Origin of the sequence: Micromonospora sp. NPDC005806, assembly GCF_042871425.1 — a bacterium.
Lineage (GTDB): Bacteria > Actinomycetota > Actinomycetes > Mycobacteriales > Micromonosporaceae > Micromonospora.
Genome location: NZ_JBIAIL010000022.1, coordinates 1 through 111,957, shown reverse-complemented (window position 1 = coordinate 111,957; position 111,957 = coordinate 1). Strand labels below are relative to the sequence as shown.

Genomic DNA, 111,957 nt, shown 5'->3' with positions numbered 1-111,957 from the left:
CCCGGTTCGTAAGATCACGATTAGGCGGGTCGGCACGGCGTCGCCACTTGCGATCGGAAACCGCGCCGGACGCGCCGACACTACCGGTGGGTATGCCCCATGCCAAGCCTCCCCACCTGCGTAAACCTCGAACATCGTTACTCTGACCGGAACAGCCGGTCACTGACGCCACTCAATGGGACGAGCAGTTATGTCGGAACTGACGGGCGATAATCGGACATCGGGTGGCGACCGACCCGGAATTGCGGGGGTCGATCACCCGAACTGATCCGGATGACCGTTTCCGGCGCGACGTGAGCGGGCTCACTGTTTCCGGTAACGATTCAGCCCACTCGCGCCGGGCGCCAGCGCGCGGTCCGTACCGTCCGGGTGCCGGCTGGCACCGGGGCGAGGCTCCGGGTCGCCGGCCCGGCACGGTGCACCGGGGCGGAGCCGGGGCGCAGCGCCTCGGCGGCCGCGTACGCCTCGGCGGCCAGGGTGCGGGCCGCCTCGGCGGCCAGCTCGGCGTCCCGCCAGGCCCGCTGCTCCCGCTCGGCGGCGGTCCGCCAGCCGGCGCGCCGGCGGTCGCGTACCGCCCGGGCCAGGACGATCTCCTGCTCGGCCGGGTGCCGGCGCGGATCCCACCCGTTGCGATGGGCGAGCACGTCGGCGAGCTGCCGGGCGGTCAGGTCGCCCCGCCAGTGCACCGCCATCGCGGCGTGGTGCAGCCAGCGCTCCCGGGCGGCGTACTCGGCCGGCGTCCGGGGCGTCCGCGGGGCGGGCAGTATCGCGGCGCCGGCGAACCGTCGGGCGGCCGCCTCGGCCTCGTCGTACGCCCGCCAGGACCGGTCGGCCTCGTCCTGGGCGGCGAGCCACTGCTCGCGCCGCCGTCGGGCGGTCTGCGCGGCCCCGGCGGCGGCCACCGCCACCTCGTCGGCGTACCGGCGCAGGTCGGCGAGGCGGGCGGCCTCCTCGGCGGCCGGGTCCGGGGCGAGGTCGGGCGGGGTGTCCCGCTCGGGTCGGGCGACCAGCGCGGCGAGCAGCCCCAGGGCGAGCACGAGCAGGGCGGACCAGATGGCGGCAGCCTCGGGGACCTCGGTCAGGAAGTGGTAGAGAACGGTCTTCTCCATGGTCGGCACCTCACGGGCGGAGTCGTGGTGGAGAGGTCCGCACGGCCGACGGGGCAGGGCGACCGGAAGTGGGCGCCGCCGGGCCGCTGTCGGGCGGGGGTGCGGGGGTGAGGTTCAGTGGTGCGGCGCGGGCGGGCCGGGCCCGCCCGGAGGTCAGCGGGCGGGCGGGGCCCGGGAGCCGACGGTCGCCGGGAGCAGCCCGACCAGGACGGGGTGCCGCTCGCCCGGGACGATCCCGGCCGGCCGCGGCGCCGCCGGGGCCGGCACGAACTGCCGGTCCGCCGCTGCGGCCGGGTCGGGGTCCGAGGCTCCCGCCCCGGCCCGCGCCGGGGCACCGGTCACCGCGTCGGACGAACCGGTCGCGCTCCACGCGAAGCCGAGGGCGAGGTCAGGGGAACCGGTGCGGACCGCCGCGGCGTCGACCGGGCCGGAAGCGGCCGGCGCGGCCCCGCCAACGGGCAGCGTGGCGGCGCCCAGCGAGCAGGCGACCACCACGGCCAGGCTGGCCAGCATGCGGGCCGTCCAGCGCGCCACCCACCACAGGGGACAGGTGAGCGCGATCGGAAGCACGGCTCCAACCTACCGCCGACATCGCCGGGGCGCACCGTCCCGGGCGTGTCCGCCACGACCCCGATCAGCGCACCGACCAGAGTGGATGCCGGCCCGGCCGGGCCGTCACCGTCGGCCCTGCCCGCCGGCGCGTCGCAGCGGGTCGGGCGTGGCTCAGCCCGGGTCGCGCCGCGCGGCGTACTCGATCGACCTGGGCGGCGTGGCGGGGACCTCGACCGGGCCGGCGGGGGCCGGCCGCGCGGTCGGAACGGACGGTGCGCTCGGCGCGGCGCCGGCCTGCGCGCGCGCCCGACGGGGCGGTCCCAGCCGGCGCATCATCGGCATCTCCACCCAACGGTGCAGGGCGGCGGCGAGCAGCAGGTTGGCCGCCAGGAAGCCGAGCACGGCGAGCGGCCCCCACCAGCCGCGCAGCCCCGCACCCCAGTCCCCGGTGAGCCGCAGCACGGTCGTCATCACCAGGACGTGCACGAGGTAGAACGCGAACGAGACCTCGCCGAGCCAGACCATCGGCCGGGACCGCCAGGGCGTCCGCAGGCCGCGCACGTCCGCGTCCGCCGCGGCGGTGATGACCAGGAGGTACGCCGCCGCGAGCAGGGCCGCCCAGAACTCGGCGCGGATCCACTGCGCGGCGACCACCCAGGTGGCGACGAAGAGCAGGCTGGCCAGGGTCAGGTTCGGCCCCCGCCAGCGGCCCCGGCGCAGCAGCTCGGCCGCGGCCACGCCCATCCAGAACTCCAGCGACCGGGCCACCGGAAAGACCTGGGTGAACCACCACCGGTTCTCCTCGGGCACGAGCAGCTGGCCGGGCCAGAGGGCCAGGATGAGCAGTGGCACGGCGACCACCACCGCCCACAGCAGGCCGGTCCGAGCCCGGCGCAGGTACGGCAGAACGAGCGGCAGGCAGAGGTAGAAGGCCAGTTCGCAGGAGAGCGACCAGCTCACGTTGTTGACGCTGTAGAAGTAGCCGCCGAGGGGGATCCACGCCTGCACCAGGAACAGGTTCGCGACCGCGGCCCACGGAACGACCGGGTCTGCGAACCAGAACGCGACGGCCAGCGCCGCCACGAAGGTCACCAGGTGGTTCGGGTAGATCTTGGCGAGCCGGCGGCGCAGGAAGGTTCGGCGGCGCTCGCCGTCCCGGTACGACCAGACCAGCACGAATCCACTGAGGATGAAGAAGAACTCCACGCCGGAGAGGCCGAGGGTGAACAGCCAGTCCACCACCGCCTTGTAGTCGGGCTCGGCGACGATCCGCATGGTCCCGACGTGGAAACCGAAGACCAGCAGGGCGGCGACCCAGCGCAGCCCGGTCAGCGACGGCAGCCGGACAGCGGGGGTGGCGGTCGGGGCGCTGGTCATGACGGGCAACCCTACCCGCAGGTATCCGCGTCGCCGCCGACGACGGGGCGCCCGATGAACGGGACACCGCCGAGCAGCCGGGATGATTTAGGCTGTCGGCTCCTGCACGGGAACGGGGACCGTGCGCCGGCCGGCCGCGCCGCAGTGGTTCCCGCCGGGCATGCCGTGCCCGGGAGGGAAGGTGGAAACCCCGCATGCATCAGCGGATCCTGCTGCGCGCCCGAAAGGGCCCGTTCGACCTCGTCACCGCGGAGGAGACCTACGAGCGGGACTGGATCGGCAAGAACAGCGGCAACCTGGTGTTCAGCCACGCCGCGTACAAACTCCTGGCCACCTCGACGGCGGAGATCACCCCGTCGCGGTTCCGGGCGGACCCGCGCGACGCCGACGAGATCAACGAGAAGCACGACATCTTCGTGATCCCGCTGGCCAACGCGTTCCGCCGCGACTACGCGGACCGACTGGTGTCGATGACCCGGCTGATCGAGCGGCTGAAGATCCCCGTGGTGGTGCTCGGGGTCGGGGCCCAGACCGACGTGGACGGCGACCGGGAGCACCTGCGCCCGATCGACGAGCCGGTGCGCGCCTTCTGCCGGGCGGTGCTCGACCGCTCGCACAGCATCGGCGTCCGCGGCGAGATCACCGAGGACTACCTCCGTACGCTGGGTTTCTCGGCCGTCGAGCAGATCGGCTGCCCGTCGATGTTCCTGCACGGCGACAGCCTCCGGATCGAGAAGGCGAAGGCGGCCCTGGGCACCGAGGACCGGCTCGCGTTCGTCATCTCGCCGTACGTCCGCGCGCTGGGCCCGCTCGTCCGCCACCACCACCGGCGCTACCCGAACCTGCGCTACGTGGCGCAGGACCTGTACACCCTCGGCACCCTGCTCTACGGTGACGCACCGAAGTTGCGTGGCAAGACCGACGACATGCCGATCCACACCTCGCACCCGCTCTTCGTCGAGGACAAGGTGCGGATGTTCATGGACCCGTGGCCCTGGATGGAGTATCTCTCCGGCTTCGACTTCGCCTTCGGCACCCGGATCCACGGCACCATCACGGCGCTGATCTCGGGCACCCCCGGGTATCTCCTCGCGCACGACTCGCGCACCCTGGAGCTGGCCCGCTACTTCGACATCCCGCACCGGTTGCTGCGCGACGTACCGGCCGACGTCGACGCCGCCCGACTCTACGAGGAAGCCGATTACACGGCACTGAACGAGGGCCACAAGGAGCGCTTCGCGCGGATCACCGCGTTCCTCGCCAGGCACGACCTCGGCCTCTCGTTCGCCGACGGGGACAGCGCCACCCGGTTCGACGAGCAGGTCCGCCAGACCGGCTACCCGCCGGCGGTCCGGCCGGCCTCCGCCTACACCGCCGAGGAACTGCTGACCCGCATCGAGTGGCTGCGGGACGAGAGCCGGACGCTCCAGCAGAAGCTCAAGGCACTCCGCGCCCAGCCGCTGAGCGAGCGGGTCAAGCAGGTGGTCGGCGGCCGGGTCCGCCGGATGCTGCAGCGTTGATCGTACGCCTGTTCGATGAGCGGGTAGGATCGGCGGCGTGCCCGACGCCGCGTACCAGCCCTCCATGCTCGACTTCGCCGAGCAGGGCCCGAGCCTGGGCCCGCTCGCCGGCCGGCTGCGCCGGCACCAGCTGAGCCGGGGCGCCTGGGTCGACCACCTGCCCGGCTGGGTGCGCGGCTCCGACACGGTGCTCGGCCTCCTGCTGCGGGACGTGCCGTGGCGGGCCGAGCGCCGCACCATGTACGACAGCGAGGTCGACGTGCCCCGCCTGCTCTGCTGGTATGCGGCCGGCCGGCCACTGCCCCACCCGGTACTCACCGCGGCCCGCGAGACCCTGACCCGGCACTATGCCTCCGAGCTGGGCGAACCCTTCGTCACCGCCGGCATGTGCCGCTACCGGGACGGCCGGGACAGCGTGGCCTGGCACGGCGACACGCTGGGCCGCTCCGCACACGTCGACACGATGGTGGCCATCGTGTCGTTCGGCTCGCCGCGCCCGCTGCTGCTGCGTCCCCGGGGCGGCGGGGCGAGCCTGCGCTTCCCGCTCGGCCACGGCGACCTGGTGGTGATGGGCGGGTCGTGCCAGCGCACCTGGGAGCACGCGATCCCGAAGACCGCCCGCCCGGTCGGCCCTCGGGTCAGCGTCCAGTTCCGCCCCGCCGGGGTGGCCTGACGTCGAGCCGGTCCCGAGGCTCGGCCGGTGACGTGCTAAAAACAACTCTCAGGGTCGATCACGCCCCCGTCACCTGACGACGCGAAGGGCGCAGCATGACCCAGTCCACCGAGCCTCGATCCCGCTGGTCCCCGTGGGGCCTGCACGGCGACGGCCGGTCCGTCCGCCCCGGTGACGTGGTGCACCCGGACGAGCGACTCTCCTGGCCGCGTACCGTCGGCGTCGGCGTGCAGCACGTGGTGGCCATGTTCGGCGCCACCTTCACCGTGCCGCTGATCACCGGCTTCCCGCCGGCCACCACGCTCTTCTTCTCCGGGCTGGGCACGCTGCTCTTCCTGGTGATCACCGGCAACCGGCTGCCCTCGTACCTGGGCTCGTCGTTCGCGTTCATCGCCCCGGTGCTGGCCGCGAAGACCGGCGGCGGCATCGGCGCCGCGCTGGGCGGCATCGTGGTGGCCGGTGCGGTACTGGCGCTGGTCGGCGTGGTGGTGCAGCTGGCCGGGGCGCGCTGGATCGACGCGCTGATGCCGCCCGTGGTGACCGGCGCGATCGTCGCGCTGATCGGGCTCAACCTCGCCCCGGTCGCCTGGGACGGCGGCGGCAGCGGCACCGGGGTGAAGGCTCAGCCGTTGATCGCGGTGGTCACCCTGGTCGCGATCCTGGTGGCCACGGTGGTCTTCCGGGGCTTCCTGGCCCGCCTGTCCATCCTGCTCGGCGTGGTGGTCGGCTGGGTGCTCGCCGCGGTCCTCGGCGACCTGGACCCGAAGGCGGTCACCGGGCTGAAGGAGGCCGCCTGGGTGGGCCTGCCGCAGTTCCACGCCCCGAGCTTCAGCGTGCGGGCGGTGGTGCTGGTCATCCCGGTGATCCTGGTACTGATCGCGGAGAACGCCGGGCACGTCAAGGCGGTGGCCGCGATGACCGGCCGGAACCTGGACCGGGACATGGGCCGGGCGTTCCTCGGCGACGGCCTGGCCACCGTGCTCGCCGGCTCCGGCGGCGGCTCCGGCACCACCACGTACGCGGAGAACATCGGCGTGATGGCGGCGACCCGGGTGTACTCGACCGCCGCGTACTGGGTGGCCGGCGTGGCGGCGGTGCTGCTCGGGCTGAGCCCGAAGTTCGGCGCGTTGATCCTCACCGTGCCGGCCGGTGTGCTGGGCGGCGCGACCACCGCGCTCTATGGCCTGATCGCCATCCTCGGCGCCCGGATCTGGATCGAGAACCGGGTGGACTTCCACGACCCCGTGAACCTGATGACCGCCGCCGTGGCGGTGATCGTCGGCGCGGCCAACTACACCGTCACCGCCGGCGACCTGTCGTTCAGCGGCATCGCCCTGGGCACCGGCGCCGCCCTGGTCATCTACCACGGCATGCGCCTGATCGCCCGCCTCCGCGGCACCACCCCGGACTCCCGCCGCGGCCCCGAACCCGAACTCTGACCCCGCCACGGTCAGCACGCGTTGATCGTGAGGTCAGCGGTGTGGGACGCCGATTTCGCACTCGTCACACTTTCGAGCTAATCAGCGATGTGGACGGTGGGTCGCCTCGGGGTTCGGCAGATGCTCACCGCCGAGCACTGCGACGGGCTGGGCACCGACCCGGAGCTGAACTGCCTGCCCGAGGGCGAGTTCCTCTACGTACAGGGACCGTTCGAGGTCATCCCGCCCCGCGGACGCTGACCCACCGGCGTTCCAAGTGGTCCGGTCCCGGCCGCCCGCGGCGGCCGGGACCGGCACACCCGTGGTCCGACCGTCGTCGGCGACCGGCGGGCCGGGCGGGCGGTCAGTCGCGTTCGATCTGGTGGCCGACGACGGTGGGGCCGAGCATCACGGCGAAGCCGGAGCCGTCCCGCCGGGGGTCCGCCGGGGGCAGCTCCACCGGCTCGCCGTTGGCCGTGGCGCCGACCGGGCGCGGGCCGACCCAGGCGACCGCCAGGTCCACCTCACCCTTGAGGAACCGCTGCGCGCGCACGCCGCCGGTCGCCCGACCCTTCGCCGGGTACGCCTTGAACGGCGTCACCTTGACCGTGGCACCGGTCGAGGTGACCACCATCGGCTCGCCGTGCCCCGGGTCGTCGGTGCGGACCGCGCCGAAGAAGACCACGGTCGCCCCGGCCGGCAGGTTGATGCCGGCCATGCCGCCACCCTTGATGCCCTGCGGCCGGACCAGCGAGGCCGCGAAGCGCAGCAGGGACGCCTCCGACGAGATGAGCGCCAGGGTCTCGGCGCCGTCGGTGAGCCACGTCGCCCCGACCACCTCGTCCCCCTCGCGGAGCGAGATCACCTCGAACTCGTCCGAGCGGACCGGCCACTCCGGCGCGCAGACCTTCACCACGCCCTGCCGGGTGCCCAGCGCCAGGCCGGGCGAGCCCTCGGCGGACGGGCCGAGCGGCGCCAGCCCCACCACCGTCTCCCCCGGCTCCAGCGGCACCAGCTCGGCGGCGGACATGCCGCCGCGCAGGGACACCGTGCCGGACTGCTCGGGCAGCACTGGCAGCGGCAGCACGTCGATCTTGAAGGCCCGGCCGGCGCTGGTGACCACCAGCACCCGGCCCCGGGCGGTGGAGTGGACGACGGCCCGTACCGCGTCGTGCTTGACCCGGCCGCTGCGCCGGCGCGCCTCGGCGGCCTCCTCCGACTCGGCCGCGGTCCGGGCCACCAGCCCGGTGGCGGAGAGGATGACCTGGCACGGGTCGTCCGCGACCTCCAGCGGACCGGCCGGCACCGAGGCGGCCAGCACCTCTTTGAGGTCACCGTCCACCAGCGTGGTCCGGCGCGGGGCGTCGAACTGCTTGACCACCGCGGCCAGCTCGTCGGAGACCAGCTTCCGCAGCACCTTGGGGTCGTCGAGGATCTTCGACAGCTCGGCGATCTCGCCGCGCAGCTTCTCCTGCTCGGCCTCCAGCTCCAGCCGGTCGTACTTGGTGAGCCGGCGCAGCGGGGTGTCCAGGATGTAGGTCGCCTGGATCTCGGAGAGCTTGAACTTCTGCATCAGGCCGTCCTTGGCGGCCTGGGCGTCCTCGCTGGCCCGGATCAGCTTGACCACCCTGTCGATGTCGAGCAGGGCGATCAGCAGACCGTCGACCAGGTGCAGCCGCTCCTCGCGCCTACGCTTGCGGTAGGAGCTGCGGCGCGTCACCACCTCGTACCGGTGGGCCAGGAAGACGTCCAGCAGCTCCTTGAGCCCCAGGGTCTGCGGCTGACCGTCCACCAGGACCAGGTTGTTCACGCCGAACGACTGCTCCAGCGGGGTGAGCCGCCACAGGTCGGCCAGCAGCGCCTGCGGGTTGACCCCGACCTTGCACTCGATGACCAGCCGGGTGCCGTTCTCCCGGTCGGTGAGGTCCTTGACGTCGGCGATGCCGGAGAGCCGCTTGGTCTTGTTGACCTCGTTGGTGATGGCCGCGATGACCTTCTCCGCGCCGACGCCGTACGGCAGCTCGGTGACCGTGATGGCCTGCCGGCCCCGGCTGCCCTCGAGCGGGCCGGTCTCCACCCGGGCGCGCATCCGCACCACGCCGCGCCCGGTCTCGTACGCCCGGCGCACCTCGTCGAGGCCGAGCAGCAGCCCGCCGGTGGGCAGGTCGGGGCCGGGGACGAACTCCATGAGCTTGTCGAGCGTGGCGTCCGGGTGGTTGATCAGCCAGCGGGCCGCCTGGACGACCTCGCCCAGGTTGTGCGGGATCATGTTGGTGGCCATGCCGACCGCGATCCCGGACGCGCCGTTGACCAGCAGGTTGGGGAAGGCGGCCGGCAGCACGGTGGGCTGGGTGAGCGAGCCGTCGTAGTTGGGCTCGACGTCGACGGTGTCCTCGCCCAGCTCGCCGACGAGCAGCATCGCCTCGCGCGACATCCGGGCCTCGGTGTACCGGGCGGCGGCCGGGCCGTCGTCGGGCGAGCCGAAGTTGCCGTGCCCGTCGATCAGCGGCGCGTTGAGCGAGAAGTCCTGGGCGAGACGGACCATCGCGTCGTAGATCGCGGCGTCGCCGTGTGGGTGGTACTTACCCATCACATCCCCGACAATTCGGGCAGACTTCACGTGCCCCCGGTCGGGGCGGTGGCCCTGCTCGTACATCGACCAGAGGATGCGCCGATGCACTGGCTTCAGGCCGTCCCGTGCGTCCGGCAGAGCGCGGGAGTGGATGACCGAGAACGCGTACTCCAGGTAGGAGTCGGAGACCTCGTTGACCAGCGGGTTGTCGAAGACCCGCGCGCCCGCCTGGTCAAAGGCGGACAGGTCCGCGCGGGCGCGGTCTTCCTTGCGGCGTGCCATGGTTCAGCTTTCCTTCCGAACGAACCCGGTGGTCAGGCGTCGATGGCTTCGCGGTCGACCAGGTCGGCCGACTCGATGAGCCAGTTGCGGCGGGGCTCGACCTTCTCCCCCATGAGCAGCTCGAGGATCCGCTCGGCGGCCTCGACGTCGTCCAGGGTGATCCGGCGGACCGCCCGGGTGGCCGGGTTCATGGTGGTCTCCCAGAGCTCGTCGGCATCCATCTCGCCGAGGCCCTTGAAGCGCGGGATCGGGGTGACGATCTGCTTGCCGGCCTTCTCCAGCTTGCGGACCGTCGCCTCCATCTCGGCCTGAGTGTAGGTGTAGACGGTCTGCGGGTTCCGCCCCTTGGTGGTGATCTTGTGCAGGGGCGGCATGGCCGCGTAGAGCCGGCCCGCCTCGATCAGCGGCCGCATGTAGCGGGCGAAGAGCGTGATCAGCAGGGTACGGATGTGCGCGCCGTCGACGTCCGCGTCGGCCATGATGAGCACCCGGCCATAGCGCATCGCCGACAGGTCGAACGTCCGCCCCGAGCCGGCGCCGAGCACCTGCACGATCGCCGCGCACTCGGCGTTGTCCAGCACCTGCTGCAGGTTCGCCTTCTGCACGTTGAGGATCTTGCCGCGGATCGGCAGCAGGGCCTGGTATTCCGAGGAGCGGGCCATCCGGCTGGTGCCGAGGGCGCTGTCCCCCTCGACGATGAACAGTTCGCTGCGGTCCACGCCGGTGGCCCGGCAGTCGACCAGCTTGGCCGGCATCGACGCGCCCTCCAGGGCAGTCTTGCGCCGGGCGGCGTCCTTCTGCTGCTTCTGGGTCAGCCGGACCCGGGCCGCGTCGACGATCTTCTGCAGCACCGTCCTGGCCTCGGCCTTGGTCTTCCGGTCCTCCAGCCAGGCCTTGAGGTGCTGCTCGACGAGGCCCTGGAGCACCTTGGTGATGCCGGCGGTGGAGAGCTCGTCCTTGGTCTGCGAGGTGAACTGCGGCTCCGGGATGCGGACGTGCACCACCGCGGTCATGCCCTCCAGGACGTCGTCCAGGGTGGGCGCGTCCTCCTTGGGCTTGAGCAGGCCGCGGGTGTTGCGCGCGGCCTCGGCCAGGGTACGCACCAGGGCCCGTTCGAAGCCCTTGCGGTGGGTTCCACCGTGCGCGTTGCGGATGGTGTTGGTGAAGCACTCGACGGTGCGCTCGTAGCCGGTGCCCCAGCGGAAGGCGACCTCGACCTCGGCCCGGCGCTGCACGTTGGACTGCATGACGCCGTTGGCGTCGGCGGCGTTCTCCCGGTAGGTCCCCTCCCCGATCACCAGCAGCGTGCCGGAGACCGGCCGGTCGCCGGCCGGGGCCAGGTATTCCACCATGTCGGTGAGGCCGTCGGGGAAGTGGAACTTCTCCTCGACGGCCTTCTCGCCCGTCTCGTCGCGCAGCTTGTACGCCACGCCGGGGACGAGGAAGGCGGTGTTGCGCAGCTTGAGCCGGACCGCCTCGGTGTCGAGGTGGGCGCCGGTCTCGAAGTAGCGCGGGTCGTGCCACCAGCGGATCGAGGTGCCGGTGCGCTGGCCCCGCTTCATCGAGCCGACGATCTGCAGGCCCGGGCCGGGGGTGAAGGGGGCGTCCGGGCCGTCCCCGTCGAAGATCCCCGGTACGCCGTGCCGGAACGACATCGAGTGGACCTTGCCGCCGCGCCGGACCGTGACGTCGAACCGCCGGGAGAGCGCGTTGACCGCCGAGGCGCCCACGCCGTGCAGACCGCCGGAGGTCTTGTAGCCCGAGCCGCCGAACTTGCCGCCGGCGTGCAGCCGGGTGAGCACCAACTCCACGCCGGAGATGCCGGACTTGGCGTGCACGTCGGTGGGAATGCCCCGGCCGTCGTCGTCGACCTGCACCGAGCCGTCGGCGTGCAGGATCACGTCGACCTTCGTGGCGTGACCCCCGACACCCTCGTCGGTGGAGTTGTCGAGGATCTCGTTGACGAGGTGACCCACGCCACGGCTGTCGGTCGAGCCGATGTACATGCCGGGGCGCTTGCGGACGGCGTCCAGCCCCTCCAGGTGCGTCAGGTCGTCGGCCCCGTAGAGGGTCTCAGGCTGTGCGGTCAACTGGTCGTACTCCCAGGTCTCGGCGGTGTGGTGCCGCTCACCGGCTCGATCGCCTCGCGCGGCGCGCCGGAGCGAGCCTAGCCCGGCACTCCGACAGAGCTGTGGCACCCGGTGCGGTGCGTTGTCCGGTTACGCTCCGGCCGGCGCCTCCGGGGACGGCGTCGGAGGCGAGGAGGCGTCCGCGCACCACAACGATCCGACCCGGCGGTTGTCTTCCCGGTCGCCGGCCGAGGGGACCCGACCGGCTGGTTCGAGCGGCTCTCAGGTGCCGGCCGCCGTGGCGCCGAGGGTGAGCAGAAGCCGGCCGGACGGGCCGTCGACCAGGTCGCCGAGGCGTACGTCGTCGAGCACGGCGAGGAAGGCAGCCTGGGCCCGGCGCAGCTCGCCGCGGAGTCGGCAGCCACCGAGCAGCGGGCACGCCGGCTGCTCGCAGGAGACCACCTCGTCATACCCCTCGAAGGCCCGGACCACCTGCCCGACGGTCAGCTCGCCGGCGTGCTCGGCGAAGGCCACCCCGCCGGAGCGGCCCCGGATGGTCACCAGCACGCCGAGCCGCTGCAACCGCTGCACCACCTTGGCCACGTGGCTGCGGGGCAGCGAGAGCTGCGTGGCGAGCTCGTCCACCGTCGTCCGGGCCTCGGACGCGGCGGTGAACATGGCGATCCGCAATGCCATGTCCGTCGAGCGGTTGAGCTTCACACCATCGACCCTAACCAGCGGCGCGAGCCCGCGAAACGGGTCGAGCGGCCCGTCGCGCGATGTGATCAGCACTACCCCCGCCCCAGGACCTTCGACCCTGAAGAGGAATCTGAAACTCCTGTTCAGTGGGGATCGACCCAGTCGAAGCCCGAAGGAGTAGTCGTGCTCTCGGAATCATCAGCAGCAGTGGTGGCGGCGACCCTGCCCGCCGTGCAGGCGCACGGTGAGGCGATCACCGGCCGGTTCTACCAGCGGATGTTCGACGCCCACCCGGAACTGCTGAACATCTTCAACCGGAGCAACCAGGCCACCGGGCAGCAGAAGGCGGCGCTCGCCGCCGCGGTGGTCGCGTACGCCGAACACCTGACCGGCGGCAGCAGCGTGCCGTGGGGGCCGATCCTGGACCGGATCGCGCACAAGCACGCCTCCCTCGGCATCACCGCCACCCAGTACACGATCGTGGGCCGGCACCTGCTCACCGCGGTCGGCGAGGTGCTCGGCGACGCCGTCACGCCGGAGGTCGCGGCCGCCTGGGACGAGGTCTACTGGTTGCTGGCCTGCGAGCTGATCGCCCGGGAGGCGCGGCTCTACACCGTCGCCGAGGTGCCGGAGAACGGCTCGGTGTGGCGGGAGTGGCGGGTGGTGGAGCGGACGCAGGAGACGCCCGACGTCGTGTCGTTCACCCTGGCCCCGGCCGATGGCGGACCGGTGCCCGGCTTCACCCCGGGTCAGTACGTCTCGGTCGCGGTCAACCTGGACGCCGGTCGGGGACAGCAGATCCGGCAGTACAGCCTCTCCGGCCGGCCCGGCGCCGCCCACTGGCGGATCACCGTCAAGCGGGTACGCGGCACCGCCGGCGCACCCGACGGCCTGGTCTCCACCGTCCTGCACGAGCAGGTGGCCGTCGGCGACACGCTCCGGCTCAGCCCGCCGTTCGGCGAGGTCAGCGCGATCGGCGACGGCGGCCCGCTGCTGCTGGTCAGCGCCGGCATCGGCCTCACCCCGGCGATGTCGGCGCTGGCGCACCTGGCCGCCAGCGACCCCGAGCGCCCGGTGGCGCTGGTGCACGCCGACCGGGCCGGCGCGGCGCACGCCCTCCGTGACGAGCTGCCCGGACTTCAGGAGGGCCTGCCGAACCTGTCGGTGCGCCTCTGGTACGAGGACGCCGCCGGCGGCGAGCTGGCCGGGCTGAAGGCGGAGATCGACGACGGCCTGGTCGACCCGGAATTGATCCCGCTCGCCCCCGGGGCCCACGTGCACCTGTGCGGGCCGGTGCCGTTCATGGCCCTGGTCCGGGGCGGCCTGCTGCGCCGGGGCGTACCGACGGAGCGGATCGCGTACGAGGTGTTCGGGCCCGGCATGCTGCGCGACTGAACCACGCCACCACACAAGTCGGGGCCGGTGCCGGGGAAACCCGGGCACCGGCCCCGGCCCGTCAGGACCAGTGCGCGACCGCTCAGCCGCGGGCGACGGTGAGCAGCACCACGGCGTCCTCGTCGGCGTGCAACGCGTGCCGGGCGTCGGGGATCACCAGCAGGTCCCCCGCCGACCCGGGCCAGGACCGGTCGTCGGCGACCAGCCGGACCCGCCCGCGCAGCACCTGGAGGGTCGCCTCGCCGGGGCTGGCGTGCTCCTGGAGGGCGTGCCCGGCGACCAGGGCCACCAGGGTCTGCCGCAGCACGTTGCCGGGGCCGCCGTGCACCGTCCGGGCACTGCGCCCGCTGCCGGTGGCCCGGGCCAGGGTGAGCTGCTCCTCGGCGAGCGTGGAGAGCGAGGACTGTGACACGGGCCACCTCCGGGAGATCGGCTCGGACCAGGCAATCACGAAACAGGAGTCACCTGTGCCTGTTTGCCCAGCTTCGCCGCTTCCCCGCCCCGCGACCAGGGACTTTGGTCCCGGAACCGAATCTCCACACCCGACATCCACTTCTCGAAGAGAAGGCGATGATCTACAGGTTAGGACGTGGTCGCCGGGGTAGGGACTGCTCATGCGGTCTGCTGTGGCACGTGCACGGCTCCTGGACGACGTCGTTCGTGCACGGGAGACATCGCTACCTGGTGCCGGTCACGCCCGACCGCGGCCCGTGCGGGCGGGGTCGGGCGCGGACCTATGTCTGGCCGGCGGACGCGGTCGAAGTGACCCCGCAGGAGCTCCGGACGGCGGAGGTGGACCTGGTCATCCTGCAACGACCCGAGGATCTGGAGCTGGCCGAGCAGTGGCTGGGCCGACGGGTGGGCCGGGATCTGCCGGCGATCTACGTCGAGCACAACACCCCGAAGGGCGACGTGCCGAACACCCGCCACCCGATGGCCGACCGGGACGACCTGCTGCTCACCCACGTCACCCACTTCAACGAGCTGTTCTGGGACAACGGCGCCACCCGCACGGCGGTCGTCGAGCACGGCATCGTGCCGCCGAACGTGGAGTGGACCGGCGACCTCGACCGGCTCGCGGTGGTCACCAACGAGCCGGTACGCCGCTGGCGCGTCACCGGCACCGATCTGATGCCGCGCTTCGCCGCGGTCGCCCCGCTGGACGTCTTCGGCATCGGGGTGGCCGGGCTGCCCGAGGCGCTCGCCGCGGCCGGCGCCCCCGGGATCCCGGTCACCGGCCACGAGGACCTGCCGCAGGACCGGATGCACGCGGAGGTGGCCCGGCGGCGGGCGTACCTGCACCTGTGCCGGTGGACCTCCCTCGGGCTGAGCCTGATCGAGGCGATGACCATCGGCATGCCCGTGGTGGCGCTGGCCACCACGGAGGCCGTGGACGCCGTTCCGCCCGACGCGGGGGTGGTCTCCACCCGCGTCGACACGCTGGTCGAGGCGGCCCGCTGGCTCGCCGAGGACCGCGACGCGGCGTACCGGCTGGGGGCGCGGGCGCGTGAGGTGACGAAGGAACGGTTCGGGCTCGACCGGTTCCTCGCTGACTGCGACCGGCTGATGGAGGTGGAGACATGCGCATCGCGATGATTTCGGAGCACGCCAGCCCGCTCGCCGTTCTCGGCGAGGAGGACGCCGGCGGCCAGAACACCCACGTGGCGGAACTCGCGGCCGCGTTGGTCGGCGAGGGGCACGACGTGCGCGTCTACACCCGCCGCGACTCCACCACCCTGCCCGACTCGGTGTCCACTCCGGACGGCTTCGAGGTGTGGCACGTGCCCGCCGGGCCGGCCCGGCGGGTGCCCAGGGACGAGCTGCTGCCGTACATGGGTGAGTTCGGCAGTTGGCTGGCCGACAGTTGGCGGCGCGGCGACTGGACCCCGGACGTGGCGCACGCGCACTTCTGGATGAGCGGGCTGGCCACCGTGCACGCCGGCCGCCGGACCGGGGTGCCGACCGTGCTGACGTATCACGCGCTCGGCACGGTGAAGCGGCGTCAGCAGGGCGCCAACGACACCAGCCCACCGGGGCGGATCGGCTACGAACGGGCGCTCGGCCGGGCCGTCGACCGGGTCGTCGTGCAGTGCGAGGACGAGGTCCGCGAACTGGTCCGGATGGGCGTGCCCCGGTCCCGGATGGCGCTGGTCCCCTCCGGCGTCAACCAGCGGGTGTTCCACCCGGACGGGCCGGCGGCACCGCGCGACCCGGCCCGGCCGCGGATCCTCACCGTCGGCCGGCTGGTGGAACGCAAGGGCTTCCTCGACGTCGTCCGGGCGCTGCCGACGGTGCCGGACGCCGAATGCGTGGTGGTCGGCGGCCCCCGGGCCGACCTGCTGCCCGCCGACACCTTCGCCCGCCGGCTCGCCACCCTCGCCGAGTCGTGCGGCGTCGCCGACCGGGTCAGGCTGGTCGGCGGGGTGCCGCGCGAGGAGATGGCCACCTGGTACCGCTCGGCGGACCTGCTGGTCGCCGCCCCCTGGTACGAGCCGTTCGGGCTCACCCCGCTGGAGGGGATGGCCTGCGGGGTGCCGGTCGTCGGTACCAACGTCGGCGGCATCGCCGACACGGTCGTCGACGGGCTCACCGGGGACCTGGTCCGGCCGCGCGACCCCCGCGCGCTGGGCACCGCGATCCGGCGGCTCTTCGCCGACAAGGTCCGCCGCTTCGCATACGCCACCGCGGCGCTCGACCGGATCCGCAGCCGGTACTCGTGGAAGCGCGGCGCCGAGCAGCTGAGCGCGGTCTACGCGACGCTGTCCACGGTGGCCCGGCCCGCCCCGGCGGTAGCCTGATGACCCACCGGGACGCCCTCGAGGCGCACCTCTCCGGGCTGGCCGCAGCGCTGCTGCCGTACCACCGGGAAGCCGAGCGGCTCGCCGACTGGGGCACCGAGCTGGCCTGAGGCGGGCGGCTGCTGGTGGCCGGCAACGGCGGCAGCGCCGCCGAGGCCCAGCACCTCACCGCCGAACTGGTCGGCAAGCTCCGCGAGGACCGCGAACCACTGTCCGCGATCGCCCTGCATGAGGAGCTGGCGCTGATCGCACCGCGCTGGCTGACCCCGCTGGTCGAGCTGGTCGGCGGGGTGGACCGGCTGGTCGAGGCGGACGGGCTGGGCCGCCTGGGGTGGCCCGGCCCGAAGCCTGCGCTGGCGGTCAACCTGCACGGCCGGGGCCCGGAGTCGCACCGGATGCTGAGGGGGACCCGGCCCCGCCGGCTGCTCGCCTTTGCCAACGCCGAGGCCGGCCATCGCGACGGTCCGGCGTGGTGGGCCGACGAGCACGAGGTGGACCGGTGGTGCCGGATGCTGGCCTGGTACGGCATTCCCGCCGACCGGACCGACCTGGCGCTGCGCCGCCCGCGGCCGGGCCGGCTGCCGACCGGGGTCAGCATCGTCCACCCGGGAGCGAAGGCCAGCCGGCGGCGCTGGCCGCCGGAGCGCTTCGCGGCAGTGGCCCGCGAGCTGAGCGGGCAGGGTCACCGGATGGTGGTGACCGGGAATCCGGGCGAGCGGGGCGTCGCCTGAGGCGGTGGCCCACCGGGCCAGGTTGCCGGCCGACGCGGTGCTGGCCGGGGAGACCGGCCTGGGCGACCTGGCCGCGCTGGTGTGCCACGCCCGCCTGGTGCTCAGCGGCGACACCGGCATCGGACACCTGGCCACCGCCTACGCCACCCCGTCGGTGCTGCTCTTCGGCCCGGTCCCGCCCGCACAGTGGGGGCCGCCGCCGGACCGGCCGTGGCACCAGGCGCTCTGGGCGGGGTCCCGGCCGGCCGGCGACGGCGCCGCGGTCCATCCGGCGCTGGCCGACCTGGACGTGCCGACCGTGCTGGCCACGGTGGAGCGGGTGGCAGCCGCCGCGACGCCGGTCGTGCCGGGCCAGCCGGAGCCGGCCGGCACCCGACGCACCCCCTTTGCTACCCGCCGGTAGCTTGTCGTCGTACGCTGAGCCGGTGAGCGGGGAGTACATCCAGGAGTTCGTCGACGTCGACGGAGCGCGGATCGGCGTGCAGGTCTACCCGGAGCCGGACGGCCCGCCGGGCGCCCCGGTGGTGGTGATCTGGCCGGCGATGGGCGTCCGGGCCCGGTACTACCGGCCGTTCGCCGCCGCACTGCGCGACGCCGGGCTCGCCGTCGTCGTGGTGGACCTGCGGGGCACCGGCGAGAGCACGCCGACGCCCGCCCGCACCTGCCGGTACGGCTACGCCGAGTTGGCCGGCGACGTCGGCGCGGTGCTCGACGCGCTCAAGCCCCGGCTGGACGGGCGGACCCGGCTGCTGCTCGGGCACTCCCTCGGCGGGCAGGTCGCGGTGCTGCACCAGGCCCTGCACGACGCCGACCGGGTGGACGGGTTGGCCCTGGTCGCGGTCGGCGTGCCCTGGTGGCGCGGCTACCCGGGGCGGCGTGGGTGGGGTGTGCTGCCGTACACCCAGGGGATCGCGGCGGTCGCCCGGTTGCTCGGCGTCTGGCCCGGCTGGGGGTTCGGCGGTCGGCAGGCGCGCGGGGTGATCCGGGACTGGGCGTACACGGCCCGGACCGGCCGGTTCCCACGGTTCGACGGGGTCGACGCCGAGGCGGCGATCCGGGCGGTACGCACGCCCGTGCTCGCGGTCAGCGTGGACGACGACCAGTACACCCCGCACGAGACACTGGACCACCTCTGCACCAAGCTCGCCGCCGCGGCGGTGACCCGGCACCGCTACACGGTGGCCGAGGCGGGTGCCCCGCTGGACCACTTCGCCTGGGTACGCGCCGCCACGCCGCTGGCCGCCCGGGTGGCCGCGTTCGCCGCCGCCCTGCCGCCGCGTTGAGCCCGACCGGCCGGTGACCGGGCGCGGCCCCTCCGCTCCCTCCGACCCGGACGCCGGGGGTGAAAGCAGACCGTGAGCCGCGGAGCGCCCCGGAAATCGGGCGCGTAGCCCGCCGGAAGGCGGGTATGCGGCACCGCCCGAACACGGCGGAGGGGGATCAGATGTCCGAACGGCACACCGCGTTGCGCTCGATGCACGATCTGGGCCTGGCGGCCTGGTTCGGCGGCTCACTGATGGGCGCGCTCGGCGTCAACGGCGCGGCGGCACGCATCGACGACTCGACGCAACGCCTGCCGGTGGCCTCGGCGGGCTGGGCGCGCTGGACCCCGGTCAACGCGGCGGCGATCGGCGCCCACCTGGCCGGCGCGGTCGGCGAGCTGGTCACCGAGACCCCGCGGGTGGCCGCGCAGGCCGGGGTGGCGAGGATGAGCGCGGTGAAGACCGCGCTGACCGTGGGCGCACTGGCGGTGACGGGCTACAGCCGGCTGCTCGGCATGAAGCTGGAGAAGGCGGGCGGACCACCCGTCGAGGGGGCCACCGAGCCGAGCTTCCAGACGCCGGCCAACGTCGCCTCCTGCCAGCGGCAGATGAAGCTGCTCCAGTGGGCGGTTCCGGCGCTGACCGGCGCACTGGTGGTGGTGTCCGCGTACATGGGTGAGCAGCAGAAGCCGGGCCAGGTGTTCCGGGGGCTGCTCGGCCGGGCCGGTGGCCTGATGGCGGCCCCGAAGACGATCGGGAAGATCGCCGGAATGGGTCCGGGGCCGAGGACCATGGGCCGGATCGCGGCGATGGGCCCGGGGCCGAAGACCATCGGCAAGGTCGTCGCGATGGGTGCGGCCACCCGCCATCTGGTCGCCGCCGGACGCTGACCCGTCGGGCGGCCGCCCGCCCACAACGGGGTGGGCGGCCGGCCGCCCGGCGTACCCGGGCGACGGATCCGGGCGGGGCGGCATGACCGGGCGGACGGCGGGCAATCAGCGCGGGCACGGAAACCAGCCAGGTGAGGTGGCCATGACCAGCAAGGACCGACCGGGGACGGGCGAGGGGCGCGGGCCGGAGTCGATCGCCCCGTGGGGCACCACCGACGGCTTCGACGCCGATCCGCCGTGGGGCGCGGACGAGGACGCGCCGATGGACGAGGGCAGCGAGGAGAACGCGGTCCCGGAGGGCCGCCGGGGGGAGCGCCGCGCGGCGGGCGCCGGGCCGGGCGGCCCCAAGGCCGGGCGGCACGGCTTCGGGTCGGTCGAGCCCACCCGTCCCGTCCAGGCCGGGCCCGGCGCGCCGCCGGATCCCGCGCCGTCCGGGCGTACCTTCCCGGACGACAGTGCCGAGGGGGACCTGGCGGACAACGCGTTGGAAGAGGCGACGGGCATGCACCCCGAGGGGTTCCGCCGGCGCGGCTGACCGTCCCGTGCGGCGTCGCGCTCAGGCGCCGGCCCGTTCGGCCGCGGCCGCCACGCCCAGCAGCTCCGCGAGCCGGTCGGCGTCGCGCTGGGCCTGGTCGCCGCAGCAGTTGTTCATCAGCACGTGCAGTTCGGCGCACTGGTCGGCCAGCTCGCGCAGCAGCACCGACCAGTGCTCGAGTTCCTCCGCGCCGTAGGCGTACCGGAACTTCTCCTGCTTGTCGCCGCTCTCCCAGGCGGCGCTGTGCCCGTGGAAGCGGACCACCGCGAGGTCCGCGGTGGCGATCAGGATCGGCGGCACCGACGAGGCGTGCCCCTGCGGCATGTCCACGCAGACGTAACTCAGCCCGTGCTCGCGCAGGAACGTCACCGTGTCGACCACCGCGTCTTCGGTGAACCAGGAGGAATGCTGCAGCTCGACACCGACGCGCCAGGGCCGGCACCGCCGGGCGGCCGCCAGGATCCGCCGCTTGGCGGCGTCCCCCCGGGTCAGCCACGGCGGGAACTGCAGCAGCACGGCGCCGAGCCGGTCGGCCGCCGCGATCGGCGCCAGCGCCGCGTGGAACCGGTCCCACAGCTCGTCGTACGCCCCGGCGGTCAGGTCGCGCCACCGGATCCGGCTCGGGCCGCCGGCGGGCCGCAGCTCCTTGGGCAGTGCCGCGACCGGCGTGTGGTGGCCGGTGAAGAGGCGGAACGCCTGGACGTCGAAGGTGAAGCCGGGCGGCGTCGCCGCGACCCAGCCCTCGGCCGTCTCGGGCAGCGGGATCGCGTAGTAGGACGTGTCCACCTCCACCAGCCCGAACCGCTCGGCGTAGAAGCCGAGCCGACCGGCCGGGGTGTTGACCGCGCGGGGGTACCAGCCCGAGCGGACCAGCATCTGGTCGGCCCAGGAGGACGTACCAACCTTGATGACACCCATGTAATTCAGTGCACCGCCAACCGGACGGATCGGCAACCGGAGGCGGTCCGGAGTGGAGGCCGGGAACTGTCGGTGGCAGGTCGTACGGTGTGGGCGGTCCTCAAGCGAAAGGCGGGCGGCATGAGCGTCTCCAACCAGGTTCTCACCGGCGAGCGGGCGGATCTGCTCGCCGCCCTGCGCCGGCACCGCGGGTTCCTGCGGCAGACCGTCCAGGGCCTGACCGACGAGCAGGCGGCCACCCGCAGCACGGTGAGCGAGCTGTGCCTCGGCGGGCTGATCAAGCACGTGGCGACCACCGAGGAGCGCTGGCTGTGGTTCGCCGTGGGTGGCGCCGAGGCGATGCAGCGGGAGCCGATCGACTGGTTCGGGCAGTTCCGGATGGGCGACGGCGAGACCCTCGCCGGGCTGCTGGCCGAGTTCGACCGGGTGGCCGAGGCGACCGACGCCCTGGTCGCCACCCTCGACCTGAATTCCGCCCACCCGCTCCCGACCGCCCCCTGGTTCGAGCCGGGGGTGAGCTGGTCGGTGCGCCGGGTGCTGCTGCACGTCATCGCCGAGACTGCGCAGCACGCCGGTCACGCCGACATCATCCGCGAGGCCATCGACGGGGCGAAGACGATGGGCTGACCGGTGGCGTGACGGATCTCACCGCCCGGTCGGCGGACCGGGCGGGGTGCCGATGTGACGTCACGACGGGTGGCGGCGCTGAGGGACACGAGATGAACGCACACCGCATGGACCAGGAGACCGTCGAGCGTCTGCTCGGCGGTTCCGTCGCCGACGCGCTGGACGGTCCGGCGGTGCTCGTCCAACTCCTCGCCGCCGTCCGCGCCGCTCCCCAGCCGCACGAGCTCAGCGGCGAAGCGGCCGCCCTCCAGGCGTTCCGGATGGCGCGAGCCGGCTCGGTGCCGGTGGTGGCGTCCCGTCCCGAGCGCCGGTTGCTCACCGGCCTGCTCGGCGTCAAGATGGCCCTGGCCGCCCTGCTCGCCGCCGGCACCGGCGGGGTGGCCCTGGCCGCCGTCACCGGCACGCTGCCGGGCCCGCTGGGCTCCGACGAGCCGACCACGACGGCGAGCGCCGGCGCGGGCGGTAACCTCTCGCCGACCGCTGATCCGGTCGGCTCCCCCACCCCGGCCGCCGGTCCGACCGACCGCCCGGGCAGCCTGGCCGCACTGACCGGGCTCTGCGCTGCGTACCAGGCGCAGCCGGGCGCGGACCGGCGGGGGTCGCTGGAGACCGCGCGCTTCGCGGACCTGGTCGTGGCCGCCGGGGGGCGGGAGAAGGTTCCCGCCTTCTGCAACCGGCTGCGCGATCGGCGGGACCCGCAGGGCGGCCAGAGCGCCGGCCCGACGAAGCGGCCCTCGCCCGAGTCGACCAACCGGCCCGAGCACGCGCCGTCCACACCGGCCGGCACGGTCGCGTCGACCACCGGTCCGGCCGACCCGACGCTGAATCGACCGGCGATGGTCGGCCCGTCCCCACGCTGACCCAACCCGGGTCACGGCGGCGGGCCGGCTGATAGCTTGCCCCGGTGACTGCGCGGCGCCGACGACTGGCGATCCTCTTCCGCCTGGCCATCGTGCTGAGCGCGGTGGCCGGCATCGTACTGACCGCCCTCGGCCCAGCCACGGTGACCGGCCTGCTGCCCTACTTCACCATCCAGAGCAACGTGGCGGTCGGTGTGTTCGCCGGCTTCGCCGCCTGGCGCGCGTGGCGGGACCGTCCCGAGCCGCCATCCGCGCTCAAGGGGGCGGTCACCCTCTACATCACCATCACCGGCACGGTCTACCACCTGGTGCTGGCCAATCCGGCCAGCCCGTTCGCGATGGTCCAGCCGCACCGGGAGCTCGGCGAGTGGTGGGGCAACCAGTTCCTGCACACCGTCGTGCCGCTGCTCGCGATCGCCGACTGGGCGCTGTTCGACCGACGCGGCCGGCTCCGGCCCCGGTACGCGGCCTGGTGGCTCGCGTTCCCGGTGGCCTACCTCGGGTTCGCCCTGGTACGCGGCCTGATCGTGCATCGCTACCCGTACCCGTTCATCGACGCCGGGCAGCTCGGCTACGGCGGGGTCGGGCTCAGCTCGCTCTTCTTCGCGTTCGCGTTCTGGCTGCTCGGGCTCCTGTTCGTCGGGATCGACAAGGGCCTGGCCCGACGCACCCGGTCCGTCCCGGCGCCCGGTGGCGCCACGACCGCCGAGCCGGCGGAGAGCACGGCCGGGTCGCGGTGAGCGAGGGTCTCGCGGCGGCCGTCACCGGGCTGTACGCGGCCTTCGCCCGCCAGCCCCGGCCGGCCGCGATGGCGTACTGCGACCACTGCGTCCGGCCCGACGAGGTGGCGGTGCTGCTGCGGGTGCCGCCGCGAGAGCTGACCCCCGACCAGCTCGCCCGATACGCCGCCAAGTGCCTCACCACCTGGGGCGACGTCGACGACCTCCGGTACCTGCTGCCCCGGCTGCTGGAGCTGCTGGCCACCGGCGGGCTGGACGACCCGGTGCTGCCGGAGAGCCTGCTCGGCAAGGTCGGCGCGCACCGGCGGGACTGGCCCGCCGACCAGCGGGGGGCGGTCGAGGCGTACCTGCGGGCGTGGTGGGCGGCGACGCTGTCCGGGTACCCCGGGCCGTGGGAGGCCACGACGGTGCTGGCGGCGGTCGGCGGCGCCGGGGTGGACGTCGGCCCGTACCTCGCGGCGTGGGCGGCCGACGGCGGCGAGCCGGCGGCCCGGCATCTGGCTGACCACCTGTTCACCCGGCTCCCCGACAACCTGCCGTGGGCCGTGACGGTGCGCCGCTGGCGGGCCGGACCGGACCCGGCCCGGATCCTGGCGGAGGCGCTGCTCGCCACCGGCGACCCGGCGGTGGCCGCGGAGGTGTCGGCCGCCTACGAGACGCTGGTCCGGCCCGGCTGATCCGACTCCGGACCGTCGGGGCCCGTCCCGCCGCGACGCCGCCGCCGGCCGGCGACCCGCTCCCGGCCGTAAGAGTCGGCGCGCCCCCAACGGCCGGGCACGTCCAGCAGCTCGATCTGGCCGTACCCCGGCGGGATTGCCGGGTCCACCAACAGGTTGTCGGCGCACGGGCGCAGCCCGAGCATGGTCGCGAGCAGCATGAGCAGCGCCCCGGAGGCCCACGACTGCGGCCGGCCGGTGGCCGGGAGCCGGACCGGGTACTTGGTCACTTCGCGGGGGTAGCCGGCGATCACCTCGGGCATCGAGCCGCCGAGCGTTTCCGCCACGGCGAAGATGGCGGCGGCGATCCGGGCCGCCTCGGCGTCGTAGCCGTAGCGGCGCAGGCCCGCCGCGATCAGGGCGTTGTCCGACGGCCAGACCGAGCCGAGGTGCGCGCCGACCGGGTTGTACGGCAACTGCCCGGCGGCGTACGTGCGCACCCCCCAGCCGGAGAAGAGCTCCGGCCCGGACAGGTGCGCCGCGAGCGCCGCGGCCCGCTCCGGCTCGACGATGCCGGTGAAGAGCAGGTGGCCGAGGTTCGAGGTCAGCGCGTCGACGGGCGTCCCGTCGGGGGTCAGCGCGAACGCGTAGTAGCCGCGGTCAGGCAGCCAGAAGTCGCGGTTGAACCGCTCGCCCAGTCGCGCCGCGTCGGCCTCCAGGCGGTCGGCGTACGCCGGGTCGCCCCAGATCTCCCGGGCCAGCCGGGCGCCCCGGAGCTTCGCGTCGTACGCGTACCCCTGGAGTTCGCAGGTGGCCCGGGGAAGCGCGGGCTGGCGGCCGTGCCGGTCCACGATGGCGTCCGGGGAGTTCCGCCAGGTCTGGTTGGCCACCCCGTTGACGGTGTTGCGCGACCGGTAGCGCAGGTAGCCGTCGCCGCACAGGTCGCCGTAGGTGTCGATCCAGTCCAGCGCCATCCGGGCCGGGTGGCGTAGCTGCCGGACCAGGTCGGCGTCGCCGGTCCACCGCTCGTACTCGTCGAGCAGGATCACGAAGAGCGGGGTGGTGTCGGCCGCGCCGTAGTAGACCGCCGTCGGCTGCTCGCCGAACGCGGCCGCCTCGCCGTAGCGCAGCTCGGCGAGGATCTTCCCCGGCTCCTCGTCGTGGTAGTCGTCGAGCTGGCCGCCTTGGAGCAGGGCGAGCATGTGCAGCGTCGCCGGAGTCAGCTCGGGGGTGAACGGCAGGGTCTGCAGGCAAGTGATCAAGGCGTCCCGGCCATAGAGGGTCATCGCCCAGGGGAGACCCCCCACCGGCACCCGTTCGTGGTACGCCAGCGGCATGTACCGCAGCGCGGCCAGGTCGGTCAGCGCCTGCGTGTACGCCGACTCCAGGGAGTCCCGGTCGGCGACGAGCTGCGGGGCGTGGTCGAACCACCGGGCGAGGTCCTCGCGCATGTCCCAATGGGCGTTCTGCCGGTGGGATTCCAGGCTGGACCGCAGGTCCCGGCCGCCGGCACCGTGCAGGATCATGGCGACGTGCAGGTCCGTGTGCCACTCGCCGTTCGGCGCGACCCGGATCCGGAAGGTCATCCCGTGCTGGTCCACCTCCACCGGTTCCGTGCTGGTGACCAGGGTCTCCCGGGCGAACCGTTCCCGCTGATAGCAGAGCCGCAGCTGCCGGCGGATCGGGTCGGCGGTGACCGCCACTCGGCGTGGCGTGGGGCGGAAAATCTCGGCGGTGTCGGCAAAGTCGCTGCTGATCTCCATCCGGACGGTGAACTCGGCCGGCTCGGCCGAGTGGTTGAGCACGGTGATCCGCTCGTTGAAGCTGTCGTCGATGGACCGGTGCCGGATCACCGACACGTCGGCGTCCACGTAGTGGCTGGCAGCGCCGGGGACCAGCACGAACCGGGTCTCGAAGGAGGCCAGCTCAACCCGGGACAGGGTGTGCAACCGCTCCCCGTTGACGGTGAGCACCCAGCGGGACAGGAAGCGGGTGTCGAAGGAGATGAGGCCGATCGGGGCGTACGGGTCGACCTCCATGTCGCCCTGCCCGTCGCTCATGGCGAAGGAGTTGCCCGCGAGGACGTGGAGCAGCTGCTGCTTCATCGACCGCCTCCGCCGCAGCTCGCCTCACGCGGGTCATGCGCCCCGGACGGGCCCGGGAAGAGCCGGCGCAGGGTCAGCAGCAGCCGCAGGTTCCCCTGCACCGTGAGATCGTTGCGCAGCAGCGCCGCCGCCGGATGCAGCCGGCCCTCGGCCATCCGGTCGAAGACCTCCCGGTCGGCGCGGACCACCAGCTCGGCCTCCGCCCTGGAGCGGACCACCCGGACCTCCTGGTGGTCGATGGTCAGGTACCAGTGCTCGGTCTGCCCACCGTCGCGCAGGTCGAGCCGGAGACTGCCGGCCGTGTTCTCCGGCAGCTCAGGATGCCGGCCGGCCACCCGCCGTTCCAGGTGCTCCACCGCCGAGCTGCCCATCGGTCCCTCCCCGTCTCCGATCGTCCCCGCAGGATCCCCGGCGGGAAGGTGAGTCCAACTCACCCGATCCGGGTGAGCGGGGCAGGCCGCCGCGGGGCGGCGGTCAGCCCCGCTGGATCAGGCCGCGCACGTACCCGGCCTGCCCGACGTGCTGGAGGTCGTCCTCCAGCACACTGACCAGCCGTACGCCGAGGGTGACCGGAGGGTCCCAGTTCGGGTCGACGACCCGGTCGAGGTCGGCCGGGCCCAGCCCGCGCAGGTACGCCAGGGTCCGATCCATCACCGCCCGGTGGTAGTCGAGGAGCACCCGCCCGTCCTCCGGCCGGACGGCGGCGATCTGGTCGGGGCCGTGCCCGAAGCCGGTGTCGTCCGGAGCAGCGGTCAGGCCACACCGCCCCGCCCAGTCGCCGGTGAGCCAGAGCTGCTTCTCCCCCAGCACGTCGGCGACGCCGTGGTCCTGGATCCGGGTCAGGTGCCAGACCAGCCAGCCCACCGGGTTGGCCCCGGCTGCCGGGGCCTGCCGCAGCTGCTCCGGGCTCAGGCCCTCGACCGCCGACTCCACCAGGTCGGGCAGCCGGCCGTACGCGTCAGTCAGCAGGTCGTTCACGTCCACGGGTCCACGCTCCTCCACGGTCGGTGCCATCCTGTGCAGTACCGCCCACGGGCCCGGACAAACCTCGCCTTAGGCTGATCATGTGGTCGCGGCGCTCGAGCTGTATCTGGACACCGACGCAACCCGGCGGATCCGGGTGCTCTGGGACGCGTTGGAGTCCGAGGGCGTGCAGAGCATGAAGTCGCTGCTGGAGCAGCGGCACCGCCCCCACGTCTCGCTCGCGGTGGCCCCCCGCTTCGACCCGGAGCGGGTCGCCGAGGCGCTCACCGGGATGGTGGTGGCGACCCCGCTGCGGCTGGAGTTCCAGCACGCCGGTCAGTTCGTCGGGCGGGTGCTCTGGCTCGGACCGTCGCCCACGACCGAACTGCTGGCCCACCACGCCCAGGTGCACCACCGGCTCGCCCGGGCCGGCATCGACCTGGTCGAGCACTACCAGCCGGGGCGCTGGGTGCCGCACTGCACGCTCTCCATGCGGGTGCCGAACGCGCTGATGGCTGCGGCGGTGCGCCGCTGCCTGGAGGTGCTGCCGCTGACCGCCACCGTGGTCGGCGCGGCCATCGCCGACCACGCCCGGGGCATCTCCCACCCGCTCCCCTGAGCCGCGGCCGGCGCCGACGCGAGGAATCCCGGCGCGGTCCGGCACAGCACAACCGGCTGAGGCCGCGTCCGCCGCTCCAGCACCAGGGGTTCCTGTTGACAGGAGCATCGGAAAGTCTAGACTTACCGTTCGTGGCCACTTACCAAGGACGGATGCTCGATGCGCTGGGCGACCCGACCCGCCGCGCGGTCTTCGAGCTCCTCGCCGGCGGGCCACGCTCCGTCGCCGAGATCGCGGCCGACCTCCCGGTCAGCCGCCCCGCGGTCTCCCAGCACCTCAAGGTGCTCAAGGACGCCGCCCTGGTCTCCTCGACGGCCGTCGGCACCCGCCGCGTCTACGCGCTGGACCCGCGGGGCCTGGCGGCCGTACGCGGCTACTTCGACCAGTTCTGGCAGCAAGCCCTCGCGGCGTTCGCGGACGCCGTCGACAACCCTCCCGAGGAGAAGCCGTGACCACGACAGACAGCGCCGTACGCCACAGCGTGCGGGTCGCCGCCGACCCCGAACGCGCGTTCGAGGTCTTCACCACCGGCATGGACCGCTGGTGGGTTCGCTCGCACCACCTGCTCCCCGACGAGCTGAAGCGGGTCACCGTCGAGGCCCGGGCCGGCGGCGCCATCCAGGAGGAGAGCGTGACCGGCCAGACCTGCACCTGGGGGCGGGTGCTCACCTGGGACCCGCCGCGCACCTTCGCGTTCAGTTGGTTGATCGGGCCGGACTGGCAGGTTCCCGACGTGGACGCCGTCGGCAGCCGGGTCACCGTCACCTTCGCCCCGGTCGACGGTGGCACCCGCGTCGACCTGGTGCACGACCGGCTGGACGCGCACGGCATCGGCTGGGAGAAGGTCCGCGACGCGGTCGGCAGCGACGGCGGCTGGCCCGCCCTGCTGCGCGGGTACGCCGAGAGCCTTTGACGCCACCCCGTGCCGGCCGGCCACGCGCCCAGTCCGGCACGGCCAGGATAGGCAAGAATGGCCGTTCTGCCGGGAAGGCATAGACTGCCCACGTGAGGCAGATTCGGTGACCGGCGTGCCGTCCACGACGTACGGTCACCTCGAGCTGGCCTGCCTGCACCCGGAGACCAATGTCCACGTGCTGTTCCGGCTGCACCCGACGGCCGCCGAGGCAGCGGTGACCCTCAGCGGCGAGCTGGACCCGTCCAACCACCGGCTCTTCGCCGCCGCGCTGGACCGGGCCGACCCCCGACCGGTCGACGGCCGGCTCCTGGTCGACGCGACCGGGCTGCGTTTCATCGACCACCGGTGCCTGCTGCACCTGCGCGACCACGCCCGGCGGCACGGTGCCACGGCCGTGCTGCGCACGTCCCGGTCCGTGGCCGCCCGGCTGGTCGAGCTGCTGGAGCTCACCGAAATCCAGGTCGAGGTCGTGGGATGAGGACGGGTGCCGCCGCCGGGCACGTGGGCTACTTCCACGAAGCCGTCCTCTTCGACTCGGACGAGCACCTGCTCGCCGTGGTGGTGCCGTTCCTGCTCGGCGGGGTCGAGGCGGGCGAGCCGGCCGTGGTGGGCCTCGGGGAACGCACCGGGGAACTGGTGCGCCGGGCGCTGCCCGCCGGCTCCGGGGTGACCTTCCTGCCGGACGGGGACCGCTACGCCCGGCCGACCGCCGCGATCCGGTCGTATCGCAAGCTGCTGGCCGGGTACGTGGCCGGCGGCGCACGGCAGATCCGGATCGTCGGTGCGGTGCCGGCGGTCGCCCTCGGCTCCACCTGGGACTGGTGGGCCCGGTACGAGTCGGCCATCAACCACGCCTACGACGACTTTCCGCTCTGGAGCATGTGCGCCTACGACACCCGGCTCGCCCCGCCCGGGGTGCTGGCGGACGTGGCGTGTACCCATCCCCGGGTGGCCCGGCCGGACGGCAGCCACGTGCCGACCGGGGTCTACACCGAGCCGAGGAGCTACCTGGCCGCGCACCGGCCGATGCTGCTCGACCCGGTGCAGCGGGCGGCGCCGCTGCTCGAACTCACCGACCCGACCCCGGCCGAGGCCCGGGCCGCCGTCCACGCCGCCGACCGCGGCCAGCTGCCCGCCGACGACGTCGACGACCTGGTGGTGGCGGTCAGCGAGATGGTGGGCAATGCCCTGCGGCACGGCCTCCCGCCGATCCGGATGCGGCTCTGGAGCGCACCGGACCGGATCGTGGCCACGGTGCACGACCGCGGTCCCGGCCCGGCGGACCCGTACGCCGGTCTGCTGCCGGCGAGCAACGGCGCGGTCGGCGGTCTCGGGCTGTGGATCACCCACCAGTCCTGCAACCACGTCGCGCTGTACCACGACGCCGACGGTTTCACCGTCCGGCTGACCGCGGGAAACCCGCACTTCCCGGTCTGAGCGGCTCAGCCTTCGGTGAGCACGACGTGCAGCCGGCGCGGGCCGTGCACCCCCTCCACCCGGTTCAGCTCGATGTCGCTGGTGGCCGAGGGACCGCTGATCCAGGTGAGCGGCCGGTCTGGGGTTAGCCGGGCCAGGGCCTCCGGCACGATGCCGACGACCTGCGCCGGGTGGACCACGCAGACGTGCAGGTCGGGCAGCAGGCTGATGGCCCGCCGGCCCTGGTCGGCGCCGGCGTCGAGGACGATCGTGCCGGTCTCGGCGACGGCGACCGCCGCGGCGGTGACCACGGCGTCCAGCTCCGCCAGCCGGGTCGCGGGCAGGCCGTCGTCGACCACCACCTCGACCGTCTCGGGCCGCCAGTCGGCGGGCAGCCCCGCCGGCACGACCACGGTCCGGGCGCCGGCGGCGGCGAGGATGCCGGCGACCGTGGCGGCGAGGTCCGACCCGGCTGCCCGGTGCACCTCGGCCCGGTAGTCGGTCAGCCGCCGCTCGAGCAGGTCGACCAGGTCGGGATGCCCCGGCGGCCGGTCGCCCTGGCTGCGCGGCGCGGGGCCCGGCCCGGGCACGGCCGGCGGCGCCGCGGCCAGGGCGGCGCGCAGCCGGGCCAGCACGACCTCGCGCGCGTTCACGACCCGCTCCGGTGCTCGGCCCACCACTGCCGGAAGGTCTGCGGGGGCGCCGCCGGCACGTCCCGGCTGGCGGTCCAGCCGTTCAGCGGCGGCGGGAGCGCGCGGCCGGCGACCCGGCCCAGGCCCGCGGCGCGCTGCGCGGCCGCGTACAGCCGGGGATGGTCCATCGTGTACGCGGCCGCGGCCATCGCCGCCGCCTCGCTCCGGGGGTGCGGGCTACGGGCCCGCAGGTGCACCAGGATCGACGGGATGTCGATCATCACCGGGCAGGCGTCGTAGCAGGCCCCGCAGAGCGACGAGGCGTACGGCAGGGAGGCATTGTCGTCGACGCCGGTGAGCTGCGGGGAGAGCACCGCCCCGATCGGCCCCGGATAGACCGACCCGTAGGCGTGCCCGCCGGTGCGCTCGTACACCGGGCAGACGTTGAGGCAGGCGGAGCAGCGGATGCAGTGCAGCGCCTGCCGGCCGACCTCGTCGGCGAGCACCGCGCTGCGGCCGTTGTCCAGCAGCACCAGGTGCACCTGCTGCGGCCCGTCGCCGGGGGTGACCCCGGTCCACATCGAGGTGTACGGGTTCATCCGCTCCCCGGTCGACGCCCGGGGCAGCAGTTGCAGGAAGACCCCGAGGTCGGCCCAGGTGGGGATGACCTTCTCGATGCCCATCACGGTGATCAGGGTCTCCGGGAGGGTCAGGCACATCCGCCCGTTCCCCTCGGACTCGACCACGGCGAGGGTGCCGGTCTCGGCGACGGCGAAGTTCGCCCCGGAGACGGCCACCCGGGTGCTGAGGAAGGTCTCGCGCAGGTGCCGGCGGGCCGCCGCCGCGAGGGCCGCCGGCTCGTCGGTCAGTGCCGGGTCGACGCCCGGCATCTCCCGCCGGAAGATCTCCCGGATCTCGGCCCGGTTGCGGTGGATGGCGGGCACCAGGATGTGGCTGGGCCGGTCCCGGCCGAGTTGGACGATCAACTCAGCGAGGTCGGTCTCGACCGGCTCGATCCCGGCGGCCTCGAGGGCCTCGTTGAGGCCGATCTCCTGGGTCGCCATCGACTTGACCTTCATCACCCGGTCGGCGCCGGTGGCCCGGACCAGGTCGGTGACGATCCGATTCGCCTCGACCGCGTCCGCCGCCCAGTGCACGGTGCCACCGGCCGCGGTGACCGCCGCCTCCAATTGTTCGAGCAGTTCCGGCAGGCGGGCCATGGTGTCGCTCTTGACCGCCCGCCCGGCGGCCCGCAGCTCCGGCCAGTCCGGCACCTCGCCGATCACCGCACCGGACTTGGCACGGATCGTCGTGGTGGCGTGGCGCAGGTTGCGGCGCAACTGCGCGTCGCCGAGTGCCCGGCGGGCCGCGGCCGGGAACGGCTCGTCCCCGCGCAGGTGGCCGACCCCGCGCGGGGCGGTCGTCGGCATGCCCAGGAAGGTCCGCACTCCGCTCACCCCCTCGTCGCCCCGACGGTCTCGGTGGCAGCCAGGATCTCCGCCAGATGCACCGTCCGCACCCCCGCTCTCAGCCGGGACAGCCCACCACCGATATGCATCAGACACGACGCGTCCCCCGCCGTGCAGACATCAGCCCGCGTGGCCAGCACGTTCCGCATCTTGTCCGCCAGCATCGCGGTCGACGTGTCGGCGTTCTTCACCGCGAACGTGCCGCCGAAGCCGCAGCACTGCTCCGCCTGCGGCAACTCCACCAGGTCCAGACCGCGCACCTCGCGGAGCAGGCGCAGCGGCCGGTCCCCCACCCGCAGCATGCGCAGCGAGTGGCAGGTCGGGTGGTAGGTCACCCGATGCGGGTAGTACGCGCCGACGTCGGTCACCCCCAGCACGTCGACGAGGAGCTCGGACAGCTCGTACGTGCGCCGGCCGACCTCCTCGGCTCGGCTGGCCAGCGGCTCGTCGCCGGACCGCCGGGCCACCATGGCGTGCTGGTGCCGGACCGACCCGACGCAGGAGCCCGACGGGGCGACCACCACGTCGTAGGGGGCGAAGGCCCGGACGTGCCGGCGGACCAGCCGCAGCGCCTCGTCCGGGTAGCCGGTGTTGACGTGCATCTGCCCGCAGCAGGTCTGGTCGGCGGGGAAGTCGACCTGGTGGCCGAGGCGCTCCAACAGCCGTACCGTCGCCTTCGCCGCCTCGGGGTAGAGGGTGTCGGCGAGGCAGGTGACGAACAGGGCGATCCGCATGTTCTGCCCTCCCGGCTCGGTCCGGACCCGCCGAGGGCCGGGGCGGGGCGGGACCCGCGCGCCGACGACGGTACCGTTGCGCCTCATCATGCCCCGCCGGCCTGGCGCTGGCGAACCGACGGAGGATGGCGAATGTCCAACGGCGAGGAACCGTTCGCACCCCATGACGACGCGTCCGGGCGGCCGAGGTTCGAGACGGCGTTACGTGGCTACGACAAACGCCAGGTGGAGCGGTACGTCGAGCAGATGGATGGCGAGGTGTCCGCGTTGGCGGCCGACCGGAACCGGGCGTACGCGCAGGCGCGGGAGCTGGCCACCCAGCTGCAGCGGGCGCAGGCCGAGGCGATCGAGCTGCGGCAGCGCCCCGCGGCGGCCGACCGGGCGTCGTTCCGGGACCTTGGCCCGATGGTGGACCAAATCATCGAGCTGGCCGAGAAGCAGGCCGGGCAGATCGCGGAGGCCGCCACCAAGCGCGCCGGCGAGCTCCATTCCCAGGCCGAGAAAGTGCTGGCCGCGGCCCAGGAGGAGGCCGACCGCGAGCTGCGGGAGCTGGAGGAGGAGCTGTCCACCCGGCGCGCCGAGCAGGAGAAGGCCGACGAGGAGCGGCGGGCCGCCGCGCAGGCGGAGCTAACCGCGATCCGGGAGCTGGCGGAGAAGCTCCAGTCGGAGGGGCAGGCCGCCCACGACCGGGCGCAACAGGAGGCGAAGCGGATCGCCGAGCAGAGCACCCAGCAGGTGGAGCAGGCCCGCTCGGCCTCGGAGGCGCTGGTGAAGGCCGCCCGGACCCAGATCCAGCAGGAGGTGCAGGCGAACCGGAGCAAGGCCCAACAGGAGCTGGCCCAGTGGCAGGCCACCATGGCCCGCGAGCTGGACGAGCGGCGGGCCGCCGCGGAGCAGGAACTGGCCGACCGGGCCAGCGCCGCCGAACGGGACATCGCCGCCCTGGTCGAGGAGGCGCAGCAGTACGCCACCGAGGTGCGGGAACGCGCCGACGAGGAGACGGCCGCCCACCAGGAGCAGTTGTCCACCGTGCAGCAGGAGATCCAGCACCGGCAGGAGGCCCTCGCGCAGCTCAAGGCCGAGCTGGAGACCGGCAGCGAGCAGCTCGAACAGACCCGGCGGGAGGCCTCGACGGTCGAGCAGCAGGGCGCCGAGCTGGAGGAGCGCCTGGTCGAGGTGCGCCGCGACCTGGCCACCGAGACCCGGCGGCTGGACGAGGCGCGCCGGGCGGCGGACCTCGCGGAGCAGCACGCCAAGGAGACCCGGGCCCGGGTGCAGCGCGAAGCGAAGCGGGTCGCCGACCTGGCCGCGGCGGCGGTCATGGCGGCCGCGGCGGGCGGCACGGAGACCGCCGAGTACCCGCAGGTGGCGGTCCGGCCGGTCGCCGACCCCGCCGATCCGGCCCCGGCCGACCCCGCCCGCGCCGAACGGCCCGGCGCCGACGCGTACACCGAGCGGGCGCCGCTGGACCGCCCCAGCTTCAACGCGTTCGCCGTGCGCACCCCGGCGCCGCGGATCGCCCACGAGGTGGAAACCGGCGAGGAGCGGGCCAGCGACCCCGACGCCGGGGTGCCGGCCACCGCCTGAGCCCGGCTCTGGCTGACCGGCGCCCCAGGCGGGCGCCGGTCAGCCGGTCAGGCGCCGGCCGGCACCCCGGCGTCGAGCTGCTCGATCACCGGGGCGAGCAGCGCGTCCAGTTCTCGGGCGAGCACCGCGACGAGCGATGGCCGGATTGCTGGCCGAGGCGACGGCCCGCGGGGCGGCGCCGGAGACGGCGTTGCCCGCCCGGTCCGGCGCCGGTGGCAGGTCGTCCAGCGGAAGCGACGCCTTCATTTGGAGCGTGCCCCGCAGGTGCGGGGTATGGGTCACATCCCGATCGGCCGGCGTGACGAACTGGCCGAACACCTCCGGCCAGTCCCGCCAGCCGCGGTCCCGCTGCCACTGGCGGCTCCAGGTCAGCTCGGCCGGCCACGGGGAGACCAGGGTGACCGCGCGGGTGAGGCTGCCGTCCCACGGGCTGCGCGCGCAGGTTGCGGAGACGACCCGGCGGTGCCAGCGCACGTACGGCGGCTCCAGCGTGGTGGCCAGCCGCCAGGCGGTCACCGCGAAGCCCACGGGAGCGATGTCGCCCCAGGTGTCGGCGAACTCGTTCAGCCGGCGAGACACCTCGGCCCCGTACCGGCCGTGACCGGCGGCGCCCCGCTCGCGGTCGAGCTGCTCGTCCAGCCAGAACGCCCGAACTGTCGTCATCGTCGTCTCCGCTCCGCCGTACGCTCCCGCCATCATCCCGCTCCGGCGGTCCTCCGAGTGACCGGCTGGCGGCCGCCGGCGTCACACGCCCCCGGCGACCAGCTCCGGTGCCGTCCGCGGCGGGCCGGCCCGGTCCGCTCCGCCCAGCGGGCCACGGTGGGCATCGCCAGTCCCACCGCAAGGAAGACGCCGCCGCGCAGCAAGCCATCAGGCGACGCAGCACAGCGCCAGGACCGTGGGCGCGACCACGTTGGCCAAGCCGCCGCCGAACCCGAAGAGGCCCCAGTACTGCCCCTGGGCGTGCGCCGGGGCGAGGCTGAACCGCAGCTCCAGCGAGCCCCCCGAGTGCCACAGCTCCCCGACGGTGTGCACGCAGATGCCGACGACGATGACGGTCGCGGCGAGCGGGGTGGGCAGCCCGGGCGCGGCAGCCATGGCCGCCATGCCGGCACGGAACGCCACGCCCGAGCGGCGCACGGCCCGCCCGGCGGAGGCGGTGTCGTCGCCCCCTCGACTGGCCCGCGCCTGAGCAGCACCACGAGCGCAGTGTTGGCCAGCGCGGTCAGGGCCGACGAGCCATCGGGGCGCGTCGGGGCGCTCGACGATCCACAACGGCAGCGCGAAGAGCAGCACCTGGTGCTGGATGGACATGATCCCGTCGAGCGCCGTGACCGCCACGTACCCCCGGTCCCGCAGCGCGGCCCAGCGGCCCTCCTCGGCCGGGGCCGGCACGGGCGGTACGGTCCGCAGGAGCGCGACGACCGCGGCGGAGGCCATGACAGCGACGCGCAGCGTCTCTGGTTTCCTATGTGCTCCTCGGCAAGCGGGGCATCCCGCCTGTACCGCTGTCCCTCTGGGTGGTGGGGGTGGCGTGCACGTGGCGGTGGAAGCCGCGGCCGAGGGCTGCCCCGCGTTCCCGGTGGGGGTGTCGTGGGGTGGTGGTGGAAACCGTGTGCGGCACCTGGCGGACCGGCCCTGTCGGGTTGATCTCCTGGGGTGTCCGTCCCGCCGGACGCTTGCCGGCAGACCCGGGTGGGGGTTCTGTCGGGGCGGGAACCTGCCGTCTCAAGGGCAGCAGGCGTGAAGTCTCGCCTGTAGGTCGGGTCTGCTTGCGGGTGGGTGCGGTTTTGCGTCGGTCCCGCGCTGGCCTGGTCGTCGTGGTTGGGGTTGCTCGACGCGCCCGGCGTCGGACTGGGGTGTCGGTGGCTGTGCGGATCGTGGCCTGGCCGCTGCGGTCGCGACGCGCTTTGGTCTGGTTGGCCAGGCCTCGGGCGGCGATGCGTTGCGCGGCGGCGTGGTCGCGGTCCAGTGACAGGCCACACGAGCAGGTGGCCCACCGGTACCCGGCCACGCTGCGGTCCGGGGTTTTGACGTGCGTGACCACACCACCGCAGCAGGGACAGCCGGATGAGGTTCCACGGGCGGGAACGGTGACGACTGCGATGCCGGCTTTCGCGGCGAGGTGAGCGACGGCGGTGAACACGGCGCCGCGTACCGCACCGGACAGTCGCCGGTTGAGGCTGCGTGACCGGCCATGCGCCTCGAGGGTGGCGAGATTCTCGACGTAGATCACGGTGGTGCCGGCTCCGGCCGCGTGGTCGACGAGCCACCTCGCCGCCGACCAGGCAAGAGCGTGGTTGAGATGCCGGATCCGGGCGCACACCGCCGCATGCTCAGCCTCTAGTCGGGCAAGTTTGCCCGTCAGCGCCGGGTCGGCGTGGGCGTGGGCGGGCCGACCGTCACGTAGCCGAGTCAGATGGTCGGCCTTGGTGCGCAGGTGTTCGCGCAGGCGGCGTAGTCGCACCAGTTTCGCCGACACGCCGGTCGCGTCGAACCGCAACGGCCGCCCGTCCACGACGACGCAGCCGTCCTGGTCGAGGTCGGCCACGGTCGCGGTCAGCAGGGTGTTCACCCCCCAGTCGACACCGAGCCCCCGCGCGTGCCCGCGCGCCGGCACCGGAGTGTGGGAGGTCTGCCACGGCAGGTCGACGCGAACCCTGCCATCGCGGGGCCGCAACGTCGGGGTGCACACCTTCACTCCGGTGGGTACGGTGGGCGGCAGCACCACGTCGAAGGCGTGCCACAGCCAGTCGCGGTAGGAGCCCGGTGCCGCACATACCGGAAGCTGCGACCACACGCGCACCATGCGGCCGTCGGTCCAGTCGACGACGACCTGTTGCCGGTCGGCCGCGGCGAGGCTCACCTGCCGCGCCACCGTCGGCTGACGCTCCAGCTCAAATAGCCCCGCGGGCAGCCGCCCATGCACGCCAAGGTATGCGGTGATCTGCCGGGTGCGGTTACGGATCGTCGCGGTATCGCAACCTTCGGGTAGCGTCGCCCGCAACGCAGACCACTCGTCACCGGTACGGGCGAACGGATCGGCCGGCCACGTCGCAAGAAGCGCGGCAACCACCGCACGACGGTGAGATCCCAGACGCAAAGCCCGGGCGGCTTCCTCCTCCGCGATGCGACGAACCCGATCCGACACCACCACACCCGCCGGTGCCACGGCACCCCAACCGAGCCGGCGCAACGCCATCCACCCGCTGCTCGGCAGACGCCTCCCATCAGCGCCGACCCCACCGGCAAGCACCACAAGGTCGGCATCCGACCAATGCGCGGCGATCACCTGATCCGCCATACCCCGCACCAGGTCCGCCAGCCACCCCACCCGGTCAGCGAGTACCCGCCCAGCCGCAGGCCTCTGGACTCCGGGCGCGTCGGGCTTACCACCGCACACCGCCCGGTACGCGGTGCACGTCGCAGTCGACGTCAACCACACGCCAGCCACTACCCCACGCCCTCACCCGCGGCTACCAACAGTCGACGCTTCACCATACGGGACCGGATCCCGCAAATCCGGCCGCCGAACGTCGCCACCAGCGACCGAAAACACCACATAGGATCGATCAGCCGACCAGCCAGCAGTGCCACACCCTCCCCTCCCCCGGTGCCGTGCGTCTCCGTCAGGGCCGCTGACCTTTCAGCAACGGGTCGTACCGCCGGCACCGGGACACCGCTCGGCCGTCCCGGGAGTCTCCGCGTGTCCGCTTACCGTCTCTTCCTCGTCCTCAGCGGGGTCGGCGCCTTCGCCGGCAACACCGCCTTCACCCTGAACCTCGTCTACCAGAGCCAGGTCGTCGGTCTGGGGCCGTGGCAGCTCGTCCTGGTCGGCACGCTGATGGAGCTGGTCTGCTTCGTCGCCCAGGTGCCCACCGGGGTGATCGCCGACCGGTACGGCCGGCGCCGGTCGGTGGTCGTCGGCCACCTGCTGATGGGCGCCGGGCTGCTGCTCTGGGGCCTGGTGCCGACGTATCCCGCGCTGCTGGCCGCCAACGCCGTCTGGGCGGTGGGGGCGGTCTGCGTCGACGGCGCGTTGGAGGCGTGGGCCGCCGACGAGATCGGCGTGGCGGGGGTGGGCCGGGCGTTCGTCCGGGCCGGACAGTTCGCCCAGCTGGGCACCGTGCTCGGTATCGCCGGGGCGGTGGCGCTGGCCGGCGTGGACCTGGCGGCGCCGATCCTGGTCGGCGGCGGCGTCACGCTTGCCCTCGGGGTGGCGCTCGCCGTCGCGATGCCGGAACGCGGCTGGTCGCCGGCGCCCGCCGGGGCGCGGAGCGGGCTCGGCTCGCTGCGGGCCCAGCTGGTCGCGGGCGTCGGCGTGGTCCGCCGCCACCGGGTCCTCGGGTACGCCCTGGCCGGTGCGCTCTTCCTCGGCCTGGGCAGCGAGGGGTTCGACCGGCTGTCCCAGCCCCGGTTCGTCACCGAGCTGACCCTGCCGGGGACGCTGACGCCGCAGGTGTGGCTGGGGGCGTTCGCGGTGGTCGCGGCGTTCGGCTCGATCCTGCTCACCGGGCTGCTCGGCCGGCTGGTCGAGGCGACCCGTCCGCGCCGGGTCGCGCTGCTGCTGGTGGCCGTGGAGGCGGCCGCGGCGGCGTCGGTGGTCTGCTTCGGGCTGGCCGACGCGATCGGAGTGGCCGTCGCGGCGTACCTGGCGGCGGCGCTGCTGCGGCATGCCGCCACGCCCGTGCTGAACGCCTGGCTGGTGGCGAACACGTCGTCGGGGACCCGGGCGACGGTCTTCTCGATCTGGTCGCAGGTGGACGCGGCGGGCCAGATCGCGGGCGGCCCGCCGGCCGGCTGGGTCGGCCAGCGGGTCTCGCTCGGGGCCGGGGTGGTGACGGCCGGGGTGTTCCTGGTCCCGGCGGTGCTGTGGTTCGCGCTCGCCGCCCGGCGCAGCCCGGCGACCGCCGCCCTGGTCACGCCGGAGAGCGTCCGCCCGGTGCAACCGACGGCCTGAGAACCCTTGCCGTGGACCTTGAGGCATGCAAATATTCGGATCACTGAGCGTACGGTTTCGACTTCGGGGGGTTGATCAAAGTGCGGAAGTTTTCCTCGATCGCGGCGGCCGTCACACTGACCGTCGCGTCCACGGGTGTCGCGGTGGTCAGCGTGGCGGCGCCGGCGAGCGCGAGCTGCAGCCACTTCCACGAGAACGTCGACAGCAGGTCCGGCCAGCTCTTCGACGCCAGCAACGTCAACATCCGCACGGGCCCGCACACCAGCTGCGCCTCCCTGGGATACGGGCAGCTCAGCCACGGCGTCGACTTCCACTGCTACTCCGCCGGCGACCGGGTCACCGCGAACGGGCACACCACCTACAGCTGGACCTATCTGAAGGACACCTCGACCGGGGTGTCCGGCTGGGTCGCCGACGCACTGCTGGACGGGCTCGGCAGCGGCATCGCCTGCTGACCGACCCCCCGCGGCCGACGCCGAGCGGGCAGGATGACTCGGCATGAGCGCCACCGAGCCACGCCTGTACCCACCGATCGAGCCGTACGCCACGCACCGGGTCGCCGTCGGCGACGGCCACGAGCTGTACGTGGAGGAGGTGGGCCGGCCGGACGGCATACCGGTGGTCTTCCTGCACGGCGGGCCCGGCGGCGGCCTGGTCCCGGCGGCGCGGCGGTTCTTCGACCCGGACCGCTACCGGGTGGTGCTGTTCGACCAGCGCGGCGCGGGCCGGAGCACCCCGCTCGGCGGCCTGCACGCCAACACCACCTGGCATCTGGTCGACGACCTGGAGGTGATCCGCGAGCGGCTCGGGATCGGCTCGTGGCTGGTGTTCGGCGGGTCGTGGGGCGTCACCCTCGGCCTGGCGTACGCGCAGACCCACCCTGCCCGGGTCACCGGCCTGCTCCTGCGCGGCGTCCTGCTGATGCGGCGGTTCGAGCGGGACTGGTTCTACCAGGGCGGCCTGCGCCACCTCCAGCCGGAGGAGTGGGACCGCTTCGTCGCGCCGATCCCCGAGGCGGAGCGGCACGACGTGCTGGCCGCGTACCACCGGCGGCTGCACGGGCCGGACGAGGCCGAGGCGCGGGCCTACGCGGCGGCGTGGGGACGCTGGGAGGCGGTCAACTCCTCACTGCTGCCGGACCCAGGCATGTTGGCTCACTTCAGCACCGGCGAGCACGCCCTGCCGATCGCCCGGATCCTCTCCCACTATGCGTGGCACGGCGGTTTCCTCACCGGCGAGACGCAACTCCTCGACGGGGTGGACCGCATCCGCCATCTGCCCGCCGTCATCATCAACGGTCACTACGACCTCTGTTGCCCGCCGGTGTCCGCGTACGACCTGGCGCAACGGTGGCCGGAGGCGGAGCTGCGGATGGTGCCCGGCACCGGCCACTCCGCGGCGGAACCGGGCATCGCCCGGGAGTTGCTGCGCGCCACCGACGAGTTCGCCGACCGGCTCACCGGGTGACCGGATCGGCGCGTCAGCCGTCAGCCGTCCGCGTCCGCCGTCAGCAGGCCGCGGATGGCGGTGGCGAGCACCGGGTCGACCGGGAAGCGCGCCGCCAGCCAGTCCAGCGTCGCTCGGGCCGCCGCCCGGTTGTGCGGGTAGCCGGGCACCATCTCGGCCAGCGGCAGCACCTCCGGCGGGTACGCCCGCTCCACCCGCCGGCTCGGGTCGAACGGGTCCCGCCGGTGGGCCGCCGCCTGCGGGGCGGTGAGCCGCAGCAGGGCGAGCACCCGGTCCACCGCGTACGACTGGATGAACCGGGACGCGGTGAGCCGCTCCCCGCGCAGCTCCCGGTGCAGGCCGACGTAGAGGTTGGTCAGCGCCTCGTTGAGGTGGAACTCGACGGTGTCGTACGGCGTGGCGGGCCGGGGCGGCGGTCCCCAGTGGTCCAACCCGGCGGGCGCCTCGGGGCGCTGCCACACCACCCGGGCGCCGGTGAACGGCAGGCGGGCCAACTCGTCGACGGTGAAGACCGCGTACTCGACGAAGATCCCGTCGGCGTAGCGCGCCTTGCGCCCGTTGCGCTCGTTGCGGAAGCTGTACGCCACCGGGCAGGGCACCGCCAGCCAGTCGACCGAGTCGACGTAGCGGGCCAGCGCGCCGTCCGCGACGACGAGGAAGAAGTCCAGGTCGGAGTGGGCGTCGAGCCGGTCGTGCTCGGCTCCGGCGGAACCGAGGCCGAGCAGCGCCAGGGTGTCCGGCCGGGTGGCGAGGTGGGCGGCGAGGTCGTCGAGTCGACGCAGCATCGGGTGCATCCGTCGTCCCTTCCGTGAAGAGTCGACGTTTCAGCCCGGACGGCCCTGCGCCGCCGCCGGGGTCGCGACACCGATGCCGCCCATTCTGGCCCGACCGGCGGCGGCCCCTCAACCGGCTCCCAGAGTTGCCACCGGTCGGGCATCCGACCGGCCGGCGGCCCGTCGTGATCTTCCCGGTGCCGGGCGCCGGTGGCAGGATCGAGCGGGTGACGGGTGCGCTGTTCGCGGTCAGTGATCTGCACGTCTCGTACGCCGAGAACCGCCAGGTGGTCGACGGCCTGCACCCGGGGTCGGCGGACGACTGGCTGATCGTGGCCGGCGACGTGGGTGAGCACTTCGGCGCCGTCGAGCGGACGTTGCGGCAGCTCCGCGAGCGGTTCGCCACGGTGATCTGGGCGCCGGGCAACCACGAGCTGTGGACCCATCCGGCCGACCCGGTGACGTTGCGCGGGCGGGACCGTTACGAGGCACTGGTCCGGATGTGCCGCGACCTCGGCGTGCTTACGCCGGAGGACGACTACCCGGTGTTCCACAGCGCGGACGGGCCGGTCGTGGTGGCCCCGCTGTTCGTCCTCTACGACTACTCGTTCCGCGCGCCGGGCACGAACACCAAGGAGGAGTCGCTGCGGCGGGCGTACGACGTCGGGGTGGTGTGCACCGACGAGATGCTGCTGCACCCGGATCCGTACCCGGATCGGGAGTCCTGGTGCTGGGCCCGGCTGGCCGAGACCGAGCGCCGGCTGGCCGCGATCGACCCGGCGCTGTCGACCGTGCTGGCCAGCCACTGGCCGCTGGTCCGCCAGCCCACGGACATCCTCCGCTACCCCGAGTTCGCGCAGTGGTGCGGCACCGAACGCACCGCCGACTGGCACGTGCGGTACCGGGCCGTCGCGGCCGTCTACGGGCACCTGCACATCCCGCGCACCACCGGGTACGACGGGGTGCGGTTCGAGGAGGTGTCGCTGGGCTACCCGCGAGAGTGGCGCCGACGCGGCGGGGAGCCGAGGCCGATGCGCCTGATCCTGGGTGGCAAGGGATGATCGAAACCCTGCTGCCGCCGACGGTCGTGGCCGTCCACGCGTTCTCCGACATCCCCGGCGAGGCCCCGTACCCCGGCGAGCAGGACCTCGTCGCGAAGGCCGTGGAGGCCCGCCGCCGGGAGTTCGTCACCGCTCGCCGCTGCGCCCGGGAGGCCCTTGGCAAGCTCGGGTGCGCCCCCGGCCCGATCCGCTCCGGTCCCCGGCGGGAGCCGGTGTGGCCGGCGGGCGTGGTCGGCAGCATCACCCACTGCACCGGTTACCGGGCCGCGGCGGTCGCGCGGCACACCGACCTGGCGAGTCTCGGCATCGACGCGGAGCCGCACGAGGCGCTGCCCGACGGGCTGGACGGGACGGTGACCGTCGCCGGCGAGCCGGAGCTGCTGCGCCGGCTCGGCGACACCCACCCGACCGTCCACTGGGGCCGGCTGCTGTTCAGCTCCAAGGAGTCGGTGTACAAGGCGTGGTATCCGGTGACCGGACGGTGGCTCGGTTTCGAGGACGCCGAACTGTCCGTCGATCCGGCCGCCGGCAGCTTCATGGCCCGGCTGCTGGTCGACGGGACACGTACCGACGGCGGCCCGCCGCTGACCGAGCTGCGCGGCCGCTGGCTGGTCGCCCACGGCCTGATCGTCACGGCCGTGTCGGTGCCCCGCTGATCACCGCCGTCACCCCAGCGGCTCGGGAGGCATCACGGTGCGGTCGGGGCCGTCAATGGTCTCGCCCGCCCGTGCTACGGCCTGGCGGTCGGCTCGGCCCTCCGCTCGCCCTGGCGGAGCGTCAGCGTGCCGCCGGCACGTCACTCACCGTAGGTGCGCCGGCTCGAGGTATTGACTGTTAACGAACGCAGAACATTCAATGTCGAGGTGGTGAAGTGCACCCGCGGAGTGGCCTGCACACCTGCCACCGACAGGCTGTCGAGCGACCCTGCCCACACGCCGCCTGACGGACCCACCCGGGGGGCGTGAGAGCAGTGAGCAGTGAGGTTACCGAGCGTCGCCGAAGGATGCAGCTGAGTGCGGACCTGCACGTCATCTCGCACGGTGTCGCCGTCGTCTACTGCCTGGTGACGCTCGACCAGCCGAACCGGGACCTCATGCTCACCGTCTTCGGCTGCGGGATGGCCTCCGGCATCGTCGGCATCTGGGCGGCGACGACGGTCACCACGAAAGCGTCGGGCTACCGGACCTCGTTCGCGATCCTGATGGTCACGCTCATCGTCGCGGCGCTCGGAGCGTACTGGGACGGGGGCGTCACCTCCCCCGCCGCCCTGGGCTTCGTGACCACCAGCGTCTTCGTGGCCAGCCAAACGCCCCACCTGCGCCTGATGCTGGCGCTCGAGGCACTCACCGTCGGGGCCTACCTCGCCGTCGCCGCCACGGGACAGCCGCCGCCGCCCGGTCACGTCTTCGTCTACCTCGCGGGCATGCTGGTGCTGAGCTCGGTCTGCTCGACCCAGACCCGGACCCTGGCCCGGCAGCGGTCCCAGCTCCGCGCGCTGGCCGCGCTGGACCCGCTCACCGGTGCGCTGAACCGGCGCGGCCTGGCCGAGTTCACCAGACACCTGTTCGCCCGGGGCTGCCGGCCCGGACCGTCCCTGCTCTGCCTGGATCTCGACGACTTCAAGCTCGTCAACGACCGGCTCGGGCACGCCGCCGGCGACGACCTGCTGCGCCGGACGGTGGCGGCGGCACGCGGAGCGCTCCGCGCCGAGGACGCCATCGCCCGCGTCGGCGGTGACGAGTTCGTCGTCGTCCTCGTCGACGCCGACGAGGTCACCGCGCGGACGATCGCCGCCCGGCTCGATACGGCGGTACGTCCGCACAACAGCCTGAGCATCGGCGCGGCAACCGCGCCGTACGACGGCGTTACGCTCGCCGCGCTGATGCACGCCGCCGACCAGCGCCTCTACCGGTTGAAGCAGGAGCGCCGCCGCGCTGGCGGCACCCGGGTTCCCTGACGTTGCAGGCCTCGCCCGGCGGGGCGGCGATCCGCCCCGCCGGGTGGCGTCTCAGCGGCCCCGGGTGGCCCGGGAGATCTCCACCGGCAGGGCCGGCGCGCCGTCGATCGGCGCCGGGTCCTCCGGCGTGGCGGCGATCCCGCCGGTCGCGATCCGGTCCAGGGTGGCCAGCCCGGCCTCGTCGACGGTGCCGAAGACGGTGTAGTTGGGGCGCAGCGCCGAGTCGGACTGGACGAGGAAGAACTGGCTGCCGTTGGTGTCCGGGCCGGCGTTGGCCATGGCCAGGGTGCCTCGGGCGTAGAGCCGGCGGACCCCGGTCGGGTCGGTCGGCGCCGGGGGCAGGTTGGTGGGGAGTTCGTCGGCGTACCGGTAGCCGGGCCCGCCCTCGCCGGTGCCGGACGGGTCGCCGCACTGCAGCACCTTCAGGGTCGGGTACGCGGTGAGCCGGTGGCAGGGCGTGCGGTCGTAGAACTTTTGCCGGGCCAGGTGCAGGAAGCTCTGCACGGTGCACGGGGCCTGTTCCCGGTCGAGGGTCAGCCCGATCAGGCCCTGGCTGGTGTGCAGGGTGACCCGGACCGTGCCGTGATCCGGCGTCCGCCGGGGGTCCGGCGGCAACCGCACCGGCCGGGCCGCCGGCTCGTCCGGCGTCGGCGTGTACGCGCACGGCCCCTTCGTGGGTTCCGGCGCGGCGGCCGGCGCCGCGACTGCGGCGGCGCCAGCTGCGGCGACCAGCGCGGCGGAGATCACCGCGACGCCCGCGAGGCGGGACAGCAGCGGCGGGACGGCGTGCGGTCGGGCTTCGCTCGACACGTGGGTCCTCCCTGGACTCGTGGTACCAGAAAGACCGGAGTCTATGGCAGAAATCCCCGTGCGACGTGCCCGGACGTGTTCAGCGCCCGCCGACCTCAGTGCGCGGAACCATGTCCGGCGACCAGCGGAAGTCGTACCGGGGAGCGGCGACCGCCTGGGCGAACGCCTTCGACGTGGCGGCGGAACTCACGATGCGCCAGTCCAGTTCCTTGTTCACCTCGAACCAGATCAGCCCGATGATGTCCTTGTATCCGGGCAGGATCCGGAAGGTCTCTCTAACCCATTCGGCCTTGCGCCGCGTGGCGTCGGAGGCACCGGTCTCGGTGATGACCATCGGCTTCCTGCTGAAGGTGCGGATCTCGGTGATGGTCTTCTTGAAGATCGCGTCGAAGGACCGGTAGGACGTATAGACCCCGGTGCCGTAGTACCCGCTGACGCCGAGCCAGTCCACATAGGCGTCGCCCGGGTAGTAGGTGGAAAGTTTCGGGGTGGAGTGGCTCCATCTGACGTTCGCGCTCCACACCCAGATGACGTTGGTGGCCCCGGCCTTGCGGAACACGTCGTGTACGTGGCGCCAGGCCCGCACGTAGTCGCCCGGCCGGTTGCCGTTGACCAGCTCGCACCACGGGTACCAGTCGCCGTTCATCTCGTGGGCGAAGCGGATGGCCACCGGGTAGCCGAGTGACCTGATCCCTACGGCCCACGACCGCAGGTAGCTGTCGAAGTCCCCACGCGTGATGTGGGCCAACCGGTAGGCGGGTTGATTGGACCGGATCCGGTCGATCTTGCGGGCCGCGATTCTCTTCTTCCGGGCCGCTTCATCCAGCCGGTAGTCCCACGGCTCCCAGCCCAGCATCGGCAGCATGCCGCGCTCGCTGATCCGGTCGAAGATCGCCCGATCGAACTTGCCCGTCGCCCATCCCGAGCCGAAGAGCATGACCTGCGGCTGACGCTTTGCAGCCGTCGTGAACTTGTCCACCGCCGTGAAGTCGTAAGGGCCCTTGTCGGTCATGACCCCGATGAACGTCTTTCCGGCCGGCGGGAAGAGTTCGGGTGCTGTTGGCGGCGGCGTCGCTGGTGCGGCCGTCGCCATTGTTCGTGCTCCGGCCGTCACCACCGTGCTTGGTTCGGCCGTCACGAGCCGGTCGGACGGGACGCCGCCCCCGCCGTTGGGCGTGGTGGCCGGCGCCGCGGCGGAGCCGCACATCAGCAGCAGCGCGCCGGTCAACATCACCATCACCCGCGGAACGGTCGGTCTCACCATGGCAGATCCCCTCGTGGGCAAGAGCATGCCTACTTCTCCAGTTCCTTCCGCGGGAGCGCGGAGGGCGACCAGCTGAAGTCATAACGAGGGGCGGCGACCGCCGTGGCGAAGGCGTTCGCCACGGCGGGGGAACTCACGATGCGCCAGTCCAGCTCCTTGTCCACCTCGAACCAGATGAGGCCGATGATGTCTGGGTGGCTCGGCAGCACCCGGAACGCCTCCGTGATCCATTCGGCCTTGCGCCCGGTGGCGTCCGAGGCACCGGTCTCGGTGATGACCATCGGCTTCCTGCTGAACGCGCGGATCTCGGTGATGGTGGGGCCGAAGATCTCATCGAAGGACCGGTAGTCCGTATAGACCCCGATGCCGTAGTAGCCCGAGATGCCCACCCAGTCGACGTACTCATCGCCCGGATAGAACCCGGAGAGTTCGGGGAGCGACTCGTCCCATCTGGCATTCGGGCTCCAGACCCAGATCACGTTGGTGGCCCCGGCCGCCCGGAAAAGATCGTGTACGTGCCGCCACGCGGTGACGTACTCGCCCGGCCGGTTGGCGTTGCTCGCCTCGGACCACGGATACCAGTCACCGTTCATCTCGTGCGCGAACCGGATGGCCACCGGGTAGCCGAGTGACTTGATCCCTTCCGCCCAGGACCGCACGTAGCTGTCGAACTCTCCGCCCGCTATGCGGGACAACCGGTAGTTCGGTTGGTTAGCCCGAATCTTGTCGATTTCGCGGACGGGCAACCCCCTTTTCCGTGCCGCTTCGTCCAATTTGTTGTCCCACGGTTCCCAGGCCAGCATCGGCAGCATCCCCCGATTGCTGATCCGGTCGAAGAGCGCCCGGTCGAAGGTGTCGGACGCCCACCACGAGCTGAACTGCATCACCTGCGGCTGGTGTTTCGTGGCCGCGGTGAACGTGTCCAGCGCCGCGAAGTCGCGCGGGCCCTTCTCGGTCATCACACCGATGAACGCCTTGCCGGCCGGCGGAAAGAGTTCCGCAGCCGGCTGGGGCGATGCACCCGGCTCGGCCTTCGCAAGCCGCTCGGACCGGCCGTCCCCCCGGCCCCCGAACATGGTGGCCGGTGCCATGGCGACCGCGTAGGTCAGCAGCAGCGCGCCGATCAGCACCAGCAGGACCCGCGGAACGGTCAACCTCATCAGTGCAGAAGGGTGCCGTTCCTGACCCGGTACGTCGGGACCCGCCATCTAGTCCTCCAGTTTCGTGCGCGGGAGCATGTCCGGCGACCAGGTGACCTGGTAACGAGGGGCGGCGACCTCCTGGGCGAAGGCCGTGGCCACGGCCGGCGAACTCACGATGCGCCAGTCGAGTTCCTTGTTCACCTCGAACCAGATCAGCCCGATGATGTCCGGGTATCTGGGCAGGGTCTGGAAGGCCTGCTTGATCCATTCGGCCTTTCGTCCTTTGTGGTCGGAAGCGCCGGCCTCGGTGATGACCATCGGCTTGTTGCTGAAGGTGCGGATCTCGGTGATGGTCTTCTTGAAGATCTCGTCGAAGGAGAGGTAATCCGCGAAGTCCCACTTGCCGTAGTAGCCCGTGACGCCGAGCCAGTCCACGTAGTCGTCGCCCGGGTAGTAGGTGGAGAGCTTGGGAGTCAGGTCGGTATATCTGACGTTCGCACTCCACACCCAGGTGACGTTCGTGACCCCGGCCGCCCTGAACACATCGTGTACGTGGCGCCAGGCTTTCACGTAGTCACCCGGCTGGTTGCCGTTGACCAGCTCGCACCACGGGTACCAGTAGCCGTTCATCTCGTGCGCGAACCGGATGGCCACCGGATAGCCGAGTGACTTGATCCCTTCCGCCCAGGACCGCACGTAGCTGTCGAACTCTCCGCCCGCTATGCGGGACAACCGGTAGGTGGGTTGAGCCGACCGGATCCGGTCGATCTCCTGGGCGGTCAACTTCTGCTGCCGAGCTCCTTGATCCAGCCGGTAGTCCCATGGTTCCCAGCCCAGCATCGGCATCATGCCGCGGTCACGAATCCGGTCGAAGAGCGTCCGGTCGAACGTGGCGGACGCCCAACCCTCGCTGAAGAGCATGACCTGCGGCTGGTGCTTGGCGGCCGCCGTGAAGCTGTCCACCGGCGTGAAGTCGTGGGGGCCCTTGTCGGTCATGATGCCGATGAACGTCTTCCCCGCCGGCGGGAAGGGTCCCCGAGGTCCGGGCGACGCGCTGGGTTGGTCGGGCGCCTCTGCGCCGGCCGTCACCGCCCTGCCCCGGCCCTCGGGGGTGGCGGCGGGCGCCACGGCGAAGGCGTAGGTCAGCAGCAGCGCGCCGGTCAACACCATCATGACCCGCGGAACGGTGAACCTCATCGTTGCAGAACCCCCTCAGCCGCCACCCGGGACTTCGGCGGCCGGCGTTCCTCGCTGTCGGCGTGGGCGGCGGGCTCGGCCGTGTCCTGGTGCTGCTCACGATTGGCCCGAATGTTCGAGACGAGCGCGATCAGCGGCGGACCGAGACCGGTCAGGAGGGTCAGGACCGGCCACACCCGCAGCAGGGGTGAGCTGTGGTTCAGCACGAAGCTCGCGCCGAGCAGGCCGGCGGAGGCGGCCGCCCAGCAGAAGTGCAACCGGAACGTGCGGAACGACTCGGTGGTGCGCAGCTTTCCCTTGGCCGTCACCACGAACCCCAGCTTCCGGCGCAGCAGCGCGGTGAACCCGGCGGCCACGTAGACGGGCCCCGCGAACAGCGCCAGCGCCATGCCGACCATGCCGATCTCTTCCCGCTCGTGGGGGGCGATGTTGAACCGGCGGAGCCAGAGCCACAGCACGAACCAGGTGACGAAGGTCGAACCCCACAGCAGGGACCACACGGTGACGTCGAGCTGCGCGGTACCCACCCCGGTGAGCAGGTACATCGCGGTGGCGAGGTTGCCCAGCAGCAGGCTGACCGCCACGCTCGGGTAGTAGAACTGCAGCAGGCGGTACTGCCAGCGCCGCCGTGCCGGGAGCTCACGTGGCGCGCGCAGCTCGGGGCGGACGAGGATCTCGCAGATGCCGGCCGCCCACCGCTTCTGCTGGTTGAAGTAGTCCGCCCAGGATGTCGGGCCCTCGCCGAGCGCGACCACGTCGGGTGTGTAGACGCCCTTCCACTTGTTACCCGTCTCCGGGTTGGTCGCGGCGTGGATGCGGATGCTGGTCAGGTGGTCCTCGATGATCGAATCCTGGTAGCCGCCGATGGTCCGCCATGCCGAGGGCCGGTAGAGGTGACCGGTGCCGGTCAGCAGCGGCGCGTCCAGTCCGTTCCCGCCGCGTGCGATGAGGCCGTTGTAGAGGTACTGCTGGACCGAGGCGCCGTGCGCGACGAAGTTCTGGTGCATGTTGCCGTACACCTGCGGCGTCACCACGAAGGCGACGTCCGGGTCGCGGAAGTAGCCGAGCGTCCGTTCGAGGAAGTGCGGCAGCGGCACGTGGTCCGGGTCCACGTTGGCCACCACGTCGTACTGATCCTCGTGCTCGGCCCGCCAGGCGTTGTGGTTGCCGGACTTCGTCCTGGCACGGAACTCGCCGTCGGGCTGGTTGTACTCCGGCCGCCCCTTGCGGCTGAAGTGCCGTACGCCGAGCCGCGCAGCCATCTCCTTAACCGCCGGGTCGTCGCCCTCGTCGAGGATCCAGACGTCGACCTGGCCGCAGTACACGATCTGGCGCAGTCTCCGCAGGGTCCGCTCCGCGACGTCGAGCGGCTCCTTGCTGGGCACGATCGTGGTGAGCAGGGCCACCCGCAGGCCGACCGGCGGGTCGACCGGGACCGGGTCCTTGGCGTGGAACGCGAACATCCAGACGACCACGTTCTGCGCGAGGCGGATCAGTTCGACGCCGACGACCACGCAGAAGCCGACCCGGGCCGCCACCGTCTGCCAGCTTCCGAGCCCGGTCCCGCTCGTGCCCGGTACGTGCTGGGGAAGCAGCAGCCAGCCGATGAACAGCAGCCCGGCCGCGCTGTTGACCAGGACCAACAGGGTCAGGATCACCCGCGCTGCGCGCGTGGCGACATGGCGGAACTCGACCGCCGCGTCCGAGCGCCGCGGCGCGACCAGCGGTCCGGCGATCACGCCGCATTTCGCGTACGCGAGCCGGGCCTTGATGTTCAGCTGACGGCGGTCCGGGCCCTGGCCGGACGGCGGCTGGGACGGGGAGACCACGGGAGGGCTGTCGCCCGAGGTCTCCGGTGTCGTGGCGCGGGACAGGCGTGCATCGGTGGCGACGGCCACGTTTCCCCCATGGGTCTGAGTCTTGTTCGCCAGGAACTCGACAGCGGCTGATCATGAGCGGGCAAAGGAGAGCAGAAGTCGCTGGTTACGCAGCTGACGTGAGGCTGGCGGGCACGCGGACGCCGGGCGCGGCCGCCGGTCAGAGATCGGTGCGCTCGTCCACCAGCAGGGCCAGCGTGAAGCCGGTCGGTCGCCAGACCTGCGCCACGTGGTACCTGCTCCGGAGCAGCGCCTCGGCCCCGCCGCCGATGGGCGGCACCGGGTCGGTCCGCTCACCGACGCGGATCACCCACAGTCGCCGCACGCCGCGCAGGCAACCGGCGACGTCGGCGCATCCGGCGGTCGGTCGTCCACCCTTGACGACTGGTGCGGGCAGCGGGAGCACGTCCGCCGGGCGGCGGTCGGCGCGAAGATAGTGCGCCACCACATTCCGGATGTCCGAGCCGTTCCCGGCGTCGCCCGAGCCGTAGATCACGCCGTCGCCGGGCTGCAGTCGTCCGTCGATGATCTTCGCCAGCCGGCGGGGGTCCTGCGCGTGCCCGTCCGGTGCCCGCGCGGCGACCTGCACCGGCGCACCGATCAAGGCGATCACCGCCACCATGCCCACCGACCATCGGGCGCGCACCCGGGACAGGGCGGCCGCGCCGAGCGTCGCCCAGGCCGGAAGCGTGAAGAGCAGGCACTGCGGGGACCAGATCGGGGTGACCTGGGCGACGAGCAGCAGGACCAGCGGCGGGACCGCCGCCCATGCGGTGAAGACGGCCGCGGAGTACCGCAGCGGGAGGCTGAGCAGCGCCAGCCCGAGCAGCAGCGCCGCCAGCGCGGCGACGCCGAACAACTCCTTGGGGGTCGCCGCGAGAGCGGTCAGGCTCGGCCGGGACATCGGAAAGATCCGCCCGCCGTCCCGCACGGCGAGCCAGACCAGCGCGGCCGCCGGCAGCGCGCCCACGGAGGCGGCAACCAGCCATCTGCCGGCCACGCCGCGCCGGAAGGCGAACACGGCCCAGCCGTGGCCGAGGAGCAGCAGGAGCGCCAGGACGTGGCCCAGGCCCAGGACGGCGACCGCGCCGCCGTACGCGGCGAAGCGCCACAGCCTCGGCCGGTCGACGGCCGACAGGAGCAGCCAGGTGGCGAGCACCGCGGCGAGCAGGGTGAGCGCGTACGGCTGGGCCTCCTGCGCGTACCGCGTCGACGCCGGTAGGAGCGCGAGGATCACACCGGCCAGGACGCCGGTGACCGGCGCGAACATTCGCGCCGCCGTCGCGCCGAGCAGCGCCGCGGCAGCGACCAGGGCCAGGATGGACGGCACGCGCAGGGCGAGGTCGGAGGCACCGAACACCTCGGCCCAGCCGCGCATCAGCAGGTGGTACGGCGTGGTCGTGCCGTCGCCCCCGTAGAGCGCCGACCAGCTGTCCCGCCAGGACGACGTGGCGCTGCGCCAGGTCGCCAGTTCCTCCATCCGCAGCCCGGGTGTGCCGGCCCGGACGGCGCCGAGGACGCCCATCAGCAGCGCCGGCACCAGCCACGCCGCAACCCGCCAGCGGGAGGTGTGGGGTGCCCGACGGCGGTGGGCGGCGGCCCGCTCACCCGCGGGCCGGACCGCACGGTCCTCGCCCCAGGGATCCTCTACGCCGACCTCCTCCGGCCCGAGGTGGGGCAGGGCAATGGTGTCTGCTTCCTTCATCGTGACTCACGCATCTCCGTGGTTCCGGCGACAGAGGCCCAGCCCGGCGGGGACGCCAAGGTCAGCGCGCTGACGGTGTGCCGACCGAGCGGCACGAGCACGCACCAGGTGTCCCGGGTCGATGACTGGATGACATGCTGGAGCGTAAGTGAGACGACGTCGACATATCGCCCAAACTTGGCCAAAGCGACGCGATGGTGGCGCTGCTCCGGATCACCGCACCTACGGCCGGCGGAGGGCGGAGGATGCTCAGGATCGGCAGGCGTCAGACCAGCGAAGCCCGGGCCCCGGCCGGGGTCACGTAAAGCGAAGTTCACTGATGCGACGCGGCCCACTGGCAGCGCCTCAACGCGGTGTGGATCGACGTGCCCGGGAGGCCGGCGGGAAGGTGGTGGGGGCGGCGCGGGCGGGCATGCAGGACCCTGGGGGTCGGCTGCGCCGACGGGCGAAAGTCGCTTGCTGGGTACGCCGGGATCCGGGAGGGTCGGAGGCATGACGTTCTGACGGACAGCGGCCCGTTGCTCCACCCCCGCGGCGCCGACCGGTGCCGTCATGCCGTCCGCCCACACCCGTCCGAAGCGAGCGTCTTTGTCTCAGCACCACTCCCGCCGGGAGTCTCTGCCCCAGTCCGCCCCGGCCACCCTCTCCGTGTTCGCCTCCCCCACCAGCTGGATCGAATCCGAGGCTCTGGCGCAGTGCCACCAGGTGGCCGCCCTCGACGGAATGATCCACGTTGCCGCCATGCCGGACCTGCACCCGGGCAAGGGCGTCCCGATCGGGGCCGCCATGGCGTCGACCGTGCTGTATCCGTTCCTGGTCGGCTCGGACATCGGGTGCGGCATCGCCGTGTTCCCGGTCAAACTCAAGCGCCCCGTACCGGAGAAGCTTGCCGCCCGGTTCCCCGACCTCGACCACCCGCTGGACCCGGAGCGGGACGCCGACGACCCGGCCTGGGAGATCGTGCAGGGCGACATCCCTGCCGGTCACGTCGAGGGACTCGGCACGGTCGGTCGCGGTAACCACTTCGTCGAGCTGGCCCGGATCGGCACCGTCTTCGACTCAGGTCACGCGAGCCGTCTCGGGCTCGACGCCGGCGACCTCGCGCTCGTCGTCCACAGCGGTTCCCGAGGGCTGGGCGAGCGGATCCTGCGAGCACACACCGAGATCCACGGCGCCGGCCCCACCCCCGACCCCGCCGCCTACCTGGCGATGCACGACGACGCCGTGCGCTGGGGTTCGCTCAACCGACGGCTGCTGGCCGCCCGGGTCGCCCACGCCCTGGGCACCGAGCCGACCGAGCCGATCGTCGATCAGTGCCACAACCTGGTCGAGATCCGCGACGGGGTCTACCTGCACCGCAAGGGCGCGGCGCCGGGCGACGGCCGCGACGTGCTCATCGCCGGCACGCGAGGCACTCCTTCCTACCTCGTGGCCGCCCATGCCGGGCCGGACGCCAACCACTCCGTGGCGCACGGCGCGGGCCGCAAGATGTCCCGTGCCGACGCCCTGCGCCGGGGGCGGGCCAAGCACACCGTCGAGGAACTGCGCCGCACCCCGGTGGGGTCGCTGGTGGTGTGCGGCGACCGCCAGCTGCTCTTCGAGGAGGCACCCACGGCCTACAAGCGCATCGAGCAGGTGATCGGCGACCTCGTCGACCACGACCTGGCCACACCCGTGGCGACCACGGTCCCCCTGGTCACCTACAAGACGCCCGACCTCGGGTACACCGCCCGGCCGGACCGGCGGGACGCCCGCCGCAGGCGAGGCCGGCCATGAGCGTTCACCTGCTCCTGTCCGCCGGGCGCGGCCCACAGGAATGCGGCTGGGCGCTGGCCCGGCTGGTGTGCCGGCTGGAAGCCGACGCCACCCGGCAGGACCTGACGACCCACCGGGTCCACAGCGTGCCCGGCGATCGGCCCGCCAGCTACCGGTCGGTCGTGGTCGAGATCTCGGGCGCCGGCGCCGAGACGTTCGCCGCCGCGTGGACCGGAACCCTGTGCTGGCAGGCCCCCAGCCCGTACCGGTCCGGCACCGGCCGGAAGAACTGGTACGTCATCGCCCGGCCGTGCCAGATCGACACCCCGGCCACCACGTTCTCCGAGGCGGACGTCGACGTCGTCGCCTGCCGTACCGGCGGCCCCGGTGGCCAGCACCGCAACAAGGCCAGCACGGCGGTGCGGGCCACCCACCGCCCCTCGGGACTGGTCGTCGTGGTCGACACCGAGCGGCAGTTCAGCCTCAACCGCCGCATCGCCATCCAGCTGCTGCGACAGCGCATCGAGCACCGCGACGAGGCCGCCCGGCAGGCCGTCACGGCCGCCCGCTGGCGCGTCCACGACGAACTCGTACGCGGCAACCCGACGCGGGTGGAGCGTCCGGCGGCGTCCGGGCAGAGCCCCGCCCGCCGCGCCGGCGCCCCCGATCGTCCATGAGCGACGGTCGACCACGGACCCGATCCTTGAAACTGCCGTGCCGGCGACCCCGGATCGTGGCGCCGATCCGGCGGAGGCCGTGCTCAGGACCGCCCGGGCGTCGAAACGAGCGAGCCCGGATCCGGCCACGGCTTCATGACCCACCAGCAGGGCTTCTGGGAGGTGCCGGCCGGCGGCTTCCGTGCGGTGATCGAGACCAACCTGACCGGCTACTTCCTGGTGGCGCGCGAGGTCACGCCGCGGATGTTGGCCGCCGGCGGCGACCGCATCGTCAACATCTCGGTGAGCCATTCGACCATGCACCGAGCCGGGTTCGTCCCTTACGGACCGTCGCGTGCCGGTAGCGAGGCGCTGTCCAGGATCATGGCCGCCGACCTGCGGGACAGCGGAGTCACCGTCAACCTGCTGCTGCCCGGAGGCGCGACCGTCACGGGGATGTTGCCCCTCGACGCCGTGCCCGAGGGCCAGCGGTTCCTGGAGCCCGCGGTGATGGGCCCGCCGATCGTCTGGCTGGCGTCCGACGACGCCGCCAGCGTGCATGACGAGCGCATCGTCGCCGCCGAGTTCGAGCGTTGGCTGCGCGACAGAAACGGCAGCCGGTGAGGCGAGGCTGACCCCGCCTCACCGGCTCAGGCGTCGTCGCTGCACCCGACACCCCGCATGAGGGCCGGCCTGGACGTCAGATCAGGCGAGGTCGAACCGGTCCAGGTTCATCACCTTGACCCACGCCGCCACGAAGTCCTGCACGAACTTCTCCCGCGCGTCGTCGCTCGCGTAGACCTCGGCCAGCGCCCGCAGCTCCGAGTTCGAACCGAACAGGAGGTCGACCCGGCTGCCGGTCCACGTGACCTCGCCCGTGGCGAGGTCACGACCCTCGAAGGTGCTCGCGTCCTCGGACGTCGACTGCCACACCGTGCCCAGGTCGAGCAGGTTGACGAAGAAGTCGTTGGTCAGCGAGCCGGGGGTCGTGGTGAAGACGCCCAGCGGCGACTGCTGGTGGTTCGCACCCAGGACGCGGAGACCCCCGACGAGGACCGTCATCTCGGGCGCGCTCAGGGTCAGCAGGTTCGCCTTGTCCAGCAGGAGGAACTCGGCCGGCAGGCGGTGGCCCTTGCCGAGATGGTTGCGGAACCCGTCGACGGTCGGCTCCATCGCGGCGAAGGACTCCACGTCGGTCTGCTCCTGCGACGCGTCCGTACGACCCGGCGTGAAGGGGACCTCGACGGCGTAACCGGCGTTGCGGGCGGCCTGCTCGACGCCGACACCGCCGGCGAGCACGATCAGGTCGGCGAGCGAGACCTTCTGCCCGCCGGTCTGCGCCCCGTTGAACGCCTCCTGGATCTTCTCCAGGGTGTGCAGCACCGTCGCCAGCTCGTCCGGGTTGTTGACCTCCCAGCCGTTCTGCGGCTCGAGGCGGATGCGCGCCCCGTTGGCACCACCGCGCTTGTCGCTGCCGCGGAACGTCGAGGCCGACGCCCAGGCGGTGGAGACCAGCTGGGACACCGACAGCCCGGAGGCGAGGATCTGACCCTTGAGGGCGGCGATGTCCGCGGCGTCGACGAGCTCGTGCGTCACCGGCGGCAGTGGGTCCTGCCAGATCAGCGTCTCGGCCGGGACCTCCGGGCCGAGATAGCGGGCGACCGGCCCCATGTCGCGGTGGGTCAGCTTGAACCAGGCCCGGGCGAACGCGTCCGCGAACTGGTCCGGGTGCTCCAGAAATCGCCGCGAGATCTGCTCGTAGACCGGGTCGAAGCGGAGCGCCAGGTCCGTCGTCAGCATGGTCGGCTTGCGCCGCTTCGACGGGTCGTACGGATCCGGGATGATCTCCTCGGCGTCCTTCGCGACCCACTGCTGGGCACCGGCGGGGCTCTGGGTCAGCTCCCACTCGTAGCCGAACAGGATCTCGAAGAAGCCGTTGCTCCACCGGGTCGGCGTCGCGGTCCAGGTGACCTCAAGGCCGCTGGTGATCGTGTCCGGGCCCTTGCCGCTGCCGAAGCTGCTCTTCCAGCCCAGGCCCTGCTCCTCGAGCGGGGCACCCTCAGGCTCGGGGCCGACGTGGTCCGCGGGGCCCGCACCGTGGGTCTTGCCGAAGGTGTGACCCCCGGCGATCAGTGCGACCGTCTCCTCGTCGTTCATCGCCATGCGACGGAACGTCTCGCGGATGTCGCGGGCCGAGGCGATCGGGTCCGGGTTGCCGTTCGGGCCCTCCGGGTTGACGTAGATGAGGCCCATCTGGACCGCGGCCAGCGGGTTCTCGAGTTCCCGGTCGCCGGTGTAGCGGGCGTCGCCCAGCCACGTGGTCTCCGGCCCCCAGTACACGTCCTCGTCGGGCTCCCAGACGTCCGGACGGCCACCGGCGAAGCCGAAGGTCTGGAAACCCATCGACTCCAGGGCGACGTTGCCGGCGAGGATCATGAGGTCGGCCCAGGAGAGCCTCTGGCCGTACTTCTTCTTGACCGGCCACAGCAGGCGGCGAGCCTTGTCGAGGTTCGCGTTGTCCGGCCAGCTGTTGAGCGGCGCGAAGCGCTGCTGCCCCGCACCGGCGCCGCCGCGGCCGTCGCTGATGCGGTAGGTGCCCGCACTGTGCCACGCCATCCGGATGATGAACGGCCCATAGTTGCCGTAGTCGGCCGGCCACCAGTCCTGCGAGGTCGTCAGGACCTGCGCGATGTCCTGCTTCACGGCGGCGAGGTCGAGGGCCCGGAACGCCTCGGCGTAGTTGAACTTCTCACCGAGGGGGTTGGCCACGGCGGGGTTCTTGGCAAGGATCTTCAGGTTGAGCTGGTTCGGCCACCAGCCGCGGTTGCCGCCGCCCTGGGTGGGGTGGGGGGCGCGTCCGTGTGCGACCGGGCAGCGGGACTCGCTGCCCGCGTCCGCGTCATGGACGACGGCATCGTGGTTCTCGGACATCGGATTCCTTCCGTGGCTTGCGGATCAGGGGGAATCAGGACCTGCCGGCGATGGCACAGTCGGGGCACCGGCCCCAGTAGACGACCTCGGCCTCGTCGATCGAGAAGCCGTTGTCATCGGACGCGGTCAGGCAGGGCACCTCGCCGACGGCGCAGTCGACGTCGGCGATGACGCCGCAGGATCGGCACACGACGTGGTGATGGTTGTCCCCGACCCGCGACTCGTAGCGAGCCACGGAGCCGGGCGGCTGGATGCACCGCACCAGACCTGCGGCCGTCAGCGCATGCAGCACGTCGTACACGGCTTGGCGGGAGACCCCGGGGAGGTCCCCGCGCACGGCGCCGATGATCGAATCCGTGTCGGCGTGCGGATGCGCGCACACCGCGTTCAGCACCGCCACCCGGGGGCGGGTCACGCGCAACGCGGCTCCGCGCAGCAACTGCTGGAAATCCAGGGTGGCGACCACGTCCGGAAGTCTGGCCCGTTTTCTGGAATGAGTCAAGAATATGGGCCGAGAATCACCCTTGGTCGGAGCCAGGTCACGCACCGTCACGGTCTGGTGGGGAGTCTGGGGGCCCGAGCACGAGGGTCAGGTCCTCCTCGGCCGCCAGCAGGTCACCGTCGAACTCCTGGCGAGCCGCGGCTACCGAGGCGGCCCGGTCATTGCCCGGCCAGAAGTGGGTGAGCAGCAGCCGGCGGGCGCCCGCTCGCCGAGCCCAGTGGCCGGCCTCGGTGGAGGTCAGGAGGTTGCGGGTCGGGCGGTCGATCTCCCCGTCACGGTCCGTGGCCTCGACGATGAACAGGTCGGCGTCCCGGCCGAGTTCGGCCAGGACCGGGGTCGGGCCGGTGTCCCCGGAGTAGGCCAGCGCGATCCCGCCGGCCTGTAGGCGGATGCCGGCGTTGGGCACGTGGTGCGGGAGCGACAGCCCGGTCAGCTCGAAGGGTCCCACCTGGTAGCTGCCCGGCAGCGGGTGCACGTCGAAGACCGCGTGCAGGTCGACGTCGGGCTCCAGGCCGCCGAGGCGCTCGAGCACGCCCGGCGGGCAGTACAGCGGTAGCCGCGGTCCGGACGAGTCGCCGTAGAAGCGCATCCGGAACAGCCCGTGCAGGTCGACGCAGTGATCTGGGTGCTCGTGAGTGACGACGACTGCGTCCACCGACCCGTCCGGCCAGTGCCTGAGCAGCCGCGGCAGCGTGGCGTACCCGAGGTCGAGCACCAGCCGGTAACCGTCCCAGTCCACGGCGAAACCGCTGCAGGCGCGGCCCGGCTCGGGAAAGGCACCACAACTGCCGAGCACGGTGACGCGTCGCATCCGCCCAGGGTGCCAGAAAAGCAGGTGACCGCAGACATGGGACGAATTAACTTGCCCACCATGCAACCACTCGAGGAGAAGGACATCCGCGAATCCTTCGTCAACTGCAGCAAGGGCGAGGCCAGCCGGATCCGGATGCCGGCGGGCTTCGCCGAGGGCGGGGTTCCATGGGCCGATCTGGACTTCCTCGGCTGGACCGACCCGGGCGCCCCGATGCGGGCGTTGCTGGTCGCGCCGGGCGAGGACGGCCCGACGGGCGTGGTGCTGCGGCGGCCCGAGGCCTACAAGCCGAGCACGTTGCGGTCGAGCATGTGCCGGATCTGCCTGACTGATCACGCCGCGTCGGGGGTGACGCTGTTCGTGGCTCCCCTGGCCGGGGCCGCCGGGCGGAAGGGCAACACGGTCGGCGAGTACATCTGCGCCGACCTGTCCTGCTCGCTCTACCTGCGCGGCAAGCGGCAGCCGAAGATGCGGCTGGTCCGCCGGGAGGAGACCCTGACGCTGCAGGAGCGGATCGACCGGGCGATGGCCAACCTGGCCGGCTTCACCAACCGCGTGGTCGCGGGCTGACACGGGAGTTGCCCTGACCCAGTGACGAGAGAGACGAGCTGATGAAGCCGGCAGCGAGTGGCGGCACAAGCCGCGTCCACCGGCTTGGTGACGTGGTCGCCTCAGCGGCTCGTGAGGTCCACGTGGTCCCGCCATGAGTGCCGGGGCTCGTAGCCCAGCATCCGTCGGGCCTTGTCGATGCTGAGCAGAGTCTCGTGCTCGCCGAGCTCCTTGCGGACCTCGACGTCGGGGTAGACCTCGGCCATGAGGCTGGCGCTGGACCTGCTCATGACGGTGTCGGCGTTGGCGATGATGAAGATGTCGGCGCCGGGCCGGTCGTGGGCGAGTGCCCGCTCGACCGCCTGGGCCCCGTCCCGGGCGTCGATGTAGCCCCACAGGTTCCAGCGGCGCAGCTTCGGATCGGCGTCGAAGGACGGGAACCGCGCGTAGTCCTCGACGTCCATGACGTTGGAGAACCGCAGGCCCACCATGACCAGCTCGGGGTCCCATCGGCAGAAGTGCCGCGCCATCTCCTCCTCGAGCGCCTTGTTCAGCGAGTAGGTCGACTCCGGGCGCGGCGGGTACTCCTCGTCGACCGGCGCGTACGGCGGCGGAGTGTCGAACGGCAGCCCGAGCACCGTCTCGCTCGACGCCCACACCACCCGCTTGATCCCAGCCGCCCTGGCCGCAGCGAAGGTGTTGTACGTCGCCGCGGAGTTGTTCGCGAAGGTGGTCGCGTTGGGCAGCAGCCCGGGCGCGGGGACCGCCGCCAGGTGTACGACCGCGTCGACCCTGCCGCCGTGCTCGTCGGCGCCGCCGGTGAAGGCCTCCACCACCTGCCCGTAGTCGGTGAGGTCGACGAGCAGGAACTCGCCGTCGACGTCGCGGGGATCGCGCCCGCCGGCGCGGTCCACAGCCAGCACGTCGACGCCCACTCCGCGCAGATGCGCGACCACGGCACGACCGAGCTTTCCGGCGGCCCCGGTCACCACGACGCGCCTGGGCAGTGCGGCTTCGCGAACAGGATCGGTCATAGGCCACATCCTTTCCTGCGGTGCGCCGTGCCGCACACCGGGGTGCTCGCGCCGGCCGGACCGTGGCATGTGAGGATGCGGCGCATGCGTGCCGTGGTCTTCGACGAGTTCGGTGCTCCACCCGAGGTCCGCGACGTCCCGGACCCCGTACCGCCGCCCGGGGGTGCGGTCATCCGCGTCGAGGCGACCGGGTTGTGCCGCAGTGACTGGCACGGTTGGCAGGGACACGATCCCGACATCCGCCCGCCGCACGTCCCCGGGCACGAGTTCGCCGGTGTCGTCACGGCGGTCGGCGCCGGCGTGCGCGGCTGGCGGCCCGGCGACCGGGTCACCGCGCCCTTCGTCTGCGCCTGTGGGCAGTGCCCCTCCTGTCTGGCCGGCGACCAGCAGGTCTGCGAGCGGCAGACGCAGCCCGGCTTCACCCACTGGGGCTCGTTCGCCGAGTACGTGGCGGTCCACGACGCCGACGTCAACCTGGTCCGACTTCCCGACGAGCTGGACTACCCGGCCGCGGCGGCGCTGGGCTGCCGCTTCGCCACGGCGTTCCGGGCCGTGGTCAGCCAGGGGCGGGTGGCCGCGGGCGAGTGGGTGGCGGTGCACGGCTGCGGCGGAGTGGGCCTTTCGGCGGTGATGATCGCGGCAGCGTGCGGTGCGCAGGTGGTGGCGGTCGACGTTGCCCCTGGCGCGCTCGAGCTGGCGAAGAGCTACGGGGCGACCGTCTGCCTGGACGGCGGTGCCCTCACCGGGCCCGGCGCGGTGGCCGCGGCCGTCCGGGCGGCGACCGGCGGCGGCGCCCACCTGTCACTCGACGCGTTGGGCAGTCACGCGACCTGCGCCGCGTCGATCGAAAGCCTGCGGCGGCGGGGACGGCACGTGCAGGTCGGTCTCCTCCCGGCCGCCCAGGGCCGCCCGGCCCTGCCGATGGACCTCGTGATCGCGTTCGAGCTGGAGCTGCGCGGCAGTCACGGCATGGCCGCGCACGCCTATCCGGAACTGCTGCGGCTGGTCACTGCCGGGGTCCTGCGCCCCGCCGAGTTGATCACCCGCACCATCGGCCTCGCCGAGGTGCCCCACGCGTTGACCACGATGGACCGGCCCACTTCCGGCGGCATGTGCCTCATCCGCCCCTGATGAGTGGGCGGATGGGCAGCTGTCACAGGTTGTGGCGGTCGTCGGCCGGCAGGCTGGGCGGCTCGGTCGGCTCGGCGGACTGGCCGGGCTGACCAAGCTGCGCGACGTGGGTCGGGTCGAGGACCCGGGCGAGGAAGGAGCGGGTCCGTTCGTGCCGCGGCGCGCCGAGCACCTCGTGCGGCGGCCCCTGCTCGACCACCACGCCGCCGTCCATGAACACGACCCGGTCGGCGACGTCCCGGGCGAACGCCATCTCGTGGGTCACCACCATCATGGTCATGCCCTCCTCGGCCAGATTGCGCATCACGGTGAGGACATCGCCGACCAGTTCGGGGTCGAGCGCGGAGGTCGGCTCGTCGAACAGCATCAGCTTGGGGTCCATCGACAGCGATCGGGCGATCGCCACCCGCTGCTGCTGCCCGCCGGAGAGCTGCGCCGGGAACGCCCCGGCCTTGTCGACCAGGCCGACCCGCTCCAGGTTGCTCCGCGCGATCCGCTCGGCTTCGGCGCGACCACGACGGAGCACCCGGCGCTGGGCGACGGTGAGGTTGTCCAGCACCGTCAGGTGCGGGAAGAGGTTGAACGACTGGAAGACCATGCCGATGCCGCGGCGTACCGAGTCGATCTCGACGTCCGGGTCGGTCATCTCGGTCCCGTTCACCCAGATCTTGCCGGCGGTCGGCTCCTCCAGGAGGTTGACGCACCGCAAGAGCGTCGATTTGCCGGACCCGGACGGCCCGATGACGCAGACCACCTCGCCGTGGCCGACCTCGAAGTCGATGCCCTTGAGCACTTCGAGCGGCCCGAAGGACTTGTGCAGGTCGCGGATCTCGACGGCGGGGCGGGGTTGGGTAGTAGTCATGTGGGTCACCGAGCCTTGGCGTAGCGGAGTTCGAGGCGTCGTACCACCTGGGAGAGGGGCAACGTGATGATCAGGTAGGTGAGCCCGGCCACCAGCAGCGGGGTGGCGTTGACCCGATCGTTCAGCGTGTCGCGACCGAACTTGGTGACCTCGATGGTCTGCGCCGTCACGCCGAGCACGTAGGCGAGCGATGAGTCCTTCGTGAGCAGGATGAGTTCGTTCGTCAGCGGCGGGATCACGATCCGGAACGCCTGCGGGATGACGATGGTGCGCATCGCGGTGAAGTGCGACATGCCGAGGGTACGGGCCGCCTCCATCTGCCCCTTCGGTACGGCCTGGATGCCGGCCCGAATGGTCTCGGCCATGTACGCCGCGGCGGTCAAGCCGAGACCGATGGTGATCGACCCGAACACGCCGCCCGGGATTTCCCGCTCGGGGAAGGCGATGGGAATGCCGTACCCGACGAGGAAGAGCACCAGCAGCGCGGGAAGACCTCGGAACAGCTCGATGTACGCCGTCGCCACCCAGCGGTACGGAGCCACCCGGGACAGCCGCATCAGCGCGAGGATCGTGCCGAACACCAGACCGAAGGCGAACGCACCCAGCGTGTAGAGGATCGTGTTGCGCAGCGCGACGGTGATGATCGTCGGGAACATCGACTCGATGATGTCGACGCGGAAGAAGGCGTCCCTCAGCCGGCCCCAGTCCGCGGCGAGGATCACCACGGCGATGACGGCGACGAAGGCCAGGTACTGGATCCCGAGGGACAGCCGCTCTCGCTGGCGGCGTCGCAGCTTCACGGTTCAACGCTCCTTGACTGTGCGGAGGTTGTCGACACAGAGGGCGCGCCCCACGGGCGCGCCCTCCTGCCAGGAATCAGGCGTTCGGCTTCTTGCCGATCCACTTCTCGTAGATCGTGTCGTACGTGCCGTCCTGCTTGGCCTTGGCCAGCACCTCGTTGATCTTCTTGAGCAGTTCCGGGTTGCCGTCCTTCTTCACCGAGAAGCCGTACTGCTCGCCGGTGTCGAACTCGGCGGTCACCTCGAACCCGCCGGGGTGCTCCTTGATGTACTCGGTCCAGACCGGCAGGTCGTTGATGGCGGCCTCGATCTGGCCGTTGGACAGCGCCTGCTGCTCGGCGGCGAGGTCCTCGAACTCGACGAGCTGCAGACCCTTCTCCTGCTCGAACTTCTTGGCGTAGTCACGGCCCGTGGTCGCGGCCTGGACGCCGACCTTCTTGCCCTTGAGGTCGTCGAGCGACTTGTACGGCTTGCCGGTCTTGACGAGCATGGCCTGGGTCGCGTCGAAGTAGGGGTCGGAGAAGTTCATGACCTTCTGCCGCTCTTCGGTGATCGTCATGCCGGCAGCGGCCGCGTCGCACTTGCCGGTGTTCAGGTCCTGGCCGGACTTGATCCCCTCGAACGGCGTGTCGACGATCGTCTGCTCGACGCCGAGGTCCTTGGCGACCAGGTCCATGACGTCGACGTCGAACCCGATCACCTTGCCGCTGGCGTCCTTGGACTGGAACGGGGCGTACGGCAGGTGAGTGCAGACGGTCAGCTTGCCCTTTTCGATGAGCTTGACCCCACTCGCCTGGACCTCGCCCTCCTCCTTCTTGGCGCACCCCGCGCTCGCCGCGAGGGCGGCGATCGCCACGATGAGTCCAGCCTTGCGGACTGCGCTATGGAAAGTCACGGCAGTGTCCTCCGATCGGCTCCGCCAGAACGGGCAGCCAGGGTTGACGCAAAGAACGATGTGACAGGGGACGGTACCTGATCGGCCGGGCGGCACGGAGATCACGACGGGGCGTTGAAGCAAAGCTGTGACCGTCACGCTCCGTAAATACGGCAATCGGCCAACAACCGGGCGGAGAAGGGCGCTGCCCGGCTCCGACCCGGAGTGGTCGGCACCTTGCCGACAAAGACTGAATAGTGGTTCACTTCTTGCGTGGCCTACCGAAGCACCGAGCGGGTGCAGGCTCGGCTGAGCGCCTCCCGAGCGCGGATCACCGCGGCCGCGCTGGAGATCATGGCCGGGCACGGGTACGCCGGCTGCTCGATCGCCGCCGTCGCGGAGCGCGCCGGCGTGGCCACCGGCAGCGTCTACCGCCACTTCCCCACCAAGGCCGACCTGTTCGCCGAGGTGTTCCGGACTGCCTCCCAGCGCGAGGTGGACGCGGTCGCCCGCGCCGCGGCGCGGCAGGCCACCGTCGCCGAGCAGGTGTCTGCCGTCATCGAGACGTTCTCCGGCCGCGCACTGCAGTCCCCACGGCTGGCCTATGCCCTGCTCGCCGAGCCGGTCGACCCAGCAGTCGACGCCGAGCGGCTCGTCTTCCGCCGGGCGTACGCCGAGCTGATCGCCGGCTACGTCGCGGCGGGTGTGGCGAGCGGTGAACTGCCCCCGCAGGACCCGGAGCTGACCGCGACCGCCCTGGTCGGCGCCCTGGCCGAGGCCATGGTCGGTCCGCTGGCCGCCGGGGTCGCCGGCCCCGGCACCATCCCCAGCCTGATCACGTTCAGCCACCGCGCGCTTGGAGTATCGCCGTGACGACGACACACGAGGTCTTCAACCAGGTTCCCCCGCTGGCCGGCTACGACGCGGCGGACGACCCGGCACTGCTCGAGGGCCTGGAACGGGAGGGCGCCGGCTGGGCCGCCGCCGAGTTGCACGAACTCGGCCGGCTCGGGGGTGCCGAGCCGGCGATCGAGTACGGGCGGCTGGCGAACGAACACCCGCCGGTCCTACGCACCCACGACCGCTACGGCCACCGGATCGACGAGGTGGAGTTCCACCCGGCCTGGCACGCGCTGATGCGCACCGCGGTCACGCACGGCCTGCACGCCGCACCGTGGGCGGACGGCCGGCCCGGCGCACACGTGGCCCGGGCCGCCAAGTTCTACACCTGGCGTCCCGACGCCGGCCACGGCTGCCCGATCTCGATGACGTATGCGGCCGTGCCGGCGCTACGGCACAACCCGGAGCTGGCCGCGCAGTACGAGCCGCTGCTCACCGCCGAGGACTACGACTTCGGGCTGCGTCCGCCGCTGAGCAAGCAGGGGCTGCTGGCGGGCATGTCGATGACGGAGAAGCAGGGCGGCTCGGACGTGCGCGCCAACACCACCATTGCGCACCCCGAGCCGGACGGCACCTACCGCCTCCTCGGGCACAAGTGGTTCACCTCGGCGCCGATGTGCGACATCTTCCTCACCCTCGCCCACGCGCCGGGCGGACTCGCCTGCTTCCTCGTGCCGCGGGTCCTGCCGGACGGCACGCGCAACCCGATGCGACTGATGCGCCTCAAGGACAAGCTCGGCAACCGGTCCAACGCCTCATCGGAGGTCGAATACGAGCACGCCGTTGCGTGGCGCGTCGGCGAGGAGGGACGCGGCGTCCGCACGATCATCGACATGGTCAACCTGACTCGCCTCGACTGTGTCATCGGTGCGGCGGCCGGGATGCGCCAAGCGGTGATCACCGCCGCCCACCACGCCGCCCATCGGCGGACCTTCGGCCGGTACCTCGTTGACCAGCCGCTGATGCGCAACGTGCTCGCCGACCTCGCGGTCGAGTCCGAGGCCGCCACCGTGCTCATGATGCGGCTCGCCGGAGCGACCGACCGATCCGCGCGCGGCGACGCCGGCGAGACCGCGTTCAAACGGCTCGCTCTCGCCGTCGGCAAGTACTGGGTCTGCAAGCGCTGGCCGGCGCACGCCGCCGAGGCAATCGAATGCCTCGGCGGCAACGGCTATGTCGAGGAGTCGGGCATGCCGCGGCTGTTCCGCGAGTCCCCACTGAACTCGATCTGGGAGGGCTCCGGCAACGTCGCCGCGCTGGACGTCCTGCGCGCCATCGCGAAGGAGCCCCAGGTCATGGAGGCGTTCCGGGCCGAGGTGAGCGCCGCCGCCGGCGCCGACGCGCGGCTCGACGCCGCCGTACGTCAGGTGCAGGCCGACCTGTCCGACCACGGCGACCTCGAACTGCGGGCCCGCCGGGTCGTCGAACGGCTCGCCCTGGTCCTGCAAGGCTCGCTGCTGGTGCGGCACGGTCACCCCGCGGTCGCCGACGCCTTCTGCGCCTCCCGGCTCGCGGGCGACCACGGCCAGGCGTTCGGCACCCTGCCGAGCGGCGTCGACTTCGCCACGATCATCTCCCGCGCCGCACCAAAGGTGGGCTGACCGGAACCGACTGACGGCTACCCACCGGACTGAGCCGTTGCCATCGTCGAGCCGGCCCGCAGGGTTGCCAGCGCGCCGCTCCACGCCGCCAACTGGTCAAGCATCGTGTTCACCGCACCAACCTGATGAGCACCGGGCTTGAAGACGCTGAAGTTCTCGAAGTCGGTGAAGAGCGAGAGCGCCACCTGCGCCCGGACATCCGCCATCTGCAGTTCGGCCGCGACCAGGCGCAGGTGCTCCACCGCCCGGGTGCCACCGACACTGCCGTAGCTGACGAACCCGGCCGCCTTGTTGTTCCACTCGGCATACAGAAAGTCGATCGCGTTCTTCAATGCGCCAGAGGTCGAGTGGTTGTACTCCGGCGTCACGAAGACATAGCCGTCGTACGAGGCGATCTTTTCGGCCCAGCGCAGCGTGTGCGGCTGGCTGTACTGCCCCAGCGACGGGGGTGCCATCTCGTCGAGGTGCGGCAGGTTGAACTCCTTGATGTCGACGAGCTCGTACACGGCGTCGCTGCGCTCGCTGGCGATCTCGTGCACCCAGCGGGCCACCGCCTCCCCGTTGCGGCCGGGACGGGTGCTCCCGATGATGATGCCGATCCTGGTCATTGCCGTCCTTTCCTTCCGTGTGGTCACGCGCGAGGGTGAGACCGGTGGCGTGTACCCCATCTGACTCGATTCGAACGGGCATCCGAGGTTCGGGGCGCGGGCCAGACGCGGTGGAGGCGAGGCGCGGGTGCTCCCACCCGACGTCTACGGCTGCGGCCCGACGACCTCGGCCGGCATGGCGCTGGTCGCCGCCTCCCGACTGCCTCAGCCTCGGTTCCTGGCGGCCGGGGTGAATCTTGAAGAGTTGCGCATCGAGTGACTGCCGTCGGAGCCGACGGCTCACTTGGGCGGTTCCGTGCCTGCCTGCTCGCTCGCCATGTACTCCGCGTACCAGTCGGGCCAGTTCGGGTCCGTCTTACGGTGCGCTTCTCGTGCTCGCCGTGGGCGGTCTCCGCACGCCGAAGTGCACTTGCCAGATCGCTTACGGAGCCGAAGGAAGTAGCGGCCGCCTCGATGCGCCCGGGAAGCCGCTTGGTGATCTCCTGCAGCAGCCAGGTGTTGCCGTCGGGGTCGCTGAACGAGGCGCGGGAGAAATAGCTGCGGCGTTCGGGATCCATTCCGCTGACCGGCCCGTCAGGGCCGCTGTGGAAAACCTCGCCGACCTCGACGCCGGCGGCAACGAGCGTGTTCCGAGCCGCCTCGATGTCGGACACGATCAGGTACTCCTTGGCCGAGCCGGGCGCGGCCGACGTGAGGTTCGGGCCGAACTGCACCGAGCACCCGGAGCCGTGCGGCGTGAACTGGACCACGCCAGGCGGCGTCTGGTCGAGCCTCCACCCGAGGCGGCCGTAGAAGTCCTTCGCGCGGTTGACGTCCGAGACCTGGATGACGACCACCTCGAGCTTCATGTCGACGTTCTCGATGGCCGTCGTACCGCTCGCGCCTCTGGTCCGGACATTTGTCGTGCCCACTGCGGCCTCCCTGGGATGAGTCAGGGCATCATGAGTCCCCGGCGGCGTCGGGCCAGTGGGGCTCCGGTCGGTTTTCTGGCCGCCGTGCTGCGCCGATAGCGGACTCCCCACCCGATCAGGCGAGCTGTCGCTCCCGCGGAGGCCGCCGGTGAGGCAGGGGCTCGGTTGCCACCGTACTGCTTCCGCACTTGCGGGTACGTCGTTTCGGCATCGCCCAATACGCCGGCTGGGACGTTCGACTGGTACGACCTGGGGGTCCAAGATCCTTTGAAGACACTGCCCAGCTCAATCACCGACGCCGAGCCAGGTGTAGACGCCGCGCCGGGTGGTGTTCGACGCGCGGGCCCCGGCCGTGCGGGATTGCTCGTATGGGCCGCGACACGAGGAAGAGCGCCCTAGGCTCTGGACAGATGGCGGCGGCGTGTCGCTGCCGAACTGGCGCAGGTCCGGGCAGGGCCTTCACCCAAGATGCTCCTGCCGAGCAGGAGCCGGGGCATCCCGTTTGTCGCGGTAGGAGGGCGGAAAGCCCCCTCGACCGGCAATGCACTCAAGACGGAAAGGAGGCCTCTATGGCTGTCAAAACCGAAGCACGAGCGGGCGCCACACAGGTCCGGCCATTCAAGATCGAGTTCCCCGAGGCGGACCTTGAGGATCTGCGCGCGCGCATCAGAGCCACCCGCTGGCCCGAGAAGGAGACCGTCAAGGATGACTCGCAGGGCGTGCAGCTCGCGCTCATGCAGGACCTCGCTCGCTACTGGGCGACCGACTACGACTGGCGCAAGTGCGAGGCGCGGCTGAAGGCCCTCCCCAACTTCGTCACCGAGATCGACGGTCTGGACATCCACTTCATCCACGTTCGCTCGAAGCACGAGGATGCGCTCCCGCTTGTCGTCTGCCACGGCTGGCCCGGGTCGATCGTCGAGCAGCTGAAGATCATCGGCCCGCTCACGGATCCGACGGCGCACGGCGGGAGCGCGTCGGATGCCTTCCACGTCGTGATCCCGTCGATGCCCGGATACGGGTTCTCCGGCAAGCCGACCACGACCGGCTGGGATCCCGTGCACATCGGGAAGGCCTACGTCGAGCTGATGGGGCGTCTCGGGTACTCACGGTTCGCCGCGCAGGGCGGCGACTGGGGCGCGATCGTCGTCGACGCGATGGCCGGCGGCCGCGCCGACCCGGCCGCCGCCGAGCCGGCGCCACCGGAGCTGATCGGCATCCACACCAACATGCCCGGCGCGGTTCCGCCGGACGTCTTCCTCGCGGCCTTTGCCGGCAGTCCGGCGCCGGACGGTCTCTCCGACGAGGAGCAGACCACGTACAAGCAGCTGATCAGGTTCTTTGGAACCCACGTGGCGTACGGGCTGATCATGGGGACGCGCCCGCAGACGCTCTACGGCCTGGCGGACTCGCCCATCGATCTCGCCGCGTTCATGCTCGACCACGGCGACGGGAGCGGTCAGCCCGGCCTGGTTCAGCAGGTCCTCGAGGGACGCCTGCAGAAGCCGAGCGACCTCACGCGCGACGACATCCTGGACAACATCACGCTCTTCTGGCTGACCAACACTGGGGTGTCCTCGGCGCGGCTGTACTGGGAGAACAAGCTCCTCTTCTTCGCTACCAAGGGCGTGACGATCCCGGTCGGCGTGAGCATCTTCGCCGACGAGATCTACCGGGTTCCGCGCAGCTGGGCGGAACGGGCGTACCCCAACCTCGTCCACTACAACAAGCACGACAGGGGCGGACACTTCGCGTCCTGGGAGCAGCCGCAGCTGCTCTCGGAAGACCTCCGCGCGACGTTCCGCTCGATGCGCTAGCGATGCCCCTGTTCGAACGTGTGCACATGCCCTCGCTCGCCGGCGCGGCCGAGTGGCTCAACTCCGAGCCACTCGGCCCCGCTGAGCTGCGCGGCCACGCCGTCCTCGTGGACTTCTGGACGCCGGAGTTCTCGTTCGAGCACGAGATCGACTGGGCCCGCCAGCATGCGTAGCCCGACCCTGCCCAGGCCGGCGGATACCTGCACGCCAGCGACCATAAGGCACGACAACTGCTCGGCCACGGCCGGGACGCTGTCGAGGCCTTCGCCCGGGACAGCGTAGGCCGGGTGGACCTGCCCGCATTGGCGCGCCGGCTGTGCCTGCTGAACGCGCCGGCGGTGCTCATCGCCACCGCCGGCGAGGTAAACGCCGGTGACTTCGACCCGCTGGAGGAACTGGCCGACTGGCCGAGCGGCACGGTGCGTGGCTGCATGCCGACGGCGCATTCGGGATCTTCGCCGCGCTCTCGCCGCGTACCGCACCCTGGTTCAGGGCATGGAGCGCGCCGACTCGATCGCCGGCGACGCGCACAAGTGGCTCAACGTGCCGTACGAGAACGGCTCGCCATCCTCCGGGACCGGCGCGACTTCCGGCCGCGTTCGGCATGCCGGGAACGGCGTACCTGCCGGAGAAGCGGATCGCCCAGCCTGCTTCCGCCGGACCGGACCACGCGATGCTGTGCCCCGAGTCGAGCTGACATCGGCGCCTTGTGAAACCGCTTGGCCCGCTCGACATCGGAGCCGGTCTTGGCGCGGAGCGGTCCGTCGCGCGGGGATTTTTCCTGGTCCTGCCCTGGCGCCGGGTGTCCCCGCATATCGTGAAGTGGTTCCGCAGGGCCACCGCCCAGGTGTGCGGCCAGGGAGTTTCTCTGGGTCGAGCCGGGGCTGGCCAGCGCAGAGGTAATCGGGCCGGCATCGATCCTGTGCCGACTCCCTGGGGTGTGGTGAAAGGAGATCGTGATGAGCTCGACTTCCGTCCCGGAGGGCCCCGGCTCCGTCTCGCAGGCGCCGAACCTTCCGGCAGGGTTCACCGACACGTTCACCAGCCGGTACGTCGACATCGGTGGACTGCGCCTGCATGCGGTCGTCGGCGGTGACGGACCGCCGCTGCTGCTGGTGCATGGCTGGCCGCAGAGCTGGTACGCGTGGCGCCTGATGATGCCCACCCTGGCCCGGGACTTCAAGGTCATCGCGGTCGACCAGCGCGGCATGGGGCTGTCCGACAAGCCGGAGGACGGGTACGACCCCGGCACCCAGGCCAACGACATGGTCGCGCTGATGGACGCGCTCGGCCACCAGCGGTTCGCCATGGTCGGCACCGACACCGGACTCCCGATCGGATACGCGCTGGCCGCGGACCACCCGGAACGGATCGACCGCGTGGCCCTCGCCGAGGTTCCCGGGCCTCCGGGGGCGGTTCCCTCACCGCCCATGTTCGCTCCCGGGCCGCTCAACGACCGGTTCTGGCACATCCCCTTCAACCGGATCAACAAGCTGAACGAACAGCTTGTCCAGGGACGGGAGAAGCTCTTCTTCAGCTGGGAGTTCACCATCCAGGGCGGGAAGTTGCCCGACGACCTGATCGACTACTACGTCGGCATGCTTTCCAACCCCGACTCCCTGCGTGGCAGCTTCGGCTTCTACCGAGCGTGGGACGCGATGATGACGCAGAACGAGAAGCGCAAGAACACGCGGCTCGCCATGCCCGTCCTGGCGATCGGCGGAGCGGCAAGCAGCGGCGATCAGGTCGGGGAGGCGATGAAGCTCCTCGCGGACGACGTGCAGACCGCGGTCATTCCCAACAGTGGCCATTTCGTCGCCGAGGAGGCTCCCGACGCGATGCTTGCGGCGCTGACCGCGTTCCTGGCCCCGTATCGCGAAGTGGCGGCGGTGGGCGCCGCCAGGGCTTAGTACGCCGATGTCCGTCGCTGTCCGCTGCTGGCCAGGGCGGGCCTGAGGGCAGCCGCCGCCACCGGGTGCTGATCGCCGAGACGACCGGGTTCGTGCCGCCAGCGGGGCGGACGAGCCAGACCGGTCGGCGACGCTGCCGCGGTGGTCATCTGGCCGCGATGAAGTCGCCGGCCCGCCCGTGCGTCGAGCCGTCGCCGCCCCTGCCAGCGCGCGCGCCTGGTCAAGGCAACCAGTCCCGTGGATAGAAGAACCAGCAGACGCTGCCGCCCTTGGCACGGGGAGTGATCTCGCCTCCCCGGCCTGCGGTAGCGGTCCTGCCCGGCCCGCTGGCGCCCGGGTCGCCGGCTCTCGGGCGACAGCAGCTCAACGACGTCTCCTGACGGCGCCTCCTCCCCGAAGGACGATGACGCAGCTGACACGGTCCCGTGACCCCTGACATGTGGCCAGCGGTTCGTGGCGGCCGGAGGCCAGTCAGCAACAACCGGCGGGGAGCTTGCCCGGAGATGCCGAGAGGTGGTCACGGCGGTGGTATGAAAGTGCCGAGGGCATCAGGGGGCGACGTGAGGATGCGGGCTCCGCTGCTGCGACAGCGCGACGAACCGCTCAGCGCGTCCTTCCTGGAACTGTTCTTCGATCTGGCGTTCGTGTTGGCATTGAGGCAGCTGTCCGGGGTCCTGCTGTCCGACGCGACCGTCGCCGGAGCGTTGCACACCATCCTTCTCCTGTTGCCCCTGTGGTGGGTCTGGGTGGTGACCACCTGGTTCTCCGACTGGTATGCACGTACCAATCGCAGTGTGCGGGCTCTGCTGGTCGGCTCGACGCTGGGCGTGATCTTGATGAGCGCCGCTGTCCCGTACGTTGAGGAGGGACAGGCCGTTCTCTTCGCCGGCATCTACGTCGCCGTTCACGTTGTCCGGAGCGGTTTCGCGGCGCTGGCACTGCGGGGGCATCCGCTGCGCATGCGCCCCTTGAGATTCTTCGTCTGGTTCAGCACGTCCGGGGTCCTGTGGCTGGTGGGGGCATTCTGGGCGGTGGCGCGAATACCGACGTGGGTGGCGGCCTTGGCACTCGACTATTCCGGGCCGCTACTGGGATGGTGGACGCCACGGCTTGGCCGGGCGCGGCCGGAGGAACTGCAACTGCGAGGGGGCCATCTCACCGAGCGGTACCAACAGATTTTCATCATCGCTCTCGGCGAGCTCCTGTTCTCCGCCGGTCTGGTCTACTCCCGTACCGACAAGGATCTCTGCCACTCCGTTGCGTTTCTGGTGGTCTTCGCCGCAACGGTGCTGATCGGGTTGTCGTACGTCACTCCGGCGGGAAAGTATCTCGGCGCCGCCATCGAGAAGCGTGGTCTGCCTTGGTTCGGCACGTTGACCGGCGACCTGCATCTCATCATGATCGCCGGCGTCCTGGCCTCCTCCGCCGCCGCTGAAGCTGTCATCGCGCATCCGACTGAACAGGGATCCGCCGCGGCCATCGCCATCACGGTCGCCGGCCCCGCTCTGTTTCTCACCGGTCGAGTCCTACTGTCCGCCACCATCTACCGCCGGCTGTCCTGGCCCCGCCTGAGCGGCCTGCTCGCCATACTCGTCGCCGCCGTCACCGCCCATTGGTTGCCGCTGATCGGGGTCAGCGTGACAACGACCGGAGTGCTTCTCGTGGTGGCCGTCGTCGAGAACCGCCCCACCCAGCCGCAGCCGACCGGCACCTAGCTCAGACGGCGTAGCGAACCCGGTCGCACTGCCGGGACGATTGTGCGGGCGGGCGCAGCTCCGGCTCCGCCCACCGGCCGGCCGCCTCCACCCCGACGGTGTCGGGGCGCACCGGGCGATGGTGCAGATCCGGGCTCGGCTCTGGCCATCGGTCCTGTCGGTGCGCCCCGCTCCGCTACAGGCTTTACGAGGAGTGATCCCCACTGCTGCAAGTCCGCAGGTCACGTCACGGTTTTACGCAGCGGTTCTACTCGCTGGAGCGTGACTGCTCCTGTTCGCGGAACTGCTCGACCGGCAGGCCGCCGCGTCCCCAGTTCTCGGTCTCGACCTCGTCGATGACCACGAAGGTCGACGTCAGCGGCTTGTTCAGGACGTCGCGCAGCAGTTCGCTCACCCCCTTGATGAGCGCGGCCTTCTCCTCGGCGGTCGCCGCGGACGCGCCGGGCGTGCTGCCCTCGCGGGTGATCTGGATGGTGACGATCGGCATCGTCTGCTCCTCTTCAGGGGTGGGGATTGGGGGTCAGTGACCGGCGTTCTGGCCGCCGTCGACGTGCAGGATCTCGCCGGTGACGAACGGCGCGGATTCGAGGTAGACGACCGCGTCGACGATGTCGCTGATCTCACCCATCCGGCCGACCGGGTGCAGCCCGCCGTACGTGTCGTGGAACTCGACCGGGTGCATCGGGGTCTTGATGATCCCCGGGGCGACGGCGTTTACCCGTACTCCTCGGCCCGCGTACTCGATGGCCAGGGACTTCGTGGCGGAGCTGAGGCCGCCCTTGGTCAGCGACGCGAGCACGGACGGCACGTTGGAGTTGGGCTGGTCCACGAGGCTCGTGGTGATGTTGACGACGTGTCCCCCGCCGACGGCGAGCAGGTGCGGCAGGACACGCTGGGTGAGGTGGAAGAAGCCGGCGAGGTTGACCCCGGTGACCAGGTCGAAATCCTCATCGGTGTAGTCGGTGAACGGCTTGGCGATGAAGGCCCCGGCGTTGTTCACGAGGGTGTCGATGCGGCCGAAACGGTCCAACGCGGCGGTGATCACCCGATCCGCGGTGTCGGCATCCGCGATGTCGCCCCGGACGGTGACGATCTCCGGATCGTCGGCGTCACCGATCGAACGTGAGGTCGCCACGACGCCGTACCCGAGCTTGCGGTACGCGTCCACGAGGCCGGCGCCGATGCCCTGAGATGCACCGGTGATCACGGCGACCTTCTGTCCCTGACTGCTCATGACGTTCCTCTTCCTGACTGGCCGGAGCTCCTGTTGGCCCGGGCCTGGATGACCAGTAGACGACTGGTCGACAAAAAGCTAGCCGACCGGTCGTGTATCGTCAAAGCCATGGGACGGACAAGTGACGCGCGGAACAAGATCCTCGGTGCGGCCGCGACGCTGCTGGAACAGCGCGGATATTCGGCGCTGGGCGTAGCGGAGATCTGCGCGACGGCGGGCGTGCCGAAGGGCAGCTTCTACTACTTCTTCGAGTCCAAGCAGGCTCTCGCGCTCACCGTCATCGACGAACACTGGGCGGGCCAGCGGCGGCAGTGGGTCGAGGTGCTCAGTAGCGACCGCGACCCGCTGCGGCGCCTGCGGGACCTGTTCGAGGCCACCGAGGAGGTGCAGCGCACCGGGCAGCAGCAGGTCGGACTCGTCGCCGGCTGCCTCTTCGGCAACCTCGCGCTGGAGCTCAGCAACCAGGCCGAGGAGATCCGCAGCCGGCTTCAGGAGATCTTCGAGGCCCAGATCGACCTCATCGAGCAGGTGGTCGTGGAGGCGAAGGAGCGGGGCCAGGCCGGCCCGTCCGTCGACGCCCGGGAGGCCGCCCGGTCCATCGTCGCGCAGATCGAGGGACGGGTCCTGCTCGCGAAGCTGCTCAACGATCCGGCCCAGCTGGAGACGCTGTGGCGCAACTGCCTGGACCTGCTCCAGGTGCCGGCGCACGCCCGGCCGGCCGACTGAACGATCCCAGCGCAACGGGCTTTGCGGAGCCTCTGAGCCATCGGAGAAGCTCGCCGCGGACCAACGGACGGGACGGGAGTATGCCCCCAGGTGTCCCCTTGCGGTTGAGCGTCGAGCGATACGGCAGCGAGCCTGAACCCCTGCGAGGACGATCGACGGTGCGTCGGGTCATCCGTCGCCCAGCGACCGCGGCGCTCAGTATCGGGCAGAGCCGGTCGGTGCGATTGGCGAGGCAGGGGGCCGCACGTGTCGAAAGCGCCGTATTCGGACGTTGCTGAGCGGGCGCGGAAGCTACCAACGGCCCCGGTGCCGCAGGCTGCCCTGGGTCCCGAGGTCCCCAAGGTCGGTTACGTCTTGGAGGAGATCGCCGACGGCGTGTTCTGGCTCAGTGAGGGCATGTACCAGATGATGTTCGTGGTCACGGACGAGGGCGTTATCGCCGTCGACGCGCCACCCACCCTCGGCCACAACATTCTGCGGGCAATCCGCGGCGTGACCAGCCGCCCCATCACCCAGGTCGTCTACAGCCACCAGCACTCCGACCACGTCGGAGCGATCTCGGTCTACCCTGCGGACGTACCACGCTATGCCCACCGCATCACCGCGGAACGACTCGCGCTGCTCGGCGACCCTAACCGCCCCCCGCCGACACACGTGTTCGACGACACACTGACGATCGAAGCGGGAGACCACAGCCTCCAACTCGACTACAAGGGCCCCAACCACGCCGAGGGAAACATCTTCATCTACGCCCCGACACAGGGCGTGCTGATGCTCGTGGACGTGATCTTCCCCGGCTGGGTCCCGTTCTCCAACCTCGCCGTCTCCGCGAACATCCCCGGCTTCGTCAACGCCCAGCAACAGGCTCTCGAATACCCCTTCGACAAGCTCGTCGGCGGACACGTCACCCGGCCCGGCACCCCGGACGATGTCAGGACCCAAATCGAATACGTGCAAGACCTGCGCTCCACCACCGAGGCCGCGCTCTCCTCGGTCGACGTGGAGAAGATCCTGACCCCGGTCGACGCCACCAACGCCTGGGCCATCTTCAAGGCCTACCTCGACGCCGTGGCCGCCCAAGCCGCCGATGAACTGGTTCCGCGTTGGAGCCAGCGCTTGGGCGGTGCCGACATATTCACCTTGCCGAACGCATGGGCAATGGCCGAAGCACTACGGCTGGACTACGGCAGCATGGGCCCGTTCGGCATCGCGCCTTGAGTCGATCACGCACCCTTGGTGAGTGCCTCCAGGTTGCCCCGCGCCGGGCCGCCGCTTGCAGCTTGCCGAGGTGCACGTGGTGTGACCTGCTGGCCAAACCCGGGGTGGTTCAGCTCGCTCATCATCACCAGGTCAGGCTCGGGCAGCCCGCTCATGCCGTCGCACTGACCAGCGCGACCTCCTCCGCGCCAACCCGCGGCTGGCGCAGCAGCGAAACGCCGGCGACCGCGAGGAAGAGCAGCCATACGGCGAAGCCGGTAGCTCCGACGGCGAACCAGAGTGATCCGTTGGTGACCGCGACCGCCGGCATGGCGGCCACGATGAGCAGCGCCGCGCCTGCCGTGCTCGTGGGCGACATCCAGGCCGGGACAAGCCGGGCGAGGGTGGCAGCGCGACCGAGACCGAAGAGCGTGACGCCGACGGCGGCCATATTGAATGTGAACACGGCGTTGTGGAACGTCCAGAGCAGACTCGACAGCGTCGGAGCGGCCGCGAGTTCGTCGCGGGCGGCCACCATCGTCACCTGAACCACGTTGACGATCGCGAAGAGGGCGGCGACCACGATCGACGCCGCGGCACCCAGCCGGCCCCACGGCGCCGCAGCGGGGTTGCGCCGCCGGCACCAGGCGCCGATGTTCGTGCTGAACAGCAACAGAGCGGGCAGGCCCAGCACGAATGTGACCGCGGACAGGTGCACCATCCACGCGTGCTCGTGCGTCAGCGTGGACAGGTCCGCCCCCGACGCCCGCTGCGAAGGACCCAGCACGCCGCGCAGCACGTTCTGCAGCACGACCAGAACGAGAAAGCCTAGTGCGGCGCTGCCGAGCATCGCCGGCGACAGTCGGCCTTCCGCATGCGTCGTCTCGGTTGTCATGGGGACCTCATCTCGGTATACGCCGCCTATCCTTAATAGAACCGGCTTCTACTCAGAAGACATCTAGGCTGTCGACATGTCAAGGCCCCTGAGCCGACGCGCGCGCCAGGCGCAAGAAACGAGGCGCGACATCCTCGACGCGGCGTTGCGTCTGTTCGCCGCGCGGGGGTACACCGGGACGGCGATCGCCGACATCGCCGCCGAGGCCGGGGTCGCCGTGCCGACCGTCTACGCCAGCGTCGGCGCGAAACCGTTGCTCCTAGGCCGCCTGCTGGAAGCCATCGATCTTCAGGCGGGGGTGCCCGAGTTGGCCCGTGCGCTCGGCGCGGCCACAGACCCGCGGGAGGTCCTCGCGCTCGGCGTGCGGATCACCCGGCAGGTCGCCGAACGCGGCTCAACGATCATCAAGGTGCTGGCGTCGGCCGCCGGCTCGGAGCCCGAGATGGGGCAGGCCTACGCGGACGGGCTGGCCAAGCACCACGCCGGCGCCGCATCGACGATCCGCCGTCTGGTCACCCTCGGCGCTCTTGCCCCGGGTCTGGCCGAGCCGGACGCCGTCGCGGTGTTCGCCACGCTCACCGACACCCCCGTGTACGACGGCCTGACCACCCATGGTTGGTCGTACGACAAATGCGAAACGTGGCTGCTCGACACGCTGGCGACGCAACTACTGCGCGCGCCGGAACCCGGTCTAGCCGCCCGATCGCCCCGCACGTCGGGTCAGCCGTGATGGTGATGGCTGGTCGGCCCCGCACCGGATGACCTCGCCGACCAGCTCACGTGACCGCTCGACTGCTGGGGACCGCCACGGTCTCGCGGTGCTTCACCGTCCGATGGGCACCACGTACGGGAAGGAGTCGGTACGGGCGTCCTTTGTGGTTTTCGGAGTGAGGCCGGAGGTCATGCCGGTGTCGAGCACCAGGGAGAACATCACCTCGGGCGCGTTGTCGGCCCTGGTGCGGCCGTTGCGGGCGGCGAAGCCGTAGTTGGCCCGGGTCCCGACCTCGTATGACAGAACATCCGGGTAGAGCGCGCGGGCCACGCTCCAGCCGTACGCCTCCGGGTCCGGCGCGGTGCCGTTCGCGGCCACCACCCGGGCCACCGCCGTGGCGATCTCCTCGCCGTTGGCCCGGAGGTCCTCACAGGGGTGGCGGGTGTTGGCCGGGTTGCTGAAGTCCGTGTCGGTGGGCCAGAAGATGGGCCACATCATCGGATGCCCGGCGCGGTTGATCTGCCGCCATCCCCCGGCATCGGTGGCAAGCTTGGTGGCCGCCCAGACGCCGATCCCGGCGCCCTGGCGCAGCATCGGCTCGTCGGAGACCTCGAGGACGATCGAGTCGACGGTGGTGCCGGCGAAGCTGTTCTTCGCGTTCTGCGGCTTCCAGGCGCTGCGGTCCAGCTTGGCGCCGTTCTTGAAGGCGTCGTTGACGGTGGCGAGCTGGCCGAGGTCGATGTAGAAGGGGTCGCTGATCCGCCCGGCCCAGATCCGCACGTGCTCGCCGGTCACCTCCGCGCCGGTGCGCCCCTGGGCCAACAGGGTGCCGGTCGCCGCGTCGTCGCGGGCGTCGGTGCCGGTGAGCGCGTGCAGGGTAAGGTCCTGCCCGCCCTGGGCGTCGAACTCGCCGAAGGTGACGCGGTAGGTCAGCTCCTCCATCTCTGAGCCATTGATGTGGATCTTGAACTCGTACCGGGCCTCGTGGTGGAAGCCGGGCTTGATGTCCGCTTTCGTCACCGAGCTGTTCACGTCCATCACGAACACGGTGCCGCGTTCGCCGTCGAAGACGAACAGGTCGTCGAGGTAGAGCTGGCCGGTCTGGGCGGCGAGCGGGGTGTCGAGGTGGTGCGACATGGGCTGGCTCCCGAGTTGTGCTGAGGCAGGACCGGGCCGAGGCTAGCCGGGTGAAACGCCCATAAGAGGCCAATTCAGCGACATTGCACCGATCGGGCCGCCGGAGCGGGCCGACGGAGTGCCAGCTGGGTTGGACCGCGCGTCAGGCGACGTCATCCGGTGCGGTGCCCACCGCCCCGGTTTCCGCAGCGAGCATCCACGCCTGCTTCTCCAGCGTGCCGATTACGGCGTGGAGCAGATCCGCCGAGGACGGATCTTCGGCGTCGACCTCGTCGTGGACGGTCCGTGCCGTAGCGGCGGCGGTGCGCAGCCGGGCGGTGACCATCGAGGCGGCCGTCGCGGTGCTCAGCTCGCCGGCCGGCAGAACGGGGAGGCTCGTCGTTGTGGCGACGGTGTCGGCGCGGCCGTCCGGGGTGGAGCCCAGCGCGCGCATCCGCTCGGCAAGCGTGTCTGCGGCCGCGCGGGCGGCGTCGACCACCTCGTCCAGCAGCAGGTGCAGGCCGCGGAAGTTCGGCCCCACGACGTTCCAGTGTGCCTGCTTGGCGACCAGCTGCAGCTCGACCAGGTCGACCAGGACCGTCTGCAGGTTCGCGGCCAGGCGGGGGGAGCCGGTGAAGCCGGTCGCACCGGCCACCGAGGTCCGGCGGCCCCCCGTACGCGTGGATGTGGGTGTCGTGATGGTCATCGTCGATCAGTCCCGTCGTGGTCTGCCGGTGGAGGACGTCGCCGACGGTCGGTAAGAAGCCCGCTCGGCTGGGCTCAAGCCTTCCGGTACGACCCAGGGGAAGGCTGTCGAGCGACCTCCACGATCTGGTCGCTGTCCACCCCACGGCGCGCCTGGGGTCAACCCCATGGAAGGTCCTCGAACGCTCCGCTTCCCTGTCGCGAACGAGCAGGCGCTGGCACTGTGTGGTCATGTTGTTCCGTCAACTCGAGTACTTCGTCGCGCTCGCGCGCGAGCAGCACTTCGCGCGGGCCGCGGCTGCCTGCTACGTGTCGCAGCCGGCGCTGTCGGAGGCCATCCGTAAGCTGGAACGCGAGCTGGATGTGCCGCTGGTGCGGCGCGGCCGGGCGTTCCAAGGGCTGACCCCCGAAGGCGAGCGTCTGGTGCTGTGGGCGCGGCGGATTCTGGCCGATCATGACGCGCTCAAGCAGGAGGTCACCGCGCTGAAGTCGGGGCTGGCCGGGCAGTTGCGGCTCGGCCTCATCCCGGCCGCCACCACCACCGTCGCCCTGCTGGTCGAGCCCTTCTGCGCCACCCACCCGCTGGCCCGGGTACGGCTCGACGGTGGCCTGCCCACCACCGAGATCGTCGAGCGCCTGCGCCGCTTCGAACTCGACGCCGGCGTCGTCTACCTCGGCGAGCAGGACACCACCGAGCTGACCGTCCTCCCGCTGTACCGGGAGCGGATGGTGCTGGTCGCCTCCGACGACCTCCTGCCCCCGAACACCGAAAAGTTAAGCTGGCAGGAGGTCACGCTGCTGCCGCTGTGCCTGCTGAAGCCGAGGATCCGCGGCAGGCAGGCGGTCGACGATGCGCTGGCCGCGGAGGGCCTCAGCGTGGCGCCGCAGATCGAGACGGACTCCGTCGACGCCCTGTACGCCCACGTCGGCACGGGCCGGTGGGCGACCCTGGTGCCACATCCGTGGAACTACATCTTCCGGTTGCCCGTCGGTCTGCGGGTGGTTCCGGTGACCGGCGCGCCCGCGTCCTCCGAAGTCGGCCTGGTGACGGCCGTCGCCGAGCCGGGCTCCGTGCTGGGCCGGGCGTTCGCGGCCGTGGCGGCGACCCTGCGGCTGGACGCGTTGTTCAACCCGGAAGCGGACGCGGGTCACGGAAAGCCGGTCCGATAGGCCTCGCCTATCACCTCGTCGGCATCTCGTCTTGGACGCCGGGACTGCCGGAGCCGGATGATTCGACCGACGTCGTGTCCCAATGCGCGACGAGGAGCCGCCCGACGGATGTGGGCAGTTGGTCGGGCGAGAGACGTGAACGGGATTCGAGGAAGCGACATGAGTGATCACGCCGCAGTACGCGGGAAGAGTGCGTCCATCGCATGACCAGCGAGACGCTGCACCCCGGCATCCTCGACGCCGCCCCGCAGCCGGTGTGGGTGGTGGACCCGCAGGGCCGTGTCCGGTACACGAACCGGGCGGCGCTGGTCGCGCTCGGCTACCAGGCCGCGTCCGAGGTCCTCGGCCGGTCGAGTCAGCTGCTACTCCGCCCCGTGCGGCCGGACGGCACCCCGTTTCCGACGTCCGAGTGCCCGATGCTCGCGGCGGCGCGCACGGGGGTCACCACGCGCAGCGAGGACGCCTGGCTCATTCGCCGGGACGGCAGCCTCTTCCCGGTGTCCTGGTGGTCGGCTCCCATCTGCCTGCCATGCGGGCGGGGAGTCGTCTACGCCTGGTACGACCTCACCGAGCGGCGGGAGATCGAGCGGGCGGCGCGGGAACGCGACGCGGCCGAGATCCGCGCGTCGGAGTCCCGGGCGGCGCAACGGCGCCTGGTCGAGAAAGTCGCCGCAGTGCACCGGCAGACATCACGGGACCTGCACGACGGCGCCCAGCAACGGCTGGTCACCGTGTTGATCGGCCTGCGTCTGGTACGGGAGCAGATCGCCGCCACCAGTCCGGACGCGCTGCCGCTCATCGACCAGTCCATCGATGAGGGGCAGGCCGCCATCGACGAGCTGCGCCAGCTCGCCGCCGGTATCCGCCCGTCGGTGCTGACCTCCCGAGGCCTGGTCGCCGCCGTCGACGCCCTGGCGGCCCACTGCCCAGTGCCGACCGTGGTCACCGGGCTCCTCGCCCAACGGTTGCCCGCCGCGTTGGAGTCGAACCTCTACTTCCTGATCTCCGAGGCGCTGACCAATGCCGTGAAGCACTCGGGTGCCTCCCGGATCGAGATCACGCTCGCCGTGCGGGACGCCCTCGAGGTGATCGTCGCGGACAACGGCATCGGGGGTGTCGGTCACGACACTGCGGGATCCGGGCTGCTCGGCCTCGCCGACCGGGTGGCCGCGTTCGACGGCGAACTCATGATCTCGTCACCGCCCGACGGCGGAACGGTGGTCCGGGCGCGGATACCCGTGCCGGGCTGAACCCGGTTTCGTGGGGGTGGCCCCATGGACCCCGACAGTTCCTCCGCGTGATGCTGTACCCATGTCCGTCATCGTGGTGGTCGTCGACGACGACCACGGATTCCGCCGCATGGCGGTGACCCTGCTAGCGGCCCGTGGCGTACAGGTCGTCGCCGAGGCGGCCGACGGCGCCTCCGGGATCGAGGCGGTACGCCGGCACAGCCCGGACGGCGTCCTGCTCGACCTGAACCTGCCCGACCAGGACGGCCTGGCCGTCGCCCGTACCCTCCGGCAGGAAGCCCGGGCGCCGCGCGTGGTGCTGACGTCCACCTGCTCGTCGCCCTGGCCCGACGAGGAGCTGGCCGCGGCCGGCGTCCGCTCGTTCGTCCCGAAGGACCGGCTGTTCGACGCCGACCTGCGGGCTCTGTTCAGTTCCTGAGGTACGTCAGCACCGCCAGCACCCGCCGATGCTGGGTCGAATCCGCCTGCTGCAGGTTGAGCTTCTGGAAGATGCCGGTGACGTGCCGCTCGACGGCGGGCACCGTGACGAACAGTTTCGCGGCGATCCCCGCGTTCGAATGGCCCTCGGCCATGAGGGACAGGACCTCGCGCTCCTTGGGCGTGAGCACGCCCAGGGGATCGCCGGTGCGCCTGCGACCGACGAGTGTGGCGATGACGTCCGGATCGAGCGCCGAACCGCCCGCGACGACCCGCCGCACCGCGTCACTCAACATCTCGGGGTTGGCGATCTTTTCCTTGAGTAGGTATCCCAGTCCGGACGGATCGTCGCCGACGAGGTCGAGGGCGTAGCCGGCGTCGAGGAACTGGGACAGCACGATCACGCCGACCTGCGGCTGGGCGGCCCTGATCCGCAGTGCTGCCCGCAGGCCGTCGTCGGCCAGGTTCGGCGGCATCTGGATGTCCGTGATCACCACGTCCGGCCGCAGGTCAGCCGTGATCCGGACCAGCTCGTCGGCGTCGGCGACCGACGCGACAACCTCCATGCCGACGCGGGCCAGCATCGACATGACGCCTTCCCGGACGATCGGCTGGTCCTCACCGACCACGACGCGAAGTGTGCTGCTCATCGACTCTCCAGGCTCCGGGAGTCGGGCAGGCGGCGACGGTCACCCGCGGCCCACCCACTCCGGCGGGTGCGGCGCGTGCCGGCGTACGCCACGGCCCTCTCTGATCGATTCCAGACCCGCGAAGGCCGTTAGGGCACCGGCTTGCGAGCTGACAGCAGGAGGAATTGCCCGCTGGGGTGGGCTCCTGCCATGTCGGCGCTCGTACGCCGGTCGACCGGAACCCGAGTGCCGGTCGCAATCCTAGCTGGTTGAGGCCGAAGTTTGCGCAGGTGGTTGCGGTTGCCGTGCCGGGATGGCCCGGCCGGCACCGGCGGGACGCCGACCGTTGGGTTAACCCCAGATGCCCTGTCGGGCAAACAGCGGCGAGAGCTTGGTGATCGCTCGACAGCCTCTTCCCCGCCGTCTCGGAAGGATTCAGGTCAGCCGCAAGAGCCCGACCGGGCCTCCGCGGTACGAGACAACCGTCGGCTCGTACGGGCAGACGTCGAGGAGAGAGACATGGACCAGCCGAAGAACCAGCCCGTGGTGCTTGAACCGGCGGCGCAGGCGTTCGCCGAGGCGACCGCCGACCCGCCGTACCTGTTCGACCTCGGCCCGATCGAGGGGCGCAGGACAGTCGACGAGGTACAGAGCGGCGAGATCGGCAAGCCGAACGCCGACATCGAGGACACGACCGTGCCGGGCGGACCGAACGGCCCGGTTTCGGTGCGAATCCTGCGCCCGGTCGGCGCCACCGGCCCGCTGCCGGTGATCATCTACATTCACGGCGCGGGTTGGGTATTCGGCAACGCCCACACCCACGACCGGCTCGTTCGGGAACTCGCCGTCGGCGCCGGCGCCGCCGTGGTCTTTCCGAACTACAGCCTCTCGCCGGAGGCGCGCTACCCGGTCGCCATCGAGGAGATTTACGCGGTGGCGGCGTGGGTCGCGGCGCACGGCGCCGAGCACGACCTGGACGCCGGCCGGATCGCAGTGGCCGGGGACAGCGTCGGAGGGAACATGGCGGCTGCGCTCACCCTGATGGCGAAGGAGCGGGGCGGTGTCACCCTGGTCCAGCAGGTGCTCTTCTACCCGGTCACGGACGCCGCCTTCGACACCGGGTCGTATCAGCAGTTCGCGACCGGCTACTTCCTGCGCCGTGACGGGATGCAGTGGTTCTGGGACCAGTACACGACCGACCCGGCCGAGCGGTCGCAGATCACCGCGTCGCCGCTGCGGGCGACCGTCGAGCAGCTCCGGGACCTGCCCCCGGCGCTCGTGATCACGGGTGAAGCCGACGTGCTGCGGGACGAGGGCGAAGCGTACGCGAACAAGCTCCGCGAAGCCGGTGTTCCGGTGACCGCCGTGCGCTACCAGGGCATCGTCCATGACTTCGTGATGCTCAACGCCCTGCGCGGGACGCACGCCGCCGAGGCGGCGATCACCCAGGCGATCGGCGTGCTCCGCGCCGCGCTCGGCGCCGCCTGACCAACCCCCGGCCCTCGGCACTCTCCTGGCGGACGACCGACCGGCCATCGCAGCACAACCCGACCGCCGACCGCCGCGCGCATCGGCCGTGATGACCCGCGACCGGCGGTACGACACAACACATCCAACCCAAAGGAGTCTATCCCGATGTCGCACCACCTCGACTCGCCCGCCGCCCGTAAGGACGTCCGGCTGGACATCAGCGACCTGTACCTGTTCCGCGGCGAGCGGGGCACCGTCTTCGTGATGAACGTCAACCACTCGATCGCGACCCAGGTGACCGGCCACGAGGTCCCGGCCGGCTTCCACCACGAGGCCCAGTACGAGTTCAAGATCGATACCAACGGCGACGCCGTGGCGGACCTCAGCTACCGGCTCACCTTCGGCGAGCTCGACCCGGCCGGCAACCAGACCCTGCGCCTGCACCGACTCACCGGCGCGGACGCCGGGGATCCGCACACGCGGGGCACCCTGCTGGCCGAGGGCAGCACCGGCGGAACCGTCGAGACCACGGACGACGTGCGGCTCTGGGTCGGCAAGGCGGGCGACCCGTTCTGGATCGAGCCCGACGTTCTGCACGCCATCGGCCACGCCCTGACCGACGGCACCCGGGCCGACCTGTCCGGGTGGACCCCGGCACAGGCCACCAACCTGTTCGCCGGGCACACCGTGCACGCCATCGTCCTGGAGGTCCCGGACCACCAGCTGCTCGCGTCCGCCGGCCCGGACAAGCGGATCGACGTGTGGGCGGTGACCAACCTCGCCACCGACGCAGGGGGCTGGCGCCAGGTCAACCGCGCCGGGCACCCGATGATCCACCCGCTGCTCACCCAGTACGACGAGGAGCTGGGCGACCAGCTCAACCTCACCCGCCCGGTCGACGACACCACCAACTACGGCAAGATCGTGGCCGACGCGGTGGCCGGGGTGGTCGCCGCCTACGGCACCGCGGAAGACCCGCGGGCGTACGGCTCCGCTGTCGCCGCCAAGCTCTTCCCCGACGTGCTGCCCTACCGCATCGGCACCCCCGCCGTGTACGGGTTCAACGGGTTCAACGGCCGCTCCCTGACCGACAACGCCCCCGACGTCATGTTCTCCCTCGCCACCAACACCGCCTTCACCATCGGCCTGACCAAGGACTCCGTCACGGCCAAGCCGACCACGGGCTTCCCCTACGTCCCAGCGGCCGCCTGACCGTAGCGACCCAGGCCCGCTCCACAGGCCACCGGCCACCAGAACGCGCCGCCCGCGTGACATTGAGCGCGGGCGGCGCGAAGGCGTACGCACAGCCGCGGCACGGTGCTCGTTATGGACATCAACAGCTCCAGAGCCGGACGCCTTCAAGAACGACGTCCGGCTGTACCACTCGGCGTGGCGACCGGACAACCCACAGAACAGGCCACCAGCCCCGCATCCAGGTCCGCCGGCACGACGGTGACCCGAGCCCGCACCCCGGCCCGACCGGGCGCTCGCGGACAAGGCGTACAGCTCCGGCGCCAACCGGGCGGAGTAACGCCGGCGCGGCATCCCGGCCGCGGCCACTCGGTACGACAAATTGGCCGTGCGTTACCAGGCCACACGCCACGTCGCGACGATCAACGAGTGGCTGAGACCCGGTCTTGCCCGCACGCCGGATCGATGTTCCACGTCTGCAGCAGATCGCTGCCACAGACATGACAGACGATGTCGCCATCTTTGACCACGCTCAGCTCCGCACGGGTCCGGGCAGCGGCGAAACACGAACTCGGACGTGACACGCCCAGGGTGATCGAGTGCGGCCCGATCGAGTGCTGCAGCCACCGCCGGCCGGCAAGAAGGATCGGGACAGTAGCCCGTCGACTGGTTGCTGACCTCGCTGACTGACCATCCATCCGGACGCCGCGCGAAGGCGATTTCTCCGGCTGCAAGCACCTCACCGCCCGCACCGCATGCCATGTGCTCACTACGTCGAGCCGCGAACGGCAGTACGCCATGGTCACCGTGGCCACCGTCGACGGGCGCCGCGCTCCGGTCAGCTTCGCCGGCGTGGTGAGCTGCACCTAGGCCAGGATGCTGTTCGACCCGGTCGAGCAGCTCACCGCATTCTCCGCTCGGATCCGGTAGTGGCAGGTGATCCCGCTGCGTCGGCCGGTGGCGGTGACTGCCACGGTGACGTGACGTGCGATGCGATCGATCAGGAGACGCGCTGCGCCACCAAGGCGCACGCGTCGTCGCGGGCGGCGGCGGCGGCGACGGCGACGGCGACGAAGTCCAGCACGTCGAGGATCGCCGTCGGGTCGCCGACACCGATGATCCGCGCGGCCAGCCGGCCGATGCCATCGTCGAACGGCCCTCGCTGGATCATGCCGTCGGTGTAGAGCAGCAACGTCTCGCCGGTCAGCACCTGCCGAGACTCCTGGGCGAAGGGCAACTCGGTACACAGACCAAGCAATGGCCCCCGCGGATTCGGCAGTCGCATCACCTGCCGCCCGTCGGATAGTAACGGCGGTGGATGCCCGGCTCGTGCCCACACCAGCCGTCCCATGCTTGGCCGGTATTTCGCGACGACTGCGGTCGCGGTGGTCTTGCCACGGGTACGGCAGAGCAGCGTGTTGAGTTTCGAGAGGATCATCGCTGGCGGGTCCCCCTCTGCCGCGTATGCCGCCATCGCGTACCGCAGCGACGCTGCGAAGCTGGCCGCTCTAACCGCTCGCCGGTCCTGCCGGGCACGATTTCAGCTGGCGTCGATAAGCGGCTCATGGATGCGGTGGCAGAGCAACCGGGCGTTCCCGATCCGCGGCCGGAGGGGCGGCTGTGCGCGGTTTGCCCCGCCGAGCATCAGCTCGGCGGGGCAACCAGAAAGGTGGTAAGGGTTGTGGGTCAGTTGTGGAGGCTGGCCTGGAGGAACGCGTTGGCCTGGGCGACAGCTGCCTGGGACGCGTTGGTGTTGCGGAGGGCGTTGAGCATGACGAAGTCGTGCAGGATGCCCGCATATCGCACGGTGGTCACGGGCACGCCCGCCTGCCGCAGCTTGGCGGCGTAGGCCTCGCCCTCGTCGCGCAGCACGTCGGCCTCGTCGGTGATGACCAGCGCCTTGGGCAGGCCGGTGAGCTGGTCGAGGCTGGCGCGCAGCGGCGAGGCGAGGACCTGGGTGCGATCGGCGTGATTGGGGGCGTAGGCGTCCCAGAACCACTGCATCGCCCCACGGGTCAGCCAGGGGCCGTCAGCGAACTCGCGGTAGGAGGTGTTGGTGAAGGCGGCGTCGGTGACGGGGTAGAACAGCACCTGCGCGCGCAGCTTCGGCCCGTGCCGCTGCTTGTCCATGAGCGTGACGGCGGCGCTCATGTTGCCGCCCACGCTGTCGCCGGCGACGGCGATCCGCGAGCCGTCGACGCCGATCTCGCTGCCGTGCGAGGCCACCCACGCGGTGGCGGCGTATGCCTGCTCGATGGGAATCGGGAACTGCGCCTCCGGGGACGGGGTGTAGTCGACGAAGACCACTGCGGCCTGGGCACCGTTGGCGATCTCGCGGACCAGGCGGTCGTGCGTACCCTCGTCGCCGAGCACCCAGCCGCCGCCGTGGAAGTACATCACGACCGGCAGGTTGCCGCCCACGCCCTTCGGCCGCACGATCCGGATGGTCACCGAGCCGGTCGGGCCGACGGGCAGGGTGCGGTGCGAGACGTCCGCCGGCGGCAGAGGGACCGGACCGGACTGGACGGTGTCGAGGGCCTTGCGGGCGTCGCCGTACGACAGGGTGTAGATCGGCGGGTTCTTGGCAGCCGCGTCCGCGAACACCTGGGCGTCGTGCTCGAGCACCACTGCGGGCTGCCGGGCCGAGGCGGCGGCAGCCGGCTGGGCGTCGGCCGGGGAGTGGGTGGCCAGCGCGCCGGCGGCGAGGGCAAGCCCAAGGACGAGGGGAGCGGCTGCGACGCGCGCGAGCGGGCGGCCGCCGAGGATCGGTTCCATAAAGTCAGGTCCCTTTCGGTGAGCGAAAGCGGTGCGAATTGACGAACAAGACACTCCCAACCGGGCCGCGCCGAAACAATGGGGGAAACTCCACAAAGCAAGGGCTGGCAAACCATTCCACAAAATGTGGGGTTAGCCCCACAGCGATGAATATTCGGTTTCGACAGTGGCTTAAGACGCGGTGCTGGCGAATGCACCTTGAAGCCAACCGGCGGCGAGCCCGAACGGCTCGCGGCAATCACCATTGGATGGTGAGAGCGCGTATCCCTATGGAGCTCGTCAACCGACGGCCGGGGCTGGTAGGGGATCTTGTCGCAGCGTATGACGTAGCGGACGTCGCAGCGGGTCGGGCGAGGCAGATGAGGGCGCCGTGGTGGCGCTTGCCCTCGGCTCTCTTGCGGTCAAAGTAGGCGCGGCTGGCGCCGGGGGTAGGTCCGGCGCCGGACCGCCGGGACCGGCGCGGATGGTCGCCGGCCCAGCCTCGGAGACCCGACGACCGTGGGGTTCACCCAGGTCACGGTGTCGGGCCGACGGCCACGAAACGTGGAGGTCGCTCGACAGAGTTTCGCCGGTCGGCCGGGAAGACTCCTGGTCAGCGGACGGATCCGGTCGGCGCCGCCCGCGCGGTGGGGAGACAGCCCACGGCCTCACCACCCTGCCGCCCACCAACCACTCCCCCTACGTCCCGCCGATCGACTGACGGCGGGCCGTCCCGCCCGGACCGAGATCGACGACGAATGCCGTTGACGCGCCGCCCGCGCATGCCGGGGCCGGGCGGCGCGGTGAGCTGGCCCAGACGGTCGTGGCAACCACTCGCACAGCTACCGGAACAACGGAGGAACCGCAAAATGGCAGCAATCGGGGTGGCAGACGCCGCCGGACGGACAGGGCGCGTGCTCGACCGCCGCGGCCGAGCCGGCTTGATCGGCATGGGAGTCTTCATCGCCGCGCTGCACCTCGTCGGGTGGGGAGTGCTGCTTCTCGTGGTCGCGCCTGCGCGGTACCAGGTCGGCGCCACGGGCGTGTTCGGCGTCGGTCTGGGGCTGACGGCGTACACGCTCGGCATGCGGCACGCCTTCGACGTCGACCACATCGCGGCAATCGACAACACCACCCGCAAGCTGATGGCCGAGGGGAGGCGAGCGGTCTCCGTCGGGTTCTGGTTCTCACTGGGGCACTCGAGCGTGGTGTTCGCCCTGTGCTTTCTGCTGTCGCTCGGCGTGAAGGCCCTGGCCGGCCAGGTGTCCAACAACTCGTCGACCCTGCAACAGGCCAGCAGCCTCATCGGCACCACCGTCTCCGGGGTGTTCCTCTACCTGATCGGGATCATCAACCTGGTCGTGCTAGCAGGCATCGTGCGGGTGTTCCGCGGCATGCGTGACGGGCGGTTCGACGAGGCCGAGCTTGAGCAGCAGCTCAACAAGCGCGGCTTGATCAACCGCATCCTTGCCAACACCACCCGCGCGGTCAGCCGGTCCTGGCACATGTACCCGATCGGCCTACTGTTCGGGCTCGGCTTCGACACTGCCACCGAAGTGTCCCTACTTGTGCTCGCCGGCGGCGCTGCGGCCTTCAGCCTGCCGTGGTACGCCATCCTCACGCTGCCAATCCTGTTCGCCGCCGGCATGAGCCTGCTCGATACCGTCGATGGCTGCCTCATGAACTTCGCCTACGGCTGGGCGTTCTCCAAGCCGATCCGCAAGGTCTACTACAACCTGCTCATCACCGGTCTGTCGGTGGCCGTCGCGCTGGTCATCGGCACGATTGAGCTGGCGTCGATCCTGACCGACAAGCTCGGCATCCATCGGGGACCGCTCGCCGCCATCGGCGGCGTCGACCTGAACAACGTGGGTTTCCTCATGGTCGGTCTCTTCGTGTCCGTCTGGATCGTGGCCCTGGCGGTGTGGCGCTTCACCCGGATCGAGCAGCGGTGGGAGCGCGGCGCCAGGCATGCCTCCCACAGGCGACGGCGGAGGTGGCATGACGGCATCGCTCGGACCCGGAAGCGTGAGGGGCGGGGCAGGCCCCATAGCCGGGCCGAAGACGCGACCCGCGGAAGTGCCTGGTCGAGAAGCGCGTCCTAGGCTGTCACCAGTACTGAGCGTCATCAAGGAGAGACCATGAGCCAAACTGAGCAGGACGACATTACCGACAAGTGGAACATGGCCGAAGACGACGGTCTGCTGGACCCATCGGACACCCTGGACGACGACCGCGTCCACGACCCCCTCGACGCCGGCATCATCGCCGAGGACCACTGGCGGGGCGCGAACCGGTGGGGCACCACCCCCGCTGAGGAGAAGGCCGGCGAGCCCCTGGAGCAACTGCTTACCCAAGAGGAGCCGGACATCGACCCGTACGCCGAGGCGTCCGACGACGAGGACGAGCTAATCCGGCGGGGATACGAGGAGGAGCCGCGCGCGGGCCGCCTGGTCGCGTATGACGAGGGCTTCGGCGACGACGAAGAGGCCGACTCGATCGCCTGGGACGCCGGGATCGACGGGGGCGCGGCCAGCGCCGAGGAAGCCGCGATCCACTTGGTCGACGACCCGGACGGCCCCGGCGACGGCCCGCTGCGGTGAGGTGCGACCCCGCCCACGATGACGGCAGCCCGGGCATCGACGCCGAGAAGCTCGAATGCCTCGTACAAGCCGTCGAGTACCGCCGCCAGGGCATCGACATCGACAACGAACTGATTCCCGGCCACAGCCCGTCAGGCACCGCCACCATCGCCCGTTGGGATGCCGACTAATGAGACGTGCCGGGTCGGTGGAACTGTCCGGGCTGTCACCTGTGGCCTGGCGATCAGGCGAACTGTGGCGCGCGAGGCTCGTGGCGCGTTTCGAGCGAGATGTGCGCGGACAACGCGCGGAGGAAGTCGGGCGCGTCGAAGATCTCGCCGGCGGAGGCGACGCCGCTCGTCCTCGTCTGACCGCTGAGAATGCGATGGACCGCTTCGACCGCCAGCGGTGCGCTGATGGCGTAGATGTCCTGGCCGCTGGCGACGACGCGTCGCTGTGTGTCGCCGGAGCGCACGATGACGTCGACGGTGAACGTCTGCGCGGACCGGCCGCGCTCGTCGACCGCAGTCGGTGCGGGTGTGTTTGGAGCGGCCAGGTCCTTGGCCGCGTCGGTGGTCATGTACGTGCGCACCTCGGGGATGGACAGGTGGCTGGGGACGGTGACGACGTCGGCCATCGTGAACTCGCCGAAGACGGTCCGGGGGCCCGTCGGAGCGGGAAAGTCCCATTCCAGGGTCGGCAGGTCGCACTCGTCGACGTAATACTCCAGCCGGCCACCGGTGTAGCGGACACGTTGGCCATCGCGCCGTTCCCGGGAGACGGTGCCGGAGGCGAGGGTCCCGGCGGTGGGGTGCCAACTGCTCAGTCCGTACGCGACGTGCGCCTCGTCGGCCGCGATCCAATCGCCCATCCCCGTCGTGACCAGCAGATCGCCGAGTCCGCCGAAGAAGGCCATCGCCGGGACCACTGCGACGCCTGCGGCCTGAGCGCGGTCGGTGAAGTGTGTGAACGTGTCGAGGTTGGCCTCGATCTCGGCCGCCACATCCACGTACGGGACCCCGGTGCGCAGGGCGGCCTCGATCACGGGGGCCACGGTCGAGGCGAACGGGCCGGCGCAGTTGATGACCGCGGCCGCGCCCGTCAATGCCTGGTCGAGTGAGGCCGGATCGTCGACCGACGCCACCCGGTATTCGAGCCCCGGATGCGACGCCGCCAGCGCCTGGAGCTTGCCCGCGTCGCGACCGAGGAGAAGCGGAACGAACCCACGATCGCGCAATTCCGTCACCACGAACCGCCCGGTGTGTCCGTACGCACCGAACACCGCCACGGTCTGGCCCGAACCCATCTGCAGTTCCACCATGCTCCTCGAAAGATCGACTGAAGAGATCCTCTCCGCAGCGGCCAGCCCGGACTAGTGTCTGGAACGCCATGCCCCATACAATTTCGGACATGGCCACTGTCGCGCTCGCCGCCATCGACGGGATGCTGCACTTCGAGCTCGCCATGGCCTGCGAGGTCTTCGTCCGCGACCCCTCCGGCCTGGCAGACCCGTGGTACGACCTCGTGGTCTGCGGCCCGGGCCCGGTCCGGATCGGCAGATTCCGGATGGAACCTGACGACGGGTTGGACCGGCTCGCCCGCGCCGACACCGTGATCATCCCTGCCGTCGAAGACATCGACGCGGACGTGCCACCCGACCTGCTCGACGCCGTCCGCGCGGCCCACGAGGCGGGCGCTCGGATGGTCTCGCTGTGCACCGGTGCGTTTGTGCTGGCCGCCGCCGGGGTGCTGGACGGGCTGCACGCGACCACGCACTGGGCCCACACCGAGGCGCTGGCCGACCGCTATCCCCGGGTGAAGGTCGACCCGGACGTGCTCTACGTCGACAACGGCAACGTGCTCGCCTCTGCCGGCAAAGCCGCCGCGATCGACCTGTGCCTGCACCTGATCCGCCGCGACCACGGCTCGACGGTCGCCAACGCCGTCGCCCGCCGGCTGGTCGTGCCGCCGCATCGCGCCGGTGGCCAGGCCCAGTTCGTCACCACCCCGGTGCCCGCCCGCGACGACCATCCCCTCGCCAACCTGTTCCCCTGGGCGATGGAACGGCTGAACCGTCCGCTGACCGTGGAGGACCTGGCTCGCCAGGCGAATATGAGCTCGCGGCACCTGGCCCGCCACTTCAAGTCGGTAACCGGCACCACCCCGCTGCAGTGGCTGTCAACGCAGCGGATCCGCCGAGCCCAGGAGCTGCTGGAGAACACCGACACCAGCATCGACGCCATCGCGCAGGCAGCTGGCATGGGAACCGCCACGACGCTGCGCCGACACTTCAACCGCACCGTCGGGGTACCTCCGGACGCCTACCGTCGCACCTTCCGCAGCGCCTGGCCCTCGTCAGAATCGTGATCACCATCCGGTCGACGGCCCGACCGCGTCGCGGCGCAGCAGCCCGCCGACTCCAGCCTGAGACGTCGCTTAGCGCCTGTTACCCGACACGCTGACTGATCCTCACCCGATCGGTACGTTTCCGACCGCCGTCAACGGGTAGCACGCGCTATGCCTGGCCTGTCACTGGTGACCCTCGGCGCCGGCCTCGTGCCCGCCGATCCGGCGCAGCTGCTGCCGGCGCGCGAGCAGATGGCCTTCACGCTCGGCTTCCACATCATCCTGGTGCCGTTCGGGGTGGCCTTCACATTCCTGATGCTGATCGCGAACGCCCGCGGCATTCGCCGGAACGACGAGACCGCGCTGCTGCTGGCCCGGCGCTGGTCACAGGTGGCGGCGGTGCTGTTCGCCGTCGGCGCGGTGTCCGGCACGGTGCTGTCATTCGAGCTCGGGCTGCTCTGGCCGCGACTGATGGGCACCTACGGCGCGGCGTTCGGCATCCCGTTCGCGATCGAGGGTCTGTTCTTCTTCCTGGAGGCGATCTTCGTCGCCATCTACGTCTTCGGGTGGCGGCGGATGCGCCCGTGGCCGCACTTCTGGACCGGGGTGCCGGTGGTGCTGTCCGGAGTCGGCGGCACCCTGTCGGTGGTCGCGGCGAACGCCTGGATGAACCGGCCGGGAGGGTTCGCCATGCGGGACGGCAAGATCGTGGTGGTTCGCCCGCTGGAGGTGATCTTCAACGGCGCGTTCTGGTATGAGGCCATCCACATGCTGCTGGCCGCGTACATGGTCGCCGGGTTCGTCGTCGCCGGCGTGTACGCGGCCGGGATGCTGCGCGGCCGCCGCGACCGGTACCACCGGCTCGGCCTGGCGATACCGCTGACCGTCGCGGCGCTGGCCACCCCGCTGCAGATCTTCGTCGGCGACGTCGCCGCGCGCGAGGTCTTCCGGAACGAACCGGCGAAGTTCGCCGCGATCGAGGCCGTCCCGACCACGGGCACCCACGTGCCGGAGGTGCTGGGCGGCTACTACGCGAACGGGGAGGTGCACGGCGGCATCAAGATTCCCTCGGGCGCCTCGCTGTTGTCGGGTTACTCGCCGTCCACCCGCATCCAGGGGCTGGACACCATCCCCGCCGAGGTGCGGCCGCCGGACCGCCTGGTGGCGATCGTCCACCTGAGCTTCGACGTGATGGTCGGTATCGGCTCCGCGCTGCTGGCCCTCTCCGCCTGGTACGCCCTGGCCTGGTGGCGACGGCGTGACCTGCCGCGCAGCAGATGGTTCCTGCGGGCGACCACGATCAGTGGTGTGCTCGCGGTGGTGGCGCTGGAGGCGGGCTGGGTGGTCACCGAGGTCGGCCGCCAGCCGTGGACGGTCGTCGGTCACCTCCTCACCCGGGACGCGGTCACCACGTCCGGCAACCTGTGGCTGTTCTTCGCCGCCACCCTCGCGCTGTATGCCGCCGTCGGCGCCACCACCGTGTACGTCCTGCGGCTGCTGCGCCGCCGCTGGCACGACCAGGGCGGGGCTACCGAGGCGGACGTGCCCTACGGCCCGCCCCGGGACTCGGAGTCCGCACCCGCCGGGGGGCAGGCGTGAGTACGTTCGCCGCCGTCGTGTTGTTCATCGGCGTCACCGCCTACGCCGTGCTCGGCGGCGCGGACTACGGTGCCGGCTTCTGGGACCTCACCGCCGGTGGTGCGCGACGTGGGCGGGCCCCCCGGCACCTGATCGACCACACGTTGGCACCGGTATGGGAGGCCAACCACGTGTGGCTGATCTTCTGCCTGGTGATGCTCTGGACCGGCTTCCCGTCCGCGTTCGCCGCGATCATGACCACGCTCTACATCCCGCTCGGCCTCACCGCGCTGGGAATCGTGGTCCGCGGCAGCGGTTTCGCGTTCCGGAAGGTGGTGGTGAAGACCGACCAACAGCGGGCGACCGGGGCGGCGTTCGCCACCTCGTCGGTTGTCACGCCGTTCTTCCTCGGCACGGTCGCCGGCGGAATCGCCTCCGGGCGGGTGCCCGCCGCCGGACACGGCAATCCCGTGACCAGCTGGGTCAACCCGACGTCGCTGCTCGGCGGGGTGCTCGCGGTTGGGGTGTGCGCGTTCGTCGCCGCGGCGTTCCTCACCGCCGAGGCCCGCACCCACGCCGACGCCGGCCTGGAGCGCTGGTTCCGCCGTCGGGCCCAGGCCAGCGCCGTCGCGACCGGCGCCGTGGCGCTGACGGGCATCGCTATCCTGCACGCCGACGCCGGGCGCCTGTACTCCGGGCTGACCGGCCGCGGCCTGCCGCTGGTGCTGGTCTCCGCGGCATGCGGGCTGGCCAGCATCGCCCTGCTTCACCGGGCGGCGCCCCGGGCGCTGCAGGCGCTCGCCGTCAGCGCGGCCGGCACGGTGGTGGTCGGCTGGGGCGTCGCGCAGTACCCGTACCTGCTGGGCACCCACCTCCGCATCGGCGAGGCCGCCGCTCCCGACACCACCCTGGCGTCGCTCACCCTCGTCGCCGCCGCGGCGCTCCTGCTCGTCGTACCGGCCATGGCACTGCTGTTCGTCCTGCACCAACGCGGTCGTCTGGACACCGCCTGACCCCGTTCACGCTGGCACCGTGTCGGACCGCGGCCGGCCGTGCAGCCCGTCTTGCCAGCCGCGAAATTGGTGACGTGCCTACTGCCGAAGTGACAGGTGTCAGCGGACCAGGGTGTCCAGCAGGCGGTCCAGCTCCGCGGCGGGATCGGCGGTCAGGCCGGTGTGCACCGGCCCGGGCTGCAGCATGGTGCTGCGCGGGGCGACCAGCCATCGGAACCGCTCCCCCGGCGTCATTCGTTGCGCCGGGCCGGCACCGGAGCAGGTCCGGTCCCAGGATTCCAGCGCCGCCGCCACCGCCGCCAGGTCCACGTCCGGCGCGAACGCCCGCACCCGGTCGGCGTCCAGATGGGTACGGGCGCCGAGGAAGCCGAGGGCCTGGCAGTAGAGGATCACGCCCACGTTGATTTGCTCACCGCGCTCCACCCGGGGCATCAGCCGGATCACCGCGTACTCGAAGGGCTTCCTCACGCCGCGCTCCCGGTGGGCAGCCAGGAGGCGCTGTGCGCGAGCCGGCGGGTCAGATGATCCACGTACGCCGCCCGGGCCTGGTCGGGGGTGTCAAAGTCCGGCCCGGCCAGCCACTCGTCGGGCACCAGCGCGAGCACCTGAATGAGCAGGTCCGCGGTGATCCGGGGCGCCAGCTCGGCGTCGGCTTCGGCGAGCCGGGTGGCGTACGGGGCGAGCACATGGTCGTCGGCCCGAAACGGACGGTCCACCACCGCGTCGGCACGCGGCCAGTTGTGGTGGAAGTAGAGGGTGGCACCGTGGTCGATGAGCCACAGCTGCCGGTGCCAGATCAGCAGGTTCGGGTTGCGCCAGCTACGGTCGACGTTCTCCACGTACGCGTCAAACCAGAGCACCTGCGAGGCAAGCGCCGCGTCCACCGGATGCACCACCGGGTCGTAGCCGAGCGCGCCGGGGAGGAAGTCCATCCCCAGGTTGGCGCCGCCGCTGCTGCGCAGTAGCTCCTGCACCTCCTGGTCGGGCTCGGCCCGGCCGATCACCGGGTCGATGTCGAGCACCACCAGTCGAGGCACCGACAGTCCCAGCCGACGGGCCAGCTCGCCGGAGACCACCTCGGCGACCAGCGCCTTGCGCCCCTGCCCCGCACCGCTGAACTTGGCCACGTACGTGCCCAGGTCGTCGGCCTCGACCACGCCAGGCAGCGAACCGCCCTCGCGCAGCGGGGTGACGTACCGGATCCCGGTGACATGACGCAGCACCCGCCCACCCTAGCCCCTACGCCGGGCCGAGACGGCCTGCCGGCATTGCCCGCACAGACCAGTCCGCCCGTGACTCTTCTTCACCCGGATTCCGTCAGGCGGGGATCTCGCTTGGTTGCTGGGCCACCTCGGCGGGCTCCACGTCAGCGATCTTGCCCAGCCGGCTGGGCCACCACATGTGCCGTCCGATGTCGAGATTCAGTGCGGTGACCAGGACCGCCCGAACGATGATCGTGTCGAGCAGGACGCCGAACGCCACCGCGAAGCCGATCTCGGCGAAGGCGGTCAGCGGAAGGGTGGCCAGCACCGCGAAGGTGCCGGCGAGGACGAGACCGGCAGACGTGATCACGCCACCGGTCGCGGCGAGGCCGATGAGCGCGGCGCGGCGGGTCCCGGATCGTCCTGCTTCCTCGCGTACGCGAGTCATCAGGAAGATGTTGTAGTCGATGCCCAGCGCGACGAGGAAAACGAACACGAACAGTGGCAAGGATGAGTCAGCGCCGCCGAAGCCGAAAACGTGCCGGAACACCAGCGCGCTCGCGCCCAGGGCGGCGCCGAACGACAGCACCACCGTCGCTACCAGCACCAACGGGGCGACGATGGCCCGCAGCAGCAGCGCCAGGATGACGAGGACCACGACGAGCACGATCGGGATGATGAGGTTGCGGTCGTAGCGGGCGGCCCGCTGCAAGTCGAGGTTGATCGCGGTGTTGCCGCCGACCTTGGCGTCCGCGCCGGGCACCGCGTGCACCCGGTCGCGTACCCGGTCGACCGTGTCGAAGGCTGCCGGGCTGTCGGGCGCGGCGTTGAGGGTGCCCACGACATAAGCGAATCCGCCGTTGGCGACGGGTTCACTGACCGATGCCCGGTCGATGCCCTCGGTCGACGCGAGCGCCGCCTGCACCGCGGCGCCCTGCTCCGCCTTGCTGATGACGACGACCGGGTTGCCCGCACCGGCCGGGAAATGCCTGGCGAGCACCTCCTCGCCCACGATCGAGTCCGGGGTGCCGCGGAAGGCCTCCTTGTTGGTCAGCCCCGTCGCGTCGAGCTGGACGATGCCCACCGCCATCACGGCCAGCGCCAGGGCGGTGGTGACCCAGGTGATGCGGGGGCGGTTGGCGATCCGCTTGCCGATCTTGGCCCACCACCCGGTCGCGGTGGGCTCCGCGGAGCCGAGGCGGGGACGCACTGGCCAGAAGATCCAACGGCCGACCGTCACGAGCATGGCCGGGAGCAGGGTCAGCATGACCGCGAGCCCCACAAGGACGCCGATGGCGGCGACCGGGCCGAGGCCCTTGGTTGAGTTGGTCTCGGCGAAGATCAGGCACAGCATGCCGACGACGACGGTGCCGGCGCTCGCGACGATCGCCGGACCGGCGCGATGCAGCGCCACCGCCATGGCCTCGTGCCGGTCGGTGTGGCGCCGCAACTCCTCGCGGTACCGCGCGACGAGCAGCAGCGCGTAGTCCGTGCCCGCACCGAACACGAGTACGGTCAGGATGCCGGCGCTCTGCGCGTTGACGGTGAGGCCGGCGTGCTTGGCCAGCAGGTAGATGACCGCCTGCGCGGCGGTCAGCGCGACGCCGGCGGAGATGACGGGCAGCAGCCACAGTCCGGGGCTGCGGTAGGTGAACAACAGGATCACCACCACCACACCGATCGTGGCGAACAGCAGCCTGCCGTCGATGCCAGCGAATGCCTCGCTGGAGTCGGCCGCGCTGCCGACGGGCCCGGTGACGTGCATCGACAGTCCATTGGCGCCGGTCTTCGCGGCGTCCTTCATCGAGGTGGCAATGTTGCCCGCCTTGTCCCACCCCTCAGGGCCGAGATCGAGCGGGACGATGAGCTGCGCCGCCTGACCGTCGACGGAGACCATCGGACCGTTGACCTGGCCGTCGAGTTCGGCGAGCTGGCCGAACCTGCGCGCATCGGACGCGACCTTTGCCCGGTCGGCGTCGGTCAATCCAGAGGACCGCTCGTAGACGACAACGGCCGGGATGGTGTCGGGCGAAGCGAACGCCATCTGCCGGTCAAGCACCTGCGTCGACTCCGCGCTACCCGGCAACCAGGACTTCGCCTCGTTGTCCTGAACGCCGGTGAGCTTGCCGGCAAGCGGCCCAGCCAGCGCCACAAGAGCCAGCCAGAACACGATGATGAGGTACTTCGTCTTGCGTCCTGTGATCACGTTCGCGACCGGCCTGGTCATGATCCCCCGCTTTGGACGGCGACTTCCCAATGGACCAGGTTATGGTCCCGCCTACCCCCGCGTCCCGACATCGGCGGTACGCACCGGCACCACTGCCCGAAACCCCTAGGGGTCGACCTGCCCCGGCCGCTCTGGGACCACTGGCGGGAAGGACGAAGCCCGACGGCGGCAACGTCGACTGCTAACCAAAACGGCTGACCACTCCAACGAGCCTGCCCGCCCCTTGCGAGGCGGGCAGGTTCATTGCGCGACGCTATTTCATCGGGGTCTCGGGCTGGGGGCGACAACTGAACAGCGATACACCTCGTCCGTCGGGACGAGAGTGATTGTCCCTGCGGCCGCGGCCGCCAGGACAGCCGCTTCTGAGGTAAACGCCGTAGGCGGTTCGATGAGGACTTGCCGCCACAGGGGGTTGAACCCTTCACGCTGGATGGCATCGATCACAGGAGGGAACGGCTGTTCCTCGTCCAGGTCGGCCCCCGCATAGATCGTGTTGATGCTCCTGTTGTGCGCGATCAGCGCGGGTGAGGCACCGGCCGGCATCTCTTTCATATTGACGGTGACCTCATTGTCCTCGTAGAAAGCGGGCATCTGGCCAGCCTTGCCATTCGTGCTTTGTGCGTGCGCCACCCCTGTGCCCAAAGTGACGGACAGCAACGCAAGAGGGAGGGAGATGATCGCACGAGCCGATTTCCTGCGGATGTTCACATGAGCCTTCTTCGATCGCTGTGGTGGGAAAGAACAGATGGGGTTCGTAGCGCTTTTGCGCGTACTCACGGACGATAGGCACTGCCGGTTGAGGGTGTCCCGGTCTTCGTGGAAGTTGAGGTGCCGGTCCCCCACCTGGGTGAACCACCCCGGGTTCCGTGGCGACTCGATTGTGAGGATGAGTCATGCCATGGCAGTCCCTTATCCGCGTGAGTTGCGAAATCGGGCGGTTCGGATGGTCGCCGGAGTCAGTGTCGCTTCAGGCGGCGCACGGGCAACCCGTTGACTGCCTCGGCGACGCATCGTCCCTGCGTAAGCCCTTGCTCGATCGCCGGGCGGAAATGAATGCCGCCGTACAACCGGGACAACGCCGCCTCCTTCGCGGCCGCACTGAACGAGTCGAAATGCCGCGGCGCGAGTCCCCGGTTGTCGTGCGTGTGGTCGTCAAAGGAGTACGAGCTACCGAACAGGTCCGCGAGCACACCGAACGCGGCGGCGGACTGTACCGAGTGGCCCGACGTGTACTCCGGGAAGGGCGGCGTGTTCAGCAGCGGCAACCAGGTCGGGTCGATGAGCCGCTGGATGTACGTGACGGGGCGGAGCAGGTTGTAGATGTACTTCGTCTTCCAGCAGGCGATGAATGCGTCGCACACGGCCATGCCGACCTTGGCATAAGTCTCCGCGGCGAGCATCAGCGACGCGTCCTCGAGGCGCAGCACCTGCGTCGCTACCGAGATCGAGTGACCTGGCGGAGTGGCCGTCAGACCCGGTTCGTCGGACCAGAAGAGCGCGATCGCCTCCTGCTCCGGCGTGCGGTTGTTGACCGCGTCGTACACCTCCCGCGCCTCTCCGAAGAAGGCAGACTGTCGCTGCTCGGAGTAGCGGGTGGGATCGTCGGGTGCGCAACTACGGCAGTCGCGCAACACCAGAGGGCGGTTGTCGCCCCATCTCGGCTGCAGCGCGGGCTGGAACGCCGGTGGGGTGGGGACCCAGAGCCCAGGGCCGAAGGGCGGCACGTAGTCCGGCGGGAAGTTGTGCAGATAGCCCTCGTGGCCGCCGTCCCCGCGCGACCAGTCGAACACCGCGCGCGCCACCTGCGCACCGCGCCGCGCCGACGCGGCGACCTCTGAAAGGGAGGCGCGGCGGCGGGCCAGCTCGCTGAGTTCGGCCGCCAATGCGTCGATCGCGGCCAGGTTGGCCGCACTCGTGTTGGCGTACAGCGAGCGCAGGATGCCGGCGAGCGCGGCATTGGCCACGACCGGCCAGTTGGCGCCCCGCGCATCACGAGGCAGCCCGCGTAGACCGGGCCACTGCCGGGCCAGCGATCGGTACTGCCGGGATCCGGGAACGACGGCCTCGTACAGCGTTACACCCGCGTAGCCCAATGCGCGCGCCGCCACCGGCGGCGTGAAGCCAGGCGTCGTCCGCGTCAGCGCCAGCGCAAGGTCGAACCAGGCGAGCGGAACGGACGCATCGAAGTCCTCAGGATGCCGATCGCGGTTCGCCGCTACGGCACGTGGAGCTCGTCCCGCGACGGCGGCGGCTCCAATGCCCGCCAGGACAATGCGGCGGGAGATGAGCTTGGCAGACGGCAGTTGGTGGCTCATGGCGTACACCTTTACCCCGTGGTTCGTGGCCATCGGCCGCTCGGATTGAGGTCGGTCAATGTGAATCGTCTTGGTCGGCTGGCCGCGCCGCGCTGGTGTCGGCGGGCATCAACACGCCTGTCACCTGCGGCAACTGGACGAAGCCTAGCCAGAGTGGTGCGGCGCGAGCGGAAGAAACAGAACTCCCATTTCACCTGCGCCAGGTGCCCGGCCGCCAATACGGCCCGAGCCCGACCAGCTACGAGTCGGCCGGGCGACGCTACGGCAAGGTCCACATCAGCAAGATCGGCTCGGTCGAGCTGCGCCAGGCGATCATCGACCCGGCGAGTCGATGTCGATGGTGCCGCGGCCGTAGGCGTCCATGTGACGCCACCGCCCGGGGATGTCGAGCAGTTCGATGCGGCCGATGGTCTTCGGCAGCGCGGGGTTCACGACGAGATTCTCGCCTGAGGTCTCGAGCCCGAGCATGGTTCGCAGGAACAGCAGTGGCGCGCCGGCGGACCAGGCCTGCGGGCTGCACGCGGTGGGGTACTGCACGGGGTACTTGGTCCGCGCGCGGTCGTGCCCAGCAAAGGCTTCGGGCAGCCGCCCCTGGAAGTAGGTTGCGGCGTCGAGGATCGCGGCGGCGACGCGGGCTGCCTCGCGCTCGTAGCCGTAACGGCGTAGCCCCCACGCGATGAACGAGTTGTCGAACGGCCAGACCGTGCCGATGTGGTATCCGACCGGATTGTAGCGTCGCTCGCTGATTGACAGTGTCCGTACGCCCCAGCCGGAGAACAACTCCGGACCGAGCAGATGCCGCACGACGGCATCCGCCTTGTCGGCGTCGACGATGCCGCTCCACAGCAGGTGGCCGATGTTCGACGAGAGCGCGTCGATCTGGTCGCCGTCGCCGTCGAGGCCGAGCGCGTAGTACTGCCGGTCGGCCAGCCAGAAATCCCGGTTGAAGCGCTGCTTGAGGTCGGCGGCTTGGCGTTCCAGCTTGTCCGCGAGGGCCGGATCATGCCAGACCAGTCGGGCCAGTCGGGCACCGCGCATCTTCGCGTCGTATGCGTAGCCCTGCAGCTCGCAGGTGGCGCGGGGAAAGCCGGGTAGCCGGCCGTCACGGTAGGAGATCGACTCGTCCGAGTCTTTCCAGCACTGGTTCTGCAGACCGGTAGGCTCCCGCCGGGGCCGGTACGAGAGGTAGCCGTTGCCCATGAGGTCGCCGTGCTCGTCGATCCAGTTCAGCGCGGCCCGGGCCTCGTATTCGAATTCGCGGACCAGTTCGGTGTCGCCGGTCCACCGCTCGTACTCGTCGAGCAGAACGACGAACAGCGGCGTGGCGTCGGCGGTGCCGAAGTACGGGGAGAACGGCAGCTCACCGAACGCGATCGTCTCGCCGAACCGCATCTCGTGGAGGATCTTTCCGGGGTCCTCGTCGCGGAAGTCGTCGCGGCGGCTGCCCTGCCGCATGCCCAGTTCGCGGAGCGCGGTGGCCGCGAGTTCGGGTTGGAACGGCAGGGCTTGCAGGCTGGTGAAGATGCTGTCGCGGCCGAAGATGGACATGAACCAGGGCAGGCCGGCGGCGGGCAGGGACTGCCCTGCGGAGACGGGCGAGGTGAAGCGTAGCGCGGCGAGGTCGACGAGGCTGCGTTCGTACGTGTGCTTCAGCGAGTCCCAGTCGCACTCCAAGCGTGGTGCGCGGGCGCGCCACTCGCGCAGGTCTTCCCGGATCTCCTGGTCGGCCCAGATGAGGTACTCCTCGGGCGTAAGCTGCCCCTGCACCTTCCGCCCGGCCAGACCGATCATCGTCGGTATCACCTGCAGCTGCGTGGTCCACTCCTGCTGCGGTTCGAGGTGGATGGTGAACGTCAGCCCGCGCGGGTCGACGTGGGCCGGCGCGGTGGCCGAGATGGTCGTCTGTTGGTGGAAGGTGTCCCGGGTGTACCCGAGTACCAGGCGTCCGTCCTCGACCCGGGTGTAGTAGCTGCCCTTCTTGGCCAGGCTGTTCTTGACCTCGAAGAGATCGGCGAAGTCGCAGGCCACCTCGACCCGGACGGTGAAATCGACGGGTACGTGGTCGTGGTTGAGGATGCTGAGTTCCTCACACAAGCCGCCCGCTGTCACCCTGCGCTCGCGGATCACCGACGCCCTTGCGTCGGCGTACACCCCGCCGGGGCCCGTGACGAGAAAGAACCGCTTCTCGAAATATTGGGCATCGTCAATAGACAGTGGGCTGACCCGCGCACCGTCGATCGTCAGCAACCACGTCGACAGGTAGCGTGTGTCAAAGGAGAACAGCCCGACCGGGTACTCGGGCGACGCCTCGATGTCACCACAGGTGTCGCTCACCACGAACGTGTTACCGGCCAGTATGTTGACCAGGTCGCCGGTCATGACAGCGGCCCCTCCCCGCTGGTTGCGAGTCGCTGTCCACGTGCCGCCTCCGGGCCCGGCAGGAGCCGTTCGAAAAGTACGAGCAGCGGAAGTCGACCCTCCGCCGACACCTCGCCCCGCAGCAGCGCCGCCAGGATGTACTCCTCGCCGCTGGCGACCCGGTCAAACAACTCCCGGCTGGCCCGCACCACGGCGTCGGCCTCGATGTTCTCTCGGGACACCGTCAGGTCGCCACGATCGACCCGCACGTACCAGTGTTCGGTGCACAGGCCCTGGGCGATCTCGAAACGCACCGTGCCGGACGCCTTCGCCAGCAGAGGCTCGTGCCTGCGTCGACCGAGTTGGGCGAAGAACTCCTCAATCGGACTCGTCATCGGCGCACACCCCTCTCTGGCGATCCCAGGCCGCGGAATGCACGCGACCCGGGCCCACCCCCACCGTCGCATCCGGGCGCTGCCACGACCTCACCCGCTTCGGATGAAAGACTGAGTTGTGCGCCGGGCGAAGGACTGCCCAGTGGGGGTGGCGAGCAGCGCCGCATGGCGGCATCAGTCGGACAGACCTGGACATCCGCGGCCCGCCCCGCCAGCACGGGTTTACCGGAAGTCAGTCGTCGCGGGGCCGGCCCAGGTCAGCCGGGGGGATCGACGAGGACGCCGGGGTTGAGGATCCAGGACGGGTCGAGCGCCCTCTTGGCGGCGCGTAATGCGAGCGCGACCGGGTCCGGACGCTGCCGGTCGTACCACGGTCGGTGGTCGCGGCCGACGGCGTGGTGGTGGGTGATGGTGCCGCCGGCGGCGAGCAGCGCGTCGGAGACGGCATGCTTGATGTGGTCCCACTGGGCGAGGGTGGCGCCCCAGCGGCCGGTGGCGTACACGCCGAAGTAGGGGGCGGGGCCGTCCGGGTAGACATGGGTGAAGCGGCAGGTGACCACACCGGTCGCGGCGACGGCACAGAGCGCTTCGTCGGCCGCGTCGAGCACCGCGGCGCGCAAGGCGGGGAATCGGTCCCAGGTGCAGGCGGTCTCGAACGTCTCCACGATCATCGACCGGGCGGCGAGCGCGTCGCGCTGGTAGGGCATCCGCAGGAACGCTGACCGCCAGGCGTCGGCGGCGGCGGTCCGCCGCCGTGGGCCGGAGGAGTCGTCGCCGCGGGGCGGCTCCGGCAGGGTTCCCCCGTGGTCGCGGCACAGCTCGACGGCACGGTCCAGCCATGGTGTGACCGGATGGTCGGCGGACTCGAATCCCAGGACGAGCACGCCGCCGGTGGTGGCGGCACCGGCGTTGAGGAGCGCCTCCGCCGGGTCGAGCAGCCGGCAGTTGCTCGGGTGCAGCGCGGACTGGGCGATGGCCCGGGTGGCGGCCACCGCCTCGTCGTAGTCGGTGAAGTGCACCGAGGCGCCCGCCCGCCAGCGCGGCCGGTCCTGCAGCCGCATCCATGCCTCGGTGATGACGCCGAGCACGCCCTCCGAGCCGAGGAACAGCCGATCCGGGGACGGCCCGGCGCCGGAGCCGGGCAGCCGGCGGGACTGGCTGGTGCCCGCCGGGGTGACCACCCGCAACGACTCCACCAGGTCGTCGATATGGGTGAGGACCGTGGCGTAGTGACCGCCGGCACGGGTGGCCAACCAGCCGCCCAGGGTGGAGAACTCGAACGACTGCGGGAAGTGCCGCAGCGTGAGGTCGTGCCGCCGGAGCTGGTCCTCCAGCGCCGGGCCGAACACGCCGGCCTGGATGCGGGCCGCCCGACTGGTCGGGTCCACCTCCAGCACCCGGTCGAGGCGCCCGAGGTCGAGACTGACCGCCGCGGGATACGCGTCGTCCAGCCGCGGCTCCACGCCGCCGACCACTGACGAGCCGCCGCCGTAGGGGATCACCGCGATGTCCCGGCCCGCGCACCAGTCCAGCACGTCGACGACGTTCTGCTCGGTCGTCGGCCGGACCACCAGGTCCGGCGGGTCGTGGACGTCCCCGTGCAGGTTGCGGACGACGTCCCGGAACGCTTTGCCGTGGGTGTGCGCCGCCCGGTCGGCCGGGTCCGTCGTGCACAGCCGGGCGAGTGACGCCGGCGGATCGACCCGCGGTGGGCGCAGGCCGAGTTCGGCCACCGGCGGCGCGACATGCTCGGTCAGGTCGACGCCGGGCAGCAGGGTACGCACCCGGTCGGCCAACGCCGTGGCCTCCGCGCCGGTCACTGCGTCCTCGACGTGCCCCCAGCCCCACCACGAACGGTGCTTCGCGGCCATGCAGCCTCCCCGCCGTCCACCAGCCCCAGATCGACTCGCCGAGACGTCCAATCGGCCCCTCGGCAGCTTACCGGCGCATCGGAGTCCGACCGGACGGAGGATTCATCGATGTCCAGCCTTTTCGCATGCTGACGGAACGACTACCCGCGTCTATGGCCGGTCCCGGGGCGGCTGAGGCCACCCGGGAGGTTGGAGGGTCGCAATGAAGCGCTCCACCGTGTTCCTGTCAGCGCTACTCCTGATGATCTTCGGGCTCGTCGCACCCTCGGCGGCACAGCCGCCGCAGGGCGAGCTCGACATGTACACCGTGCGGGCCGAGCCCGCACAGGCCGCGCAGCTCGTCCGGGAGGGTCTCGACGTCGTGGCCACCCGGCTCGTCGGGGAAGACGTCGAACTGGACGTGGTCCTCAGCAACGCCGAGCGTGCCCGGCTCGGCGACCGAGGTCTACGCGTCGCGCCCAAGCGCAACAAGGACGGCAAGACCCAGCGCCAGCTCGCCGCCGAGCAGGCGGCCAGCGGATACCACGTGTGGCGGTCCTGGGACGAGCCCGGCGGCATCCGCGACGAGCTGTACGACCTCGCGAAGCGGAACCCGCAGCTGGTCAAGCTTGAGGTGCTCGGGCACACGTACCAGGGACGCGAGCTCATCGCACTCAAGGTGACGCAAGCGGCCAAGGAGGTCCCCGACGCCTCGCGCCCGGCCGTGCTGTACAGCTCGAACCAGCATGCCCGCGAGTGGATCAGCGTCGAGGTCAACCGTCGCCTGCTGAGGTGGTACATCGACCGCTGGCGGGCCAACGACAAGAGCATCAAGGACCTGTTGAAGAGCACCGAGCTGTGGTTCGTCATCTCCGCCAACCCGGACGGATACCAGTACACGTTCGACAACGAACGGCTGTGGCGCAAGAACCTGCGCGACAACAACAACGACGGCCAGATCTCCGTCGGTGACGGGGTCGACCCGAACCGCAACTTCAACGCGCGTTTCAAGTACGACGAGGAGGGCTCCTCGTCCATCTCCGCCGGGGAGACCTACCGCGGGCCGAGCCCTGCCTCCGAGCCCGAGACCCAGGCGATGCAGGGCCTGCTCGACCGGATCAAGCCCAAGTTCCAGTCCAACTTCCACTCCTTCGGGCCGTACATCCTCTACCCGCAGGGCTGGCAGATCGGCACGCCCGAGGCCGACAACCCGATCTACACCGCGCTCGCCGGCACCGACGCCAATCCGGCGATCCCGGGCTTCGACCCAGGTATCAGCTCGGATGAGCTGTACGTGACCAACGGCGAGACGACCGACTACGCCGACACGGCCAACGGCACCGTCGCCTTCACTCCGGAACTGAACGAGGGGTGCCCCGGCTGTGGCTTCGTCTTCCCGGACGACGAGGCACTGATCCAGGCCGAGTTCGAGAAGACCCTCCCGTTCGATCTCGCGCTGGCCCGCTCGGCCACCCGCCCGGCGGACCCGGTGTCCCCGGTCGGCATGACGGTCAAGCCGTTCTACCTCGACCAGACGGAGGTCGACCCGGAGAACGGCGCCCTGGCGATGTTCGACTTCACCTTCGACGTCTCGTACGGCGACCCGCAGGAGGTACGGGTACTCGCCAAACGCAGCCTCGGCGCCGTGACCGTCAAGTTCCAGATCAACGGCGGTACGGTGCACAGCGCCCCCACGTCAGAGTGGACCAGTGGCCAGCGCTACGGAGTCGGGAACTCGAACTACTACCGGGTCATGCGCGGACAGGTGATCGGCACCAACCCGGGCGACACGGTGAAGGTGTGGTTCGAGGGTGGCGGGGCCGCCAGCGACTCGTTCACCTACCGGGCACTTGCCGAGAGCACAAACCGCGTGCTGGTCCTGGCGGCCGAGGATTACACGGGCGCCTCGCCCGTGCAGACCCCCGGGCCGCACTTCCTGTCGTACTACACCGACGCCCTCGCGGCGAACGGGGTCGGGTACGACGTGTACGACGTCGACGCTCGAGGGCGTACCGCGCCGGATGCGCTAGGCGTACTCAGCCACTACGACGCGGTCATCTGGTACACGGGCAACGACATCATCACCCGCGAGCCGGGCTGGGGTGCGGGCAATGCCTCCCGGCTGGCGATGGAGGAATTGCTGCAGGTGCGTGACTACCTCAACGAGGGCGGCCGAGTGCTCTACACCGGCAAGTACGCCGGTCACCAGTACGCGCCGGGCCACGGCACCCAGCGTTACGACCCGTTCGAGAACAAGATGTGCTCCGACCCGGCAATTCTGCGCCGGTGCCGCGCGCTCGGCGGCTCGGGCGACGGCCTCAACGACGTGATCGAATACTGGTTCGGCGCCGGGGCCATCAACGAGGACGCCGGTGCGAACCCGGCCGGTGGGCTGTACGACGTGGCCGGCATTGACACCCCGTTCAACGGCCTCGACTGGGGCTTCAACGGCCCCGGCAGCGCCGCCAACCAGGATCACAGCGCATCGTTCCTGACCACGAGCGGGCTGCTTCCGGTCGCCGACTTCCCGCAGTTCCGCAGTTGGCCGGCGGCCAGGTACGACCGGCCCGGTGGGCCGTTCGACCCGCACACCGGTGACAACTACGTCTACTCGCAGATTTCCGACGTCTCGTACAAGCGGCTTACCCGGACGCTCACCGTTCCGGCCGGGGGTGCCACGTTGTCGTTCTGGACGTCGTACAACACCGAGGCGGAGTGGGACCACGTGCTGGTCGAGGCCCATACGGCCGGGCAGAACGACTGGACGACGCTGCCCGACCTCAACGGCCATACCAGCCAGGAGACCGGGCAGTCGTGCCCGGCCGGCTGGCGCGACCTGCACCCGCACCTCGACCACTACCAGACGCTCAACGCCGACGGCACGTGCAGCCCGACCGGTACGACCGGCGCCTGGCACGCCGCCTCCGGTGCCTCCAGTGGCTGGCAGCAGTGGCGGGTCGACCTGGGGCAGTTCGCAGGCCGCCAGGTCGAGGTCTCGATCGCGTACGTGAGCGACTGGGCCACGCAGGGCCTGGGCGTGTTCGTCGACGACGTCGAGGTGTCCACGGGCGAGGGCAGCACATCGTTCGAGGACGGGCTCGGCGGCTGGGCGGCAACCGGACCGCCGGCGGGCAGCGCGTCGAACACCAACAACTTCGTCCGGACGACGGCGGCGGGCTTCCCCGAAGGCGCCGTGGTCGCCACCGATGCCACGCTCTACTTCGGCTTCGGCTTCGAAGGGATCAGCGATGTGGCCACCCGGAACTCGCTGATGGGCCGGGCCATGGGGTATCTGCTGCGGTGAGAACACCGCTGACGGCGGCCGATGAGACTCATCGGCCGCCGTCGGCCGTCAAACCCGGAGAAGGGACGTCCTGGCCGACGCCGCCGCCCGTGCAGCGCGATGCGTCAGTCCCCGGCCGGGCCGGTTAGTTAGGCCGGCGGGTCGGTGGCCAGGCCCACGCCGCCGACCGCCTTCTCCATGCCGGTCAGCACTTCCGGCTCGGCGAGCCGGGCAACAGCGCATTGATCTCCGCCGCATCGGGGGCGCTCGTCCGAGATGTCGGTCTGGTGGCTGCTTCGGCCACCGCATGCCTGATTGGTGGTGATCCCGGTCACCTCCGTCGTCCGGTCATTGGCGGTCGCGCATGCCGGACGGCAGGGTCAGGGGTCGGCGTCGTCGCGCCAGCTCATTCGTCCCAGCAGGTCAGGAGCGTTCGTTGCCCGCCCACCGGCGTCCCCGCCCACCCCGTTCGGCCGCGCTGCCCGTCGCGACAGGAGCCCTCGCCGCCCTGCTGATCGGCGGAGCGGGTCTCGGCTTCGCACTGATCGGAGACGCCGAGACCGACACCGGCGGCGCCCTGCCGGCGCGGGCCGCCGACGCACCGGGCCTCCGGCCGGCACAGGCCACTCCCGCGCCGGATCTCCCGGCGACGCCCAGTGCGGACGTCTCCGGCCCGTCTCCCACCGACGTCGCCCCACCGACCGTTCCGGTGGCCCAGACCGAGTCGCTGCGCCAGCCGACCGCCGACCCGGCGACTCCGCGCCCGGCAACCGGCGCCCCCAAGCCGACGGCCACGAGCCCGGCCACCAGGCCACCGACCCCGAAGCCGACGGTACGTCCGACGCCCGGATCGACCAGCGTCCCCTCGTTGCCGCCGACCACCGCCACTCCCAGCCCGTCCGGCAGCCCCACCCCGACCCCATCCACACCCGATCCGACCCCGTCGGGCGGCACCCCGGGGCCGAGCAGCCCGGCGCCCAGCGGCTCCGCTTCCACCGACCCGGCGTCGCCACCGGCAAGCCCCACCGGAACGACGACGCCGATCACCTCCTGACGGACGCCGCCGTCGGAGCAGGCCGGAGCCCATGCGCCTGCGAGGAGCCCGGCCGTGAAGCCGCGGCGTCCGGATGGCATTACCAAACGTCCGGCGAGCTGATCGACCGCATTCGACGCCGGACTGTTGGTTGCGACCCGCTTGGCGCCCACCCTCGGGTAGCTGCGCCACGACGGGACGTGCCACCGCGCCGGTCGGCGCCCGACGCCTGGAGCCCGCCTCGTCACTCGTTTCGTCACTCACCACGGTCTCGGGTCGGCACCACCCGTCGGCCCACGCGGCCTCCGAGCCGATCGTGAGGCCCGGCGGGGCGGCCGGTGGGCCCCGGGAAGGTCAACACCAGTCCGGTCACCAATGACACCGCCGAAACCATCGGTGGCGCGAGGTGACACCCATCGACATAACCGACCGCGGCATGATCTCGGTGGCCCCGTCCGACACTCGGCAGCAGGTATCGACTGGCCTGCCGATCCCACTACGACTGGGTCTTAGTACGGCAGCCGCCGTTCGGGATCATGGTTGAAGTTCGAGGTTGAGCCGTCGGGTGTAGTGGGCTCGTCGAGCTCGGGCTTGGTGGCGCCGCC

Annotated in this window: 103 protein-coding genes and 4 pseudogenes; 53 read left to right on the top strand and 54 right to left on the bottom strand. The window is 71.3% G+C overall.

The features are described 5' to 3' along the window. Window positions 1-323: 323 nt before the first annotated feature. The 3 genes from ACFYOS_RS22410 to ACFYOS_RS22400 all read right to left on the bottom strand — a co-directional run bounded on the left by ACFYOS_RS22410 (window position 324) and on the right by ACFYOS_RS22400 (window position 3,038). The gene (locus ACFYOS_RS22410; protein ID WP_387144769.1) at window positions 324-1,109 is read right to left on the bottom strand and encodes a hypothetical protein; all 786 of its coding nucleotides are present in this window, start codon (window positions 1,107-1,109) and stop codon (window positions 324-326) included. A gap of 153 nt (window positions 1,110-1,262) precedes the next feature. Further along, window positions 1,263-1,679 carry a hypothetical protein gene (locus ACFYOS_RS22405; protein WP_387144767.1) on the bottom strand — a complete coding sequence of 139 codons (417 nt, stop codon included), beginning with the start codon at window positions 1,677-1,679 and terminating at the stop codon, window positions 1,263-1,265. Window positions 1,680-1,832: 153 nt separating this feature from the next. Then, window positions 1,833-3,038, bottom strand: a complete 1,206-nt coding sequence (locus tag ACFYOS_RS22400; RefSeq protein ID WP_387144764.1) for an acyltransferase family protein — start codon at window positions 3,036-3,038, stop codon at window positions 1,833-1,835. Between the two features lie 194 nt (window positions 3,039-3,232). Between ACFYOS_RS22400 and ACFYOS_RS22395 the strand changes: the two genes are divergently transcribed. From ACFYOS_RS22395 to ACFYOS_RS22385, 3 genes are all read left to right on the top strand, one after another. Further along, on the top strand, window positions 3,233-4,558 hold the full coding sequence (locus ACFYOS_RS22395; protein WP_387144761.1) for a polysaccharide pyruvyl transferase family protein: 1,326 nt from the start codon (window positions 3,233-3,235) through the stop codon (window positions 4,556-4,558). A 37-nt stretch (window positions 4,559-4,595) separates the two neighbouring features. Next, complete coding sequence (locus ACFYOS_RS22390; protein ID WP_387144759.1) at window positions 4,596-5,231, top strand: alpha-ketoglutarate-dependent dioxygenase AlkB; 636 nt, start codon at window positions 4,596-4,598, stop codon at window positions 5,229-5,231. A 95-nt stretch (window positions 5,232-5,326) separates the two neighbouring features. Next, window positions 5,327-6,670, top strand: coding sequence for a uracil-xanthine permease family protein (locus tag ACFYOS_RS22385; protein WP_387144756.1), 1,344 nt, complete (start codon window positions 5,327-5,329; stop codon window positions 6,668-6,670). A 343-nt stretch (window positions 6,671-7,013) separates the two neighbouring features. Here the strand turns inward: ACFYOS_RS22385 and ACFYOS_RS22380 are convergent, their stop codons facing one another. The 3 genes from ACFYOS_RS22380 to ACFYOS_RS22370 form a co-directional block, all read right to left on the bottom strand. Beyond that, window positions 7,014-9,503, bottom strand: coding sequence for a DNA topoisomerase (ATP-hydrolyzing) subunit A (locus ACFYOS_RS22380; RefSeq protein ID WP_387144753.1), 2,490 nt, complete (start codon window positions 9,501-9,503; stop codon window positions 7,014-7,016). 32 nt (window positions 9,504-9,535) lie between these two features. Then, window positions 9,536-11,593: a type IIA DNA topoisomerase subunit B gene (locus ACFYOS_RS22375; protein WP_387144750.1), complete on the bottom strand. Its 2,058-nt coding sequence runs from the start codon at window positions 11,591-11,593 to the stop codon at window positions 9,536-9,538. Window positions 11,594-11,854: 261 nt separating this feature from the next. After that, window positions 11,855-12,292, bottom strand: coding sequence for an RrF2 family transcriptional regulator (locus tag ACFYOS_RS22370; RefSeq protein ID WP_387144747.1), 438 nt, complete (start codon window positions 12,290-12,292; stop codon window positions 11,855-11,857). A 162-nt stretch (window positions 12,293-12,454) separates the two neighbouring features. Between ACFYOS_RS22370 and ACFYOS_RS22365 the strand changes: the two genes are divergently transcribed. Beyond that, on the top strand, window positions 12,455-13,666 hold the full coding sequence (locus ACFYOS_RS22365; RefSeq protein ID WP_387144744.1) for a globin domain-containing protein: 1,212 nt from the start codon (window positions 12,455-12,457) through the stop codon (window positions 13,664-13,666). An 82-nt stretch (window positions 13,667-13,748) separates the two neighbouring features. Here the strand turns inward: ACFYOS_RS22365 and ACFYOS_RS22360 are convergent, their stop codons facing one another. Then, window positions 13,749-14,078 carry a cupin domain-containing protein gene (locus tag ACFYOS_RS22360; RefSeq protein WP_387144741.1) on the bottom strand — a complete coding sequence of 110 codons (330 nt, stop codon included), beginning with the start codon at window positions 14,076-14,078 and terminating at the stop codon, window positions 13,749-13,751. Between the two features lie 158 nt (window positions 14,079-14,236). Between ACFYOS_RS22360 and ACFYOS_RS22355 the strand changes: the two genes are divergently transcribed. The 6 genes and pseudogenes from ACFYOS_RS22355 (at window position 14,237) to ACFYOS_RS22330 (ending at window position 19,882) form a co-directional block, all read left to right on the top strand. Continuing rightward, a complete protein-coding gene (locus ACFYOS_RS22355) occupies window positions 14,237-15,262 on the top strand; it encodes a glycosyltransferase (RefSeq protein ID WP_387144738.1) in 1,026 nt (341 codons plus the stop codon). Next, window positions 15,247-16,464 (top strand): glycosyltransferase, encoded by a 1,218-nt coding sequence (locus ACFYOS_RS22350; protein ID WP_387144735.1) that lies wholly within the window; start codon window positions 15,247-15,249, stop codon window positions 16,462-16,464. The genes ACFYOS_RS22355 and ACFYOS_RS22350 overlap by 16 nt, the downstream gene beginning before the upstream one ends. A 176-nt stretch (window positions 16,465-16,640) precedes the next feature. Beyond that, a pseudogene (locus ACFYOS_RS22345) lies at window positions 16,641-17,598 on the top strand (glycosyltransferase family 9 protein). A gap of 22 nt (window positions 17,599-17,620) precedes the next feature. Next, window positions 17,621-18,478 carry an alpha/beta fold hydrolase gene (locus ACFYOS_RS22340; protein WP_387144733.1) on the top strand — a complete coding sequence of 286 codons (858 nt, stop codon included), beginning with the start codon at window positions 17,621-17,623 and terminating at the stop codon, window positions 18,476-18,478. 161 nt (window positions 18,479-18,639) lie between these two features. After that, a complete protein-coding gene (locus ACFYOS_RS22335) occupies window positions 18,640-19,347 on the top strand; it encodes a hypothetical protein (protein WP_387144730.1) in 708 nt (235 codons plus the stop codon). 142 nt (window positions 19,348-19,489) lie between these two features. Then, complete coding sequence (locus ACFYOS_RS22330) at window positions 19,490-19,882, top strand: hypothetical protein (protein WP_387144728.1); 393 nt, start codon at window positions 19,490-19,492, stop codon at window positions 19,880-19,882. Window positions 19,883-19,903: 21 nt separating this feature from the next. Here ACFYOS_RS22330 and ACFYOS_RS22325 read toward each other — a convergent pair whose 3' ends face one another. Beyond that, window positions 19,904-20,800, bottom strand: a complete 897-nt coding sequence (locus ACFYOS_RS22325) for a DUF72 domain-containing protein (RefSeq protein WP_387144725.1) — start codon at window positions 20,798-20,800, stop codon at window positions 19,904-19,906. Window positions 20,801-20,920: 120 nt separating this feature from the next. On the opposite strand from ACFYOS_RS22325, the gene ACFYOS_RS22320 reads away from it, so the two are divergent. The 4 genes from ACFYOS_RS22320 (at window position 20,921) to ACFYOS_RS22305 (ending at window position 23,704) form a co-directional block, all read left to right on the top strand. Further along, window positions 20,921-21,427: a DinB family protein gene (locus ACFYOS_RS22320; RefSeq protein WP_387144722.1), complete on the top strand. Its 507-nt coding sequence runs from the start codon at window positions 20,921-20,923 to the stop codon at window positions 21,425-21,427. A 92-nt stretch (window positions 21,428-21,519) separates the two neighbouring features. Next, window positions 21,520-22,287, top strand: a complete 768-nt coding sequence (locus ACFYOS_RS22315) for a hypothetical protein (protein ID WP_387144719.1) — start codon at window positions 21,520-21,522, stop codon at window positions 22,285-22,287. Between the two features lie 44 nt (window positions 22,288-22,331). Then, the gene (locus ACFYOS_RS22310; protein WP_387144716.1) at window positions 22,332-23,027 is read left to right on the top strand and encodes a Pr6Pr family membrane protein; all 696 of its coding nucleotides are present in this window, start codon (window positions 22,332-22,334) and stop codon (window positions 23,025-23,027) included. Further along, a complete protein-coding gene (locus tag ACFYOS_RS22305; protein ID WP_387144713.1) occupies window positions 23,024-23,704 on the top strand; it encodes a hypothetical protein in 681 nt (226 codons plus the stop codon). The genes ACFYOS_RS22310 and ACFYOS_RS22305 overlap by 4 nt, the downstream gene beginning before the upstream one ends. Here ACFYOS_RS22305 and ACFYOS_RS22300 read toward each other — a convergent pair. The 3 genes from ACFYOS_RS22300 to ACFYOS_RS22290 all read right to left on the bottom strand — a co-directional run bounded on the left by ACFYOS_RS22300 (window position 23,677) and on the right by ACFYOS_RS22290 (window position 26,772). Then, window positions 23,677-25,788: a glycogen debranching N-terminal domain-containing protein gene (locus tag ACFYOS_RS22300; protein ID WP_387144710.1), complete on the bottom strand. Its 2,112-nt coding sequence runs from the start codon at window positions 25,786-25,788 to the stop codon at window positions 23,677-23,679. The two genes, ACFYOS_RS22305 and ACFYOS_RS22300, sit on opposite strands and share 28 nt — an antisense overlap. Beyond that, on the bottom strand, window positions 25,785-26,159 hold the full coding sequence (locus ACFYOS_RS22295) for an SCP2 sterol-binding domain-containing protein (RefSeq protein ID WP_387144707.1): 375 nt from the start codon (window positions 26,157-26,159) through the stop codon (window positions 25,785-25,787). The genes ACFYOS_RS22300 and ACFYOS_RS22295 overlap by 4 nt, the downstream gene beginning before the upstream one ends. 103 nt (window positions 26,160-26,262) lie before the next feature. Then, on the bottom strand, window positions 26,263-26,772 hold the full coding sequence (locus tag ACFYOS_RS22290) for a DinB family protein (protein WP_387144704.1): 510 nt from the start codon (window positions 26,770-26,772) through the stop codon (window positions 26,263-26,265). A gap of 82 nt (window positions 26,773-26,854) precedes the next feature. On the opposite strand from ACFYOS_RS22290, the gene ACFYOS_RS22285 reads away from it, so the two are divergent. From ACFYOS_RS22285 to ACFYOS_RS22265, 5 genes are all read left to right on the top strand, one after another. Further along, window positions 26,855-27,370, top strand: a complete 516-nt coding sequence (locus ACFYOS_RS22285) for a 2'-5' RNA ligase family protein (RefSeq protein ID WP_387144701.1) — start codon at window positions 26,855-26,857, stop codon at window positions 27,368-27,370. A 131-nt stretch (window positions 27,371-27,501) separates the two neighbouring features. Further along, the gene (locus ACFYOS_RS22280) at window positions 27,502-27,822 is read left to right on the top strand and encodes an ArsR/SmtB family transcription factor (RefSeq protein WP_387144699.1); all 321 of its coding nucleotides are present in this window, start codon (window positions 27,502-27,504) and stop codon (window positions 27,820-27,822) included. Beyond that, window positions 27,819-28,283 carry an SRPBCC family protein gene (locus ACFYOS_RS22275; protein ID WP_387144697.1) on the top strand — a complete coding sequence of 155 codons (465 nt, stop codon included), beginning with the start codon at window positions 27,819-27,821 and terminating at the stop codon, window positions 28,281-28,283. The genes ACFYOS_RS22280 and ACFYOS_RS22275 overlap by 4 nt, the downstream gene beginning before the upstream one ends. Window positions 28,284-28,389: 106 nt before the next feature. After that, window positions 28,390-28,764: an STAS domain-containing protein gene (locus ACFYOS_RS22270; RefSeq protein ID WP_387144694.1), complete on the top strand. Its 375-nt coding sequence runs from the start codon at window positions 28,390-28,392 to the stop codon at window positions 28,762-28,764. Next, entirely contained in the window at window positions 28,761-29,723 is a 963-nt protein-coding gene (locus tag ACFYOS_RS22265; RefSeq protein ID WP_387144691.1) for an anti-sigma factor RsbA family regulatory protein, read from the top strand. Before ACFYOS_RS22270 ends, ACFYOS_RS22265 begins: the two co-directional genes overlap by 4 nt. Before the next feature lie 5 nt (window positions 29,724-29,728). Here the strand turns inward: ACFYOS_RS22265 and ACFYOS_RS22260 are convergent, their stop codons facing one another. From ACFYOS_RS22260 to ACFYOS_RS22250, 3 genes are read right to left on the bottom strand one after another with little or no spacing between them, the layout of a single operon-like run. After that, on the bottom strand, window positions 29,729-30,355 hold the full coding sequence (locus tag ACFYOS_RS22260) for a lactate utilization protein C (protein ID WP_387144688.1): 627 nt from the start codon (window positions 30,353-30,355) through the stop codon (window positions 29,729-29,731). Next, complete coding sequence (locus ACFYOS_RS22255; RefSeq protein ID WP_387144685.1) at window positions 30,352-31,782, bottom strand: lactate utilization protein B; 1,431 nt, start codon at window positions 31,780-31,782, stop codon at window positions 30,352-30,354. The genes ACFYOS_RS22260 and ACFYOS_RS22255 overlap by 4 nt, the downstream gene beginning before the upstream one ends. A 5-nt stretch (window positions 31,783-31,787) precedes the next feature. After that, on the bottom strand, window positions 31,788-32,537 hold the full coding sequence (locus ACFYOS_RS22250) for a (Fe-S)-binding protein (protein WP_387144682.1): 750 nt from the start codon (window positions 32,535-32,537) through the stop codon (window positions 31,788-31,790). Window positions 32,538-32,669: 132 nt separating this feature from the next. On the opposite strand from ACFYOS_RS22250, the gene ACFYOS_RS22245 reads away from it, so the two are divergent. Further along, window positions 32,670-34,124: a hypothetical protein gene (locus tag ACFYOS_RS22245; RefSeq protein WP_387144680.1), complete on the top strand. Its 1,455-nt coding sequence runs from the start codon at window positions 32,670-32,672 to the stop codon at window positions 34,122-34,124. A gap of 39 nt (window positions 34,125-34,163) precedes the next feature. On the opposite strand, the gene ACFYOS_RS22240 is transcribed toward ACFYOS_RS22245, so the two are convergent. The 3 genes from ACFYOS_RS22240 to ACFYOS_RS22230 form a co-directional block, all read right to left on the bottom strand. Then, window positions 34,164-34,787, bottom strand: coding sequence for a hypothetical protein (locus ACFYOS_RS22240; protein WP_387144678.1), 624 nt, complete (start codon window positions 34,785-34,787; stop codon window positions 34,164-34,166). A 207-nt stretch (window positions 34,788-34,994) separates the two neighbouring features. Beyond that, the gene (locus ACFYOS_RS22235; RefSeq protein ID WP_387144676.1) at window positions 34,995-35,564 is read right to left on the bottom strand and encodes a hypothetical protein; all 570 of its coding nucleotides are present in this window, start codon (window positions 35,562-35,564) and stop codon (window positions 34,995-34,997) included. A gap of 28 nt (window positions 35,565-35,592) precedes the next feature. Continuing rightward, window positions 35,593-37,428 carry a zinc ribbon domain-containing protein gene (locus ACFYOS_RS22230; protein ID WP_387144674.1) on the bottom strand — a complete coding sequence of 612 codons (1,836 nt, stop codon included), beginning with the start codon at window positions 37,426-37,428 and terminating at the stop codon, window positions 35,593-35,595. 402 nt (window positions 37,429-37,830) lie between these two features. Here ACFYOS_RS22230 and ACFYOS_RS22225 point away from each other — a divergent pair, with 402 nt between their 5' ends. The 3 genes from ACFYOS_RS22225 to pip all read left to right on the top strand — a co-directional run bounded on the left by ACFYOS_RS22225 (window position 37,831) and on the right by pip (window position 40,551). Continuing rightward, window positions 37,831-39,084 (top strand): MFS transporter, encoded by a 1,254-nt coding sequence (locus tag ACFYOS_RS22225; protein ID WP_387144672.1) that lies wholly within the window; start codon window positions 37,831-37,833, stop codon window positions 39,082-39,084. Between the two features lie 80 nt (window positions 39,085-39,164). Further along, window positions 39,165-39,539: a hypothetical protein gene (locus ACFYOS_RS22220; protein WP_387144670.1), complete on the top strand. Its 375-nt coding sequence runs from the start codon at window positions 39,165-39,167 to the stop codon at window positions 39,537-39,539. 43 nt (window positions 39,540-39,582) lie between these two features. Beyond that, on the top strand, window positions 39,583-40,551 hold the full coding sequence (pip, locus tag ACFYOS_RS22215; RefSeq protein ID WP_387144668.1) for a prolyl aminopeptidase: 969 nt from the start codon (window positions 39,583-39,585) through the stop codon (window positions 40,549-40,551). 20 nt (window positions 40,552-40,571) lie between these two features. On the opposite strand, the gene ACFYOS_RS22210 is transcribed toward pip, so the two are convergent. Then, window positions 40,572-41,336, bottom strand: a complete 765-nt coding sequence (locus ACFYOS_RS22210) for a hypothetical protein (protein ID WP_387144665.1) — start codon at window positions 41,334-41,336, stop codon at window positions 40,572-40,574. Between the two features lie 185 nt (window positions 41,337-41,521). Between ACFYOS_RS22210 and ACFYOS_RS22205 the strand changes: the two genes are divergently transcribed. The 3 genes from ACFYOS_RS22205 to ACFYOS_RS22195 all read left to right on the top strand — a co-directional run bounded on the left by ACFYOS_RS22205 (window position 41,522) and on the right by ACFYOS_RS22195 (window position 44,342). Beyond that, window positions 41,522-42,385, top strand: a complete 864-nt coding sequence (locus ACFYOS_RS22205) for a metallophosphoesterase family protein (RefSeq protein WP_387144771.1) — start codon at window positions 41,522-41,524, stop codon at window positions 42,383-42,385. Further along, window positions 42,382-43,041 (top strand): 4'-phosphopantetheinyl transferase, encoded by a 660-nt coding sequence (locus tag ACFYOS_RS22200; protein WP_387144663.1) that lies wholly within the window; start codon window positions 42,382-42,384, stop codon window positions 43,039-43,041. Before ACFYOS_RS22205 ends, ACFYOS_RS22200 begins: the two co-directional genes overlap by 4 nt. 347 nt (window positions 43,042-43,388) lie before the next feature. Continuing rightward, the gene (locus tag ACFYOS_RS22195) at window positions 43,389-44,342 is read left to right on the top strand and encodes a GGDEF domain-containing protein (protein ID WP_387144661.1); all 954 of its coding nucleotides are present in this window, start codon (window positions 43,389-43,391) and stop codon (window positions 44,340-44,342) included. 51 nt (window positions 44,343-44,393) lie between these two features. On the opposite strand, the gene ACFYOS_RS22190 is transcribed toward ACFYOS_RS22195, so the two are convergent. The 6 genes from ACFYOS_RS22190 to ACFYOS_RS22165 all read right to left on the bottom strand — a co-directional run bounded on the left by ACFYOS_RS22190 (window position 44,394) and on the right by ACFYOS_RS22165 (window position 52,337). Further along, a complete protein-coding gene (locus ACFYOS_RS22190; RefSeq protein ID WP_387144659.1) occupies window positions 44,394-45,152 on the bottom strand; it encodes a peptidylprolyl isomerase in 759 nt (252 codons plus the stop codon). Between the two features lie 79 nt (window positions 45,153-45,231). Beyond that, window positions 45,232-46,416 (bottom strand): glycoside hydrolase family 26 protein, encoded by a 1,185-nt coding sequence (locus ACFYOS_RS22185; RefSeq protein WP_387144657.1) that lies wholly within the window; start codon window positions 46,414-46,416, stop codon window positions 45,232-45,234. 29 nt (window positions 46,417-46,445) lie between these two features. Further along, entirely contained in the window at window positions 46,446-47,576 is a 1,131-nt protein-coding gene (locus ACFYOS_RS22180) for a glycoside hydrolase family 26 protein (RefSeq protein WP_387144655.1), read from the bottom strand. Window positions 47,577-47,624: 48 nt separating this feature from the next. Then, window positions 47,625-48,755, bottom strand: a complete 1,131-nt coding sequence (locus ACFYOS_RS22175; protein ID WP_387144652.1) for a glycoside hydrolase family 26 protein — start codon at window positions 48,753-48,755, stop codon at window positions 47,625-47,627. Beyond that, complete coding sequence (locus ACFYOS_RS22170; protein WP_387144649.1) at window positions 48,752-50,653, bottom strand: glycosyltransferase family 2 protein; 1,902 nt, start codon at window positions 50,651-50,653, stop codon at window positions 48,752-48,754. Before ACFYOS_RS22170 ends, ACFYOS_RS22175 begins: the two co-directional genes overlap by 4 nt. Before the next feature lie 139 nt (window positions 50,654-50,792). Next, window positions 50,793-52,337, bottom strand: a complete 1,545-nt coding sequence (locus ACFYOS_RS22165; RefSeq protein WP_387144646.1) for a glycosyltransferase family 39 protein — start codon at window positions 52,335-52,337, stop codon at window positions 50,793-50,795. Window positions 52,338-52,925: 588 nt separating this feature from the next. Between ACFYOS_RS22165 and ACFYOS_RS22160 the strand changes: the two genes are divergently transcribed. The 3 genes from ACFYOS_RS22160 to ACFYOS_RS22150 all read left to right on the top strand — a co-directional run bounded on the left by ACFYOS_RS22160 (window position 52,926) and on the right by ACFYOS_RS22150 (window position 55,372). Next, on the top strand, window positions 52,926-54,113 hold the full coding sequence (locus tag ACFYOS_RS22160; protein ID WP_387144644.1) for an RNA ligase RtcB family protein: 1,188 nt from the start codon (window positions 52,926-52,928) through the stop codon (window positions 54,111-54,113). Next, on the top strand, window positions 54,110-54,769 hold the full coding sequence (gene prfH / locus ACFYOS_RS22155) for a peptide chain release factor H (RefSeq protein WP_387144641.1): 660 nt from the start codon (window positions 54,110-54,112) through the stop codon (window positions 54,767-54,769). Before ACFYOS_RS22160 ends, prfH begins: the two co-directional genes overlap by 4 nt. Before the next feature lie 135 nt (window positions 54,770-54,904). Continuing rightward, window positions 54,905-55,372, top strand: a complete 468-nt coding sequence (locus tag ACFYOS_RS22150) for an SDR family NAD(P)-dependent oxidoreductase (protein ID WP_387144638.1) — start codon at window positions 54,905-54,907, stop codon at window positions 55,370-55,372. An 81-nt stretch (window positions 55,373-55,453) separates the two neighbouring features. On the opposite strand, the gene katG is transcribed toward ACFYOS_RS22150, so the two are convergent. The 3 genes from katG to ACFYOS_RS22135 all read right to left on the bottom strand — a co-directional run bounded on the left by katG (window position 55,454) and on the right by ACFYOS_RS22135 (window position 58,992). After that, complete coding sequence (gene katG / locus ACFYOS_RS22145) at window positions 55,454-57,679, bottom strand: catalase/peroxidase HPI (protein WP_387144635.1); 2,226 nt, start codon at window positions 57,677-57,679, stop codon at window positions 55,454-55,456. Between the two features lie 34 nt (window positions 57,680-57,713). Further along, window positions 57,714-58,145 carry a Fur family transcriptional regulator gene (locus tag ACFYOS_RS22140; RefSeq protein ID WP_387144633.1) on the bottom strand — a complete coding sequence of 144 codons (432 nt, stop codon included), beginning with the start codon at window positions 58,143-58,145 and terminating at the stop codon, window positions 57,714-57,716. 73 nt (window positions 58,146-58,218) lie between these two features. After that, entirely contained in the window at window positions 58,219-58,992 is a 774-nt protein-coding gene (locus ACFYOS_RS22135; protein ID WP_387144630.1) for an MBL fold metallo-hydrolase, read from the bottom strand. Window positions 58,993-59,052: 60 nt separating this feature from the next. On the opposite strand from ACFYOS_RS22135, the gene ACFYOS_RS22130 reads away from it, so the two are divergent. Then, window positions 59,053-59,562, top strand: a complete 510-nt coding sequence (locus ACFYOS_RS22130) for an FBP domain-containing protein (protein ID WP_387144628.1) — start codon at window positions 59,053-59,055, stop codon at window positions 59,560-59,562. Between the two features lie 101 nt (window positions 59,563-59,663). Here the strand turns inward: ACFYOS_RS22130 and ACFYOS_RS22125 are convergent, their stop codons facing one another. Further along, on the bottom strand, window positions 59,664-60,575 hold the full coding sequence (locus ACFYOS_RS22125) for an NAD-dependent epimerase/dehydratase family protein (protein ID WP_387144626.1): 912 nt from the start codon (window positions 60,573-60,575) through the stop codon (window positions 59,664-59,666). 84 nt (window positions 60,576-60,659) lie between these two features. Between ACFYOS_RS22125 and ACFYOS_RS22120 the strand changes: the two genes are divergently transcribed. Beyond that, window positions 60,660-61,706 (top strand): zinc-dependent alcohol dehydrogenase family protein, encoded by a 1,047-nt coding sequence (locus ACFYOS_RS22120; RefSeq protein ID WP_387144624.1) that lies wholly within the window; start codon window positions 60,660-60,662, stop codon window positions 61,704-61,706. A gap of 22 nt (window positions 61,707-61,728) precedes the next feature. Here the strand turns inward: ACFYOS_RS22120 and ACFYOS_RS22115 are convergent, their stop codons facing one another. The 3 genes from ACFYOS_RS22115 to ACFYOS_RS22105 form a co-directional block, all read right to left on the bottom strand. After that, window positions 61,729-62,568 (bottom strand): amino acid ABC transporter ATP-binding protein, encoded by an 840-nt coding sequence (locus ACFYOS_RS22115; RefSeq protein WP_387144621.1) that lies wholly within the window; start codon window positions 62,566-62,568, stop codon window positions 61,729-61,731. 5 nt (window positions 62,569-62,573) lie between these two features. Next, window positions 62,574-63,368 carry an amino acid ABC transporter permease gene (locus ACFYOS_RS22110; protein WP_387144618.1) on the bottom strand — a complete coding sequence of 265 codons (795 nt, stop codon included), beginning with the start codon at window positions 63,366-63,368 and terminating at the stop codon, window positions 62,574-62,576. Between the two features lie 76 nt (window positions 63,369-63,444). Next, entirely contained in the window at window positions 63,445-64,263 is an 819-nt protein-coding gene (locus ACFYOS_RS22105; RefSeq protein ID WP_387144615.1) for a basic amino acid ABC transporter substrate-binding protein, read from the bottom strand. A 252-nt stretch (window positions 64,264-64,515) separates the two neighbouring features. On the opposite strand from ACFYOS_RS22105, the gene ACFYOS_RS22100 reads away from it, so the two are divergent. Then, entirely contained in the window at window positions 64,516-65,115 is a 600-nt protein-coding gene (locus ACFYOS_RS22100; RefSeq protein WP_387144612.1) for a TetR/AcrR family transcriptional regulator, read from the top strand. Further along, window positions 65,112-66,743, top strand: coding sequence for an isovaleryl-CoA dehydrogenase (locus tag ACFYOS_RS22095; protein ID WP_387144609.1), 1,632 nt, complete (start codon window positions 65,112-65,114; stop codon window positions 66,741-66,743). Before ACFYOS_RS22100 ends, ACFYOS_RS22095 begins: the two co-directional genes overlap by 4 nt. Window positions 66,744-66,760: 17 nt before the next feature. Here ACFYOS_RS22095 and ACFYOS_RS22090 read toward each other — a convergent pair whose 3' ends face one another. After that, a complete protein-coding gene (locus ACFYOS_RS22090) occupies window positions 66,761-67,351 on the bottom strand; it encodes an NADPH-dependent FMN reductase (protein WP_387144606.1) in 591 nt (196 codons plus the stop codon). A gap of 127 nt (window positions 67,352-67,478) precedes the next feature. Between ACFYOS_RS22090 and ACFYOS_RS22085 the strand changes: the two genes are divergently transcribed. Continuing rightward, window positions 67,479-67,610 carry a hypothetical protein gene (locus tag ACFYOS_RS22085; RefSeq protein ID WP_387144774.1) on the top strand — a complete coding sequence of 44 codons (132 nt, stop codon included), beginning with the start codon at window positions 67,479-67,481 and terminating at the stop codon, window positions 67,608-67,610. Between the two features lie 292 nt (window positions 67,611-67,902). On the opposite strand, the pseudogene ACFYOS_RS22080 reads toward ACFYOS_RS22085, so the two are convergent. Beyond that, window positions 67,903-68,199, bottom strand: a pseudogene (locus ACFYOS_RS22080) (VOC family protein); the annotation flags it as partial. 473 nt (window positions 68,200-68,672) lie between these two features. Here ACFYOS_RS22080 and ACFYOS_RS22075 point away from each other — a divergent pair. The 4 genes from ACFYOS_RS22075 to ACFYOS_RS22060 all read left to right on the top strand — a co-directional run bounded on the left by ACFYOS_RS22075 (window position 68,673) and on the right by ACFYOS_RS22060 (window position 73,704). Continuing rightward, window positions 68,673-70,079, top strand: coding sequence for an epoxide hydrolase family protein (locus tag ACFYOS_RS22075; protein WP_387144603.1), 1,407 nt, complete (start codon window positions 68,673-68,675; stop codon window positions 70,077-70,079). Window positions 70,080-70,105: 26 nt separating this feature from the next. After that, window positions 70,106-70,252, top strand: coding sequence for a hypothetical protein (locus ACFYOS_RS22070; RefSeq protein WP_387144600.1), 147 nt, complete (start codon window positions 70,106-70,108; stop codon window positions 70,250-70,252). 786 nt (window positions 70,253-71,038) lie between these two features. After that, on the top strand, window positions 71,039-71,989 hold the full coding sequence (locus ACFYOS_RS22065) for an alpha/beta fold hydrolase (protein WP_387144597.1): 951 nt from the start codon (window positions 71,039-71,041) through the stop codon (window positions 71,987-71,989). A 566-nt stretch (window positions 71,990-72,555) separates the two neighbouring features. After that, the gene (locus ACFYOS_RS22060; protein ID WP_387144594.1) at window positions 72,556-73,704 is read left to right on the top strand and encodes a low temperature requirement protein A; all 1,149 of its coding nucleotides are present in this window, start codon (window positions 72,556-72,558) and stop codon (window positions 73,702-73,704) included. 247 nt (window positions 73,705-73,951) lie between these two features. Here the strand turns inward: ACFYOS_RS22060 and ACFYOS_RS22055 are convergent, their stop codons facing one another. Both ACFYOS_RS22055 and ACFYOS_RS22050 read right to left on the bottom strand, forming a co-directional pair. Continuing rightward, on the bottom strand, window positions 73,952-74,191 hold the full coding sequence (locus ACFYOS_RS22055) for a 4-oxalocrotonate tautomerase family protein (protein WP_387144591.1): 240 nt from the start codon (window positions 74,189-74,191) through the stop codon (window positions 73,952-73,954). 33 nt (window positions 74,192-74,224) lie between these two features. Beyond that, window positions 74,225-74,938 carry an SDR family NAD(P)-dependent oxidoreductase gene (locus tag ACFYOS_RS22050; RefSeq protein ID WP_387144588.1) on the bottom strand — a complete coding sequence of 238 codons (714 nt, stop codon included), beginning with the start codon at window positions 74,936-74,938 and terminating at the stop codon, window positions 74,225-74,227. A 108-nt stretch (window positions 74,939-75,046) separates the two neighbouring features. Between ACFYOS_RS22050 and ACFYOS_RS22045 the strand changes: the two genes are divergently transcribed. Together ACFYOS_RS22045 and ACFYOS_RS22040 are read left to right on the top strand one after the other, a co-directional pair. Further along, window positions 75,047-75,664: a TetR family transcriptional regulator C-terminal domain-containing protein gene (locus tag ACFYOS_RS22045; RefSeq protein WP_387144585.1), complete on the top strand. Its 618-nt coding sequence runs from the start codon at window positions 75,047-75,049 to the stop codon at window positions 75,662-75,664. Window positions 75,665-76,018: 354 nt separating this feature from the next. Continuing rightward, window positions 76,019-76,882: an MBL fold metallo-hydrolase gene (locus ACFYOS_RS22040; protein ID WP_387144582.1), complete on the top strand. Its 864-nt coding sequence runs from the start codon at window positions 76,019-76,021 to the stop codon at window positions 76,880-76,882. 151 nt (window positions 76,883-77,033) lie between these two features. Here ACFYOS_RS22040 and ACFYOS_RS22035 read toward each other — a convergent pair whose 3' ends face one another. Beyond that, window positions 77,034-77,756 carry a hypothetical protein gene (locus tag ACFYOS_RS22035; RefSeq protein ID WP_387144579.1) on the bottom strand — a complete coding sequence of 241 codons (723 nt, stop codon included), beginning with the start codon at window positions 77,754-77,756 and terminating at the stop codon, window positions 77,034-77,036. A 76-nt stretch (window positions 77,757-77,832) separates the two neighbouring features. On the opposite strand from ACFYOS_RS22035, the gene ACFYOS_RS22030 reads away from it, so the two are divergent. Then, window positions 77,833-78,486 carry a TetR/AcrR family transcriptional regulator gene (locus tag ACFYOS_RS22030; RefSeq protein ID WP_387144576.1) on the top strand — a complete coding sequence of 218 codons (654 nt, stop codon included), beginning with the start codon at window positions 77,833-77,835 and terminating at the stop codon, window positions 78,484-78,486. Window positions 78,487-78,579: 93 nt separating this feature from the next. Here the strand turns inward: ACFYOS_RS22030 and ACFYOS_RS22025 are convergent, their stop codons facing one another. Next, window positions 78,580-79,605 (bottom strand): DUF4331 family protein, encoded by a 1,026-nt coding sequence (locus tag ACFYOS_RS22025; RefSeq protein WP_387144572.1) that lies wholly within the window; start codon window positions 79,603-79,605, stop codon window positions 78,580-78,582. A gap of 142 nt (window positions 79,606-79,747) precedes the next feature. Continuing rightward, the gene (locus ACFYOS_RS22020) at window positions 79,748-80,239 is read right to left on the bottom strand and encodes a Dps family protein (RefSeq protein WP_387144570.1); all 492 of its coding nucleotides are present in this window, start codon (window positions 80,237-80,239) and stop codon (window positions 79,748-79,750) included. A 281-nt stretch (window positions 80,240-80,520) separates the two neighbouring features. On the opposite strand from ACFYOS_RS22020, the gene ACFYOS_RS22015 reads away from it, so the two are divergent. The 3 genes from ACFYOS_RS22015 (at window position 80,521) to ACFYOS_RS22005 (ending at window position 83,127) form a co-directional block, all read left to right on the top strand. Continuing rightward, window positions 80,521-81,459 (top strand): LysR family transcriptional regulator, encoded by a 939-nt coding sequence (locus ACFYOS_RS22015; RefSeq protein WP_387144567.1) that lies wholly within the window; start codon window positions 80,521-80,523, stop codon window positions 81,457-81,459. Between the two features lie 203 nt (window positions 81,460-81,662). After that, window positions 81,663-82,709 carry an ATP-binding protein gene (locus ACFYOS_RS22010; protein ID WP_387144564.1) on the top strand — a complete coding sequence of 349 codons (1,047 nt, stop codon included), beginning with the start codon at window positions 81,663-81,665 and terminating at the stop codon, window positions 82,707-82,709. Window positions 82,710-82,770: 61 nt separating this feature from the next. Then, complete coding sequence (locus tag ACFYOS_RS22005) at window positions 82,771-83,127, top strand: response regulator transcription factor (RefSeq protein WP_387144561.1); 357 nt, start codon at window positions 82,771-82,773, stop codon at window positions 83,125-83,127. Here ACFYOS_RS22005 and ACFYOS_RS22000 read toward each other — a convergent pair. After that, window positions 83,117-83,776, bottom strand: coding sequence for a response regulator (locus tag ACFYOS_RS22000; RefSeq protein WP_387144558.1), 660 nt, complete (start codon window positions 83,774-83,776; stop codon window positions 83,117-83,119). The genes ACFYOS_RS22005 and ACFYOS_RS22000 overlap by 11 nt on opposite strands. Before the next feature lie 498 nt (window positions 83,777-84,274). On the opposite strand from ACFYOS_RS22000, the gene ACFYOS_RS21995 reads away from it, so the two are divergent. Then, on the top strand, window positions 84,275-85,243 hold the full coding sequence (locus tag ACFYOS_RS21995; RefSeq protein WP_387144555.1) for an alpha/beta hydrolase: 969 nt from the start codon (window positions 84,275-84,277) through the stop codon (window positions 85,241-85,243). Between the two features lie 147 nt (window positions 85,244-85,390). After that, window positions 85,391-86,437 carry a DUF4331 family protein gene (locus tag ACFYOS_RS21990; protein ID WP_387144552.1) on the top strand — a complete coding sequence of 349 codons (1,047 nt, stop codon included), beginning with the start codon at window positions 85,391-85,393 and terminating at the stop codon, window positions 86,435-86,437. A 401-nt stretch (window positions 86,438-86,838) separates the two neighbouring features. Here the strand turns inward: ACFYOS_RS21990 and ACFYOS_RS21985 are convergent, their stop codons facing one another. The 4 genes and pseudogenes from ACFYOS_RS21985 to ACFYOS_RS21970 all read right to left on the bottom strand — a co-directional run. Further along, window positions 86,839-87,282, bottom strand: coding sequence for a hypothetical protein (locus ACFYOS_RS21985; RefSeq protein WP_387144550.1), 444 nt, complete (start codon window positions 87,280-87,282; stop codon window positions 86,839-86,841). Window positions 87,283-87,416: 134 nt separating this feature from the next. Next, window positions 87,417-87,917: pseudogene (locus ACFYOS_RS21980) on the bottom strand (PP2C family protein-serine/threonine phosphatase); the annotation flags it as partial. 185 nt (window positions 87,918-88,102) lie between these two features. Beyond that, window positions 88,103-89,191, bottom strand: a complete 1,089-nt coding sequence (locus ACFYOS_RS21975) for an alpha/beta hydrolase (RefSeq protein ID WP_387144547.1) — start codon at window positions 89,189-89,191, stop codon at window positions 88,103-88,105. Between the two features lie 284 nt (window positions 89,192-89,475). Continuing rightward, window positions 89,476-89,609, bottom strand: a pseudogene (locus ACFYOS_RS21970) (IS110 family transposase); the annotation flags it as partial. A gap of 430 nt (window positions 89,610-90,039) precedes the next feature. Here ACFYOS_RS21970 and ACFYOS_RS21965 point away from each other — a divergent pair. The 3 genes from ACFYOS_RS21965 to ACFYOS_RS21955 are packed head-to-tail and all read left to right on the top strand — an operon-like array spanning window position 90,040 to window position 91,943. Further along, window positions 90,040-91,275 carry a HoxN/HupN/NixA family nickel/cobalt transporter gene (locus ACFYOS_RS21965; protein ID WP_387144544.1) on the top strand — a complete coding sequence of 412 codons (1,236 nt, stop codon included), beginning with the start codon at window positions 90,040-90,042 and terminating at the stop codon, window positions 91,273-91,275. 36 nt (window positions 91,276-91,311) lie between these two features. Continuing rightward, window positions 91,312-91,773 (top strand): DUF5709 domain-containing protein, encoded by a 462-nt coding sequence (locus tag ACFYOS_RS21960; protein WP_387144541.1) that lies wholly within the window; start codon window positions 91,312-91,314, stop codon window positions 91,771-91,773. After that, window positions 91,770-91,943: a hypothetical protein gene (locus tag ACFYOS_RS21955; protein ID WP_387144538.1), complete on the top strand. Its 174-nt coding sequence runs from the start codon at window positions 91,770-91,772 to the stop codon at window positions 91,941-91,943. The genes ACFYOS_RS21960 and ACFYOS_RS21955 overlap by 4 nt, the downstream gene beginning before the upstream one ends. Window positions 91,944-91,996: 53 nt before the next feature. Here the strand turns inward: ACFYOS_RS21955 and ACFYOS_RS21950 are convergent, their stop codons facing one another. Then, a complete protein-coding gene (locus ACFYOS_RS21950; protein WP_387144535.1) occupies window positions 91,997-93,073 on the bottom strand; it encodes a saccharopine dehydrogenase family protein in 1,077 nt (358 codons plus the stop codon). A gap of 89 nt (window positions 93,074-93,162) precedes the next feature. Here ACFYOS_RS21950 and ACFYOS_RS21945 point away from each other — a divergent pair, with 89 nt between their 5' ends. The 3 genes from ACFYOS_RS21945 to ACFYOS_RS21935 all read left to right on the top strand — a co-directional run bounded on the left by ACFYOS_RS21945 (window position 93,163) and on the right by ACFYOS_RS21935 (window position 96,689). Further along, a complete protein-coding gene (locus ACFYOS_RS21945; protein WP_387144532.1) occupies window positions 93,163-94,119 on the top strand; it encodes a helix-turn-helix domain-containing protein in 957 nt (318 codons plus the stop codon). Between the two features lie 150 nt (window positions 94,120-94,269). After that, complete coding sequence (locus ACFYOS_RS21940) at window positions 94,270-95,697, top strand: cytochrome ubiquinol oxidase subunit I (protein ID WP_387144529.1); 1,428 nt, start codon at window positions 94,270-94,272, stop codon at window positions 95,695-95,697. After that, entirely contained in the window at window positions 95,694-96,689 is a 996-nt protein-coding gene (locus ACFYOS_RS21935) for a cytochrome d ubiquinol oxidase subunit II (protein ID WP_387144526.1), read from the top strand. Before ACFYOS_RS21940 ends, ACFYOS_RS21935 begins: the two co-directional genes overlap by 4 nt. A 99-nt stretch (window positions 96,690-96,788) precedes the next feature. Here ACFYOS_RS21935 and ACFYOS_RS21930 read toward each other — a convergent pair whose 3' ends face one another. The 8 genes from ACFYOS_RS21930 to ACFYOS_RS21895 form a co-directional block, all read right to left on the bottom strand. Then, the gene (locus ACFYOS_RS21930; RefSeq protein WP_387144523.1) at window positions 96,789-97,157 is read right to left on the bottom strand and encodes a DUF3037 domain-containing protein; all 369 of its coding nucleotides are present in this window, start codon (window positions 97,155-97,157) and stop codon (window positions 96,789-96,791) included. After that, entirely contained in the window at window positions 97,154-97,912 is a 759-nt protein-coding gene (locus ACFYOS_RS21925) for a HipA family kinase (RefSeq protein ID WP_387144521.1), read from the bottom strand. Before ACFYOS_RS21925 ends, ACFYOS_RS21930 begins: the two co-directional genes overlap by 4 nt. A 94-nt stretch (window positions 97,913-98,006) precedes the next feature. Beyond that, on the bottom strand, window positions 98,007-100,118 hold the full coding sequence (locus tag ACFYOS_RS21920; protein ID WP_387144518.1) for an MMPL family transporter: 2,112 nt from the start codon (window positions 100,116-100,118) through the stop codon (window positions 98,007-98,009). A gap of 258 nt (window positions 100,119-100,376) precedes the next feature. Further along, window positions 100,377-100,826: a hypothetical protein gene (locus ACFYOS_RS21915; RefSeq protein ID WP_387144515.1), complete on the bottom strand. Its 450-nt coding sequence runs from the start codon at window positions 100,824-100,826 to the stop codon at window positions 100,377-100,379. 248 nt (window positions 100,827-101,074) lie between these two features. Then, on the bottom strand, window positions 101,075-102,433 hold the full coding sequence (locus ACFYOS_RS21910; protein ID WP_387144512.1) for a phosphatase PAP2 family protein: 1,359 nt from the start codon (window positions 102,431-102,433) through the stop codon (window positions 101,075-101,077). A 312-nt stretch (window positions 102,434-102,745) separates the two neighbouring features. Next, window positions 102,746-104,812 (bottom strand): glycogen debranching N-terminal domain-containing protein, encoded by a 2,067-nt coding sequence (locus ACFYOS_RS21905; protein ID WP_387144509.1) that lies wholly within the window; start codon window positions 104,810-104,812, stop codon window positions 102,746-102,748. Next, the gene (locus ACFYOS_RS21900; RefSeq protein WP_387144506.1) at window positions 104,809-105,186 is read right to left on the bottom strand and encodes an SCP2 sterol-binding domain-containing protein; all 378 of its coding nucleotides are present in this window, start codon (window positions 105,184-105,186) and stop codon (window positions 104,809-104,811) included. The genes ACFYOS_RS21905 and ACFYOS_RS21900 overlap by 4 nt, the downstream gene beginning before the upstream one ends. Window positions 105,187-105,443: 257 nt before the next feature. Further along, complete coding sequence (locus ACFYOS_RS21895; RefSeq protein ID WP_387144503.1) at window positions 105,444-107,057, bottom strand: FAD-binding oxidoreductase; 1,614 nt, start codon at window positions 107,055-107,057, stop codon at window positions 105,444-105,446. Between the two features lie 202 nt (window positions 107,058-107,259). Between ACFYOS_RS21895 and ACFYOS_RS21890 the strand changes: the two genes are divergently transcribed. Then, window positions 107,260-110,340 carry a M14 family zinc carboxypeptidase gene (locus ACFYOS_RS21890; protein ID WP_387144500.1) on the top strand — a complete coding sequence of 1,027 codons (3,081 nt, stop codon included), beginning with the start codon at window positions 107,260-107,262 and terminating at the stop codon, window positions 110,338-110,340. Window positions 110,341-110,468: 128 nt separating this feature from the next. On the opposite strand, the gene ACFYOS_RS21885 is transcribed toward ACFYOS_RS21890, so the two are convergent. Together ACFYOS_RS21885 and ACFYOS_RS21880 are read right to left on the bottom strand one after the other, a co-directional pair. Then, entirely contained in the window at window positions 110,469-110,654 is a 186-nt protein-coding gene (locus ACFYOS_RS21885) for a hypothetical protein (protein WP_387144498.1), read from the bottom strand. Window positions 110,655-110,742: 88 nt separating this feature from the next. Beyond that, window positions 110,743-111,366: a hypothetical protein gene (locus ACFYOS_RS21880; protein ID WP_387144495.1), complete on the bottom strand. Its 624-nt coding sequence runs from the start codon at window positions 111,364-111,366 to the stop codon at window positions 110,743-110,745. Between the last annotated feature and the right edge of the window lie 591 nt (window positions 111,367-111,957).

Bases quoted from the DNA above. Each gene is read 5' to 3' on its own strand.
- ACFYOS_RS22325 (WP_387144725.1), bottom strand. From the start codon at position 20,800: ATGGGTGTCATCAAGGTTGGTACGTCCTCCTGGGCCGACCAGATGCTG.
- ACFYOS_RS21905 (WP_387144509.1), bottom strand. From the start codon at position 104,812: ATGACCGGCGACCTGGTCAACATACTGGCCGGTAACACGTTCGTGGTG.
- ACFYOS_RS22245 (WP_387144680.1), top strand. From the start codon at position 32,670: ATGTCCAACGGCGAGGAACCGTTCGCACCCCATGACGACGCGTCCGGG.
- ACFYOS_RS22090 (WP_387144606.1), bottom strand. From the start codon at position 67,351: ATGACCAGGATCGGCATCATCATCGGGAGCACCCGTCCCGGCCGCAAC.
- ACFYOS_RS22295 (WP_387144707.1), bottom strand. From the start codon at position 26,159: ATGGGCAGCTCGGCGGTGGAGCACCTGGAACGGCGGGTGGCCGGCCGG.
- ACFYOS_RS22015 (WP_387144567.1), top strand. From the start codon at position 80,521: ATGTTGTTCCGTCAACTCGAGTACTTCGTCGCGCTCGCGCGCGAGCAG.
- ACFYOS_RS21895 (WP_387144503.1), bottom strand. From the start codon at position 107,057: ATGGCCGCGAAGCACCGTTCGTGGTGGGGCTGGGGGCACGTCGAGGAC.
- ACFYOS_RS21920 (WP_387144518.1), bottom strand. From the start codon at position 100,118: ATGACCAGGCCGGTCGCGAACGTGATCACAGGACGCAAGACGAAGTAC.
- ACFYOS_RS22355 (WP_387144738.1), top strand. From the start codon at position 14,237: ATGATCTACAGGTTAGGACGTGGTCGCCGGGGTAGGGACTGCTCATGC.
- ACFYOS_RS21910 (WP_387144512.1), bottom strand. From the start codon at position 102,433: ATGAGCCACCAACTGCCGTCTGCCAAGCTCATCTCCCGCCGCATTGTC.
- ACFYOS_RS22300 (WP_387144710.1), bottom strand. From the start codon at position 25,788: ATGAAGCAGCAGCTGCTCCACGTCCTCGCGGGCAACTCCTTCGCCATG.
- ACFYOS_RS21950 (WP_387144535.1), bottom strand. From the start codon at position 93,073: ATGGTGGAACTGCAGATGGGTTCGGGCCAGACCGTGGCGGTGTTCGGT.
- ACFYOS_RS22025 (WP_387144572.1), bottom strand. From the start codon at position 79,605: ATGTCGCACCACCTCGACACCCCGCTCGCCGCCCAGACCGGCCAGCTC.
- ACFYOS_RS22385 (WP_387144756.1), top strand. From the start codon at position 5,327: ATGACCCAGTCCACCGAGCCTCGATCCCGCTGGTCCCCGTGGGGCCTG.
- ACFYOS_RS22005 (WP_387144561.1), top strand. From the start codon at position 82,771: ATGTCCGTCATCGTGGTGGTCGTCGACGACGACCACGGATTCCGCCGC.
- ACFYOS_RS22065 (WP_387144597.1), top strand. From the start codon at position 71,039: ATGAGCTCGACTTCCGTCCCGGAGGGCCCCGGCTCCGTCTCGCAGGCG.
- ACFYOS_RS22115 (WP_387144621.1), bottom strand. From the start codon at position 62,568: ATGACTACTACCCAACCCCGCCCCGCCGTCGAGATCCGCGACCTGCAC.
- ACFYOS_RS22200 (WP_387144663.1), top strand. From the start codon at position 42,382: ATGATCGAAACCCTGCTGCCGCCGACGGTCGTGGCCGTCCACGCGTTC.
- ACFYOS_RS22410 (WP_387144769.1), bottom strand. From the start codon at position 1,109: ATGGAGAAGACCGTTCTCTACCACTTCCTGACCGAGGTCCCCGAGGCT.
- ACFYOS_RS22240 (WP_387144678.1), bottom strand. From the start codon at position 34,787: ATGACGACAGTTCGGGCGTTCTGGCTGGACGAGCAGCTCGACCGCGAG.
- ACFYOS_RS22315 (WP_387144719.1), top strand. From the start codon at position 21,520: ATGAACGCACACCGCATGGACCAGGAGACCGTCGAGCGTCTGCTCGGC.
- ACFYOS_RS21975 (WP_387144547.1), bottom strand. From the start codon at position 89,191: ATGGAACCGATCCTCGGCGGCCGCCCGCTCGCGCGCGTCGCAGCCGCT.
- ACFYOS_RS21965 (WP_387144544.1), top strand. From the start codon at position 90,040: ATGGCAGCAATCGGGGTGGCAGACGCCGCCGGACGGACAGGGCGCGTG.
- ACFYOS_RS22150 (WP_387144638.1), top strand. From the start codon at position 54,905: ATGACCCACCAGCAGGGCTTCTGGGAGGTGCCGGCCGGCGGCTTCCGT.
- ACFYOS_RS21990 (WP_387144552.1), top strand. From the start codon at position 85,391: ATGTCGCACCACCTCGACTCGCCCGCCGCCCGTAAGGACGTCCGGCTG.
- ACFYOS_RS22250 (WP_387144682.1), bottom strand. From the start codon at position 32,537: ATGCGGATCGCCCTGTTCGTCACCTGCCTCGCCGACACCCTCTACCCC.
- ACFYOS_RS21890 (WP_387144500.1), top strand. From the start codon at position 107,260: ATGAAGCGCTCCACCGTGTTCCTGTCAGCGCTACTCCTGATGATCTTC.
- ACFYOS_RS22060 (WP_387144594.1), top strand. From the start codon at position 72,556: ATGCGGGCTCCGCTGCTGCGACAGCGCGACGAACCGCTCAGCGCGTCC.
- ACFYOS_RS22045 (WP_387144585.1), top strand. From the start codon at position 75,047: ATGGGACGGACAAGTGACGCGCGGAACAAGATCCTCGGTGCGGCCGCG.
- ACFYOS_RS22210 (WP_387144665.1), bottom strand. From the start codon at position 41,336: ATGCTGCGTCGACTCGACGACCTCGCCGCCCACCTCGCCACCCGGCCG.
- ACFYOS_RS22120 (WP_387144624.1), top strand. From the start codon at position 60,660: ATGCGTGCCGTGGTCTTCGACGAGTTCGGTGCTCCACCCGAGGTCCGC.
- ACFYOS_RS22125 (WP_387144626.1), bottom strand. From the start codon at position 60,575: ATGACCGATCCTGTTCGCGAAGCCGCACTGCCCAGGCGCGTCGTGGTG.
- ACFYOS_RS22265 (WP_387144691.1), top strand. From the start codon at position 28,761: ATGAGGACGGGTGCCGCCGCCGGGCACGTGGGCTACTTCCACGAAGCC.
- ACFYOS_RS22000 (WP_387144558.1), bottom strand. From the start codon at position 83,776: ATGAGCAGCACACTTCGCGTCGTGGTCGGTGAGGACCAGCCGATCGTC.
- ACFYOS_RS22350 (WP_387144735.1), top strand. From the start codon at position 15,247: ATGCGCATCGCGATGATTTCGGAGCACGCCAGCCCGCTCGCCGTTCTC.
- ACFYOS_RS21995 (WP_387144555.1), top strand. From the start codon at position 84,275: ATGGACCAGCCGAAGAACCAGCCCGTGGTGCTTGAACCGGCGGCGCAG.
- ACFYOS_RS22050 (WP_387144588.1), bottom strand. From the start codon at position 74,938: ATGAGCAGTCAGGGACAGAAGGTCGCCGTGATCACCGGTGCATCTCAG.
- ACFYOS_RS21960 (WP_387144541.1), top strand. From the start codon at position 91,312: ATGAGCCAAACTGAGCAGGACGACATTACCGACAAGTGGAACATGGCC.
- ACFYOS_RS22075 (WP_387144603.1), top strand. From the start codon at position 68,673: ATGGCGGCGGCGTGTCGCTGCCGAACTGGCGCAGGTCCGGGCAGGGCC.
- katG (WP_387144635.1), bottom strand. From the start codon at position 57,679: ATGTCCGAGAACCACGATGCCGTCGTCCATGACGCGGACGCGGGCAGC.
- ACFYOS_RS22175 (WP_387144652.1), bottom strand. From the start codon at position 48,755: ATGAGGTTCACCGTTCCGCGGGTCATGATGGTGTTGACCGGCGCGCTG.
- ACFYOS_RS22400 (WP_387144764.1), bottom strand. From the start codon at position 3,038: ATGACCAGCGCCCCGACCGCCACCCCCGCTGTCCGGCTGCCGTCGCTG.
- ACFYOS_RS22180 (WP_387144655.1), bottom strand. From the start codon at position 47,576: ATGAGGTTGACCGTTCCGCGGGTCCTGCTGGTGCTGATCGGCGCGCTG.
- ACFYOS_RS21945 (WP_387144532.1), top strand. From the start codon at position 93,163: ATGGCCACTGTCGCGCTCGCCGCCATCGACGGGATGCTGCACTTCGAG.
- ACFYOS_RS22380 (WP_387144753.1), bottom strand. From the start codon at position 9,503: ATGGCACGCCGCAAGGAAGACCGCGCCCGCGCGGACCTGTCCGCCTTT.
- ACFYOS_RS22185 (WP_387144657.1), bottom strand. From the start codon at position 46,416: ATGGTGAGACCGACCGTTCCGCGGGTGATGGTGATGTTGACCGGCGCG.
- ACFYOS_RS22395 (WP_387144761.1), top strand. From the start codon at position 3,233: ATGCATCAGCGGATCCTGCTGCGCGCCCGAAAGGGCCCGTTCGACCTC.
- ACFYOS_RS22165 (WP_387144646.1), bottom strand. From the start codon at position 52,337: ATGAAGGAAGCAGACACCATTGCCCTGCCCCACCTCGGGCCGGAGGAG.
- ACFYOS_RS22235 (WP_387144676.1), bottom strand. From the start codon at position 35,564: ATGGCCTCCGCCGCGGTCGTCGCGCTCCTGCGGACCGTACCGCCCGTG.
- ACFYOS_RS21900 (WP_387144506.1), bottom strand. From the start codon at position 105,186: ATGACGAGTCCGATTGAGGAGTTCTTCGCCCAACTCGGTCGACGCAGG.
- ACFYOS_RS22230 (WP_387144674.1), bottom strand. From the start codon at position 37,428: ATGGCGGATCAGGTGATCGCCGCGCATTGGTCGGATGCCGACCTTGTG.
- ACFYOS_RS22130 (WP_387144628.1), top strand. From the start codon at position 59,053: ATGCAACCACTCGAGGAGAAGGACATCCGCGAATCCTTCGTCAACTGC.
- ACFYOS_RS22070 (WP_387144600.1), top strand. From the start codon at position 70,106: ATGCCCTCGCTCGCCGGCGCGGCCGAGTGGCTCAACTCCGAGCCACTC.
- ACFYOS_RS22320 (WP_387144722.1), top strand. From the start codon at position 20,921: ATGAGCGTCTCCAACCAGGTTCTCACCGGCGAGCGGGCGGATCTGCTC.
- ACFYOS_RS22335 (WP_387144730.1), top strand. From the start codon at position 18,640: ATGTCCGAACGGCACACCGCGTTGCGCTCGATGCACGATCTGGGCCTG.
- ACFYOS_RS21940 (WP_387144529.1), top strand. From the start codon at position 94,270: ATGCCTGGCCTGTCACTGGTGACCCTCGGCGCCGGCCTCGTGCCCGCC.
- ACFYOS_RS22035 (WP_387144579.1), bottom strand. From the start codon at position 77,756: ATGACAACCGAGACGACGCATGCGGAAGGCCGACTGTCGCCGGCGATG.
- ACFYOS_RS22055 (WP_387144591.1), bottom strand. From the start codon at position 74,191: ATGCCGATCGTCACCATCCAGATCACCCGCGAGGGCAGCACGCCCGGC.
- prfH (WP_387144641.1), top strand. From the start codon at position 54,110: ATGAGCGTTCACCTGCTCCTGTCCGCCGGGCGCGGCCCACAGGAATGC.
- ACFYOS_RS22030 (WP_387144576.1), top strand. From the start codon at position 77,833: ATGTCAAGGCCCCTGAGCCGACGCGCGCGCCAGGCGCAAGAAACGAGG.
- ACFYOS_RS22195 (WP_387144661.1), top strand. From the start codon at position 43,389: ATGCAGCTGAGTGCGGACCTGCACGTCATCTCGCACGGTGTCGCCGTC.
- ACFYOS_RS22135 (WP_387144630.1), bottom strand. From the start codon at position 58,992: ATGCGACGCGTCACCGTGCTCGGCAGTTGTGGTGCCTTTCCCGAGCCG.
- ACFYOS_RS22330 (WP_387144728.1), top strand. From the start codon at position 19,490: ATGACCAGCAAGGACCGACCGGGGACGGGCGAGGGGCGCGGGCCGGAG.
- pip (WP_387144668.1), top strand. From the start codon at position 39,583: ATGAGCGCCACCGAGCCACGCCTGTACCCACCGATCGAGCCGTACGCC.
- ACFYOS_RS22010 (WP_387144564.1), top strand. From the start codon at position 81,663: ATGACCAGCGAGACGCTGCACCCCGGCATCCTCGACGCCGCCCCGCAG.